This window comes from Micromonospora sp. DT63, from assembly GCF_049841615.1.
GTDB lineage: Bacteria > Actinomycetota > Actinomycetes > Mycobacteriales > Micromonosporaceae > Micromonospora.
The window spans coordinates 845,467-957,878 of sequence record NZ_JBNCKQ010000001.1 but is presented as its reverse complement, the minus strand read 5'-3'; the positions used below and the strand labels follow the sequence as shown (position 1 = coordinate 957,878).

Genomic DNA, 112,412 nt, shown 5'->3' with positions numbered 1-112,412 from the left:
TCCGCAGGTAGGCCCACTCGATCCCGGGGCCGCCGGAGTGCGCCACACACACCGGGCCGCTGCCGGCGACGTGGTAGACCTGCCGGACGCCGTCAACGGTGAAGGTGTGCGTGCCCGGTGCGAGGGCGTCGACGTCGTGGCCTGTGGAACCCATGAACCATCTCCCGATCCGTGACCCGCGCGGCGTGTGCCCGCCGCGCGGCTGGTGACTGACACGGACCAGATGCACGGGTCGAGGAGAAAGTTCGCTCGGTCGGCGAACGTTTTTCAGACCAGCGCCGGGACGGGGTGAAAGAGGGTGAACCGGCGGACCCGGCCCTCGTGCAGTTGCTGCAACCACAGTGCGCCGGGTGGGCAGTGCTCCGGGTCGTCCGGCGGACTGATCAGGTCGGTCTCCCAGATCAGCACGTCGCCGCTGGCGACCACGTTGCGCAGCCGCTGGCGTACCCCGGCTTCCAGATCGGTGGTCATGCCGCGGATCGCCAGGTCACGGCCGCCGCGGGGCCCACCCGGCACGACCATCTCGGCGTGCGGCCACCAGCTCTCGTGCACGACCCGGTCGAAGTCGCCCCGCATCGCCGTGGCGATCATGTCGCGGCCCTCACGCCAGCGGGCGTCGCCGGCCGCGCTGACATCGGCGTGCGCGGTGGTCGCCGCCGTCCGCAGGCCGCCGGCGAGGGCCCGACGGGCGTGGCTGAGGCGGCTGCGGACGGTACCGACCGGCACGCCGCACACGGTCGCGATCTGCTCGTACGAGGAGGCGTCGCTGAAGTACCGCAGCAGCGTGACCAGCCGGTCCGGCTCGGACAGCTCCCCGATGGCGTGCCACACCCAGTCGCGCAGCGCGCCGGAGTCCAGAGCCTCCTCGGGGGTGGGGCTGGTAGCGGGCTGGGCGAACCACTCCGGCTCGGCGACCGGGAGGGTGCGCGGCCCGCGCCGGGTCGTCCGGGCGTTGTTGCGCACGATCGTGCGCAGCCACGGGCCGACGGCGGCCGGGTTGCGGACCTCGCCGATGCGCCGCAGTGCCGTCACCATCGCGTCCTGCACCGCGTCCTCGGCGTCCGGCCCGTAGCCCAGGATGCCCAGCGCCACGGCCCGCATTCCGGCCTCGTGACGGGTCAGCAGCGCACCGAGCGCCGCCGCGTCTCCCGCCTGCGCGAGCGCGACCAGCTCCGCATCACCCTGCGTCACGTCCAGTTCCTCCCCGAACCGCCCGTTCTGAACGCTTCTGCTCATTCAAGCGTACGGCGGACCGGCGTGCCCCCGGGGCGGCCCGTCTCCGCAGCCTGCGGGCCGGCGGCGCGGGTGGCCCGGACCCCGATCTGCCGCAGGTACGTGATCAACTCCGGCGGCTCGTGCACCTCGATATCGCAACCCAGGGTCAGCAGGCGCCAGGCCAGCCACTCCAGGGTGTCCGCGTCGCTGCGCAACCGGCACGAGGTGGCGTCGATCGGCTCCAGGTCGACCCCGGCGCCGCCGAGCGGGCCGGCGACCCGCTCTACCGGTGCGTGCAGCGTCACCACCGCCCGGTGGACGGGCGTCAGCTCGAGCAGCTTCTCCGCCATGAACGACGCCGCGTCGGTGGCCGGCAGCCGACGGGCGGCGACCCGGATCCGGGTGACCCGCGGGTCGGTGATCCGGTCCACCCGGAAGATCCGCCAGTCGGCGCGATCGTTGTCGTAGCCCACCAGATACCAGCGCCGGCCCGCCGACACCAGCTTGTACGGCTCGACGAGCCGTACGCCGTCCACGCCGTCGCGACGGCGGTAGGTGAACCGCAGTTGCGCGCGGCTGTCGACGGCGGCTGCCAGGGCGTTCAGGTGTTCGGGGTCGACGGGCGGCGGACCCCAGGTGAGCAGCGGTTCGGTGGCCGCCCCAAACGCCCTGACGCGCTGTCGCAGCCGGGACGGCAGCACCTGTTCGAGCTTCGCCAGCGCCCGTACCGAGGCCTCCTCGATACCGGCCACCGCGTGACCGGCGGCGGTCCGCAGACCGACCGCGATCGCCACCGCCTCCTCGTCGTCGAGCAACAGTGGTGGCATCGCCTTGCCCGCGACCAGGCGGTAGCCGCCGATCACGCCCATCGTCGCCTGCACCGGGTAGCCGAGGTCGCGCAGCCGCTGGACATCGCGGCGAATGGTGCGCAGGCTGACGCCGAGCCGGGCGGCCAGTTCGCTGCCGGGCCACTCCCGGGACGTCTGCAACAGCGACAGCAGGCCCAGCAGTCGGGCGGGGGTGTCGGACACGGCCTCCACCATGCCAGCGATGTGTGCCAGATCCTGACCTATATCGGCCCTAGCGTTTCCCGGCATGACGCCGTTTCGCATCGACATTCCCGAGTCCGACCTCGACGACCTGCGCGAGCGGCTCGCCCGCACCCGGTGGCCCCGCCCGCTGCCCGGCGCCGGCTGGGACCGAGGGGTGCCGGTGGACTACCTCCGCGAGCTGACCGGGCACTGGGCACACGGTTACGACTGGCGGGCGCACGAAGCGCGCCTGAACGATTTTCCCCAGTTCGTCACCGAGATCGACGGCCTGGACGTGCACCTGCTGCACGTACGCTCGCCGGAACCCGACGCGCTGCCGCTGCTGCTGACGCACGGCTGGCCCAACTCGGTGGTCGAGTTCACCGAGCTGATCGGCCCGTTGACCGACCCGCGTGCCCACGGCGGTGACCCCGCGCAGGCGTTCCACGTGGTGGTGCCGTCGGTGCCCGGCTTCGGTTTCTCGCAGGCGCCACCGGCCGGGTTCACGATCGACCGGCTCGCCTCGATGTGGGCCGAGCTGATGGCCCGCCTCGGCTACGACCGCTACGGCACCCAGGGCGGCGACCTCGGCGCGTACGTCGCGCCCCGGGTGGCGGCGGTGGCGCCGGAGCGCGTGGTGGGCGTGCACATCGACGGCGGATTCGGCTTTCCGACCGCCGCCGACGAGCCCGACCTGAGCGAGGCGGAACGCGCCGAGTGGGAACAGATGCAGCGGTGGATGAGCGGTGGGGTGGACCACCACGCGCTGCTGCGGGCCGCGCCACAGACCGTCGCGTACGCCTGGACCGATTCGCCGGTCGGGCTGCTGGCCTGGATGATGCAGAAGTTCAAGGAGTTCACCATGACGGTACCGACACCCGAGCAGGCCATCGACCGGGACCATCTGCTCACCAACGTGAGCCTCTACTGGTTCACCGGCACCTCGGGAACCTCCTCGTGGCCGATGTACGAGCGGCTCACCCTCGCCGACGACGGCGGTTTCGCCTGGCCCCGGGGTCAACGGCGGGTGCCGTCGGGCGTCTACGGCGGCGGGACCGCGCTGATGCGCCGCCTCGCCGCACGGGACAACACCGTCGTGCACTGGCCGCAGGGCAACCCGGGCAGCCACTTCGTGGCGATGGACGAGCCGTCGGCGCACGCGGCGGACATCCGCGCCTTCTTCGCGAGCCTGCGATGACCGACCTGAGCTGGGCGCAGGTGGCCGCCCGGCGTCTGGCGCGGCACCGGCTCACGACTCCGACACCGGACACCACGCCGGACGTCGACCGCGTCGCCGACGTGGTGTCCGTGATGTGTGGCGCGCACGCCCAGGTCGCCTCCGCCGCCGAACTGTCCGTCGGGCTCCGCGCCCCCGGCGCCACCCGTGCCCTGGTGCGCCAGGCGCTCTGGCGGGACCGCACAGTGGTCAAGACCCGTGGACCACGCGGGACCGTGCACCTGCTCGCCGCCGCGGACCTGCCGATGTGGACCGGCGCGCTGAGCGCGATGCCCACTGCGCCCCGGGAGCGGAGTGTGGCCCTGTTGACTCCCCGGCAGACCGAGCGGGTCCTCGCGGCCATCGCCGAGGCGCTGGCCGAGGCCGAGCTGACCACCGCCGAGCTGACCGAGGAGGTCGTCGCCCGCACCGGCGAGTGGGCGGGCGAACGGGTCATGGAGGCATTCCAGGACAGGTGGCCCCGATGGTTCGCGGCGATGGGGCAGGCAACCCGCAGCGGAATCGTCTGCTTCGGCCCGAACCGGGGCCGCGCCGCCACGTACACCAGCCCGAACCGCTGGCTACCCGGGTTCGCCCCGATGGCCGGCCGGGCCGCGCTGGCCGACCTCGTGCGTCGCTACCTGTACGCGTACGGTCCGGCCACGCCGGCCCAGTTCGCCCAGTGGCTGTCGGCGCCCCGGCCCTGGGTGACATGGCTGTTCACCCTGCTGGACCTGACCGAGGTGACGGTCGAGGGCACGCCCGCGTGGGTGGCCGCCGACGACACCGACTTTCCGGACGACCCGCCGTCCGGGTTGCGGTTACTGCCCTACTTCGACGCGTACGTGGTCGGCTGTCATCCGCGCGACCGGCTCTATCCCGGTGCGGCCGCCGAGCGGGCGTTGGCCGGTGGACAGGCGGGTAACTATCCCGTGCTCCTGGTGGACGGGACAGTCGCCGGAGTGTGGCACCAACGCCGCTCCGGCCGCACCATCCGCGTCACGGTCGAGCCGCTGCGGGCACTCGACGCCCGTCGGCGGCGAGAGTTGGCCGTGGAGATCGAGCGGGTCGGCCACATCCTGGAGGGGGACGCCGCACTGACCGTCGGGACGGTGCGTGTCGGTCCGCACGCCTGAGTCAGGATGAGGGGGTGGACATCGAACCGGTCGACGACGCGCCCCGCCGAACGTTCGTCCCGACGGTCCTGCGGCAGCGCTGGGAGGACCTCACCTTCCTGCACTGGGCTGTCGCTCCGGAACTCGTCGCGCCGCTGCTGCCCCCCGGCACTCGTCCGGACACGCTGGACGGCGTGAGCTTCGTCGGGCTGATCGGCTTCCGGATGGTCGGGCTGGGCTTCGGTCGCGGCCCGGGGGTGCCGTACTTCGGCACGTTCGCCGAGACGAACGTCCGGCTCTACTCGGTCGACGACACCGGCCGACGGGCGGTCGTGTTCCGCTCGCTCGACGCGTCCCGCCTGGTGCCGGTGCTGGTGGCACAGGCGACGCTGCGTCTGCCGTACCTCTGGTCGTCGATGCGGTTGGACCGCGACGGCGACCGACTCACCTACCGCTGCCGGCGTCGCTGGCCCGGCCCGGCGGGTACGACGAGCCGGATGGTGGTCCGGGTGGGGGAGCCGATCGCCGACCCCACCCCCCTGGACCACTTCCTCACCGCCCGGTGGGGGCTGCACACCCGGGCGTACGGTCGCACGCTGCACCTGCCGAACTGGCATCCCCGCTGGCCGCTGCACCGGGCCGAGCTGCTGCATCTGGACGACGGGTTGGTCGCCGCCGCCGGGCTGCCGGCACCTGTCGGACCGCCGGTCAGCGTGCTCTACTCGCCAGGTGTCGGGGTGCGGTTCGGCCCGCCCGTGACGGCCCGGCGGCCCGGCTGGAGCGCCGGGCCGCCGGATGCTCAGTAGCGCCCGCCCTCGGGTGCGGGCAGCGCGTCGAGGTCGGCCAGTTCCTCGGCGCCGAGCCGCACGTCGCCGGCCGCGCAGTTGTCCACCAGGTACTTCGGTGTCTTGGTGCCGGGGATCGGAATGACCCGGTCGCCCTGGGCGATCACCCACGCCAGCGCGACCTGCGCGGGAGTGACGCCGGCCCGGTCGGCGATCTCCCGGACCCGGGCGACGATGGCCAGGTTGGCCCGCAGCGCGTCCTGCTGGAAGCGCGGCAGGCCGCGTCGGAAGTCGTCGGCCGGCAGGTCGTCGAACGACGAGAACCGGCCGGTCAGAAAGCCCCGGCCCAGCGGGGAGAACGGCAGGAAGGCGATGCCGTGCGCGACGCAGTACGGCAGAACCTCGGCCAGCGGGTCCCGGGTCCACAGCGACAACTCGGACTGCACCGACGCCACCGGGTGCACGGCCTGGGCCCGCGCGATCTGGTCCACAGTCACCTCGGACAGGCCGATCTGCCGCGCCTTGCCCGCCGCGACGACCTCCGCCATCGCGCCCCAGGACTCCTCGATCGGCACCTCGGGGTCGACGCGGTGCAGCTGGTAGAGGTCGACATGGTCGGTGTCGAGGCGGCGCAGGCTGTCGTCGATCGCCGTGCGGATGTGCTCCGGCCGGCCGTTGTTGCCGATCTTCGGTGAGTTGCCGGGGCCTCCGGTCAGGGACGTGGCCACCAGCCCGACCTTGGTCGCCAGGACGGCCCGCTCCCGGTGGCCGTCGGCCAGCGCCCGGCCGACCAGTTCCTCGTTGGTGTACGGCCCGTACACGTCGGACGTGTCGATCAGCGTGGCGCCCAGGTCCAGCGCCTGGCGGATCACCGAGATCGAGGTGTCGTCGTCGCGGGGGCCGGTGATGTCGTATCCGTGGCTCATGCCCATGCACCCGAGACCGATGACGCCGACCTCGGGCCCTGCGCTGCCCAGCGTGGTGGTTCTCATGGGCACCACGCTACGACCGCTGCCGCCCGGCGGCATCCGGCGGCCGTCCAACCCGGTCGGAAAGAGTTCAGCGGGCATGTCGAGGACAGCAGCGCCTGCTTCGACCACGGGGTGAGGGCCGGGCACGACCGGCAGGCTGACACCGCACAGACCAAGGAGTGGACCGATGACGAAGGTGACGACCGGGGCGACGATGTCGTTGGACGGCTACATCGCGGACGCCTCCCACGGCGGCTTCGAGCACCTCTTCCAGTGGTACGGCAGCGGCGCCGTCGAGACGCCCACGGCCAACCCCGAGATGACGTTCCGGACGTCCGCCGCGAGCGCCCGCCACCTGCGGGACCTCACCGCACGTACCGGCGCGTTGGTCGTCGGCCGTCGGCTGTTCGACATGACCGGCGGGTGGGGCGGCCGGCACCCGATGGACGTGCCCGTCGTGGTCGTCACGCACACCGTGCCGCAGGGCTGGGAGCCGGAGAACGACTCCTTCGTCTTCGTCACCGACGGCATCGTCAGCGCCATCGACCGTGCGAAGGCGCTCGCCGGTGCCAAGGAGGTCGGCGTCAACGGCGGCACCATCGCGGCCCAGGTCGTCGAGGCTGGCCTGCTCGACGAGGTGCACGTCGACCTCGTCCCGGTCGTGCTCGGCGCCGGCATACCGTTCTTCGCCGGCCTGACGATCGCGCCACTGCACCTCGACGGCCCCTTCCGCGTCGTCGAGGGCGACGGCGTCACGCACCTGGCCTACCGCGTACGCCCGGCGGCCTGACCACCTCGGGGCCGGCCGGCCTGGGCCGGCCCCGCACCGTACGCCGGCGTCGAGCGTGACCGGAATTGGTGTGGCGTGCTGGGGCGTCGCCACCCAGTGACGATGGCGGTGGGGTCATGGCGGAGCCGGCGTCCCGGCGGTATGCTCCGGCGTGATGATCACTTCCTCTCTCGTCAGATTGGGGGTCCGATCCGCGAACGGTGAGTGCTGATGCACTCCCGGGCCGCGAATGCGGATTCTCGACTGTCCTTCTGGCGGTGCGTGCGCGAGTTCGCCGTACCGCCGTCCATGATCGAGCGTGCGACAGCTCGGCGTCTGGTCGGTGACTGGGCCGGAGCATGCGCCGCCGCCCGCGTCGACCCCGACATCAACCTGCGAGCCGTGGCCGGCCGCCACGGGCGGGAGCTGGCGGCCCGAGTCCGGGCCGACCTTCGTCAGCTGGCCCCGGATCTGCTGCGCTGGCATCTGCCGAGGACCGCTCCCGACGGTCTGCTGCGCCCGAGCCTGATCGTCCCGCTGGCCCGGTACGGCCAGGAGCGGCCCGGCGGTGGCGCGGTGCACCTGGTGGCCCGGACACCACCGGCGTGGGCCGATGCCGGGCAGCGGATCAGCCTCGGGTTGTGGGACGGGACGCGCGACGGATCCGGCGCCCATCCCCACCCCGACCGGCGGTTCCGGCTCGACCTGCACCGCCACCTGTGGGACGCGCGTCGGGCGGGCGAGTTGCGGATCCGATCCGGTGCGGACCGGCTGCCGTGGGACACCCCGCCCTCCGTCGTCCCCGGCGAGTGGGGAGAGGCGTCCGGGCACGCGACGGACCGATGGGCGGCCGAGGCCGCGCTTCTGCTGAGGGTCGAGGGGCGTACCGGCGGAGCTGTCGCGGTGCGGCTCGGCGGCGGGCGTCGGCTGGTCCTCGAGGTGGCCCCTGGTGGGCACGACGGGCCGCCTTCGGCCCGGGCCTTCAGGTCGGACGACGGGCGACTGCCGGTGCTGCCCGACGCGGCGACCTGGGTGCTGCCCGACCTGGCGCTGCTGCGTGCCGGGCTGATCGAGGCGGATCGGCTGCATCCCCTGGTCGCGTCGGCACTGGTGCCTGAGCATCAGGTGTCGAGCGCCCCGAGCGCCCCGAGCACGCCGGACCCTGCCGCGCTGCCGCGCGTGGTGCTGTGCCGGGGCGCTCATCATCGCATCGGCCTGGTCAACGGCGTGCTCACCGCGCTGGATCACGACGCGGCGGAGATCCGCCGGGAGGAGTTGCTGGCGGCGCTCACCGGGTCGCCGCTGCCTTGCCTGCGGGAGATCGACGAGGCGCACCGGCAGCCGGAGTGCCTGCCCGACGTGCGGGCCCGCCTGGACCACGGGGACACCGCCGGGGCACTGGCCACCGTGGAGGCGCTGCTCGGCCCCCGGGCGCTGCTGCGGGACGGCGCCCTGCGCGACGAACTCGAGACCGCCGCGCAGCGGCGGATAACCCACGGCCTGTTCCGGGCCGGCCTGATCGGGGCCGAGCCGGGCCCCACCGCCGCGGAACCTCGCCGCGTCGGCGCGCGACGCCGGCGCGCGCGGCACGCGACACACCGCTGACCGCGGTACGCCAGCACTTCACCCACCACGACCTCACAAGGTGATGACCATGCCTGTAACCAGTCCTCAGCTCGACGTCGCCGAAGATCTGCTCGCCCTGCTCGGCGCGACCACCACCGAACCCCGTTCCGACGACCAGTTGGCGGCCCTGACCCTGACCGTGGCCGCTGACCTGCCCGTACTCCTGTGGGGTGAGCCCGGCATCGGCAAGACGGCGGCGCTTACCCACCTCGCCACCACCCTGGACCTGCCCCTGACCACAGTCGTGGCGAGCGTCCACGAGCCGTCCGACTTCTCGGGACTGCCGATCATCGGCGCCGACCCGGCGACCCAGGGCGTCCCGATGGCCCCACCGGACTGGGCCGTGCGCCTGGTGCGGGCCGGTCGAGGGCTCCTGTTCCTCGACGAACTGTCCACCGCCCCGCCAGCCGTTCAGGCCGCCCTGCTGCGCCTCGTGCTGGAACGCCGCGTCGGTGCCCTGCGGCTGCCGCCCGGCGTACGGATCGTGGCCGCCGCCAATCCACGGTCGTCGGCGGCCGACGGATGGGAACTGAGCCCGCCGCTGGCCAACCGCTTCGTCCACCTCCAGTGGAGGCACGACCACGAGGTCGTCGTGCGCGGACTCGGTGGCACGTGGCCCCGCGCGGCGCTGCCCCGGCTCGACCCGGCGCTGCTGCCGGAGGCCGTCGCCTTCGCCCGCCGCGCGGTGTGCGGACTGCTGGCGGTCCGCCCGGATCTCGTGCACCGGCTGCCCGCCACCGACGTCGCCCGGGGTGGGCCGTGGCCGTCGCCGCGCAGTTGGGGGATGGCGCTGCGGCTGACCGCCTTCGCGCGCGCGGCCGGCGTGTCCCGCGAGGTGCTGTCCACGCTGGTGCGGGGCACGGTCGGCGACGGTCCGGGGCTGGAGCTGCTGGCCAGCATGGACCGGATGGACCTTCCTGATCCGGAGGACCTGCTGGCCGACCCGGCGGCGGCCGTACTGCCCGAACGGGGTGATCTGCGCCAGGCGGTGCTGGACGCCGTCGTGGCGGCGGTCCGCAACCGCCCGGAACGGTCGCGCTGGGACGCGGCGTGGGCGCTGCTGGCCCGGGCTGTGGAGACCGGTGCGCCGGATCTGGTCGTGGTTCCCGCGACCACCCTCGCCACGCTGCGCCGCGAGGACTGGGACGTCCCGGACACGATCGAACGCCTCGGCGGGGCGGTGTCGCTGTCCCGGCGGGCCGACCAGGCCGCAGCGCGCGTCGCGGCGGCCGCCGGGGTGCGACGGTGAGCGCCCCGAGCACGTTCCGCCTGGACGTCGACAAGCTGTACGCGGCCCGGCTGCACGCCGCCCGCGCACGGCCCTACCTGGCGACGGCGTTGTTCGCCCTGCACCCGGTGGCGTCTTCGCAGGTGCCGACAATGGCGGTGGACCGGTACTGGCGCTGCTACGTCTCGCCCGCGTTCGTGGACCGCACTCCCCTGGAGGAGTTGGCCGGGGTGTGGGTGCACGAGGTGTCGCACCTGCTGCGCGACCACCACGGTCGGGGTGACCGGGTCGCCCGGGCCCGGGGGCTGACCGGCCCGGGGGAGCGGCTGCGGATGAACATCGCCGCGGACTGCGAGATCAACGACGACGCGTTCGGTGACGGGTTGACGATGCCCGAGGGTGCCGTCCAGCCGGCGTCGCTCGGGCTCAACCCGGGGGAGCTGATGGAGGACTACCTGCGGCAGTTCGGGCTGGGACCGCGTACGCAGGATCTGGTCTGGTTGGACTGCGGCAGCGGCGCGGACGGCCTGGACCGGCGGTGGGACCTGGGGCCGGACGGCGCGCACGGCCTCAGCGAGCAGGAGCGGGACGCGGTGCGGCACCGGGTGGCGGAGGGCATCACCGGACACCCCGGTTCCATTCCCGGGGGGTGGCGGCGGTGGGCGGAGCAGGCGTTTCACCCGCCGCAGCCCTGGCGGGACCTGCTGGGCGCGGCGATCCGCTCCGCGGCGGTGGCCGCCGGGGTCGGCTCGGACCACACCTACGGGCGGCCGTCCCGGCGGTCCGCCAGCCTGCCCGGTGTGATCCTGCCCAGCCTGCGCCGTCGACCTCCGACGGTCTGCGTCATCGTCGACACGTCCGGGTCGGTCAGCGACGCCGAACTGGGCAGTGCGTTGCTCGAGGTGGCGGCCATCGCCCGGGCCCTGGGCGGCCGGCGCGACCTGGTGAGCGTGCTGCCGTGCGACGCCGCGGCCCGGGTCGTGCACCCGCTGTGCCGCGCGGAGGAGATCCCGCTGATCGGTGGCGGCGGCACGGACCTGCGCAGTGGCTTCGCCCGGGCGCTGCGGGCACGCCCTCGACCGGACGTCATCGTGGCGTTGACCGACGGGCAGACGCCCTGGCCGTCGGCCCGCCCGACGTCGCGGACGGTGGTCGGCCTGTTCCCTCGCGGCCGGGCGTCGTGGAGCGAGGAGGAGGACCGCGTACCGAACGCGCCGCCGCAGTGGGCGCCGGTGGTGACCATCGGGGCGACCTAGAATCGACGAGTCTCACTGCTTTTGGCGGTGTGGGCTGGGGGCGACCACGAAAGGCGGTGCGCACGATGGGACCGGACGAGCGGCGACGGTTGTTCGAGCAGGCGCGGGAGCGTTCGGCGCGACAGGAGACCTGGGCGGAGGCGGACCGGTTGTGGGTCCGGGTGATCGAGGCGTACCGGGAGGCGGTGCGCGGACCGGGTGGGGTCCGCGAGGACCAGCAGCAGTTGGCGCGGGCGCTGTGGCGGCACAGCATGCTGCTCTCGGCGCGCGGCCGGGCCGCCGACGGGATGGCCCCCGGCGGTGAGGCGGTGGTCGTCTTCGAGCGGGTGTACGACGCCGTGGCGGCCCAGGGCGGGAACGTGGCTGCCGCACCCCGGGACGACGCCCTCGCCGAGCTGATCACCGCGCTCGTGGACCTGGCCGAGGTCTCGTTCGCCGCCGGTCAGCCCGCCACGCGCCGGGACCTGCTGGAACGGGCCGTGACCGTGGGTCTGACCTCCGCCGGGAATCCGCCGTCCGCCGGGCCCCGCACCCGCGAGGCGATGGGCACCGCCTACCACAACCAGGCGACGGCGCTGCTGCACCGGCACCTCACCCGGCCGTCGTCGGGCGCCGGCGCCCAGGAGGCGGCGCTGGCCGCGTCGCGGGCCTGCGAGCTGCGCCAGGGGCTGCTCGATCTGGCGCGTCCGCTGACCTTCTGGGAGATGGCCAACACCTACGGGGTGTACGCCCAGTGCCTCGTGCTGATCGGCGACCTCGACCGGGCGGCAATGGTGCTGGCGATGGGCAACCGCTTTGTGGAGACGCTGGGCCCGGCCGCCGCGGAGCCCGCTCAGAAGCTGCGGGTCGCGGCCGAGATGCTGGCCCGGGAGAAGGGTGGGTCGGGAGGATCTGCCGGTTCGCGGCGGTGGGGCTGGCGGCGGGGTTGACCTACCGGGCCTCCGCGCGCCCCGGCTTGCATGACATCGTCGTTGATCGATACTCTGCGTGAAGGCGCCGCCCCCGCCTCGGACCATCACCGTCGAAGAGAAGCGGGTTCCGCATGCGCACACTGAGACTTGTCACGTCGCTGGCCGTCGCCGGCCTGCTCGCCGGCGCGGTGGCGATGATCGCCACGCCGGCCAGCGCGGCGACTGTCGTGTTCTCCGTGACCAACAGCTGGGGCAGTGGCTATCAGGGCCAGGTCACGGTCACCAACGACACCTCCGCGCCGATCAGCAGTTGGCGGGTCGAGTTCGACCTGCCGGCCGGCACGAGCATCAGCCAGTCGTGGAACGCCCAGCAGGTGACCTCGGGCAACCACTACACCTTCAGCAACGTGTCGTGGAACGGCACTCTCGGGGCCGGCGCCTCGACGTCGTTCGGCTTCCTCGTCAACGGCTCCGGAACTCCGGTGAACTGCACCGTCAACGGCAACGGCGTGTCCTGCACCGGCGGCACGCCGCCCACGACGCCGCCGCCCACCACCCCGCCCCCGACGACCCCGCCCCCGACCACTCCGCCCCCGACCACTCCGCCCCCGACGACCCCGCCCCCGACCACTCCGCCGCCGACGACCGGCACGCCGGTGCAGCGGTACGGGCAACTGCGGGTCTGCGGCACGACGATGTGCGACAAGAACGGCGCGCGGGTGCAGCTGCGCGGCGTCAGCAGCATGTGGCTCAACTGGGAGACCGCTCCGTACGCCGAGAACCTGTCCGCGCTGACCTGGATGCGCGACAACTGGAACCTCCAGGTGATTCGGGCGGCGATGGGCGTGGAACCGGCCGGGGCGTACCTGAGTGACCCGGGCCGGGCGCGGGCGCAGGTGGAGACGATCATCAACAACGCGGTCACCGCCGGGGTGTACGTGATCGTCGACTGGCACGCGCACGAGGCGCAGAACAACCAGTCGCAGGCGGTGGCGTTCTTCGGTGACCTGGCCCGCCGCTACGGTCACCTGCCCAACGTGATCTGGGAGACGTGGAACGAGCCGTTGCAGTTCAGCTGGACCGGCGTCATCAAGCCGTACCACCAGGCGGTCGTGTCCGCGATCCGCGCCGCCGACCCGGACAACATCGTCGTGCTCGGCACGCCGACGTGGTCGCAGGACGTGGACGCCGCGGCGGCCAGCCCCGTCTCCGGCACCAACCTCATGTACACGCTGCACTTCTACTCGTGCACCCACGGCGGGTCACTGCGCGCCAAGGGCGACGCGGCGATCCGGGCGGGGCTCGCGTTGTTCGTCACCGAGTGGGGCGCCAGCAACGCCGACGGCGGCCTCGACGGCCGGGCCTGCCTGCCGGAGGCGCAGTCCTGGATCGACTGGATGAAGGCGAACGGCATCTCCTGGACCGCCTGGAAGCTGGACGTCGGCACCGACACCACGAACCTGCTCAGCCCCGGGGCGCCGGTGACCGGTGGGTGGAGCAACTACCTGCACGGCCACGCGCCGTTCGTGGTCGCCAACATGAGGTGACCCCGTAGCGCGCTTGATCAACTCCAGATCGCCGATGTCGGGGTATCCGAGCCAGTGGGATGCCCCGACATCGCCGATCCCGTGTCGATCACCCACGCACGGCCCTCGCAGGGGCGGTCGCTTTGGCAGGCGATATGCCTGTCAGTCACATTCATACCTGTGCGGCATGCAGCTCTCGAACCGGGGCGGGTCATCGGATGCAGTCGTCGTGACCGTCCCTTCGCCGGTGCCGAGCGAGCGGCATCCGCCGGCCTGGTGACCGGATACGACACATGATCGAATCGCAGGCGCCGATGTTGGAGATGCTGTGGGAGCCGCACGACCCTCGCCACGCGCTCGACGAACGGTTCGGCTTCGGTGACGCAGAGTCGGCCGGCCGCTGGGTCGCCGCGATGCTGAAGGAGCACTGGGGCGTTCGCATCGACTCCTGCGAGCGAATAGTCATGAGCGGGGGCAACGCGATAGCGTGGGTCGGCGTGCCGTCCGGCCGACTGCTCGCGAAATGGTCGGTGGTGCGCGAGCGATTTCCGCGTTTGATGGAGACGGCGCGTCTCACGTGCTGGCTCCATGGTCGAGGGCTGCCGGTTTCGGCGCCGGTTCCCGCCCGAGATGGCCGCCTCCAGGTCGAGGTCGACGGTGTCTCGATGGGCCTGCAGCGCGAGGTCGTGGGCGACCTCCTCGACACCACGGATCTCCACCAGGTGCGGGCGGCCGGAGCCATGCTCGCCCAGTTGCAGGACGCGCTGGCCGCATACCCGGACGCTGATCAGCTTCTCGCCTCCGCCGTTGCGTTCAAGCCGTTGACGGCCCGGGTCACCGACTGGCTGGACTCCCACGCGGACCATCTGCCGATGGCCGCTCGTGACACGCTGCGCGGGCTGGTCATCAGCGCGCCGCCCGACCGGCTTCCCCGCCAACTCGTCCATTTCGATATCCGCTCCGCCAACATCCTGTGGGCCCACGGCGAGGTCGCTGCGATCCTCGACTTCGAGGAGGCCCAGCATGATCACCGAATCGTCGAGCTGGCCCGCGCGGCGGTCCTGCTCGGCACCCGCTACCACGACTGGGGGCCGGTGTCGGCCGACGTTCGCGCGGAATTCCTTACCAGCTACCAGTCCGAGCGTCCGCTGACCCCGGCCGAGGCGGGCTGGTTGGACATCCTTCTGCTCTGGCAGGCCCTGGCGATGGTGCCGCCGGGCGACGACCCGACCGGGTGGGGACCGTCCGTCCTGAGCCAGCTGAGCAAGGAAACCGCAGAGTAAGGCGGCGAGCTGCTCGCCGCGCTGGCCGCCGGCCGACTGTCAGGCACCACGCGCCCCTACCGGGGTCACCGGATCCAACCCCGGAGCGTCAGTTCAGGGCGTGAAAGCCCGTCGGTACGCGGTGGGAGTGGTGGCGAAGGCCCGCTGAAAATGCGCACGCAGGTTGGTGGCCGTGCCCAGCCCGGTGCGGCGGGCGACCTCGTCGACGCTGATCCCGTTGTCCTCCAGCAGGGTGCAGGCGGCGCGCAGCCGTTGCTGGATCAGCCAGGCCCGCGGACCCATGCCGAACTGGCTCTGGAACGCCCGGTGCAGTGTGCGGGTGGACATCACCGCCTGTCTCGCGAGGTCCGCGACGGTGATCGGCTGCCGCAGGTTGCTGCTCGCCCAGGCGGTGACCGCGGCCAGCTCGTCGCCCTCACCCGTCACCCCGACCGGGATGAACTGCGCCTGGCCGCCCGCTCGGTGCAGCGGGGTGACCATGTGACGGGCCCGTTCGATGGCGACCGCCTGCCCATGGTCGCGGCCGACGAGGTAGAGGCACATGTCGAGGCCCGCGGCGAGTCCGGCGCTGGTGAGCACCTGGCCCTCGTCGACGTAGAGGGCGTTGGCGTCGACGAGCACCCCGGGGTGTTCGCGGGCGAGCGCCTCGGCGTGCACCCAGTGGGTCGTCGCGCGGCGCCCGTCGAGCAGGCCGGCCTGAGCCAGCGCGAACGCGCCGGTGCAGATCGACGCGATGCGCGCCCCGCGACGGTGTGCCAGTCGCAGCGCCTGGAGAGCGCGCGCCGGTGCCGGGCCGCGGCGGAATCCGGGCACGATCACCGTGTCGGCGTCGCCGAGGGCGTCGAGCGTCGCCGCGACTGTCAGGTTCAGGCCCGCGGTGGTGGTGACGACCTGACCCTCGTCCAACGAACACACAGTCGTCGCGTACCGGCCGTGACCCTCGTGGCCGAAGACATGCGTCGCGATGGTCAGGTCGAAGGCCACGACCCCGGGGAGAGCGAGAACGGCGACCCGATGCGTGGCGGAACTCTTACGCATGATGGCAAGGATGCCACTCGTCAGCTCCTGGTCGACGAGTGATCCTGACCGGGTGCGAATTGACATCGTGGTGTTCGACGGCTTCGACGAACTGGACGTCTTCGGGCCTTTCGAGGTGCTCTCGATCGCCGGGTTGGACGTGCGACTGGTCGCCGTCGAGCGGCCCGGCCCGGTCACCAGCATGCGTGGGGTCGAGCTCCGGGTCCCCGACGTGCTGGGTCCGGCCGACGGCGTGATCGTTCCCGGCGGCGGGTGGCTCAACCGGGCCGCCGAGGGCGCCTGGGCGCAGGCGCAGCGCGGTGAGCTTGCGGCGAAGCTGTCCGCGCTGGCGCCGTCGACGCGGTGGATGGCGTCGGTGTGCACCGGCGCGCTGCTGCTCGCGGCTGCCGGCCTGCTGACCGGCCGCCGGGCGACCACCAACCGCAACGCGTACGACGAACTGCGCGGCTACGACGTGACGGTCCTCGACGAGCGCGTCGTCGACGACGGCGACCGTGTCACGGCGGGCGCGCTCACGGCCGGGCTCGATCTGGGACTGTGGCTCACCGAACGGGAACTCGGCGCCGCCACCGCCAACCGGGTCGCTACCGCCATCGAATACGCCCGCGCCTGAGGCTTGCGGCGCGGTGTCCGAAGAGGATCAGCGGCCACCCGCATGGTCGACCCTCTGCCGGTAGAACGGCGCGTCACCTTAACGCGCCGGAAACGCTCCCGGTACCAAGCCTGGGAACGCTCGTCGGACAGTCGAGACCACCGACACGCGAACCGGGGTGACCATGGTCGACAACACCACGAACGCGGCGACGTACGACGGGCCGGTGGGCCGGTCCGGCAACGGCCGGGCCGCGCCCACGCCCCGGCCCGCCCCGGCGACGGCGGTGCACGACGACCCGGCCGACCTCGCCACCATCGGCGTGGAGGAGGAGTTCCACGTCGTCGACCTGCACACCCGGGAGCTGGTGCCCCGGGCCGGGGAACTGCTCGACCGGCTGCCGGCCACGTCGTTCACCGCCGAACTGCACCGCAGCGTGGTGGAGACCAACACCGAAGTCTGTCGCACCCTGGACGAGATCCGCGCCGAGCTGACCCGGCTGCGCCAGTCGGCGGTCCAGGTCGCCGACCGGGCCGGACTGGGCATCGTGGCGGCCGGCACGGTGCCGCTGCGCGCCGACGGCGACCCGAGCGTCACCCCCACCTCGCGCTACCGACGGATGCTCGACGAGTACCAGATGCTCGCCCGGGAACAGCTGATCTGCGGCGCGCAGGTGCACGTCGGTGTCTCGGACCGGGACCTGGCGGTGGCCGTCACCCGGCGGGTGCAGCCGTGGCTGCCGGTGCTGCTCGCCCTGTCCACCAGCTCGCCGTACTGGATGGGTCAGGACAGCGGCTACGCCAGCGTCCGGTCGCTGGTCTGGCAACGCTGGCCCACGGCCGGCGACCCGGGCGAGGTGACCAGCGCGGCCGACCACGAGGCCCTCGTAGCCGAGCTGATCTCCTCGGAGACCATCACCGACCCCGCCATGATCTACTTCGATGTCCGGCCGTCCGCGCACGTGCCCACCGTGGAGCTGCGCATCACCGACGCCAACGCCGACGTGGAGACGATCGTCCTGCTCACCGGGCTGTTCCGGGCGCTGGTGCGCCGGGAGGTCGCCGCCCTGCGCGCCGGAGTCGAACGCACCGCCGTCCGCCCGCCGGTGCTGCGCGCCGCCGTGTGGCGGGCCGCCCGCTCCGGGCTGGAAGGCGACCTGCTCGACCTGCCCCGCTCGGCGCGGCCGGTGCCGGCCGCCGAGGCGGTCGGCCGCCTGGTGACCGACCTGCGCCCGCAGTTGGAGGCGACAGGTGACGCCGAGCAGGTCCGCGAGCTGACCCGGTACGCGCTGGAGCGCAGCAGCTCCGCGGCGCGGCAGCGACGGGCGTACGAGCGGCGGGGCCGGCTGGCCGACGTGGTCGACCTGCTGCTCGACGAGACGCGGGGCCGGGCGGCGCGTACGCCCCTGCCCGGTGTGCCGCCACCGCCCGCGCTGTCCGCGTACGCCGACGCGGGCGACGAGGTCTTCGGCCCGGACGGGCCGGAGCCGACGTTCCGGCCGCTGCTCGCCGCCCTGCGCACCCTCGGCGCCGCCGGCCTGCGCCAACGTGAGCACGACCGGGACGAGGAGCAGCGCGCCCGGGGCGTGACCTTCAGCGTGGCCGGTGAGGCCAGCACCCGGCTCTTCCCGGTCGACCTGGTGCCCCGGGTCGTGCCCGCCGACGACTGGCGGGCGCTGCGCGCCGGCCTGGTGCAGCGCGCCCGCGCGCTGGACGCGTTCCTGCGCGACGTGTACGCCGACCGGGCGGTGGTCGCCGACGGGGTCGTCCCGGCCTGGGTGGTGGAGTCCTCGCCGGGTCTGCGTCCGACCGGCGCGTTGATGAGCCGGCGCGGCGCGCGGGCCCAGGTGTCCGGAACCGATCTCGTCCGTGACCCGGACGGCGGCTGGTACGTGCTGGAGGACAACCTCCGGGTGCCCTCGGGCATCGGTTACGCCGTGCAGAACCGGCGGCTCACCCGTGCGGTGCTGCCCGAGCTGCCGGTGCCCGACGACCTGCTGCCCGCCGACGAGACACCCGCGATGCTGCGCCGGGCGCTGCTCGCCGCCGCCCCCGCCGCCGCCGACGACCCCGCAGTGGTGGTGCTCAGCAGCGGCCCGGGCGACCCGGCCTGGTTCGAGCACCGGCTGCTCGCCGACGAGATGGGCGTGCCGCTGGCCGAGAGCGGCGACCTGCTGGTGTCCGACGGCCGCGTCCACCTGGTCTCCGAGGGCCGCCGCAGCCAGGTCGACGTGCTCTACCTGCGGATGGACGAGGACGCGTTGCTGCACGCCCCGGGCGCCGACGGCGTGCCGCTGGGCTGGCCGCTGCTGGCGGCGGTGCACGCCGGGCGGCTCACGCTTGCCAACGCGCTGGGCAACGGTGTCGGCGACGACAAGGCGTTGTACGCGTACGTGCCCCGGCTCGTCGAGTACTACCTGGGGGAGAAGGCGCTGCTCGGCGACGTGCCGACGTACCTGTGCGGGCTGCCCGAGCAGCGGGCCGAGGTGCTGGGCCGGCTCGACGAGCTGGTGCTCAAGCCGGTCGACGGGTACGGCGGCGACCGCGTGGTGATCGGCCCCCGCGCCGAGGCCGAGGAGCTGGACGCCGTCCGGGAGCAGATCCTCGCCGCGCCGCACCGGTGGATCGCCCAGGAGGTGGTCGCTCTCACCACCCACCCGGTCTTCGACGGTACGGCGCTCGCGCCGCGTCACGTCGACCTGCGGGCCTTCGTGTTCCTCGGCGAGACGGCCGAGGTGGCCCCGGTGGCGCTGACCCGGGTCGCGCCGGCCGGCAGCATGATCGTCAACTCCTCGCGGGGCGGCGGGTCGAAGGACACCTGGCTGCTCGGCGGAACCGATCAGCCCCCGGCGTAACTCACGCTTGATGAAGATGACATCGGGACGCAACCCGGTCCGCCAAGCCTGGACCGGTCAGCGGCCCGAGCGGACCGAGCCGATGAGAGGTGTGTGCCATGTGCGGTATCGGAGGCGAATTCCGCCTCGACGGGGCGCCACCGGATCTGGCGGCGCTGGAACGGATGCTGCCCGTCCTGTCCTCCCGGGGCCCGGACGGCGAGGGACGCTGGCAGCACGGCCCGGCGGCGCTGGTGCACCGCCGGCTGCGCATCATCGACCTGTCCGACGCCGGCGCCCAGCCGATGGTCGATCCCGAGCTGGGCCTCGCCCTGGTCTTCAACGGGTGCATCTACAACTATCGTGAGCTGCGCGACGAGCTGACCACCGCCGGCTACTCCTTCCGGTCCACCTCGGACACCGAGGTGATCCTCAAGGCGTACCACAGGTGGGGGACGGCCTGCGTCGAGCGGTTCTACGGGATGTTCGCGTTCGCCCTCGTCGACATGGCCACGAACACGCTGGTGCTGGCCCGCGACCGGCTCGGCATCAAGCCCCTCTACCTCGCCGAGACGCCCGGCCGGATCCGCTTCGCCTCGACCCTGCCGGCGCTGCTCGCCGCCGGTGACGTGGACACCGACCTCGACCCGGTGGCGCTGCACCACTACATGAGCTTCCACTCGGTGGTGCCACCACCGCGCACCATCCTGGCCGGCGTCCGCAAGCTGCCCCCGGCCACCGTGCGGGTGATCACCGGCGACGGCCGCAGCACCGACACCGTCTACTGGCGGCCGGAGTTCACCCGCGCCGCCGCCCCGGTCATGTCCGCCGGGGAGTGGCAGGAACGGATCATGGCGGCGCTGCGCACCGCCGTACGCCGGCGGATGGTCGCCGACGTGCCGGTCGGCGTGCTGCTCTCCGGCGGCCTGGACTCCAGCCTGATCGTCGCCCTGCTCGCCGAGCAGGGCCAGACCGGCCTCGCCACCTTCAGCATCGGCTTCGAGGCGGCGGCGGGGGAGAGCGGCGACGAGTTCCACTACTCCGATCTGGTGGCCCGCGAGTACGACACCGACCACCACCAGATCCGCATCGGCGCGGCCCGGTTCGTGCCGGCCGTGCACGAGGCCATCGCGGCGATGAGCGAGCCGATGGTCAGCCACGACTGCGTGGCGTTCCACCTGCTCTCCGAGGAGGTCTCGCAGCGCATCACAGTGGTGCAGTCCGGGCAGGGCGCCGACGAGATCTTCGCCGGCTACGACTGGTACCCGCCGATGGCCAACGCGGCCCGCGCAGACGCCGTCGAGGCGTACGCCCGGGTGTTCTTCGATCGTCGCCACGACGCGCTCGCCGGGCACCTGGCGCCGGAGTGGATGCTCGACCACGACGCGAGCCTGGAGTTCGTCACCGCCCACTTCGGCACGCCGGGCGCGGACACCGCGCTCGACGCGGCGCTGCGCCAGGACAGCCTGGTGATGCTCGTCGACGACCCGGTCAAGCGGGTCGACAACATGACGATGGCGTGGGGGCTGGAGGCCCGGGTGCCGTTCCTCGACCACGAGGTCGTCGAGCTGGCCGCCGCCTGCCCACCGGCGCTCAAGCTCGCCCAGGGCGGCAAGGGCGTGCTGAAGGCCGCGAGCCGGGGCATCGTGCCCGACGAGGTGATCGACCGGCCGAAGGGCTACTTCCCGGTGCCCGCGATCCGGCACCTGTCCGGCCCGCTGCTCGACGACGTCCGGGACGCGCTGACCGCACGACCGGCGCGCGAGCGCGGCCTGTTCCGCAAGGACTACCTGGAGGAGTTGCTGGAGGCGCCGAACGCCCGGCGGACCACGCTGGGCTCCAACGCGCTCTGGCAGCTCGGGCTGCTGGAGCTCTGGTTGCAGCGGATCGGGGTTTAGATGAGCGTACGGATGGAGGTGCCGCGCCGGGTCCGTCCCGTACGGCACCGGCCGGCGGTGGCCCCGCCTCCCGGCGAGGACTTCGCGCCCGCGCCGTCACCGGACGGCCGACGGGTGGCGTACCTGTCCGACCGGGCCGGAACCCCTGCCGTCTGGGTCCGCGACGTCGACGCGGGCGAGGCCGTCGCGCTGCCCAGCGGCGACGAACCGGTCCTGGCGGTGAGCTGGTCCCCGGACGGGCGATGGCTGGCGTGCGTCGTCGCGCCCGGCGGCGCCCCCCGCACCGAGCTGTGGGTGCTGAGCCCCGACGGCACGCAGCGCCGCCAGGTCGCCGGGTTCGGCCGCCGCAGCGCCGCCCTGGCCGGTTGGCTGCCCGGCGGCGCGCTGCTGGCGGTCACCGAGACCGCCGAGCGGGGTGCCGCAGTGCTCGTCGACGCCGACACCGGGCACCGGCGGGTGCTCGCCGAGGGCGACCTGCTCACCCTCCTGGACGTCAGCCCGGACGGCGGGTCGGCCCTGCTGCGACGCGGTCCGCGAAACGCCCGCTGGCTCGAACTGCTGGACGTGGCCACCGGCGACCGGGTACGCCTGCTGCCGGACACCGGTCGGGGCAGCACCGACCAGGGCTGGTTCGGCCCCGACGGGACGAGCGTGCTGGCGCGTACCGACGCGTTCGCGGAGCTGGCCGCACTGGTGCGCGTCGACCTCGCGCGCCCGGATCGGGCCCCGACGCGGCTCGCGGCGCGTCCGGACGCCGAGCTGGAACACGTCGCGCTCAGCGCCGACCGGCGCCGCGCCGCGCTGTCGTGGAACACCTACGGCGGGCGCAGCGAGTTGAGTCTGCTGGATCTCGCCAGCGGCGTGCAGCGGGCCGTCGCCGCCCCGGGCGAGGTGCTCGACGGCGCGGTCTTCGCCGCCGACGGCGGCCTGCTCTGCGTCACCGCGCAGGGGCCGGTGCAGCCGCGGGAGGTCTGGCTGGTCGACCCGGTGACCGGCACACCCCGTCCGCTGCGGCCGGACACCGGCGCCGCCCGTACGGGGGACAGCGGTGTCGCCCCGCAGCTCGTCGACCTGCGCGCCCGCGACGGGTTGCCGCTGTCCGGCTGGCTGTACCGCCCGCCCGGCCCGGGTCCCTGGCCGACGGCGATCAGCCTGCACGGTGGCCCGGAGGCGCAGGAGCGTCCCGGCTACAACCCGCTGTTCCAGGCCCTCGTCGCGCAGGGCGTCGCCGTGTTCGCGCCCAACGTGCGGGGCTCGTCGGGCTTCGGCCGCACCTTCGTCGCCGCCGACAACCTCGCCGGCCGCTACGGGGCCATCGCCGACGTGGCGGCGTGCGCCGACCACCTGATCGACAGCGGTGTCGCGATCCCGGGCCGGCTCGGCTGCCTGGGCCGCTCCTACGGCGGCTACCTGGTCCTCGCGGTGCTGGTGAACTTCCCGGGGCTGTTCGCCGCGGGTGTGGCCGAGTGCGGCATCTCCGATTTCCGCACGTTCTACGCCGGCACCGAGCCGTGGATCGCCGCCGCCGCCGTCAGCAAGTACGGCGACCCGGTGCGCGACGCCGACCTGCTGCGGGACCTGTCACCGATGACCCGCATCGACCAGCTCGACGTGCCGCTGCTGCTCATCCACGGCGCCAACGACACCAACGTGCCGGCCGGCGAGTCGGCCCAGGTGGCGCAGGCCCTCGCCGCGCAGGACGTACCGCACGGGCACCTCGTGCTCACCGGGGAGGGGCACGACTTCCTGGCCCGCGACAACGCCGAGACGGCGCGTACGGCCACCACCGCATGGCTCACCCGGCACCTCGCCGTGACGGCGGCCACCCTCGGCTGAGGCGTTATCCTGCGCCGGTGGACGTCACGGCGCAGGGTGAGCGGCTGGCCGCCGACCTGGGCCGGTGGCTGGCCGACGTGACCTTCGTCGACCTGGACGTCGACGAGGTGACCGCGCTGATCATCGACGCGGTGGCGCGGTGGGGGCAGGAGCACCGCTGGCGGGTCTACCGGCGCGCACCCAGCGTCGTGCCGCTGCCGCCGCCCATGCACCAGCGGCACTCCGTCCTCGACGTGGCGTGCGCCCGACCGGACGGCCCACCGGTGGTGATCGAGGTCGACCACACCGACCGGGCGCGTACGGTGCAGAAACTCGCCGCCGAGGCCGACGCCGGCCGGATCCCGATCTGGGTGCGCTGGGGCGTGGGCCGCTTCACCGCGCCGCCACCGCCGGTGCGGATGGTGACCGTCGAGGTGACCCGCCGCGCCGGGCCGGCCGGGCGCGGACGTCTGCACAGCCGCACCGGCGACCGGCCCGCGCCCGCGCACTCGTCAGGCGGCGGCACGGCGGCCCCGCAGGCGCTGCCGATCCCGCTGACCGACCCGCTCTAAGGCCCCGCTTCCGGCCCCGCTTTCGGCCCCTCGCAAGGGGACCTGAAGCGAATCGTAAGCGGGGCTCGGCAGAGTTCTGGGTGTCACCGGAGCACACGACACACACCCAGGAGATTCCGATGCGCAAGCTCATCAACTCGACCTACCTCACCCTCGACGGCGTCATCGAGAACCCGATGTGGACCGCGCCCTACTTCGACGAGGAGGCCGCCGCCTTCGCCGGATCGCAGACCGAGGACGCCGACGCGCTGCTGATGGGTCGGGCCACCTACGACGGCTTCTCCCAGGCCTGGCCGACGATGGACGAGAGCGACCCGAGCACCGGCGCGGCGTTCTTCAACAACGTCAAGAAGTACGTCGCCTCGACCACCCTCACCAACCCCACCTGGAACAACACGGAGGTGCTCCAGGGGGACCTGGTCGAGGCGGTCGCGAAGCTCAAGGCCCAGGACGGCAAGGACATCGTCCAGTACGGCTACGGCTCGGTCACCGCGCAGCTGGTCAAGGCGGGCCTGATCGACGAGGTCCGGTTCTGGATCCACCCGGTGCTGGAGGGCGGCGCCAGCCTGAGCACCCCGCTCACCGACGTGAAGGCGACGTTCGAGCTGATCGACACCCGGGTGCACAAGAGCGGCGTGATCATCGCCTCGTACCGGCCGAAGTCGGCGAGCTGAGCTGCTGAGCGGCGCTCAGAGCTGGGCCCGGGCCTCGCCCGGGCTCAGCTTCGCGCCCTCGGCGGCCAGCGCGTCGAACCGTTCCCGGCCGAGCGCGGCGAGCACCCGTTCGGTCACGCGGTCGGTGTCGTCGCGCTCGGCGGGCGCGGCCGGAGTGCCGGCGGCCTGCCGGGCGGCGGCCGCGGCGCCGAGCAGGCGGGCCGCGACCTCGGGCGAACGCACCGCCGACGCCATCCCTTCCAGTGGGCCGAGCGCATCGCGTGCGGTGGCCATCGCCTCGGCGACGTCGAACGCCTCGAGGTGCAGGGCCAGCGCGGCGGCGGGGTCGCCGCTCTGCTCGAGGGCGTAACCCAGCTCGACGAGGACCATCGGCAGGTAGAGCGCCGGCTGGGCCTCGCTGCGCCCCTTCTCGGCGAGGCGGGTGAGGTGGGTGGTGGCCAGGTCGAGCTTGCCGTCGCGGCGGGCGGCGAAGCCCAGGCCGAGCTCGGCGAAGACGATCGCGCTCGGCGAGCCCTGTTCCACCGCCAGCTGGTACGCGCGCTCGGCCAGCTCCCGGGCCTGCGCGTAGTCGCGGGTCTGCACCGCGAGCCAGGCCAGCCAGGACAGCTTGCCGCCCACGTGCGGCCACAGCCCCAGCTCCTCGGCCCAGCGCAGCCCTTCGCGGTGCAGGGCCGCCGCGCGTTCGTACTCACCGCGGATCTCGGCCAGCCCACCCACCCAGTCGCTCGCCTGCAGGCGGCCCCACCGGTCGTCCACCTCGGCGAACAGCGCGGTGCTGCGCGTCGCCGCGCTCTCCAACGCGGCCAGGTCACCGCCGGCGTGCGCGATCATCGCCCGGGAGCTGAGCACCGCGGCCTCGGTCCACGGATCGGTGGTGGCGGTGGGCAGCAGCTCCGACGCCAGCGGCAGGTCGCTGCGCTCGAGTACCGCGTTCGCGGCGAACCAGACGGCTCGGGCGTCGGTGACACCGGCGAGTGCGGCACGCACCTCGGCCGCTGGGATCTGCTCGCCCTGCAACAGCGCGAAACCGGTCCGCCAGGCCGCGGCGCGGCTCTCCTGCGTCGGGTCGCCCGGCGTCGCGAGGGCCCGCCGCGCCTCGGTGAGCCGGCCCCGCAGGTACCAGTACCAGCTCAGCGCGACGGCCAGCCGCAACCCGCCGCCGTGCGCCAGCGCCCCGCGCAGGTTCACCGTCTCCGCGTCGAGCAGCGCCAGCCACCGCTGCTGCTCGGGGCCGCGCAGCTGCGGGTCGGCCTGCTCAGCCAGGTCGGTGTAGTACGCGGCGTGCCGCGCCCGGGTGTCGTCGGCGTCGACCAGGTGCTCCAGGCAGAACGCGGCGACCGATTCGAGCAGCCGGTAACGGGGGCCGGCGCCGGTGTCGTCCAGCACCACCAGCGACCGGTCCACCAGGCGGGCCAGTGTGTCGAGGTCGGTCCGGCAGACGACCTCGGCCGCCTCCGGGGTGCAGCCGTCGCCGAACACCGCGAGCCGGGCCAGCACCGCGCGGTCGCCGTCGTCGAGCAGGTCCCAGCTCCAGCCGATCACCGCGGTCAGCGTCCGCTGTCGCGCCGGCACGTCGCGCTGCTGCGTGGTGAGCAGCCGGAACCGGTCGTCGAGCCGGTCCACCACACCTCGCAGGCCGAGCGCGCGGACGCGGGTCGCGGCCAGCTCCAACGCCAGCGGCAGGCCGTCCAGGCGACGGCAGAGCTGCGCGACCGCCGCCGCGGTGTGCTCGTCGAGACGAAAGCCGCGGTGCTGGGCGGCGGCGCGGGCGGCGAACAGCCGGGCCGCCGCCGAGCGCCGGACCGCGTCCGGGTCGCTGTCCGAGGGCAACGACAGCGGGGGTACCTCCCAGAGCAGCTCCCCGGTCAGGCCGAGCGGCTCCCGGCTGGTGGCCAGCACGCGCACCCCGGGCGCGTCGCGCAGCAGCCGGGCCACCAGCGCGGCGACCGGCTCGATGACGTGTTCGCAGTTGTCCAGCACCAGCAGCAGCTGCCGCGACCGCAGCGCCGCGAGGAGTCGGTCGGTGGCCGACAGGCTCGTGCCGGCGGCCTCGCGCACGTCCAGCGCGCCGAGCACCTGCTCGGCGACGCCCGGGTTCCCGGCCGGCAGCGGCGCCAGCTCGACCAGCAGAACGCCGTCCGGAAGGGACTGGGCGCGGGCGCTCTCGGTGGCCAGCCGGGTCTTGCCGACGCCGCCCGGCCCGATCAGCGTGACCAGGCGCTGCGCGGGCAGCAGGGTCCGCAGCTCGGTCAGCGCCTCGGCCCGGCCGACCAGTTCGTCGAGCTGGGCCGGCAGGCTGTTGCGGATGATCGCGGCCTTGGGTGGCGCGCTCAGGCCGGCGTCCTGTTCGAGGATCCTGCGGTGCAGGGCGACCAGTTCGGGGCCGGGGTCGAGGCCCAGCTCGTCGGCGAGCCGGTCCCGCAGGTCGGCGTAGCTGTCCAGCGCTTCGGACTGGCGACCGGCGGCGTACAGCGCGCGCAGGTGCACAGCCCGCAGGCCCTCGCGCAGCGGGTGTCGGGCGACCAGTTCGGCCAGGTCGGCCGCGACGAGGTCGTGCTCACCCCGGGCCACCCGGGCCTCGGCGAGCCGCTCGTGCACGGCGAGGCGCTGCTCGGCGAGTCGGGTCGCCTCGGCGCGGACGAACTCGGCGTCGGCCACGTCGGCGTACGCCTCGCCCCGCCACAGCCCGAGCGCCTCGGTCAACACGTCGACGTCGGTGTGCCGGGCCAGCTCGGCGAACCGGTCGGCGTCGACCGTGTCGGCCCGCAGCAGGTAGCCGGGAGCGCGGGACTCGACCAGGTCGCGGGCGCCCGGCTCGGCGTCGTTGAGCGCCTTGCGCAGTTGCGACACCCGCACCTGGAGGGCGCCGGCGGGGTTGGCGGGGAAGTCGTCACCCCACAGGTCGTCGATGAGCCGGTCGGCGGAGACGACCTGGTTGCGGTTGGTCAGCAGGTCGGCCAGGAGGGCGCGCACCTTGGCGCCGGGCACCACCACCGGCTCGCCGGCGTCCGTGGTGACGGCGAGCGGCCCGAGCACCCCGAACTGCACGGCGGACATCCTATCGCCGGTAAGGCGACCTGAAGCAGACCGTAAGCGGGCCGGCGCACCGTGTGGGCATGGAGATCTATCACGAGACACACGGCAGTGACGAGGGCCGGCCGCTGGTGCTCATCCACGGCGCGCTCTCGGGTATCGGCACCTCGTTCGGCACGATCCTGCCGTTGCTGGCGAAGTCGCGGCGGGTGATCGCCGTGGAGTTGCAGGCGCACGGCCACACCCCGGACGTCGACCGTCCGCTGACGGTGGAGCACTTCGCCGCCGACGTGGTCGAGTTGCTGGACCGGCTGGGTGCCGAGCGGGCGGACGTGTTCGGCTGGAGCATGGGCGCTGCGGTGGCGCTGCGCCTGGGCACCGACCACGCCGAGCGGGTCGGGCGGCTGGTCCTCGCCTCGGTGAGCTTCGAGGACGACGGCCTGCACCCCGGGCTGCTCGACGGGATCCAGGATCTGCGGCCGGAGCACCTGCACGGCTCGGAGTTCCACGAGGAGTACCTGCGCACCGCGCCGGACCCGGCGGGCTGGGCCAACCTGGTCACCAAGATGAAGGTGCTGGACGCGAACCTGCCGCGCTGGACGCCCGAGCAGATCAAGGCCCTGGCCGCGCCCGCCATGATCGTGCTGGCCGACTCGGACATCGTCCAGCCCGAGCACGCGGTGCTGATGTTCCGGCTGCTCGGGGGCGGGGTGCCCGGCGACCTGACCGGTCTGCCGGCCTGCCGGCTGGCCATCCTGCCGGGCACCACCCACACCACGATCCCGCAGCGCGCCGAGTGGCTGGCGCCGATGATCGACGAGTTCCTGACCGAGGCCAGCTCGCAACGCTAGAGCGCGCTCACTTCCGCACCCCGCCCCACAAGGTCGATCATGGACTTGTGGTGGCCATTCTGGCGGCAAATGTCTGTCTCGTGCACCACCACAACTCCATGATCGACGGGTCGGGGAGGGCTATCGCTCTTCGGGGGAGCGTCGGAGTCGCAGCCAGCTGCGGCGGGGGGTATCTGGGGATGGAGAGTGGAGGACGGCGGACGTTCGGGTCGCGCCCCTTTGCTCTGCTTCAACCCACGCAACAGTTTGGGTCTCCCGGTGTTGCGCGGGTTGAAGCAGAGCAAAGGGCGCGATGGGCAGGTGCCATCCACTAGCTGCTGCCGTGACATCAGGGGCGAAAGCCGCGTGCCGGCCCGCCCAGAAGCGCAAGACCGTGGGAGTGGGCGGGTCAGGTCTGGTCGGGGGCAATGAGTCGATAGGCAGGCTGCTCGGCGGGCTGGCGCGATGATCGACGAGTTCCTGAGCGACGTGTGACACCAGCGCCGGAGTGGCTACTTCTCGAGAAGCAGCGCTTCGGCGCCCACCGGTCGGAAGCCGGCCGCCTGGAAGGCACGCACGCTGCGCGCGTTGCCGGCGGCCTGCTGCGCCCAGACCGGCTGGCCGTCGGGCACCAGGTGCCGGGCTGCCGTCGCCAGCGCCCGGCCCAGGCCCCGGTGGCGAACGTTCTCGTCGACCTCGATCGCTGCCTCCCAGCGACCCGCCACGCCACGGCCGAGGACTACCACGCCGCCCTCGGCCGCCCAGACGCGCACGTCGTCGCGACGCCTGCGCGCCCTGGCCTCGCGGGGGTGATCGGTGTCGGTCAGCTCGCGCAGCGCCAGCGGGGGCGCTCCGGCGAGCGGGGCGGCGACGGTCAGCAGGTCGATGGTGTCCGTCGACCGTCCGGTGCGGTCGAGCAGCGCAGCCAGGAAGCGCGGATTCATCGTGGCTGCCAGCGAGTCGCAGTCGAGGGCGGCCAGGGTGCGGCGGACCCAGTCGGGGTCCTCGTCGGTGAACACCACGGAGTGGGCGGTGAACGCGATGACTCCGGCGTCCCGGGGGCTGTGCTGCGGCACGATGGTGGTCCCGCCGTCCGGGGGCGGGAAGTGCCCGCGTGCTGCCGCGTCCAGGACGTCGGCCAACGTGCTGCCCACGATCGTCGCCTCCTCGGGTTGAGAGCCACCGTCCATTCTCGCCGGCCCGGCCCGAAGTTCGCCGCCCTGTGGTCATGGCGTGGGGCCGCCGGACCGGGTAGAAACACCAGAGAGCGCTCTCACGGCCCCAGCTGCGCCGGGAGTACCACCCGGTCGCGGAGAGGACGAACTACATGACAACCCCGTCCCGACGTACCCTCCTGCTCGCCCTTCTGGTCACCACCGCCCTCGCGGCGAGCGGCACCCCTGCCACCGCCGGCCGCCCGACGCACGGCGCACCCGACTTCGGACCGAACGTGACGATCTTCGACCCGACCATGCCGGTCGGCGAGATCCAGCAGACCCTCGACGCCGCGCACGCCCGCCAGGTCGACAACGAGATGGGCACCGAGCGGCACGCCTACCTGTTCAAGCCGGGCGCGTACGGCACTGCCGAACAGCCGTTGCAGGCCAAGGTCGGCTACTACACCGAGGTCGCCGGCCTGGGCGCGTCGCCCACCGACGTCGCCGTCAACGGCAAGATCGAGGTCTACAACCGCTGCCTGGCCGACGGCGGCACCGGCAACTGCCTCGCGCTTGTCAACTTCTGGCGCACCCTGTCCAACCTCTCGCTCACCGTCAACGCCGCCAGCCAGGACGGCTGCCGGTCGACGGCGAACTTCTGGGCGGTGTCCCAGGCGGTCTCGATGCGCCGGCTGAACATCACCGGTGGCGGGCTGTCCCTGATGGACTACTGCACGGCCGGCCCGCAGTTCGCCAGCGGCGGCTTCATCGCCGACTCACGGCTGCCGGCCACCACCAACGGCTCCCAGCAGCAGTGGCTCACCCGCAACAGCGAGGTCGCCGGGTGGTCCAACGCGGTGTGGAACCAGGTCTTCGCGGGCGTCGAGGGCGCACCTGACGACGCCACGTTCCCGGACCCGCCGTACACCACCCTCGACACCACGCCGGTGAGCCGGGAGAAGCCGTACCTGTTCGTCGACGGCAAGGGCCGCTACAACGTGCGGGTGCCGTCGGCGCAGCGCGACAGCCGGGGCGTCTCGTGGGCCGACGGCCTGACCCCCGGGCGGACTCTTCCGATCGACGACTTCTTCATCGCCAAGCCGTCCGACCCGGTGCAGGTGATCAACAGTCAACTCGCGCGCGGCAAGCACCTGCTGCTCACCCCCGGCGTGTACGACATCGCCCGCAGCATCGAGATCCGCCGGGCCAACACGGTGGTGCTCGGCATCGGCCACGCCACCCTCACCGCGGTGAACGGCGCCGTCCCGCTCGACGTCGCAGGAGTGCCCGGTGTGATCGTCGCCGGCGTCACGATCGACGCCGGCACCGTCGAGTCGCCGGTCCTGCTGCGGGTGGGCCGTCAGCACGGCCGCGACGCCAGCAGCCCGGCCAACCCGACCACGCTGTCCGACGTGTACTTCCGCGTCGGCGGCCCGCACATCGGCCGGACCAACACGGCGCTGGAGGTCAACAGCGACAACGTGCTCATCGACCACACCTGGGTGTGGCGTGGCGACCACGGCGTCGAGGGCTTCACCGAGGGCGTCAACGGCGACACCGACCGCTGGCGCACCAACACCGGCCGCTACGGCGCTGTCATCAACGGCGACCACGTGACGGCCACCGGCCTGTTCGTCGAGCACTTCCAGCGCTACAACACCGTCTGGAACGGCGAGCACGGCACCACGATCCTCTACCAGAACGAGCTGCCGTACGACCCGCCGACGCAGGCTGACTGGATGAACGGCCCGGTCGAGGGCTACGCCGGCTACAAGGTCGGGGACCGGGTGCGCCACCACGACCTCTACGGCGGCGGGGTGTACGTCTTCAACCAGAACAACCCGTCGATCCACACCGAGAACGGGTTCGAGGTGCCGAACCGGCCAGGTGTGCGGCTGCACCACATCATGACCGTCAACCTCAGCGCGGGCACCATCGACCACGTGGTCAACGGTGTCGGCGACGCGGCCGACACGACGAAGGTCGGCGTGCCGGTCTACATCGCGCAGTACCCGGCGTCGTAACGCTTCCGGGCGTACCACCGAAAGGGCCGGCGCCGGTGTGCGGCGCCGGCCCTCCGCGTGTGCCCGACCGTGACGCTCGGTTCCTTCCGATCCCCTGACTTACATTTTCATCGATCAGTCGCACTCTTGCGGGACGGCATCCACTGCTGCCACGATGGCCGTCAATGCCTTCCGTCCCGAAGGAGTGGTCCCCATGGCGGTCTCCCGCCGCAGGTTCGTCACGTCCGTGTTGGCGGGCTCCGCCCTCGCTGCCGCCTCCACCACCGAGCTGCTCACCACCCTCGCCAGCCCCGCGTCCGCCGCCAGCCCGGTCGGGGACGTGGTGGGCAAGGTGACGGTCGGCTACCAGGGCTGGTTCAGCGCTCCCGGCGACTCCGCGCCCATCGGCGGCTGGTGGCACTGGAGCCGCGACCGCTTCCAGCCGCCGTCGCCGTCCAACACCACGATCGTGTCGTGGCCGGACATGCGCGAGTACACGCGCAGCTATCCCACCGCGTACCCCAACCTCGGCAACGGATCGCCGGCCACCCTCTTCTCCTCCTACGACCAGCAGACCGTGGACACCCACTTCCGCTGGATGCAGGAGTACGGCTGTGACACCGCAGCGCTGCAACGGTTCAACCCGACCGGCGACGAGGGGCCGACCCGCGACGCCATGACGCTCAAGGTCCGTGCGGCGGCCGAGCGCTACAGCCGCAAGTTCTACATCATGTACGACGTCACCGACTGGCTCACCATGCAGTCGGACATCAAGACCGACTGGCTGAACAAGATGTCGACGCACACCGCGTCCAGCGCGTACGCCCGCCAGAACGGCAAGCCTGTCGTCTGCATCTGGGGCTTCGGCTTCAGCGAGCCCAGCCGGCCCTTCACCCCCGGGCCGTGCCTGGAGGTCATCAACTGGTTCAAGGCGCAGGGCTGCTACGTCATCGGTGGTGTGCCCACCTGGTGGCGGCAGGGCATCGAGGACTCCCGCGCCGGCTTCCTCGACGTCTACCACGCGTTCCACGCCATCTCGCCGTGGATGGTCTACCGGGCCCGGACGGTGGAGGAGCTCGACTCGTACTACAACAACGTCAACGTCGGCGACATGGCCGACTGCGCGGCACGCGGCATCGACTACCTGCCCTGCGTGATGCCCGGTGACCTGGCCGGGGGGCACCGCAAGCACGGCGACTTCTACTGGCGGCACATCTACAACATGGTCCGACTCGGCTCGCAGGGCCTGTACGTGTCCATGTTCGACGAGTACAACGAGGGCAACCAGATTGCCAAGACGTCCGAGACGCAGGCCACCACCCCGGCCGGCGCAAACATCCGGGCCCTGGACGAGGACGGCGTGGCCTGCTCGTCGGACTACTACCTGCGCATCACCGGCGACGGCGGCCGGATGCTCAAGGGCCAGATCGCCCTCACCGCCGTACGTCCGACCCCGCCGACGGTCGGCACCCCGCCGCCGGCCAGCGGGAACCTCGCCGCCGGCCGGTCCACCTCGGCGAGCAGCCAGAACGGCTCGTTCGCGGCGTCGAACGCGGTGGACTCCGACGCCAACAGCTACTGGGAGAGCGGCGGTGGCTCGTTCCCGCACTGGTGGCAGGTCGACCTCGGCGCCAGCCAGCAGGTCAACAAGCTCGTGGTGCGGCTGCCCGCCAGCTGGGGCGCGCGGACCCAGACCATCACCGTGCAGGGCAGCGTCGACGGCAGTTCCTTCTCGACAATCGCCGGGGCCTCCGCGTTCGCCTTCGACCCGGCGACGGGCAACACCGTCACGCGCACGCTGACGACCACCACGGCCCGCTACGTCCGGCTGAGCATCGCCGGCAACACCGGCTGGGCGGCGGGCCAGCTCTCCCAGGTCGAGGTGTACGCCGCCAGCGGCACCACCGACAACCCGCCGAGCACGCCGAGCGGCCTCACGGTGACCGGCAAGACAGCGAGCAGCGTGTCCCTGGCCTGGACGGCATCCACCGACGACAAGGGCGTGACCGGCTACCAGGTACGCCAGGGCGGCACGGTGGTCAGCACGGTCACGGGCACCACGGCGACCGTGAGCGGGCTCGCCGCGTCCACCGCGTACACCTTCACGGTCGTGGCACGCGACGCCGGCGGCAACACCTCGGCGGCGTCGAACGCGGTCACCGTCACCACCGACGCCCCGGCCAACTCCGACCTCGCCCGCGGCCGATCCACGAGCGAGAGCAGCCACGTCCAGAGCTACGGCTCGGGCAACGTGGTCGACGGCGACGCGAACAGCTACTGGGAGAGCGCCAACAACGCCTTCCCCCAGTGGGTGCAGGTCGACCTGGGCGCGACACGCACTGTCGGGCGGGTGGTGCTCAAGCTGCCGCCGTCATCGGCCTGGGGTGCTCGGACGCAGACCGTCGCCGTGTCGGGCAGCACCGACGGGGGCAGCTTCGGGACGCTGGTCGGGGCCGCGGGGCGGACGTTCGACCCGTCGACGGGCAACCAGGTGGCGCTGACCTTCAGCGCCGCGCAGACCCGCTACGTGCGGATCACGGTGACCGGTAACACCGGCTGGCCGGCCGGGCAACTGGCGGCACTGGAGGTGTACGCCAGCTGACCGGACGTGGGGCGGCCGCCGGACGCCGACCGGCGGCCGCTCCTTCCGTCAGCGCCGGACACCCACAGGGCTGTCCGAGAACCCCGGCCAGGTCAGGCCAAGCCGCTACGCGGCCGCCTCCGGCGAGCCTTGCCCCGACGGAGAACCTCGGGCAGGGGCGAGCCTGCCCGACCGAGGAAACCCCCCAGCGCAGGGGAGCGTGAGCAGCCAACAACCAGGCACAATCCGACCGTGCCGATCACGATCAACAACTACCGAGAACTGTTCGCCAACATCCGCAAGCGCCCCAGAATGTGGCTCATCCGAGAAGATTTCGCCACCGTCGTGGCCTTCATCGAAGGGTGCAACCAGGCATACGCAGGGAACTTGCTGACCGGATTCCAACCATGGCTAGTGACGCAAGCCGGCTGCCTCGACAACCACGTCTGGTGGAGCATCGTCGCTCACCTAACCGAACCCACCGGTCCCAAGAACTTTCGCGACATGGACCACGACCTCGACGCCCGCACCGTCGAGACCCTGTTCGACCTACTCGACGAGTTCCTGGAACTACGCGATGAGCACGACGGCCTGAACCGTATTTTCGCCGCTCACGAGCAGTGGCGCCGCCTCCGCGAACAGAACGGATGCAACGCCACCGACGCACCTACCTGCCCCACCGTCTCATGGCCCAGAGCCGCAAGCCGGATCAAGCCAAATAACCCCAGCCTTGACATCGACCATTGAGACTCGTCCGATAGGGCGCTCCACCTTGCCCCGTCCGGGGAGGCTGGACGGTCTGGCGACTGCCCGACGAGGAGATCCGCCACCACTGGCACACTCCCCACATGACTTACGACCTGGCGGTGTGGGAGGGCGAGCAGCCCGCAGACGATGTCGAGGGCGGGCGCATCTTCAGCCAGATCTACGACGACTACATCGACGCGGACCACGATAGGCCGCCGACTCCTCGCATCCGGGCCTACGTCGACGCGCTGCTCGACCGGTGGATCGACATGACCGAGGACGAAGAGGATGTGAGCCCTTGGTCGGACGGCCCAATGATCAATAACGCTTCGGGACCGATCATCTACTTCGGCATGCGCTACAGCATGTGTGAGGAGGTGTCTGCCGAGGCAGCGAGGATGGCCGCGGACCGAGGTCTGATCTGTTTCGACGTCCAGTGGGACCGTCTCCGACCGGGCCAGTAACGAGTCTCCCTAGCGGGCACCACGGGCACGAACTGTCAACGCGTCAGGTTCCCTCGGGGGGCGATTCCGGCATTTGGGCCGGTTGAGCACGCTCTTCCAGACTGACGGTGCGGTGAGGGTGGCCGTTACTAGAGAGTGTGCAGGTCATCGATGGTCAGCTTGATCGCGCCGGCCTCTTCCCAGACCGTCACCTGCAAGGTCATGTCGCTTCGCCCTTCCTCCTGAGACCACAGGTCGACATCGACTTTCCAAACGTCGTGGCCAGCAAGGAAGTAGGCGTCGACGTGGTGCCACGCCTCGGGCGGCATTGGGATGAACGTTGCGGGGTACTCGCGGGCCCAGACGCCCAGGTCGTGGCCCGACCGCGAGTAGTCCCGCGCTAGGCCGTCGAAATCGCCAGCGGCAATCCGTTCGACCACCTGCTCGATGATGGGCCTGAACCGGGCTGGAAGATCCGCAGCAGTCACCGGTCGAGTATGAGAAGCGGGGACGACGGCTGTACAGCCATCCGTACAGCCAAGCCGGCCGACAGACCGGAGCGAGAAGCGGCAGCGGCCGACAGACCGACCAGGTCAGCCGCAGCAGCGGACGCCCGTCGATAGACCGCATGATCTTTAAAATGTGGGGGTCCGGTGGAAGGCTCCTAGCGTGACCAGCAGCTACATCGAAGGCACGGGGCTTGACTTAGACGAGGTCAACCGCTTGTTCCAACGGATCCTGGTTGCGGACCGCGCCTACGAGGCGGCGGCCGACCTCTGGGAGGAGGTGGGGCCTCCGGAACTCGACGACGCGCTGAGGATGAGTCTGTACCTCCAGTGGGCGGCGTTCACTGACTGGGTGGAACTCAAGCCAGAGGAAGAGGAGAAGGCGAGCCTAGAGATGGTTCGTGCGGCTCAAGAGTGGCTGGCTCTGGACCTCGCGGACGACGCGGCGTTGGACCGGTACTTCGATCACTGGCTTTACGCGGTTCTTGGGTACGCTCGCAGGTCGGCATGACATCGGCTGCGCATCGCCTCGGCCCCGACGTGCCAGTCCGCATCTGGTCCACAAGAGGTCGACGGACGGCGAGGGAGCGGTGAGAGGTGTCGAGAGGCGTTTCCGCTGTTAGGAGCTGACTTTGGCACGTCGCAGGATCACCCATCTTGGTCTCGTAATGCGTAGGCCACCGCACCTTCTTATCAGGGCGTTTCTAGGGCGTCAGGGGCGCCGGCCAGGGTTCTAGACTTCCCGCGTGAGTCCGTCCTTCGGGTTAGCCGAGACAACTTCGCAGCGTCTCCTGCAAGATGCCCTACCCCGTCGCTGGCTTCATGTGAAAGCAGTGGCGGCGAAGGCGGAAGGGCTTGCGCGCCTGGTCGGAGATGATGCGGAGTTGCTAACGGCGGCTGCTTGGCTGCACGACATCGGGTATGCCCCCGACGTCGCCGACACGGGCTTCCACGCGCTTGACGGTGCGCGATGGCTTCGGAGTCATGGCTTCGGAGACCGTGTCGCTGCTTTGGTTGCCCACCACTCCTGCGCTGTCTATGAGGCAGACGAGCGCGGTCTGGGACAGGCTCTAGCCAATGAGTTCCCGCGCGAGGAGACGGCGACCTCGGATGCTCTCTGGTACGCGGACATGACGACTGGCCCGGACGGGCAGGATCTCACCGTCGATGAGAGGCTGGCGGAGATTCGGCAGCGCTACGGGCCGGACGACGTCGTGACGCGGTTTTGGCAGAGAGCTGAGCCAATGCTCCAAGACGCCGTACGCAGGACCGAACGTCGCCTGTCAGCTCAGCCGATGTAGGGGACCGGGCGCCGCTGCAATCCGTGGTCGACCCTGAGCCGCATCGAAGGGTGCATCGGGAGTCGGTCCAGATGGTCACGGGCCACCCACACCACGGACGAGGACTCATTGCTGGTCGTCGGATCACCGGAAAGGTACTGGGCGCGGAAGCAGATCGAGAACTGCTGCCGTACCTCGCCGTCGCTGTACTCCACCACGTGCCGAGGGTCGGAGTAGATCCCGACGATCTCGGTCACCTCGACCTCGATGCCGGTCTCCTCACGCGTCTCCCGCACGGCTGTCTCGGCGATGTATTCGCCGAAGTCCTGAGCGCCGCCCGGCAGCGCCCAGAGGCCGTTGTCGGTCCGCTGGATGAGCAGCACCCGGCCCTGGCCGTCCTGGACGAAGACCGTCACTGCGACGACGATCCTGTTCGGCCTGGGAGCTTTCGGGTTGTCGAAGTGCTCGATCCGCGCCATGGCTCCAGCCTGTCAGTGTTCAGGCCACACAGCCCGCTTCTGCCCGAGCACGCGGTTGAAGCTGGCGACGTAGCTGTCGAAGAGGTCCCCGCCGCCGAGACGTCGCAGGTGGAGCACCGGTGAGTACGCGGCCGGTGTGCCGTAGAGATGAGTGTTGACCAGCATCTCGTCGTCGAAGCGGTAGATGGAGTTGTAGAGGATGGTGTCGTGGAAGTAGATCCCGACGTTGTCCAGATCCCGAAGCTCCTTGTAGAAGGCCAACGCGTTAAGAATCTTGTTGGACATGGCGGGGCCGATACCCTCGGCGTCTCCACGCTCGGCGATGTGCACGCCCTCCGGGTCGCCGAATAGCAACTCCACCTGCGCTCCGGCCAAAGCCTTCTCGCGCAGGGTCGCGATCCAGCGGTGGTTGAACTCGGGCAGAAACAGCCCTCCGTAGACCAGGACACCAACCTGCCGGGTGGCCTGCTCCAGAAGCCGCTGCCAGAGATCGGTCGGAACGGCTCCGCGACGCGGGTAGATGTGGACCAGTTCTGACTGGCTGATCTGCACGGCTCGCTGCGTCGGAAGCGCATCCGGCCAGAGATACGACTCGCTCTCCTCCAGTAGCTCAGCGATGGAGTGGCGATAGCGCGGGTACGGGATGCGAGCCTGGGTGACCCACCGCTCGACAGTCTTCGGGTCGACACCGACTCTCTCTGCAAGTGCCGATGCCGTCAGGCCCTTCTTGAGCATCCCGTTGCGAAGGCGGTCGTTCGGCATCGCGTCTCCTGCTCACTGGGCTCGGGGACGGCATCGGGGACGACTCACCCTAGCAAGGACGTCCCCATTCGTCCGTAACTCACGGTGAAGTCGTCATCACGAGTTCGCAGAGCCTGAATTCACAACACGTGCCATCCAGGTAGGACGCGACGAGCCAACGTGATCGCCGCGCCGATGGCCTTATGGAGGTGGCTATGCGCGGCGACGAGACGGCGAGCAAGGGTGAACAGGTTGAGGCGAGCGAGCGGGAGGCTGCCAAGCAGCGCCTCCTGGATCAGGCCGAGGCGGAGCGTGTACCTGTGGACGACACGACCCGTGCGGTCCCGGACCGGCGGTGGCAGCGTGAGCAGCGATGACCTCCCCATCGGTCGCCGGGTGGCCGGTTGGCGGGTGCGACGGTCGATGACGCAGCAGATGCTTGCCGATCGGTTGCGCAGGTCGAAGAGCTGGGTGGACAAGGTCGAGCGGGGCGTCCGGCCTCTGGATCGGTACTCGGTGATCCAGGAGGTGGCCGGCGTCCTGCGGGTCGATCCAGAGGTGCTGCTCGGTCAACCGCCCAGCGCCCCGGCGAGCACACCGGCCGGAGTGGACGACATCCGAGCCGCCCTCGCGCGCTACGACACCCCGCCGACCTCGCTACACATGCATGAGCTGAGGCGTCAGATCGGGCACGCCTGGTTGGCCTACCAGCACGCGAACTACCCGCAGTTGGTGCGGGCGGTGCCGAGCCTGCTCGACGCCGCCCAGGGCGCGGGGTCGCCGGAGGTGCTGACGCAGGCGTACCGCGTCACCGCTCTGCTGCTGGTCAAGCTCGACGAGGCCGACCTCGCCTGGCTGGCCGCCGACCGGGCCATGGGTGCTGCCCAAGACGCCCCAGTCCTCGCGGCGACAGTGGCTGTCGCAGTGGCTCAGGCGCTGCGCGCGTCGGGCCGGGACCGCCTGGCCCTGTCGGCGACCCTCACAGTGGTTAACCGAACTCTTCCACCGGCACTCCACTTGAGTGATCAAGAGGTTTGCGGGACTTTTGGAGATCACAGTCGACGCGAACCTCTTGATCACCGGGGTGGGGGAGAGTGCCGGGGAGACCGTCGAACGAGGGCGGTCGGTGGGACGCTGCTGGTCCAGGCCGCGCTCGCCGCCGCTGGCTGCGGCGAGCACCACCGCGCAACCGAGCTGATCGACCGGGCCGCGGGCGTCGCCGTCGACCTGCGGGGGTACGACGACTCGTGCGGCACCAGCTTCGGGCCGGTCGCCGTCGACATGGCTCGGGTGCTGGTGGCGGCGCAGCGGGGTGACGCCGACAGCGCACTGGCACGGCACACGACGATCGTTCGGCGGGAGGTGTGGCGGCGGTTGCCGGCCGAGTATCGGGGCGCCTACCTGCTCGACGCCGCGCGGATTTACCTGCACGCCGGTGATCTGCGCGGGGCGGCGCGAGCGCTCGTCGACGCGGACAGTGTCGCGCCGGCCGAGGTTCGGTGGCGCCCGTTGGCGCGTACTCCCATCGCCGATGTCGCCCGTGCCAAGCCGGCGTCGGCCGGCGTGGCGCGACTGGCGACGCTGGTCGGGCTTACCCGGTGACGGACGTGCGTCGGCTTCCATCCGCCACGCCGTCTCGACCTTCGCCAGGAGGCGGACTCCTGCGGGGTCGCCCTCAGTCCTGAGGGCTGAGGAAGTCGGTGATGAGAGTAGCGAGCTCCTGTGGGCGTTCGGCGACCATCGCGTGGCTGGCGCCGGCGAGGTGCCGCACCCGCAGAGACGGGTTGTCCACAGTGGCAAGCCGATCGGCGGTGACCTTGCGGTACGCCTCGTACAGGCTGTGGAACGGCTGTTGTTCGGGCAGGTCCTCGGTGGCGAGGACGAGCAGCAGCGGGCAGCGGGCGTCGCGGTAGGCGGGCATCAGGTCGAGGGAGTCCATGGCGTCCCGGAGCTGCCGGGTGAGGTCCGGGGCGGGCCGCAGCTGGCTGCGGCCGTCGTCGCCGGGCACGAGGTTGCGTTCGAAGGCTGCCACCCAGTCGTCGGGTGTGGCGCCGTAGCGCTGGGCCATGGCCCGTTGCCCCGCACGCATGGCGGCCACCTGTTCAGCGGTCAGCGGTTCGGCCAGCATCGCGGCCATCCCGTCGAAGACGGCCCGCAGCTTGGCCAGCTCGGTCTCGGCCTGCTCCGGATCCAGCCCGGCGAGCTGGTCCGGACGGTTGAGCGGCGGATTGCCGTCGAAGCTGACGACGCCGGGGCACTCCGGGTGACGCTGCGCCCAGAGGGTGGCGAGCATGCCGCCGAGGGAGACGCCGACCACCGCTGGGGAGGTGAGTCGGAGGTGGTCGGTGACGGCGGCCAGGTCGGCCAGTACGTCGTCCCAGCGCCACGGGCCGTCTCCAGACCGGCCGTGACCACGCAGATCGACGGTGACCACCCGGTAGGTCGGGCGCAGGTGCTCGGCGAGGGTGGCCATCTGGGCGAGGTTGCCGCCGGCGCCGTGAAGGAGCAGCAGCGGTTGTCCGGATCCACCGAAGTCGCGGATTGCGATGGGCACGGACCCGGAGTCGACAAAGGTGTCAGACACGTCGGGTTCCTTCCTTGAGCAGTCGGTCGCGTACGGAGGCGGAGCGCACGCCGCCTTCGGGGTGGCGGGCGAGCTTGTCGCGGGAGACCAGGTCGTGGACGCCCTGGCGGGTGATACCGAGCATGGCGCCGGCCACCGCGTACGACACGGATTCGGCGCTCGGGTGGCCGACCCGTCGCGCGACGGCTTGGCCGAAAGGACTGCGCCACCAATCGATGGGCGGGTCGAACGGTCCGTCCCCCGGGTAGAGGGTGGAAATCGCGCGCATGACCACGCCGACGGCGGCCCGGTCGTCGCCGCTGACGATCGTGGTGGCCCAGGATCGGGCCCGCTCCCGGATGACGGCGCGCAGCGGGTCGATGGCGTCGTGGCCGTCGACCAGGATTTCGAGGGGGTCGAGGAGGCGGATGTCGATCAACCGGATGAGATGCTCGGTCAGTTCCTCGTCGGTTGGGGCCATGCTGCCTCCTCCGCTACTTGACGCCCATCGTCAAGTACTTGACGTCGAGTGTCAAGCACAATGCCGTGAGCACGGTGGGCGGTGCGGTCGACCGGCGCCCCGTTCACCGACGACTGACACGGCATTTACATAAAGGCTGAATATAAAACTGCTATGCTTCGAGTGTGAGTCATCACGACACCACTGCTGAGGCGTCCGCCGCCATCGGGGCAGCCCTCTACGCCCTGGCCACCAGGGCCGCGAGACGCCTGCCCCGGGACATGAGCCTGACGTCCGCCGCCACCCTGGCCACCCTGGACCGGACCGGCCCGCGGCGCATCACCGATCTGGCTGCGGTCGAGGGCGTCACCCAGCCCGCGATGACCACCCTGGTCCGGGTGATGGAGGAGTCCGGCCTTGTCGAGCGGCGCAGCGACCCGTCCGACAAGCGGGTCACGCTGGTGTGCCTGACCGAGGCCGGCGCCTCGTATGTCCGGACGCGCCGCCAGGCGGGCGTCCACGCGTTCGAGCGGTTGATCGGCGAGCTGACCGGCGACGAGGTCGAGGCGCTGGTGGCGGCCCTTCCGGCGCTGAAGCATCTGGCAGAGCTCGAAAGCCAGGACCGTGAAGGGTCGAGGCGGTGACCGGGCAGCCGGTCGGCGGGGGCGCGGTGCAGGCGTTCCCGGTGGCGCGGTCCGAAACGCCGCTCCTGGTCCCCGCCCTGGTGTTCATCGCTCTGGTCGTGGCGGCGGTCGCCAGCCTCGGGACGCCGCTCATCACCAGCGTGGCGACCTCGTTCCACGTCTCGCTCGGCAGTGCGCAGTGGACGCTGACCATCGCGCTGCTCAGCGGCGCCGTCGCCACACCGGTCCTGGGCCGGCTCGGAGCCGGCCCGCACCGACGGGCCACCATCCTCGCCACGCTGGCTGTCGTCGTCGCGGGCAGCGCGCTCACCGTGCTGCCGTTGCCGTTCGCGTGGCTGCTGGTCGGCAGGGCGGCCCAGGGCGTCGGGCTCGGGCTGACGGCGCTGATGATGGGCGTGGCCCGGGACCACCTCCCCGAGGAGCGCGGCGCGGCCGTGATCGCCCTGATCTCGGTGGTCTCGATCATCGGGGCCGGCGTCGGCTACCCGCTGGCCGCACTGCTCGCCGAGTTCGGCGGGGTACGGGCCGCCTACGGCCTCGGCCTGGTCGTCACCGCCGCCGCCCTCCTGACCGCGTGGCGCTCCATGCCCGAAGCTCCCGAAGGCCGCTCCGCCCACGTCGATGTGGCAGGCGCTGCCGTCCTGGCCGCTGCGTTGCTCCTGGTGCTGTTCCTCGCCGGCGAACGCAATCTGTGGAGCCGGCACCTCGCCGTGGCGGCGGGCCTCGCCGTCGTCGCGGTGGTGCTGCTCTGCCTCTGGGCCGTCATCGAGCTGCGCAGCACGACGCCTCTGGTCGATGTGCGGGCGGTGCGGCACCCGGCGGTCGCCGGGGCGAACCTCGCCATGTTCGTCGGCGGGATCGGCATGTACCTCCTGCTCACGCTCATCACCCGGTACGCGCAGACGCCACACGGCGCCGGCTACGGCTTCGGGCTGACGACCTTCGTCGCCGGGCTGGTCCTCATTCCGTTCTCGGTGCTGGGGTTCGTCGCCGGCAAGCTCACGCCACGGGTCCGGACGCGGATCGCCGACCCCCTGCTCCTGGCCGGCAGCGCCGTCGTGGTCGGCGGCGGGTTCGCCCTGTTCGCGGCGGCCCGGTCGGACCTGATCGAACTGTTCGTGGCGATGGGCGTGCTCGGCTTCGGCGTCGGCGGCTTCTCAGCCGCGATGCCCGGCGTCATCCTGGCCGTCACCCCCAAGAGCGAGACGTCGAGCGCCATGAGCTTCAACTACGTCGTCCGCAGCGTCGGGTACTCCCTGGGCAGCGCCATCGGCGGCCTGATCCTCGCCGCGGGCACCGGCCCCGGCCACCGCTTCCCCGACGACAGCGCCTACACCACAGCGGCGCTGGTCGGCATCGGCGCCATGGCGATCACGACGCTGACGAGCCTCGCTCTCGCCCGCCGACCGTCCGAGACCAACCCGTAAGCCAGACGCACTCATCCCCACACTGGAGGTTCCATGCCCAAGGGCTACTGGGTCAGCGCCTACCGCACCATCTCAGACCCGGAGAAGCTGGCTGCCTACAACGCGCTGGCCGCTCCGGCCGTCGCGGCCGGGGGCGGTCGGGTCCTCGTCCGTGGCGGTCGGGTCGTGGCGCATGACGCCGGAATCGCCGAGCGCACCATCGTGATCGAGTTCGACAGCTTCGCGCAGGCCGTCGCGGCGCACGAGAGTGCGGCCTACCAGGAGGCGCTTGTCGCCCTCTCCGACGCCGTCGAGCGCGACTTCCGCATCGTCGAGGGCATCGACTGACCGACCGTGATGTCGGCGCGGGCGCCATCCTGCCTGGTCCGAATCGGTTGTTCACTCGGTAGCCGCTGGTTACGGTGCCTCGCGTGCCTGGCGCGGATTGGCGGTGAGGCGAGTGGCGACGAACAAGCCGCCGTTCAGGATGAAGGCGATGCTCAGGCTGGAACGCGGCACCGCGACCGCCGCCGACACTTTGCGCCGCTACGCTCCGCTCGCCGACGAGCTCGGCGCTGACGGGATCGACATCGACGTCGACCGCGCGGACCTGCTGCTGTCGGGCTACCGGGTCGCCAGGAACGAGGAACGCGCCATGCACGCCCTGGCGCAGCCGCTGCTGCACCGCTTCGGCTGGCGCGATCAGGATTTCCGCTACTCGCGCAACGTCCGCTACGCCGAGACTCTGGTACCCCCGTCCGGGCCGCCCGCCACCCGCCTGGTGATCGATCGGGCCGACCAGGAGCTGGGCTGGGAGGGCGCGACCCACGGCTCCGGCCTCACCCCCGACCGCACCCTGGACATCGGGCCGATCGAGGCCGAGGTTGTCGCCCGGCTCTTCGTCACCGTTCCGGCGGACACGATCGCCGGGAGCGTGCAGGCGCTGGGGCCGTGGTTGGCCCGCGTCGAGCCGGCCGCCGTCAGCGTGGACCCGGGCGGTGCGGCCCTGCTCTACCTCGCCCGCGCCGACCTGCGCACCGAGGCGGAGAGGCTGGGCATGGGCCCGGTCGAGACCGGCCGCATCGAGGCGGACGCCGAGCACGTCATCGAGACCGCGACGGCCACCGACGGCACGACCCTCTGGCTGCGCCGGGGCACCGACCCGGTCTCCCGGCACTGGCCCGGCATCATCGAAACCCGAGAGCTGGTCATCCGCGACTCCTACCCGGACTAGTCAGCTCAGTACCCGCGGAACCACCCGATCGCCGGCGCGCTGGCATGGTCCGGCCGCAGCTCCCAAGGATGATCGCGGTGCCAGGCAGCAGCCGCGTCGGCATCAACCGGACCATGGGCACAAGCGGGCGTGTGTACGCACCCAGGCCCACCCACCACTGCCACAAAATCGCGGTGCTCCGCCCACTCCGCTCGTGCCTGCTCCTCGGAGATCGCATGGAGCACGTAGCAGCGCCGTTCCTGATCAACGGGACAGTCGCGCTCGTCCGCAACGGCGATGAACCAGTACTCCCGGCCGTCGAGCAGCGCGAGACCATCCAACGGTCCGTCGTAATAGTCGGCGAACCACAGCATCTGCACGCCGGTCATCTCCGTCAGACCGTCCAGCACGGATGGCTCATGCACCGATGCACCGTATACACCTGGCGACGGCCCGACCAGACCTACCACTGAACAGACACCTGATCAGCACCACCAGCAGCTTCGCTTTGACGCCAGCGGACCCACGCTCAGTAGGATGCGCAAGATGCCTCGGCCGGTGATCTTCGACCTCTTCCATACCCTGGTTCATGGTGCCGATGACGAGCGTGACCGGGTGGTCGGCGAGATGGCGCTCGTGGTCGGGGTGGCTCCGGCCGCGCTGGTTGCCGCGTACCACGCCAGCTGGCGTGACCGGCTGGTCCGGTGGGACGTCGAGGAGACCGTCCGCATTCTCGCCGGACGCCTTGGCGGCACGCCAACCGACGAACAGGTGACACGGGCCGGTGACCGTCGGCGAGCTCTCGCGCGACGGGTGCTGGGGACTGTCTCGACCGCCACCCTGGACGTGCTTGCCGCGCTGCGCGAGGACGGGCACCCGCTCGCCCTCATCAGCAACGCCACCTCGGAGACCGCCGAGGCATGGCCGCTGAGCCCGCTAGCCCGTTGCTTCGACGTCGCGGTCTTCTCCTGTGAAGTCGGGCTCGCCAAGCCCAATCCGGCGATCTACCGCATTGCCGCCGAGCGGTTGGGCGTCGCTCCGGCAGACTGCGTCTTCGTCGGTGACGGCGCAGACGGCGAGCTGGCCGGCGCGGCAGCGGTCGGTATGACCGTGCTTCGTACCACCGAGCACAACGACACCGACCCGAGCTGGAGCGGACGTGCGTTCGCCACCCTCGGCGACCTGCCTGCCATGCTGAGCGAGTCGACCGGCCCCGGGTTGCGCTTCGACGTCTGACGGTCGGTCTGCTGTTCCAGTTGCCGACGAGCCTCCCGCCACAGACGCTCGAAATCCTCCGAGGGCAGGCTTTCCACAGCAGGCTCCACCACCAGGCCCGGTCCAGGGAACGGGGACTCCGGCACACAGAGAGGGCCTGCTCTAGCGGTCAGTCTCCGTCTCGCAGGGGCATCAGCACATCGCCCGAGGGCTGGCGGATGGTGCTACGGGTCAGCCGGCTAGCGCGGCGCCGATCGCCCGCACCTGCGCCGGGGCGACGGACGCCCAGTAGTCGCCGTCGTGGCAGCCCACCCCGATGGTCACCACCTCCGGGTCGGGCAGCCGGTCCCGCAGTGTCTCGACCGCGCCCGCGAACGGGTCGGCCGCGCCGATCGCGATCCGCACCGGCAGGCCGGCGAACTGCGCGGCGCGGGCCGTCACGTCGTACCGGGCCCACTCGTCGGGACCGTCGAACGCGCCGGCGTTGACCCGCTCCGCGTCGGCGTACGAGCGAAAGATCGCCGGTGAGGTGGCCACCACCGCCCGGAACCGGTCCGGATGGGTCAGCGCGGCGAGCAACGCGCCGTATCCGCCCATCGACCAGCCGGCCACCGCGACCCGGTCGGTACGCAGGCCGCGCCCGGCCAGCAGCGGCAGGAACTCGTCGACGAGCATGCCGAGCGGGTCGTCGGTGGCGTGCGGATGCCAGTAGCCGTCCCCGCCGTCCGGTGCGGCCAGCGCGAACGGGGGCACCCCTGCCGCGAGCGCGCCGGCCAGGAACTCGGGATACCGGGCGGCGGTGACGGCGGAGCGGGCGTCGGCCGCGTACCCGTGCAGGGCCAGGCAGACGGGTAGCCGGGCGCCCGGGGCGTACCCGGGTGGGTAGGAGATGGCGAAGGCCACCTCCCGGCGGCGTGCCGCCGAGCGGAAGCTGCCGGTGACCGGCGGTTGGGGTGTGCCCTGCGGCGCGGTCGGCGGTGCGGCGTCGCAGCGACCCAGCGCGTGGTCGAGCACCGACCGGCCGGGCAGCACCTCGGCGTCGACCAGGGCGATGCCGGCCGCGCCGAGCGCGGTGACGCCGCCGCCGGCGGCCACCAACTGGAGGATTCGGCGTCGACTGATCGGCATCCGGTCACCGTAGTCGCTGCGCTCAGCTCAGAGGGGTGTTGAACTTGAGGTTCGGTGGCGGCTGTTGGCGCGTACCCTCATCGCCGATGTCGCCCGCGCGCAGCCGGCGCCGGCCGGCGTGGCGCGGCTGGCGTCGGTGGTCGGCCTCACCCGCTGACGGACTCGCGTCGGCGCAGGTCCTCGGCGGGGTTGATGGTGCGGACGGGGTCTGGGACCGGGCCGCGTCGCCGCCACTCACGCGGGTAACCCAGCGAGACCTCCTCGAACCGGACGCCGTCGTAGAACGTGGTGCGGGGGATGTGCAGGTGCCCGTAGACCATCGTGGACGCGCCGAAGCGTAGGTGCCAGTCGCGGGTGCGGACGGTGCCGCACCACTGGGCGAACTCGGGGAACCACAGGACGTCGGTGGGTTCGCGCACCAGCGGGTAGTGGTTGACCAGCACGGTCGGCAGCGCCGGGTCGCGCTCGGCCAGCCGGCGTTCGGTCTCGGTGATGCGGGCGTCGCACCACGCCTCCCGGCTCGGGTACGGGTCGGGGTGCAGCAGCGCCTCGTCCGTGCAGACCACCCCGGCCGCGTACGCCAGGTCCAGCGACTCCTGTTTCGTGCTGGCCTGGGGCACCCGGAACGTGTAGTCGTAGAGCACGAAGAGCGGGGCGATCGTGGCCGGGCCGCCCTCGCCGTCCCAGACGGGGTACGGGTCCTGCGGGGTGACGACTCCCAGGCGCCGGCACAGCTCGACCAGCTCGTGGTAGCGGGTCTCGCCGCGCAGGTGCTCCGGGTCGCCGGGCGGCGTCCACAGCTCATGGTTGCCCGGCGCCCAGACCACCCGGGCGAAGCGGCTGCTCAGCAGGCCGAGAGCCCACTCGATGTCGGCGAACCGCTCGGCCACGTCACCGGCGACGAGCAGCCAGTCGCCGGGGTGGTCCGGCCGGAGCTCCTGGACGAACGCGCGGTTCTCCGCGTAGCTGATGTGCAGGTCGCTGACGGCTCGCAGCCGGGGCGAAGGGCTCACCGTTCGAGGCTAGGCCGCCGCGGCCGGATCGGGGCACTCCGATCGGGTCGCGTCGCCGGCCGACCGCTCAGCAGAACCAGCCGTCCTGCACCCAGCCGCGTCGGTTGATGTACCCGTAGGCGAAGCCGTAGACGTAGCCGCCGCTGCGGGGACCTTCGACCAGGAACGTCTGACCCGCGTAGAGGGTGCCCATCCATGCGCCGTTGGGCTGCGTGCGGACGAACAGGTCACTCGCGCACACCGTCTCCCGCTGACCGATGGTGCCGTTGGCGGCCTGCGCCGGCGCCGGCGCGGCGAGGGTCGCGGCGACGATCCCGGCCAGCACGCCGGCCGTCACCCGGGCCCTCACCATGAGTCGTACCCGCCGATGCACTCGGAGCGCAGGTAACCCCAGTCGTTCGGGCTGAAGTCGAAGGTGGCCGCCCACCCGTTGTAGACCGGGTGCGCGCCCGGGGTGTGGCCGATCTTGTTGCCGTAGACGAGCGTGCGCTTCAGGCCGGTGGGGCCGCCGGCGGAGTCGTAGTTGGCGTAGAAGCTGGCGCTCTGGCAGATGACTATGGCGTGCCGTGGCACCACCGGGTCGGCCTGCGCCGGCGTGCCGCCCAGGGCGGCCACGGCCGCTCCGACGGCCAGCGCCGCGGGGACTTTTCGAAGCATGCCCACCTCCCGTACGCCGAAACTTTCCTACCGGCGACCCTACCGACGAGGTTGATAAATGTCGATGCCGGGACCGGTCGTCCGGAGCGGGCCGGCGGGCCTGGGCGACGGCGCTCGGCCGCATATCCGGCGACCCGACGGGAAAGCGCGGGGCGTCCGACAGCCCATACCGGAGCAGGAGAAAAACATGCCTTTCATTACCGTGGGGACGGAAAACTCCGCACCCATCGACCTGTACTACGAGGACCACGGATCCGGTAAGCCCGTGGTGCTCATCCACGGCTTCCCGTTCAACGGGGCAACGTGGGAGAAGGAAACCAGCGTGCTGCAGAACGCCGGATACCGGACGATCACCTACGATCGACGCGGTAACGGCAACTCGGCGCAGCCGGCCTTCGGGTACGACTACAACACGTTCGCCGCGGACCTCGACGTGCTGATGACCGAGCTGGACCTCAACGACGCCACCCTGATCGGTCACTCGATGGGCACCGGCGAAGTCGTCCGCTACCTGGCCAACTACGGCTCCCAGCGGGTCAGCCGAGCCGTGCTGCTCAGCCCGCTGCAACCGATGTTGGCCAAGGCCGACGACAACCCCGAGGGCGTCGACCGCAAGCTCTTCAAGGGCTTCCAGGACGCCATCATCAAGGACCGCTTCGCCTATCTGACGTCGTTCTGCGACGCGTTCTTCAACCCGGACCAGAACATGGGCAAGCGGGTCAGCGAAGAGGCGTACCGGGCGCACTGGCAGATCGGCGCCATGGCCTCCGGCAAGGCCACCCACGACAGTGTGGACGCCTGGCAGGAGGACTTCCGGCAGGACCTGCCGAAGATCAATATTCCGGTGTTGATCGTGCAGGGTGACCAGGACCGGGTGCTGCCCTACCCGGTGACCGGCCAGCGGCTCGGCCCGATGATGCCGACCGGCACGCTCATCACGCTCAAGGGGGCGCCGCACGGCATCCCGTGGACGCACGCCGACGAGGTCAACAAGGCGATCATGGACTTCATGAAGCAGCCGGCCAAGGCTCGCGCCTGAGGGGTACCGGTAGCCGATCGGACGCCAGCGTCACGATGACGCTGCGGCACCCGACCCTCTCCGGGTCGGGTGCCGTCGGCGTTCAGGGCCGGCGGGCCACGACAGCGCCGTTGGCGCCGGGGGCGTCGAACGGCACGGTACGGACGTCGACGAACCCGGCGTCGGTGAGCCACGCGCCGTACTCGGCCGCCGAGTAGTTCCGGCCGCCCTCGGTCTCGACAAGCATGTTCATGCCCATCAGAGCGGCCTCCGGTGGCCCGGTGCGCTCATCGTTGAGCAGCAGCTCGCAGACGACGATGGCACCACCGGGCGGCAGCGCCGCGTGACAGCGGGCCAGCAGCGCGCGGTTAGTCGGCTCGTCCCAGTCGTGCAGGATCATGCTGAGCAGGATGACGTCGTGCCCGTCCGGCAACGCCGGATCGGCGAGGAAGTCGCCGGGCACCGCGTCGATGCGATCGGTCAGACCGGCCTCCGCGATCCGCTCCCGCGCCCGTACGCAGACGTGCGGCAGGTCCAGGACTGTCGCCCGCAGCTCGGGCAGCCGGCGGCAGAACTCGATCGGGAACGCGCCGGCCCCGCCGCCCACGTCGAGCAGCCGGCGGTGCCCGGAGAAGTCGTACGCCTCGGCCAGCGCGCTCGCCGTGAAACTCGACGTCGAATACATGGCATCCCAGAACTGCGCCAGCATCAACGGATCCTCGGTGTCGAACATGGACTGCTGGGACTCCGGGTCCCAGGTCAACGGCCGATCGGTGCGCAGCGCCTCGCCGATGCGGTGCCACGGCAGGTAGGTGCGCAGGTCGGAGTAGCGGATCTGGGCGCCGAAGTAGTAGGGCCGACCCTCGACCAGGAACTGCTCGGCCAACTCGGAGTTGCGGTAGCCGTCGCCGGCCTTCTCCAACAGGCCGAGCGAGGCGCACGCGGCGAGCAGCAGGTCCGCCGGCCGGTCCGGCAGCCCGAACTCGGCCGAAGCCTGCTCGACTGTCATCGTCCGTCCACCGGCGAGCCGGGTGAACAGACCGAGGTCGACGCCGGCCGCGAGGGTCTTGAACCCCCACACGCCGGCCACCAGCTGCATGAGGGGAGTCGGGGTGACCATGGCGACATGAGATCACACATCACACGTTTCCACGATGGACGGTCACGCCCGGATCAGCGTCACCAACCCCGCGGCCACCAGCACGCCCGCCCAGAGCCGGTCGACGTTGAACCACGCCCGACGCAGCACCCCGACCCCGAGCACCTGGTAGACCAGCACCGCCACGACCAGAGCGGTGCCCAGCATCGCCACTGTGTGCACGCCCGCCGCGGCCAGCCCGGGCAGCGCACCGAGCGGCGCGGCGGCCAGGTGCCCGGAGTGACCTCCGGGCACCGGCTCGGCGACCAGCACCGGCAGCAGCATCAGCCCGGCGCCGTGCGCGGACGACATGAGGAACGACCATCCGGTGAGCTGCGCCGCCGACAGCCGCATCCCCGCCCAGCGGAAGTGCCGCTCGGAGAGCAGCCGCCACAACCCGAAGCCGACCAGCAGCAGGCCGCCGACCACTGCCAGGGCGGTGCTCGCCGTCACCGACCTGGTAGCGGTGACCAGGGCCGCGACGATCGCCACCGAGGCGAGATGCCCCGCCGCGATCGGCGGCAGGGCGCGCAGCAGCGCCATCCGGCTGCGCTCCTGCAGGCCCCGGGCCACCGCGAACAACCACCCCATCGCCGGGTTCAGACCGTGGAACGCGCCGAGCGCCGCCAGCGTCGCGAGCGTCCCGAGGGTCACGGGAAGCAGTACGAGTCGGAGGACGCGTCCCCACCCTGCAATCGCGTCTGGTGCACGCGCAGCCCCCGGAACTCGTCGCCGTGCGGGAAGAACCGCACGTCGGGGGTGAGGCCACCGGCGTCGACATCCACGTCGAGCTTGGCCAGCCAGGCGCCCACCCCGTCGGGATAGAACTGGTCGTCCCACGAGCCGTAGAGGGAGTTGCTGACGTAGACCCGCCGCCCGTCCCGGCTCACCTCCACCATCTGCGGCCCACCGGCGAGGGCCTCGTCGGGCGCGGACGGGTGCGCCGCGCGCCGGACGATCCCGCCGAGGTGCACCGAGCCGGTCTGCACCGGGTGCAGCGGGTCGCTGACGTCGTACTGACGCAGCTCACCCGTGCCCCAGCAGGAGACGTAGAGGAATTTGTCGTCCACCGACAGGTCGATGTCGGTCACCAGCGGCGGCACCGCGCCGAACGGCTTGAGCAGGTCGGGCAGCTCTGCCGGGTCGGCCGGCTCGGCCGGGATGTCGATCACCTTGGTGACCGCCCAGGCGTCCCCGTCGCGGTGCCACAGCCAGACCGAGGCGGACAGGTCCTCGACGCTGATCACCACCCCGACGAACCCGTACGACTTCGTCGGATCGTGCGCCGGGCGCAGCTCCAGCGGCATCTGGTACTGATCACCCAGGTCGACCCGCTGCACGTGCCGGCGTTTCGCGAGGTCCCAGAAGTGGATGGCGTGACCGTAGCGCCGGCCCAGCAACAGCTCGCCGATGATCCCGTCCTCGACCATCGACGGCGTGCCCCACTCGCTGGTGACCAGCACGTCCTGGGTGAGGTGCCACCACACGTCGTACGCCAGGAACTGCGGGCCCCGGTCGGCCTCCCACGCCCCGCGCACGTCGAACGTGGTGTGGTCCAGGATCGCGATGCCGCCCGGGCCCTCGGCGCCGTCCGCGCCACCGAGGGCGGAGAGGTAGATGCCGTCCGGGCCGCAGTGCACGGTGTGCGGCCGGGAGTAGCCGGCCCGCTTCGCCAGCTCCTCCGGCCCGATCACCTTGACGACCTGCGGCTGGCGCGGGTCGGGCTGCGTGTCGATGACGTGGATCCGCGACGAGCGCAGGCCGGGCACGATCAGGTAGCGCCGCTCGACGTGCGGGTGCGGTGCGGTCGGGCAGAGTGCGCTGCTGCACGCGTTCCACCCGAAGTGGTGCACCTCGTCGCCGAGGTGTGGCAGGTCGGTCCAGCCGACGACCCGGCCGTAGTCGGGGGAGTCGGGGTCGGTGTCCAGCACCGCGATGGCGTCCGGGCGGCTGGCCGTACGGTCGAAGGCCGCCACGTAGGCGAGCTTCTCCGCCGGGGCGGTCGCGGCCTGCGACGGTGACGGGTAGAAGGTGGGGTCGGGCGTCCAGCGGGTCATCGTGTCTCCGCTTCCTCAGGTGGTGGGAACGCCGAGTCGGTCGAGCAGGTGGCGCCGCAGTGCGCCGAAACCCGGGTCGTCCGGCGTACGGGTGGGTGCGAGGTCGACGGGCAACTCCGCGGCGATGCGGCAGTCGTCGAGGAGCAGAATCCGGTCGGCGAGCAGCAGTGCCTCGTCCACGTCGTGGGTGACCAGCAGGGCCGCGAAGCCGTGCTCGGCGCGCAGCCGGCGCAGCAGCACCTGCATCCTGAGCCGGGTGAGCGCGTCCAGGGCGCCGAACGGCTCGTCGAGCAGCAGCAGGTCCGGTTCGCGGACCAGGGCGCGCGCGACGGCCACCCGCTGCGCCTGCCCGCCGGACAGCTCGGCCGGCCAGGCCCGGTGCCGCTCGGCCAGGCCGACCTCGCGCAACGCCCGGTCGATGCGCCCGGCGGTGTCCGGGCCGGACAGGCCGAGCCCGACGTTGGCCGCCACCCGCTTCCAGGGCAGGAGCCGGTGTTCCTGGAAGACCACTGCGGCGGTGCCGTGCACGACTGTCTCGCCGCTGGCGTCACCGTCCAGGCCGGCGAGAACCCGCAGGAGGGTGCTCTTGCCGGAACCGCTGGAGCCCAGCAGGGCCACCACCTCGCCCCGCGCGATGGTGAGGTCGACCCCGGCCAGCACGACCGTCGGCCCGAACGCCCGGTGGATCGCGTGGGCGGTCAGCACCGGCGTCGTGCCGATCAGGTGGCCCGCAGTCCGCGTCGCCATGTCAACATCCTCCTCTCCGCAACGCGCAGGGCAAGGTCGGATATCAGCCCGAGCAGCGCGTAGACGAGCAGGCCGAGGACCACGACGTCGGTCTGGCTGAACTCCCGCGCCTCCATCATCAGAAAGCCGATGCCGGTCTGGGCGTTGACCTGCTCGCCGACGACGAGGCTGAGCCAGGCGGCCCCGATCGCGAGGCGCAGGCCGAGAAAGAGCGACGGCAGCGCGCCGGGCAGCACCACGTGCCGCAGCCGGGCGGCCGGCCCGAGCCCGCAGGCGCGGGCCGCCTCCACCAACCGTTCGTCGATGTCCCGGATGCCGGCGTAGGTGTTGAAGTAGATGGGGAAGAACGCGCCCAGGGCCACCAGGCTGATCTTCAGCGACTCGCCGATGCCGACCCAGATGATCAGCAGGGGAACGAGGCCCAGGTGCGGCAGCATCCGGGCCATCTGCACCGGCGGGTCGACCAGGTCGTCGCCGAGCCGCAACAGCCCGGCCACCGTGCCCAGGACCAGCGCCAGGACGCCGCCGATGAGCAGCCCCGCCCCGGCCCGGGTGAGGGAGTCCACGAGGTGGACGGCGAGCGTGCCGTCGCGGGACAGCCGCCAGCCGGTGGCGAGCACGTCGCTCGGCGCGGGCAGCTTCTCCGGCGCCAGCACGCCGGTCCGGGCGGCCAGCTCCCAGCCCAGCACCAGCACGACCGGGCTGACCAACCGCCGCCACCGCCGCGCCGGCCGGGGCCGCCGGGGGTCGGGCGGAGCGGCGGCAGCGGCCTCCGGCGGCGTTTCCAACAGCTGTGTACGGCTCACTGGAACACCGCGCTGAAGCGGTCGTCCACCCGGCTCCTGATGTCGACCGGTCCCGGTATGAGGTCCAGTGCGATGAAGCTGTCGGTGATCGCCTGGAGCTCGTCGCCGATGGCCGGGGTGACCGGGGCGAGCGGCTTGGCACTGCGGTCCAGGGCGCGACTCGTGACGTCCTCCGGAATCTTCAGCTCCGGCGCGAGCGTGCGGGCCCGCTCCTGCGGGTTGGCGATGCCCCAGTCGGTCACCTCGCGGTAGCGCTGCAGGAAGGCCCGGATGTCGTCCGAGCGCTTGGCGACCGCGTCGGGGGCGGCCAGCACGTACTCGCGGTTGCTGGCCAGGCCTGTCGCGTCCGCGAGCACCCGCACGCCCGGCTGCTCGGCAAGCGCGAAGTACGGGTCCCAGATCACCCAGGCGTCGACCTGCCCGCTGTCGAACGCGGGTCGCCCCTCGGCCGGCTTGAGGTACTTGACCTTGATGTCCTGCAATGTCATCTTGTTGGCCTCCAGCAGCCGGACCAGCAGCCAGTGCACGTTGGAGCCCTTGTTGAGGGCGACCGTCTTCCCCTTGAGGTCGGCGAAGCTGCGGTAGCCGCTGTCGGCCTTGACCAGCACCGCCTCACCCTGCGGGATCGGCGCCGAGGTGCCGATGATGGAGAACGGGATCTTCCCGGCAGCGGCGAAGACGGGTGGCGCCTCGCCGACCTGTCCGATGTCGATCGACCCGGCCTTGAGCGCTTCGGTGAGCGCCGGCCCGCTCTCGAACAGCGACCACTCGACGCCCGGTGTCTCGCCGCGCGCCTTGACCAGACTCAGCCCTCCGAAGCGCTGATAGCCGATCCGCAGCTTGCCCGCGCTGCCTCCGGCGTCGGCGGACCCGCCGCAGGCGCTCAGGGCGACTGCGGCAAGCAGGACCACTGCGGTGAACGCGGCTGTCAGCAGGCGGCGACGCGGGGGATGACTCGGCGAGGGGGTGCGCATGGCGGCTCCTTGGGTCGGGCAGGTGTGCCGGGCCGCATCGACCGGCGTGGGGTGGCGTGGGCGGTAGCCTACTAACCCGATAGGTTTTATGGGTAGGCTGTCGGCGGGATCGTCCCACCCCTCAGGAGGTGCCGCCTCACCGCGCGCGCCGCCCGCACCCGCTCCGCCGCGCACTGGAGGAAAGAGCCCCGATGACCCTCACCTTCCACTGGTTCCTGCCCACCAACGGCGACAGCCGCGACATCGTCGGCGGCGGCCACGGCGTGCCGACCGGAGCCGCCGGAGGCGCCCGCCCGGCCAGCGTGGCGTACCTCGGGCAGATCGCCCGCACCGCCGAGCAGCTCGGGTTCGTCGGGGCGCTCACCCCGACCGGTGCGTGGTGCGAGGACGCCTGGCTGTCCACGGCGATGCTCACCGAGGTCACCGAACGCCTGAAGTTCCTGGTGGCCTTCCGGCCCGGCCTGACCTCACCCACCCTCGCCGCCCAGATGGCCTCGACGTTCCAGCGGCTGTCCCGGGGCCGCCTGCTGCTCAATGTGGTCACCGGCGGCGAGTCGCAGGAGCAGCGGGCGTACGGCGACTTCCTGGACAAGGACGCCAGGTACGCGCGGGCCGACGAGTTCCTGCACGTCATCCGCGCGCTGTGGCGGGGCGAGACCGTCGACCACCACGGCACGCACCTGCGGGTCGAGCAGGCGCGGCTGCACCGGCTGCCCGACCCCGTGCCGCCGGTCTACTTCGGCGGCTCGTCCGCCGCCGCCCTGCCGGTGGCGGTCCGGCACAGCGACGTCTACCTGACCTGGGGCGAGCCGCCGGCCCAGGTCGCCGAGAAGCTGGACCGGGTGCGGGCGCTGGCCGCCGACGCCGGTCGGGACCTGCGCTTCGGCATCCGGCTGCACGTCATCGCGCGCGACACCGCCGACGAGGCGTGGGCACAGGCCCGCCGCCTGCTCAACGGCATCGCCGAGGCCGACATCCGGGCCGTGCAGGACGGGCTGCGCCGCAGCGAGTCCGAGGGGCAGCGCCGGATGCTCGACCTGCACGGCGGCTCCCGCGACAGCCTGGAGGTCTCGCCCAACCTGTGGGCCGGCGTCGGACTGGTCCGGGGCGGCGCGGGCACCGCGCTCGTCGGCAGCCACCGCGAGATCGCCGACCGGATCGCCGAATACCACGCGCTCGGCATCGACGAGTTCATCCTCTCCGGCTATCCGCACCTGGAGGAGGCGTACTGGTTCGGCGAGGGCGTGCTGCCGATCCTGCGCGAGCGCGGACTGTGGCGGCACCCCGACGGCCAGCCGGGGCCGGCGGACGACGTCGACATCCCGTTCGCCGGGACGTCGACACCGCGCCCGGCCCCGGAGCCCGTGGCGGCCCGCTGACCGGCCCACCGCCGGGACCGTCGGACTTGTCGTGCCGTGCTATCACGGAGGCACATCCGCGAGCTGGTGGTGATCGCGTGGACGAATGGGCAGCCGACGCGCCCGCACCCGACGACAGGCAGCTGCCTCGACGCGCAGTTCGTCCGCCGCGCGTCGTCCTGTTCCGCGAAGACCTGATCGAGGTCGCGGACGACAGTCCGGTATCCCGGGAACGGTGGTCCGCATCGTCCGCCGACGATGACCTGCTGTTCGTTGACGACGAGCCCGACAGCACGAGGGCCGACGTCGTCGACTGGTCGGACGAGGGCGACCCGGTCGACGCGGCCGAGGCCGCCGACGGACCGTACGCCGTCCCGTGGTGGGTCACCCATGGGGAGCACATCGACGCGACGACGCGGTCCAACCGCAGGGAGCATGGGAACCGGCTGCACGGCATCGTCGCGGGCTACGACACGTTCTGGGACCACGTCGACGTTGATCCGCAGTCGGTGGTCCCCACCGTACGGGACGCGAAGATCGCGCTGGCCTGGCGGGACGTCTCGCTGCAGTTCCTGCGGACGCCGGGACCGCTACCGCTCCTGTTCGGCGCGGTGGTGGCCGCCGTCGCGGCGTTCGCCATGGTCGGCGGGCCGCTGGCTCACCGGCTGGTGGCCGCCGCCACGAGCCTGTCCGTCGGGGTCGTCCTCGCCCTGGCCGTCTCGCGCCTCGCCGTCCCGTATCGCGGGGCGGCCGTCGGCGGCGGTGCCGCGGTCGCGGCGTGCGTCGCGGCGTCGGCCGTCCCCACGATCCAGGCGACCCGCTGGTACGACGTCCTGGTGGGGCTCGCCTTCGCGGGCGCTGGCCTGCTCTTCGTCGCGCTGTGGCCGGTCGTGCGGGCGTGGCGCGTCGAGCGGGAGCACTGGACCCGCCCCGACGTGGCCCTGATCGCCGCCCTCCTGGAGTTCGCCGACCACGTCGAGTCGGATCCGGCACCACCGGAGCGGCGTCGTGTCGTGGAGGCACTGGACCGCGCCGCCACCACGTTCGAGTTCGCGTGGCATCGCGTCAACCGGACGGGTGTCGACGCCACCGACCGGCAGCTGCGGGCCTGGGCCGGCCGGATCCGCGCCGAGACACGGGAGCTGCAACGGTGGTACGCGTTCGACGCCCCGTCGAAGGTCTACCTGCTCCTGCGTACCTACCTGCTCATCCAGGCGATCGTCAACCGCTACTCCCTCGACGACCACGAGGAGGGCTGGGTACGGCACGGCAGCTGGCGCCGGCCACCGACATCGGCGATCGCCCGGCTGTGGGTACGCGGCAAGCGGTCCGGTCGGTACGTGCGCCAATGCCTGCTGGCCGCCGTTCTCGCCAGCGTCGCCCTGCTGCTGCTCGCGGTCACGGTGTGGAGCGCCGTGCCGACCTTCGTCGGCGTGCACATCTCCCGCGACCTCGGCTCGGCGCTGAACTTCGACCCGACGATGCGCGTGTTCGTCGCCACGATCAGCGTGTCGTTGTTCGCCGTGGCCGGTCGCGCGTTCACCCACCGGCGCTGAACCGACCGGCCGGTGCGTGCCCGACAGGCCACGTCCTAGCCGGAACGCCCGACCCGGGCACGGGCGATCCGGCGTGCGGCGAGGCTCACCGCCGTACTGCCCACCGCCATCCCGACCAGCACCAGAACCGCCCCGACGACCCACAGCCCGCTGTCGTCGCGCGACGCGGCCTGGCGTGACCAGGCGGCGGTGAAGGCCACAGTCATCACGGAGGCCACCAGCCACGGGCTGAGTCGCCACGCGGCCAGGGCGGCCAGCAGCACGAGCGTCAGCACGCAGCCGATCACCTGCCACGGCTCGTACGGGCCGCTTGTCGCGCCGGTCCGCGCGTCGACCGTGTAACCGGTGTCCCAGCCCAGCCAGAGCAGCCATACCCCGACCGTGGCCACCGCCAGGAACAGCGCACCGAACAGTGCGTGCGTACGCCTCGTCGCCGTCATCGGGCGATCATCTCCCGCCGTGACCCGCGCGGGAATGAGTACCCGTACCCCGTCGACAGCGTCAGGCGCCCGGTGGCCGACGCGACGTAGGCCGCGTACGCCTGGGCGGGGTTGCCGCCGGAGCCGGGGCGTCGCCGCCGATCCCGAACGGACTGTTGCCCCGGCCGGTGACGATCCTCTACGGTCTGCTCAAGCGGTGGGCGGTGCGGTCCGCATCCGACCGGACACCGCCGGATGCCCGTCGCGCGGGCCGGGATGGTGGAGTCCCGGGCCACCCCGTCGACTGTGGTTCCGGCGGTCGTGTGACTCCAGCTCGTTCCCGGGTGGCTGCTGCCCGGCGCGGCTCCGTACGGAGCCGACGGCGAGCCGGACACGCCGATCCCCACCGGAGAGTCCCGTGTTCCTCAGCCCCCACGAGCAGGACCGCCTGCTCGTCCACGTCGCGGCCGATGTCGCCCGCCGCCGCCGCGAACGCGGCCTGCGCCTCAACTATCCCGAAGCCGTCGCGATGATCACCGCCTTCCTGCTCGAAGGCGCCCGCGACGGTCGGTCGGTGGTCGACCTCATGTCGGCCGGCCGGACCGTGCTCGACCGCGACGACGTCCAGGACGGCATCCCCGAGCTGCTGAGGGAGGTGCAGGTGGAGGCGACGTTCCCGGACGGCACCAAGCTCGTGACGGTGCACCACCCGATCCCGTGATCCCGGGGGAGATCCTGCCGGCGGCCGGCCCGGTCGAGATCAACGCGGGTCGGCCGGTGACCACAGTGGTAGTGGTCAACACCGCCGACCGGCCGGTGCAGGTGGGCTCGCACTACCACTTCGCCGAGACCAACCCGGCCCTGACCTTCGACCGGGTCGCGGCCTGGGGGCAGCGCCTGGCCGTACCGGCGGGCACCTCGGTCCGTTTCGAGCCGGGCGTGAGCCGCAGCGTCGGCCTGGTCCCGCTCGGCGGCGCGCGCATCGTGCCGGGCCTGCGCGGGGAGTGCGCCGGGCCGCTGGACGAGGCGTCCCCGACCGGGCCGACCAGCGACGGGCCGGCGCGATGAGCGCCGTGCGGCGGGACCGCTACATCGACCTGTACGGGCCCACCACCGGCGACCGCATCCGACTTGCCGACACGAGCCTGCTGATCGAGGTGGAGACCGACCACTGCGTCGGCGGCGACGAGGCCGTCTTCGGCGGCGGGAAGGTGATCCGCGAGTCGATGGGGCAGTCGCGGGCCACCCGCGCCGACGGCGCCCTCGACACCGTCATCACCGGCGCCGTCGTGCTGGACCACTGGGGTGTGGTCAAGGCCGACGTGGGGCTGCGTGACGGGCGGATCGTCGCCCTCGGTCGGGCCGGCAACCCGGACACCATGCCCGGCGTCCACCCCGACCTGGTCATCGGCCCGGCGACCGAGGTGATCGCCGGCAACGGCCGGATCCTCACCGCCGGTGCCGTCGACACCCACGTGCACTTCATCTGCCCGCAGATCGTCACCGAGGCGCTGGCCAGCGGCATCACCACGCTCGTCGGCGGCGGTACGGGCCCCGCCGAGGGCACCCGGGCCACCACTGTCACGCCCAACGCCTGGCACCTGGCCCGGATGCACGAGGCGCTGGACACGCTGCCGGTCAACGTGCTGCTGCTCGGCAAGGGCAACACCGTCTCGCCGGAGGCGCTGTGGGAGCAACTGCGCGCCGGCGCGGGCGGTTTCAAACTGCACGAGGACTGGGGCACCACCCCGGCGGCGATCGACGCCTGCCTGCGGGTGGCGGACGCCTCCGGGGTCCAGGTGTCGATCCACACCGACACCCTCAACGAGGCCGGATTCGTGGCCGACACGCTGCGCGCCATCGGCGGGCGGGCGATCCACTCGTACCACACCGAGGGAGCGGGAGGCGGGCACGCGCCGGACATCATCACGGTGGCCAGCGAGCCGAACGTGCTGCCGTCGTCGACCAACCCGACCCGCCCGTACACCCGCAACACCCTCGCCGAGCACCTGGACATGCTGATGGTCTGCCACCACCTCAACCCGTCCGTGCCGGAGGACCTGGCGTTCGCCGAGAGCCGGATCCGACCGTCCACCATGGCCGCCGAGGACCTGCTGCACGACCTCGGCGCGATCTCCATCATCGGCTCCGACGCGCAGGCGATGGGCCGGGTGGGCGAGGTGATCCTGCGGACCTGGCAGAGCGCCCACGTCATGAAGGAGCGGGTGGGCGCGCTGCCGGGCGACGGCGCGGCCGACAACCACCGCGCCCGCCGGTACGTGGCGAAGTACACGATCTGCGCGGCGATGGCCAACGGACTGGAACGGGAGATCGGCTCGGTCGAACCGGGCAAGCTCGCCGACCTGGTGCTCTGGGACCCGGCGTTCTTCGGCGTACGGCCGCACCTCGTGCTCAAGGGCGGCATGATCGCGTACGCCCAGATGGGTGACGCCAACGCCTCCATCCCCACCCCGCAGCCGATGCTGCCGCGCCCGATGTTCGGGGCGTACGGGGCCGCTGCGGCGGCCACCAGTCTCACGTTCGTCGCGCCGGCCGCCCTGGACGCCGGACTGCGCCTGGACGTACGACGGCGGGTCGTGCCGGTCGCCGACGTGCGGTCCCGGGGCAAGGCCGACCTGCCGGAGAACAACGCGATGCCGCACATCGAGGTGGACCCGGACACCTTCACGGTGCGGATCGACGGCGAGGTGGTGGAGCCGGACCCGGTGCCCCAGCTGCCGATGGCACAGCGGTACTTCCTGTTCTGATGGCGACGTCGAGCCTGCTCCTGTTGCTGGCCGACGGGCGCTTCCCGGCCGGCGCGCACGCGCACTCCGGCGGCCTGGAGGCGGCCGTCGCCGCCGGCCGGGTGAACGACCTGGCGTCGTTGGAGTCGTTCCTGGTCGGCCGGTTGACCACGGCCGGGCTGGTCGGCGCGGCGTTCGCGGCTGCGGCGCACCGGGTGGCGTCGCCGGTAGGCCTTACTGCCGCCGAACGAGCCCCGGCCACCGCCCGGTCGGTCGGCCGCGGCCATCCCGCCGGGCGGGCGGGTACGCCTGCCGATCACGCCGGGGGGTCGGGTGCGCCTGCCGATTCCGCGGAACGGGCGGTTGCGCTGGCCCGGCTCGACGCGGAGCTGGACGCGCGGACCGCCGCTCCGGCGCTGCGCGCGGTGTCCCGCCGCCAGGGGCGGGCGCTGCTGCGCGCCGGACGGGCCATCTGGCCACGGGCGCCGTTCGGTGACCTGCCCGCCACACCTCAAGGAGCGCACCAGCCGCTGGTGCTCGGCCTGCTCTGCGCCGCCGCCGGGCTGAGCCGCACCGAGACCGCCACGGTCGCCGCGTACGGGACGGTGACCGGTGCGGCCAGTGCCGGCGTACGTCTGCTCGGCCTCGACCCGTACCACGTCCAGGCCCTGCTGGTCGGCCTCGCCGAAATCTGCGACGGCACCGCCGCCGACGCGGCCCGGGCCGCCGACGATCCACCCGAGCGGCTGCCGGCCGCCGCCGCCCCGCTCGCCGACATATCCGCCGAAGTCCACGCCACCTGGGAGGTGCGTCTCTTTGCGTCCTGACACTGTTGAGCCGACCGCTGTACCCGCCGCTGCATCCGCCGCCGGGCCGGTCCCGCCGCACGACGAGACAGTTCCGCACACCCACCCCGAACCGGGGGTGGACCCGCACCCGCCGCTGGCACGGTCGGGCCGGGCGCTGCGGGTCGGCATCGGCGGGCCGGTCGGGTCCGGTAAGACCGCCCTGGTGGCCGCCCTGTGCCGGGCGTTCGCCGACGAGTTGCGGCTCGGGGTGGTGACCAACGACATCTACACCACCGAGGACGCCGACTTCCTCAAGCGGGCCGGCGTCCTGGACCCGGCCCGGATCCGCGCTGTGGAGACGGGGTGCTGCCCGCACACCGCCATCCGTGACGACATCGGCGCCAACCTCGACGCCGTGGACGAACTGGCCGAGGCGCTCGGCCCGCTGGACCTGGTGCTGGTGGAGAGCGGCGGGGACAACCTGACCGCCACGTTCAGCCGGGGCCTGGTCGACCGGCAGATCTTCGTGGTCGACGTGGCCGGCGGGGACAAGGTGCCGCGCAAGGGCGGGCCCGGGGTCACGTCCGCCGACCTCCTCGTGATCAACAAGACCGACCTGGCGCCCATGGTGGGCGCCGACCTCGCGGTGATGGACCGGGACGCGCGGGCCCGGCGCGGCGACCTCCCGACCGTCTTCCTGTCGATCGTCGGCGACCCGACGGCGGCTCGGGTCGCCGACTGGATCCGCCACGAGTTGGCCCACCACGCGGTCCTGCACCCCGTCGCCGCGCCGGCCGGCCCGGCCTGATGCGAGCGTTCGCCCGGCTGGTGGCCCGGGCCACCAGCCGGGGCGGCACGGTCCTGACCGAGGTGCACGGCGAGACGCCGCTGCTGTTGCGGCAGACGCCGGGCGATGCCGGCGTCGCGACCGTGCACGTCGTGGGCGGGGCCGCCGGCCCGCTCGCCGGCGACGACCTGCGCCTGGAGATCGACGTGGGGCCGGGAGCGGCGGTACGGGTGCACAGTGTCGCCGCGTCGGTGGCCCTGCCCGGCCGGCCCGGCGCGGTGTCGCGGATGGCGGTGCGGGCGGTCGTGCACGACGGCGCCGCGCTGCACTGGCTGCCCGAGCAACTCGTCGCGGCGGCCGGCTGCGCCCACCTGGCCGAATCCCGGATCGAGCTGGCCGCCGGGGCGCGGCTGACCTGGCGGGACGAGTTGATCTGCGGCCGGTACGGCGAGTCGCCGGGCGGTGCCGTCGTGCACACCCGGGTCGACTACGACGGCCGGCCGCTGCTGCGCCAGTCACTGGCCGTGGGACCGCAGGCGCCCGGCTGGGCCGGCCCAGCCGTGCTCGGCGGGGCGCCGGCCACCGGCTCGCTGCTGGTGGTGGACCCGTCGCGACCCGTCGAACCGGCGGCGGTCGACGGGACCGTCGCCCGACTGCCGCTGGCCGGGGGCCCGGCGACACTGTGGACCGCGACCGCCCCGGACGCGCACACCCTGCGCGCCCACCTTCGTGGGTAGGTGAGCCCTCCCCGGCCCGATGTTCGGCATCTCGGCTCCGGCGGGCTGGGGAGCCTCCTATCCTCGAGAGGATGTGCCAACCGGAGCGACCGCCGTTCGGATGACGGCGCACAGGAGGCCGTGATGAGTGGGAAAGATCGGCCCGAGGGCATCAGTCCGACAGCGGTGGAGGGCGCACCCGGTCTGTGGCGTGTCGATCTCCAGAGACACGATCTCAGCATCGAGGGCCGCGAGGTCATCCAGAGCCGGGTGGAGTTCACGCCGGACTCTCCGCCGTTCAAGCACTTCCATCCCGGCGAAGAGATCATCTGCGTGCTACAGGGATCGCTGGAGTACACGCTCGAAGGCCAGCCACCTGTGGTGTGCACCGTCGGTGACGCTCTCACCGTGCCGTACGGCGTCCACCATCAGGCCCGCAACGTCGGCGACGGTATCGCCGTCGAACTGGCCACCTACGTCGTCGAGAAGGGTAAGCCGCTTCTCACCAAGGTGGAGTGACCCGCCGGGCGTCGGGTCAGTGGCGCGGGCCGGCCGCGTCGGCGTGGTCGCGGCGACGGGCCGGGTCGAGGCGGGCGATCAGGTCGCCGAGGTGGTCGAGCAGGGCAGGGTCGGCCAGTACGCCGAGGTCGGCGAGGCTGGCCCGGATCAGCTCGTCGAGGCGGGCGTGTTCGCGAAGACCCCGGGCCGTCAGGTAGGCGCGGATGCGTCGGCGGTCCAGGGGGTCGATCCGCCGGAAGACGAGATTGCGGTCGACGAGCTGGTCGACCAGCTTGGTGAGGGTGCCCGGCGGGAGGGACGCCTCAACTGACACCTCGCTCATCGGGTGGCCCTGACCGTCGGCGAGCAGGCAGAGCACCCGCCACGCCTCGGTGGTCAGATCATCCTCGGCCAGGACGGCGCCCAGCCGGCGGGAGAGCAGCCGTTCGGCGCGGGTGAGCGAGCGCAGCAGGTCGGCTGGCGCCCCGGGCACGTCTGACATGGATCTCCCTGGGCCGGTGGCCCTGCCATGGTACCGAGTCGTCCCGGTCCGTGGTGAGCCCTGGTCTTCCGAGGTGGGCCGGGCAATCATGTGCTCATGTCCGCGCCGGCACCGCCGTGGCTCACCGTCGATCGGGCCGTGGTCAGCATCGCGCTGGTCTATCCGATGCGCGGGCCGGCGGGAATGTTCGGCCCGACCTGCGAACTCTGCGCCCAGCTCGCGGTCGAGGAGATCAACGCCTGTGGCGGTGTGCTGGGCCGCGAGGTGCGGCTGGTGCCGGTCGACGGCGGCGCCCCGCCGGCCGAGGTGGCCGCCGAGGTCGAGGCGCTGGTGTCGGTGGGCGCCGTGCAGGGCGTGACCGGTTGGCACATCTCGTCGGTGCGGCAGGCGCTGGCGCCCCGGGTCGCACACCGGGTGCCGTACGTCTACACCGCCCTGTACGAGGGCGGTGAGCGTACCGAGGGGGTGTTCCTGACCAGCGAGACGCCGGACGCCCAGCTGTGGCCGGCGATGCGGCTGCTCGCCGGGGAGCAGGGCGTACGCCGCTGGTTCGTGGTCGGCAACGACTACGTGTGGCCACGGCGCACCGCGCGGGCCGCCCAGCGGTACGCGGTGCGCGGCGGTGGACGGGTGGTGGGGCAGTCGTTCCTGCCGTTGGAGACGCACGACTTCGGCGACGTGCTGCGCCACATCGAGCGCAGCGAGGCCGACGCGGTGGTGATGCTGCTCGTCGGCGCCGACGCGGTGCGGTTCAACCGGGCCTTCGCCCGCGCCGGGATGGATCAGCGCTGCCTGCGACTGAGCACCCTCATGGACGAGAACATGTTGCTGGCCAGCGGTGCCGGGGCGACGCGGCGGCTCTACAGCACGGCGGGCTTCTTCGCCGGACTGGTGACGCAGGAGAATCTCGACTTCCACGGCGAGTTCGCCCGTCGGTTCGGGGTGGAGGCGCCGCCGCTGGGCAGCCTGGGGGAGTCCTGCTACGAGGGCGTGATGCTGCTCGCCGCGCTGATCGGGCAAGCCCGCACCCTCGACGTGCGGGCGATCGAGACGGCCGCCGACACCGTGGCGTACCACGGGCCGCGCGGTCGACTGCGGCTGCGGCGGCGACACGTGCGCCAGCGGATCTACCTCGCCGAGGCCGACGGGCTCGACTTCACGGTGCTCGCCCAGCTCTGACCGTCGGGTCCGGCCTTGACAGGCCCACCCGGCTCGACCCTAAGATGCTTCCTGCGTGAAGTATCTGGCCGAGGGCCGGATGCCGCGATTGTGTGTCCACCGTTGGCGCAATCTGTTCGCCGACCATTGTGGTGGCCATTATTCTTCGAATTCCTCATGGCCGGCGCCGTCTCCGACTGACGGCGTCGGCCATTGTGGTGTGCGCCTTCGACCGTGCGCGGGAAACAGTCAATTAAGGGCTGGGAAACACTCACGCAATCAAGTCGGTCGACGCTTTGCGTGCCCGTACCCGATGCGATGGCCACCGGCGACGTCCACCCGTCGACCTCGGCATCGCGCACTTGAGCTCCACCGGACCGCACCGACCGTCCATTCGTCACAAGAGTGCACCGCAGGGAGAATAGATGTCACTTCTTTGGAGCCGCCGCATCCTGGCGGGCGCCATGACCGTCGTCGCCGCCGCCGCGCTGAGCGCGTGCGGCAGCAAGACCAGTGACGAGGGCGGCGCGGCCGGCGTCACCGCCGACGTCTCCGGCGACACCGTCAAGGTGGGCCTGCTCAACTCGCTCTCCGGCACCATGGCGATCAGCGAGGTCACCGTCCGCGACTCCATCATGCTCGCCGTCGAGGAGATCAACGCGGCCGGCGGCGTGCTCGGCAAGAAGATCCAACCGGTTGGTGAGGACGGCGCCTCGGACTGGCCGACCTTCGCGGAGAAGGCCGAGAAGCTGATCTCCGAAGACCGCGTCGCCGCCGTCTTCGGTTGCTGGACGTCGGCGAGCCGCAAGGCGGTCAAGCCGGTGTTCGAGAAGAACAAGGCGCTGCTGTTCTATCCGGTGCAGTACGAGGGGCTGGAACAGTCGCCCTACATCTTCTACACCGGAGCGACGACCAACCAGCAGATCGTTCCCGGGCTCGACTACCTCAAGGCCCAGGGGGTGAAGTCGGTCTATCTGGTCGGCAGTGACTACGTCTTTCCCCGCACCGCCAACAAAATCATCAAGGCGTACGCGGCCGCCAACGGGATGACGGTGGCCGGCGAGGACTACGCACCGCTCGGGTCCACCGAATTCGGCACGATCGTCAACAAGGTCAAGTCCTCCGGCGCGGATGCCGTGTTCAACACCCTCAACGGCGACAGCAACGTGGCCTTCTTCAAGGAGTACAAGTCGGCCGGTCTGACCGCAGCGGCGATGCCTGTGGTGTCGGTGTCGATCGCCGAGGAGGAGGTCAAGGGCATCGGCACGCAATACCTTCAGGGCCAGCTGACCGCCTGGAACTACTACCAGACCACGCCCGGCGCGGCGAACAGCAAGTTCGTGGCCGCGTACAAGGCGAAGTACGGCGCGGACAAGCCGACGAGCGACCCGATGGAGGCCGCCTACGTCAGCGTCTACCTGTGGAAGGCGATGGTCACCAAGGCCGGCGCGTTCGACGTCGAGAAGGTCCGCACCGCCTCCGACGGGATCACCTTCGACGCGCCGGAGGGCCTGGTCACCGTCGACGGGAAGACCCAGCACATCGCCAAGACCGCCCGGATCGGCAAGATCGGCGCCGACGGTCTGATCACCGAGGTGTGGAACTCCGGCAAGCCTGTCGCGCCGGACCCGTTCCTCAAGACCTACCCATGGGCGAGCGGCCTGAGCTGACGACGCCGGCCCGGGCGGCCGTGTTGCCGCGCGGCCCGCCCGGGCCACCCGACCAGCAGTACGGAGTACCCACCGTGACAGTCCTTTTCGGTCAACTCTTCACCGGCATCAGCATCGGCGCGGTGCTGCTGCTCATCGCGCTCGGGCTGGCGCTGACCTTCGGGCAGATGAACGTCATCAACATGGCGCACGGCGAGTTCATCATGGCCGGCGCGTACACCACGTACGTCCTGCAGCAGAGCATCACCTCCGCCGGCCTGTCGCTGGTGGTCGCGCTGCCGGTGGCGTTCGTGGTCGCCGGCACGATGGGTGTGCTGCTGGAGATCCTGCTGATCCGCCGGCTCTACGCCCGCCCGTTGGACACCCTGCTGGTCACCTGGGGTGTGTCGCTGATGCTGCAACAGCTCGCCCGCGACGTCTTCGGCAGCCCGAACGTGCAGACCCGCGCGCCGGACCTGCTGACCGGCAACGTGGCGTTGCCCGGCGGGCTGACCATCGCCAACAACCGGCTGTTCATCCTGGCCCTGGCCCTGGCCGCCGTCGCGGCGCTCACCCTGGCGCTGCGGCTCACCCCGCTCGGGCGTCGGATCCGCGCGGTGGTGCAGAACCGCGACCTCGCCGCGGTGTCCGGCATTCCCACCGCTCGAATCGACCGGACGACGTTCTTCCTCGGCTCCGGCCTGGCCGGGCTCGCCGGGGTGGCGCTCACCCTGCTCGGCCCGATCGGCCCGACAATGGGCACCAACCTGATCATCGACGCCTTCCTGGTCGTCGTGGTCGGCGGGATCGGCCAGCTCAAGGGCAGCGTGATCGTCGCCTTCGCCCTCGGCGTGCTGCAGGCCACCGGGGAATACCTGACCACCCTCAGCGTCGCCAAGGTGATCGTGTTCGTGGCGATCGTCGCGTTCCTCCAGTGGCGACCACAGGGCCTGTTCACCCTGCGGACCAGGAGCCTCGCATGACCGCCGTGACACCCGCCCCACCGGACACCGCCGTGCGACAGGCGCCGGCCGGTGCCGTACCGCCGAACCCGCCGGGGGGTCGGTCGCGGCTGCGCGCGGTGGCGGGCTTCGCGTTCGGCGCGGCGTTGCTCTTCGCCGTGGCGCCGCTGGTCCTGTCGGACTTCCGGTTGGCCCTGCTGGCCAAGTACCTCTGCGTCGCCATGGTCGCGGTGGGCATCGGGATCGCCTGGGGCCGGGGCGGCATGCTCACCCTCGGCCAGGGCGTCTTCTTCGGCCTGGGCGGCTACGCGATGGCCATGCACCTCAAGCTCGCCGACGCGGGCCCGGGTGGGATGCCCGACTTCATGCAGCTGTACGGGCAGCTCGACGAACTGCCCCTGTGGTGGCGGCCGTTCGCCAGCCCGTGGTTCGCGCTGCCCGCCACGGTGCTGCTGCCGATGGCGGTCGCCTTCGGGCTCGGTTCGCTGGTGTTCCGCCGCCGCGTGCGGGGCGCGTACTTCGCCATCCTCAGTCAGGCCCTCGCCGCCGCCATGGTGATCCTCCTGATCGGGCAGCAGGGCACCACGGGCGGCACCAACGGGCTCACCGACATCCAGGGCTTCTTCGGCTACGACCTCGACGACCCGGTCAACCAGCGGATGGTCTACTTCATCATCGCCGCAGTCCTGCTGGCGTTGCTCGCGCTGGCCCGCCAGCTCATCCACAGCCGCTACGGCGAGCTGCTGGTGGCGGTCCGCGACGGCGAGGAGCGGGTCCGCTTCCTCGGCTACGACCCGGCGTCGGTCAAGCTCGTCGCGTACGTGGTCGCGGCCGGTATGGCGGGGCTGGCCGGGGCGCTGTTCGTGCCGGCGGTGGGCATCATCTCGCCCGCGCTGATCGGGATCGTCCCGTCGATCGAGTTCGTCATCGGGGTGGCGGTGGGTGGCCGGGCGACGCTGCTGGGCCCGGTGCTCGGCGCGGTGGCGGTGGCCTGGGCGCGTACCGCCCTGTCGGAGCGTTTCCCGGGGACCTGGACGTACCTGCAGGGTCTGCTCTTCGTGGTCGTGGTGGCGTTCCTTCCCGGCGGCCTGGCGTCGCTGTGGGCGCTGGCCCGCCATCGGGCCCCCGGGCCGGCGTCGGACCGGCGTGGATGGTCGCCGCTGGGCCGGCGACGCGGCGATCGAGCGGAGGTGCCGGCGGCATGAGCGGCGATCTGCTGGACGGCCTGTCCGTCCGTGACGTGCGGGTCAGCTTCGACGGCTTCACCGCAGTCGACGGCGTCTCGCTGGAGGTGCCGGCCGGCGACATCCGGTTCCTGATCGGGCCGAACGGCGCCGGCAAGACCACCCTCGTCGACGCGGTCACCGGCCTGGTGCGGGCCACCGGCTCGGTACGGTTCGGCGACCAGGAGCTGCTCGGCCGCCCGGTGCACCGGATCAGCCGGCTGGGCATCGGGCGGACGTTCCAGACGTCCACGGTGTTCGAGGAGCTGTCGGTCGTGCAGAACCTCGACATCGCGGCCGGCGCCCGGCGGAGCTGGGTGACGCTGGCGCGGCGCCGGCGGGGGATACCCGACGAGGTGGCCGCCGCGCTGGAGACCATCGGCCTGACCGGGCGGGCCGACCAGCTCGCCGGGACGCTCGCGCACGGTCAGAAGCAGTGGCTGGAGATCGGCATGCTGCTGGTGCAGGACGCGCGGCTGCTGCTGCTCGACGAGCCGGTCGCCGGGATGAGCCACGAGGAACGCGACGCCACCGGCGCGCTGCTGGAGACGGTGAGCCGGGACCGCACGGTGGTGGTGATCGAGCACGACATGGACTTCCTGCGCCGGTTCGCGCGCAGCGTCACGGTGCTGCACGCCGGCAAGGTGCTCAGCGAGGGCACTGTGGCGCAGGTCCAGGCGGATCCGCGTGTGCAGGAGGTCTACCTTGGCCACCCGGTCGACGCCGGGGCGGTTCCCAGCGGTCTGGAGGCATGATGCTGACCCTGCGCGGGGTGCACGCCGGATACGGGCGTTCGAGGGTGCTGCACGGGGTGGATCTCGCCGTCCCGCCCGACGGGGTGGCCGCCGTGCTCGGGCACAACGGCGCCGGCAAGAGCACCCTGCTGCGGGTCGCGGCGGGCCTGCTGCGCCCCAGCGCCGGCACGGTCGAGCTGGACGGCGAGGACGTCACCCGTCTCGCACCGCACGAGCGGGTGCAGCGTGGGATGGCGTACGTCCCGCAGGGCCAGCAGTGCTTCGGGCACCTGACGGCCGGGGAGAACCTGCGCCTGGTGGCCGACGGCCGGCGTGACGGCGCGGTGGCCACGGCGGAGGTGCTGGACCTGTTCCCGGCGCTGCGCCCGCTGCTGCGCCGACGGGCCGGGCTGCTCTCCGGCGGCCAGCGCCAGCAACTGGCCATCGCCCGCGCGCTGATCACCCGGCCCCGGCTGCTGATGCTCGACGAGCCGACCGAGGGCATCCAGCCGTCGGTGGTCGCGGAGATCCAGGAACGGATCGTCGAGCTGACCCGGCAGCCCGGCTTCAGCGTGCTGCTCGTGGAGCAGCACCTGGGTTTCGCGCTGCGGGTGGCGAACCGCTACCACGTGCTGGAGTCCGGCCGGGTCACCTCGGACGGCGACGGCGGTGTCACCGCGGAGCGGGAGGTCCGGGCGGCCCTGGCGGTCTGACCGCACCCCGTCGCCGGTCAGGTCGTCGGCGCGGGGCCCGTCGAGTCGCGGACGACCAGCAGATGGCCGGTGGCGCGGCGGCGGGGCCGCGCCGAGCGGGGCTTGAGGGCGAGGGTGAGCGCGGTGCGGCCCATCTCGGCCATCGGCAGTCGGATGGTGGTGAGGCTGGGCGCGAGGTCGGCGGCGACGGACACGTCGTCGAAGCCGACGACGGAGACCCGCGCGGGCACCGGCACGCGGCGCGACCGCAGCGTCGAGAGCACGCCGATCGCCATGGCGTCGTTCAGCGCGATGATCGCCGTGGTCTCCGGGTGCTCGTTGAGGATCTGCTCGGTGGCGGCGCGTCCACCACCGCGGGTGAAGTCCCCGTGTACGACAGTCAGGTCGTCGGGGCGCAGCCCGCGCTGCCGCAGCGCGGACGTGACGCCGGCGAGCCGGTCGGCGACAGTGGTGAGGCCGGCGCTGCCGGCGGCGACCGCGATGCGGCGGTGGCCGATGTCCATGAGGTGCGTGGCGAGCGCGTGGCCACCGGCCTCGTTGTCCGGCAGGACGGCGTCGACGCCGAGCGCGTGCCGGCCGATGGCGGCGACCCGACCGCCGTGGTCCTGGAACGCCGCCAGCTCGGCGCGGGCCTCGGTCTCGACCCGCGGGTCGTCGTACCCGGAGCCGCTGATCAGGATGATGCCGACCCGTTGGGCGATGAGGTGGCGCAGCTGTTGCAGCTCGTAGCCCGGGTCGCGGCCGGACTGGCAGATCTGCACCAGCAGCCCCTGCTCGGCGGCGAGTTGGATGACTCCGGCGGCGATCTCGGAGAAGTAGGGGTCGTCGACCTGGTGGACGATCAGCCCGACGGTGGAGCGGGCGCCGCCGGCCAGGGTGCGGGCGTACGGGTTGGCGACGTAGCCCAGCTCGTGGGCGACCCGCCGGATCCGGTCGGCCACCTCGGTGCTGACCCCCTCGCGGCCGGCGAGGGCCCGGGAGGCGGTGGCCAGCGAGACGCCCGCGCGTTCGGCCACCTCCACGAGGCGGGGCCGCTGGCCAGCCCTGGGCATCCGCAACTCCCCGGAAACATCCATGTCACCCGATCTATTGCCAGTGACGTTCGTCGAAGCCTAGGGTACGTAAGCGCTTACGTAAGCGCTTACGTAGCGGGCACCGGCGTGCCGCGAAACGAGGTGAACGATGTCCAGAGCCCGAATCGTCGCCGTCTCGCTCCTGGTGGTCGGCGTGCTGACCGGCGCGGGCGTACCGCCGGCCCAGGCGGACCGGAGCACCGCCCGCGACGTCCATCCGGCCTTGCGGGCGCACCTGGTCGCCGCGTACGACTTCGACCACCCGGTGCCGGGCGACCCGGCCCTGGAGCGTGACCAGGGCCGCTCGGGCACCGAGATCGAGCTGATCAACGGCGGCGCGGCGATGCGGGTGCCCGATCGCGCCTACCGGGGCAGCGGCAACGCGGTGCAGACCCGGCAGGTCGACCCGGCGACCACCGGCAACGACGACTGGAAGGCCGGGACGTGGTCGGCCAGCGGGGTGCGGACGTTGCGCGCCTTCAGCGCCACCGGCGGCACCACCATCATGGGCTGGTTCAAGCTGAACATGGACAGCCCGGCGCTCAACTCCACCACCGCCGACCCGGACGACAGGTACAACGCGATAGGGCTGGCCGGCCTGCTCACCGGCGACTCCGACGGGCACGGCGTCCGGGCTCTGCTGGAGCTGATCGACGTCGACGGCGAACTGCGCCTCGTCGCGCTCGGCCGCCGCCTCGACGGCGGCAACTCGCAGACGTTCGCCGCGCGGCCGGACTGGCGGGACCTGCTGCCGGTGGGGGAGTGGGTGCACCTCGCGGCCACCTTCGACTTCGGCACCGGCGCGCTGGCCCTCTACCGCAACGGCGAACCCGTCGACGGTTTCTACACCCGCGCCGACGACCCGTGGCTCGTGTCGGGGCCCGGCCTGCACGTGACCACCGCCTCCGACCCGCGGGGCATCAAGATCGGCGGGAGCTTCCCGCAGGACACGCTCGAACGCAACCCCTGCGACTGCCGCATGGACGGCCTGCTGTTCCTCGACAGCGTGGTCTCCGCGCGCGACGTGCGCAGGCAGTACCACCACCTGGCCCGCTGACCACCCTCGGCACCGTCCCACCGAGAAGGAGACACGCGTGCGCACCCTCCACCGCCGACCCACCCTGAGGGCCGGCCTCACCGCCCTCGTGGTGGTGCTGTCCACACTGGTCGCGGCCCCCGCCCGAGCCGCCGACGCGGTCTACGACCCGATCCCCGAGATGCCGACCCAGTCCCGCCTCGGGCTGGTCCTGAGCGAGTACGCGCGCTTCCCGCAGTCGTACCCGACCCCCGCGCCGACGGACCAGCGGCTCATGCGGACCGCCCGGATCAACACGATCATGGAGTTGCCCGACGGCTCCGGCCGGCGCGCGGTGCCCGACCTGAACGGCAACCTCTACCTGGTCGAGAACGGCGTGCCGCACGTCTACCTCGACATGGCGGCCACCTTCGCACCCCAGTTCTTCTCCGGCCGGGGGCTCGGTCAGGGCTTCGGGTACGTCGCCTTCCACCCCGAGTTCGGCGTCAACGGCCGGTTCTACACCATCCACACCGAGCTGGCCTCGGCGACGACCACGCCACCGGACCACGCCCAGGCCGGCACGATCTACCACGGTGTCATCACCGAGTGGACGGCCACCGACCCGGCCGCCGACACCTTCGCCGGCACCCGCCGGGAGGTGCTCCGCATCGGCTTCGGCGGGCAGGTGCACGGCATCCAGGAGATCAACTTCAACCCGACCGCGAAGCGCCACGACCGCGACTACGGCCTGCTGTACCTCGCCGTCGGCGACGGCGGCCTGGGCGTACGCACCACCGACCCGCAGAACCTGGGCCTGCCGCACGGCAAGCTGCTGCGCATCGACCCGCGCGGCACCAACTCGGCCAACGGCCGGTACGGCATTCCCGCCGACAACCCGTTCGTCGGGCAGGCCGGCGCGCTCGGCGAGATCTACGCCGTGGGCTTTCGCGACCCGCACCGGTTCAGCTGGGACCGGGCGACCGGCCGGATGTACCTCGGGCACATCGGTGAGCACGCCATCGAGGCGATCTACGAGGTCCGCGCCGGCGACAACTTCGGCTGGAGCGAGCGCGAGGGCTCCTTCGTCTTCGACAAGGCGGCCACCAACCCCTGCGACCGGCTGTTCCCGCTGCCCGCCGACGACGAGCGCTACGGCTACACGTACCCCGTCGCCGCGTACGACCACGACCCCGCCGCGGACTGGAACTGCACCGCGGACGTCGGCGTCGCGGTGGCCGGCGGGTTCGTCTACCGGGGACGCGCGGTGCCCGCGCTGCGCGGCAAGTACGTCTTCGGCGACCTGGTCGACGGCCGGGTGCTCTACACCGAGGCGAACGAGATGCGCCGCGGTCACGGCCTCGCGCCGATCCACCAGCTCGCGCTCTTCGACGCCGCGGGTGGCCCGGTGCGGATGCGGGACCTCTCCGCGCCGGGCGCCCCCGGCGACCCCAACCGGGTCGACCTGCGCTTCGGCACCGACGCCGCCGGCGAGCTGTACCTCGTCGCCAAGGCCAACGGCACGATCTGGAAGGTGACCGGCATGAGGGAGTTCGCCAGCGGCGACGTCGGCGACACCACGCTGCGCCGCACCGCGGGCGCCGCGAACTGGGCGCCGGTGACGCCCGCGAAGTGGCAGTTCACCCGCGACCAGGTCATCCTCGCCGAGGCCGGGGAGAGCCGGCCGGGCCCGCGCCGGCCATTCGAGTACGCCGTGCTGACCGCCGGCCCGGCGTGGTCGTCGGTGCAGATCGACGCCCGGGTACGACTCGACACACCTGTGGAGATCAGCAACCGCGACGTGATCATCGTCTTCGGCTGGCGCTCGGACACGGAGTTCTACTACGCCCACCTCTCCACCGACAACACGATCTATCCGCACAACGGCATCTTCAAGGTCAACAACGCCGACCGGGAGCGCATCGACCACCAGTGGAACGGCCGCTCCCGTGGCGCCAACCCGGCGATCACCGACGCCGAGTGGCACCGCGTACGCGTCGTGCACCTGCCGGCCACCGGCGAGATCGCCGTCTACGTCGACGGGCACCGCGACCCGCTGCTCACCGCGAAGGACACCACCTTCGGCTCGGGGCGGGTGGGCTTCGGCTCGTTCGACAACGTCGGCCGGCTGCGCAACCTCACCGTCACCGGCACACCGGCCTGAGACCCGCCGGGGACGGCGGTCACCCTGCCGCCGTCCCCCTCGGGCGCGCAACCCGCCCGGAGGGCACCGTCGCGTTCGTAGAATCCGTGCCATGGCGCAGATCGTCGAGTTGCTGGCCTCGCCCGTGCACCGCTTCCTGGGCCGGCCCTCCGACGGCCCGGCGCCGGCCCCTCCCGGCGAACTGGTCGACACCGTCGCGCTCCGCGCCGGCCTCGGCATCGTCGGCGACCGCTACTTCGGCAAGCCCGCGCACCGCGACGCCAGCGTGACAGTGATCGCCCAGGAGTCCCTGCCGGCCGGCATCGGCCTCGCGCAGGTGCGACGCAACATCCTCACCGCCGGCATCGCCGTGGACGAGCTGATCGGCCGGGTCCTGATCCTGGATTCCGGCGACGGCCCGGTCAGCCTGCGGGTGAACCGGGCCGCCCGCCCGTGCGCCTGGATGGACGTCACTGTCGGTCCGGGCGCCTGGAAGGCGCTGCGCACCACGGGCGGCATCCGCTGCACCCCGCTCAACGACGGTCTGCTGCGCGTCGGCCCGATCGACGCCACCGTGAGCTGAAGCGAAACGGATTCGACGACCTGCCCCGGAACCGGCATGGTGTGCACCGGACGTCGGCGGGGGGCCGACGCGGCCCTCGGGGAGGCGACGGTGGAGCACGTGTTGACTGACGAGCAGGTCGACGACCGGACGATCCTGCAGGTGGTCGTCGGCTCCCGTGCGTTCGGCCTGTCCACCGCCTCGTCGGACACGGACCGACGCGGGGTGTACGCCCTTCCCGCCTCCGCGTTCTGGGGCCTGCGCAAGCCGGCGTGGCACCACGACGGCCCGCTCCCGGAGCAGGTGCGCTGGGAGGTCGAGCGGGTCTGCGTCCTCGCTCTGGCGGCGAACCCGACAGTCCTGGAGGTGCTGCACTCACCGCTGGTCGAGACGTGCACGCCGCTGGGCGCGGAACTGCGGGCGCTCACGCCGGCGTTCCTGTCCCGACGGGTGGCCGACACCTACCTGCGGTACGCCGCCGCCCAGTTCGGCAAGGCCGAGCGGGGAATCAGCCGCTCCGGCGCTCCGATCTGGCGGCACGTGATGCACCTGATCCGGCTGCTGACCGCCGGCGGCCACCTGGTCCGTACCGGACGGTTGGTGCTGGACGTCGGCGCCGACCGGGACCACCTGCTGGCGGTCAAGGCCGGCGCGGTCGCCTGGGACGACGTGGTCGCCTGGCGGGACCACCTGGTCGCCCGCATGACGGCGGACCTGGTCACCAGTCCGTTGCCCGAGCGGCCCGACGAGGCAAGGGTCGAACAGTGGCTGATCTCCGTGCGCGACCGGTCCCCGCGGTGGTCGGCGTGAGCGCCTGGGAGGGCGCCGGACTGCCGACCGGCGTCGACCTGGCGGCCATCGTGGCCGAACAGCCGTACCCGCTGGTCTTCGCCACCGTCTCCGGTGCCCACCTGTACGGCTTCCCGTCCAGGGACTCCGACGTCGACCTGCGCGGCGCGCACCTGCTGCCGGTCGAGGAGATGATCGGGCTCGTCGAGCCGTCGGAGACGCGAACGGTGATGGCCGACCGCGACGGGGTGGAACTGGACCTGGTCACGCACGACCTGCGCAAGTTCGTGCGGCTGATGCTGCGTCGCAACGGCTACGTGCTCGAACAGCTGCTGTCCCCGCTGGTCGTGCACACCACGGCCGCGCACGCCGCGCTTGTCGAGCTGGCCCCGCTGACGGTCACCCGGCACCACGCTCACCACTACCGTGGCTTCGCGGCGAGCCAGCGGCGGCTCTTCGACACCACGGGCGAGCTGAAGCCCCTGCTGTACACCTTCCGGTCCCTGCTCACCGGCGTTCACCTGCTGCGGACCGGCCGGATGCAGGCCCACCTGCCGACCCTGCTCGACGCCGAGCCCGCGCCGGCGTACGTTGCCGACCTGATCGCCGCGAAGCGTGCCGCCGAGCACGGCGCACTGGACGACCTCGTCGCGCGTACGAGAATCGACAGTGACCTGGCCGAGTTGGCCGCCCGGCTGGACCAGGCGCAGCAGGACAGCCCGCTGCCCGATCAACCGGCCGGGTCGGCCGAACTCCACGAGCTCGTGGTCGCGGCCCGGCTGCCGTCCGCTCGGGTCGGCCCGGCACGCCGGCCGGCCGGGAGGTAGGGCGGGTCAGACCGGGCTGATGTGTGCGGCGAGGATGCGCCAGCCGTGCGGGTCGTCGTGGATCCAGGTCCGGGTGTAGCGCAGGCGCGCGGCGAACGGCTCACCGTTGAACACCCCGGCGACCCGGCCCAGGAAGAACGTCACGCCGGTCCGCCCGACGACGAGCAGGTCCAGTTCCTCCTCGACCAGCTCCTCGATGATCGAGGTCCGGTCCCGGTGCGCCGCCAGGTCCTCGGCCTTGCCGTGCTGGCGGCCGTCGGGGCCGATCGCGATGAGCTGGTCGACCAGCAACTGATCGAGGGCCGCGACGTCACCGGCCCGCTGCGCGGCCTGCAGGGTGCGTTCGGCGTCGAGCAGCTCCGCCTCGCGTGCGCTGTCCGGCATGGCCGTCCTCCTGGTCTCCGTCGTCCGACGTCACCGTCCGGACTGACCGCATTGTGGCAGCCGGCACGCCTCGACGTGGGCGCATCGGCGGCGCGTCTCGTCCCACCGTGGCCTCCATCTGGTCCGAGCGCCACCTCGATGCGCCGGCCGTGTGCCGTACGCCTGTCGGTGACTAGGCTTCGTGCCATGGCGGACCACGGTGGTCCCGGTGCGTACGCCGCCGAAGCGACGCGGCCGGTCGAGGCGGTCGTCCGGGAGATCCTCGCGGTCGTCCCGGCCGGGTGCACGTGGCTGGTGCCCGTGCCCGACGATCACCGGGCGGCCGCCGACTTCCGGATCGCGGCCACCAGCGGCCAGAGCCACGACATCTACGGGCGGGGCGTCGACCGGGTGGGCGCCCGGCTCAGCGAGCTGTACCCCAGCATGGTCGGCGGCCCTCTCTGGCAGCTCTACCAGCAGGTCCTCGCCACCGGTTCGTCCGGTCGCCTGGCCGACTTCCGGTACGTGGAGAAGCGCACCGGCGTCGTCGCCGACTCGCTGTTCGACATCCACGTGCACCGCGTCCTCGGCGGTCTGCTGGTGTCCTGGCAGCGTCTCGACGAGGACCGCCGGCGCATGGACCACACCGAGCTGCTGGGCAGCCTCGGCTGGGCGGAGTACGACCTGGCCAGCGGGGTCAGCCAGTGGTCACCCGGGATGTACCGCATCTTCGAGCGCGATCCGGCGCTCGGCCCGCTGTCGCGCACCGAGCAGGCAGCCGCCCTGCTCCCCGACGACTACATGCTCAGCGAGACGGCGTGGCAGACGCTGGACAGCGGCGCGTCCTCGGACGTGACGGTCCGGTTCCAGACGGCGGGCGCGGTGCGGTATCTGCGCATCCTGTCCGACGTCTCCCGCGACGCGGACGGCGCACCGCTGAAGATCCACGCCGTGGTGCAGGACGTGACCGCCCGGGTGGACTCCCGGACCGCCATCGAGCGACTCAGCGACCAGTTGCGGACGCGGGAGATGACAGCCCTCGCTGAGCACCGGCTGGCCGGGCAGTTGCAGAACCTCATCCAGCCGGTGCCCCGCGACCCGTTTCCGCTGGCCGGCCTGGAGGCGGTGGTCAACTACCTGCCGGCCGAGAGCACCGCGCGGGTCGGCGGGGACTGGTACCACGCGCAGTCCCTGCCGGACGGAAAGGTGGTGCTCGCCGTCGGCGACGTCGCCGGTCACGGATTGGACGCGGCGAGCGGAATGGCGCACCTGCGCTTCGCCCTGGTCGCCTGGCTCTCGATCGGCATCCGGGACCCGTCGGTGCTGCTGGGGCACCTCAACCAGCTCTGCGGGCAGCTCTCGATCACCGCAACCGCAGTGGTCGCGGTGTACGACCCGGCCACCCGGGTGCTCTGCTGGGGCCGCGCCGGGCACATGGTGCCGCTGCTGTCCCGCGCCGGCGCGACCGCCCCGCTCGACCGCCCCCCGGGTCTGCTGCTGGGCGCCGGCGACGACGACGCGTACCCGGTGCTCGCCCCGCGCCTGAACCCCGGCGACGTCGTGCTGTTCTACACCGACGGCCTGGTCGAGAGACGCGCGCCCGAGCAGGACCTGCTGCCGCAGGTGCGCGAAACCCTCTCGGCGCTCACCGCGACGCCGGGGGAGCAGCCCCTCGCCCGCCTGCGTGACCTGCTCAACCATCCCAGCCCGGACGACGACACGTGCACCCTGGCCGTGCGCGTGCTGCCGTGAGCCGCCGCGCTCAGAGCGCCAGTCGGATCCGGACCACGGTGCCCTCACTGGCGGTCAGCACGGCCACCTCGTCACAGATCTGCTCGACGATGGCCAGCCCGCGACCCCGTACCGCGTCGGCGGCCGGCATGGCCCGGCCGAACGCCCGCGCCGGGCCCCGATCGACGACGTCGCAGAACAACTGGTCACCCTCGGCCCAGAGCCGGACCCGGCCACCGTGGGAGGTGTGCTGCAGCGTGTTCGTGGCCAGCTCGCTGACCGCCAGCGCCAGCAGCTCCACCCGCTCGGCCGGCAGGCCCCGGGCGATCGCGCCGGCGCAGACGAACGCGCGCAGCGCCCGCAGGTCGTTCGCCACCTCGTACGTCATGGTGTCGGTGCGCCGGGCGGGCGAGGGCTGCTCGGCCACGGCACGGGTCTCTCGCCGGTCGGCCGCCATCAGCCCGCCAGCCGCGAGTCGTCGGCGGGCGGGCGCAGCAGGTTGCCGATGCCGGTGATGTCGAGGACGGCCGCTACCGGGCCGGCGGCGTTCACGGCGTACAGATGCCGGCCGCTCGCGCGTGCCTCCTGATGGGCGGTCACCAGGCCGTGCAGGCCGGTGGAGTCGAGGAACCGCAGCCCGCCGACGTCGACCACCACCACCGGCGCGGCGCGCACCGCCGCGGACAGCACGCCCGTCAGCTCAGCCTGGGCGGCCAGGTCACACTCACCGGTCAGCGTGACCACGATTCGCCCGGGTGCCGTGGACGTGCGGGCCTCGAAGTGCGCCATCAGACAGCAGCACCCTTCCTCGTAGCGTCAGCTGTTGTCGGCACATCATGTCATCCGCCGGCCGACTGACCACGTCGTCCGTTCGGCGGGTGATCACGAAAACCCGTTCCGGTCCGCTCCGGGGCCCGACGACGGGACGCGGAACGTCCGGCGCGGGTCGCCGATTCGCCCTTGCAGGGGGTCAGGGCGTCGCGTCGAACGCGACGGACTCGCTCAACTCGCGCCACCGCGCGTCGGACGCGGCGAGCGCCTCGGCGACCGTCGAGGCGGCCGCCACGGCGTCGGCGCCGAGGAGCAACCGGGCGGGCGGGTCGTCGACGCGGGTGATCCGGATGATCGCCTGGGCGGCCCGGGTGGGGTCGCCGGGCTGGTTCCCGCTGGTGCGACGCATCCGCTCCACGACCGGCTCGATGACCGGCCGGTACGGCTCGCTGACCGGCAACATGCTCATCGAGGCGCCTGCCCAGTCGGTGCGCAGCGCGCCCGGCTCGACCGTGGTGATCCGGATCCCGAACGACGCGACCTCCGTGGCGAGCACCGCCGAGAAGCCGGCGACCGCCCACTTGGCGGACTGGTAGGCGCCCAGCCCGGTGCTGGCCACCCGGTCGCCGACACTGGAGATCTGCACGATGTGCCCGCGCCCCTGCCCCCGCAGCACCGGCAGGGCGGCGCGGGTCAGGTTGACCACCCCGAAGAAGTTGGCCTCGATCTGCGCCCGGAATGCCTCCTCGGACACGTCCTCGATCGCGGCCACGTCGGCGTACCCGGCGTTGTTGACCAGGACGTCCAGGCCTCCGAACGCGTCCACCGCGCCCTGTACGGCCGTCCGGGCGGCGGCGGGATCGGTGACGTCGAGCGCGAGCGCCCGGACCTGGTCGCCGTACCGGTCGGTGAGGTCGGCGAGCTGCGCCGGGTTGCGGGCGGTGGCGACGAGCCGGTCGCCGTCGGCCAGCACAGCTTCGGCGAGCGCCCGGCCGAGCCCTCGCGAGCAACCGGTGACGAGCCAGACTCGTGCCACGACGTCTCCTCCTGACGGGCGACCCGCGTGGTCGCTACGGGCGGATGTCCAGGGCACCGATCAGGCCGTCGCGCAGGGTGAACCGGTACCGCAGCTCGATCGGGCTGCCCGGAAAGTCGCCCGACACCCGTGTGCTGACCAGGTACGAGTCGCCCGCCTGGGGCGTCACCCGCAACGGTTCGGCAGTGTACGAGGAGGCCGCCGCCGTCCGCTGTGCCCAGGAGCGGATCGACGGTCGGCCGTCGTACAGCCGGTCCTCGTCGGCCACGCTCGCGGTGTCCGCGAAGCAGGCGACGAGGGCGTCGAGGTCGTTGTCGCCGACGGCTCGGAAGTACCTGTCGATCACGTCGGGCAGGTCGACAGCCATCTGCTCCTCCTGCGGCACGGGCCGCCCTCGGGCGGCTGGCGTGAACCCGGTCCGACCCCACCGTACGAGACGGGGCTGACCGGGCGCGGAGCAACCGACAGAACCGACCTCGGCGCGCGGGGCGCCGGCGGCGGGATCCGCCACCGGCGCCCCGCGGCGCGGGTCAGGGCTTGCGGCCGACGGCGCAGTAGCCGTCCAGGGGTGCCGGGGTGCCGTCGTGCTCGGGCCGCCAGTGGGTGAACGGCACCAGACCGGGCTCGACCAGCTCCAGGCCGTCGAAGAACCGGGCGATCCGCTGCGGACTGCGCAGGTGGTACGGCAGCGCGCCGCTCTCGTTGTACTGGCGGTGCGACTCGACGACGGCCTCGCTGGTGTCGGTGCCGTCGGAGAGCGCCAGGTAGCTGCCGGACGGCACCGCGTCGAGCAGGGCGCGGATGATGGTGACCGCCTCGTCGTCGTCGCCGACGTGGCCCATCACCCCGAACAGCAGGACGGCGACGGGTTCGGTGAAGTCGAGGTGCTCGGCGGCCTGCCGGAGCACCGCCTCCGGCTCGCGCAGGTCGGCGTGGATGTAGCGGGTCAGCCCGTCCGGGCTGCCGACCAGCAGCGCCCGCGCGTGGGCCAGCACCATCGGGTCGTTGTCGACGTAGACGACCCGGCTCCGCGGGTTGACCCGCTGGGCCACCTGGTGGGTGTTGTCGGCGGTCGGCAGACCGGTGCCGACGTCGAGGAACTGGCGGATCCCCGCCTCACCGGCGAGGAAGCGCACCGCGCGGGACAGGAACGCCCGTGACTCGCGGGCGGTCTCGATCATCGCGGGGAACAGCTCGCGTACCTGCTCGCCGGCCAGCCGGTCGATCTCGAAGTTGTCCTTGCCGCCCAACCAGTAGTTCCAGATCCGGGCCGAGTGCGGCACGCTGGTGTCGATCTTGGGCTGGTCGGCGGCCGGCAGGGGGGCGGTTTCCGCCATGGGGCGCGTCCTTCCGCTCGGGGGTGGGCAAGACACGAAGGACAACCATGTTCGCACAGCCCTTCGATGCGCAAAGCGGACGCCCACGCCCTCGGGTTTGCCGCCGGTCGGCCCGGGTAGCCACGCGTCTCGGCAACGGAAAGGGCGGGACCATGGCCGATCTGGGGTTCGTCGACAAGGTCGCGGCACGGGCGGGCATCCCGCCCGCGCAGGCACGCCCGCTGACCGAGGCCGTGCTGCAAACGCTGACCGAGCGCCTCAGCGGCGGCGAGGCCGCCGCGCTCGCTCCGCACCTGGCCGCCGAGTTGAGCCCACTGCTGGTCAAGGCCGCCGAGCCACCGGAAGCGTTCGGGTACGACGAGTTCCTGCGCCGCGTGGCCGACCGCGCCGGGACGGACCGGCCCGGAGCCGAACGGGGCGTACGGGCGGTTCTGCAGACCATGCACCGGGTGGTCGGGCACCGCGAGTTCACCGACGCCCTGTCCCAACTCCCGGCGGACCTGCGCGCACTGGCCCAACCCCTGCCGCACGGCCCCTGACCGACGCCGTGTCCGGCCTGGCCGTCCAACTGTCGGCGCACAGCGCGGTCTGACCGGCCGGCGGCCAGACCGCGCCCCGGGCGTCAGCCCGCGGTGACCACCCACTTCTGGTGCGCGCCACCGGCGTACGTGCCGATCTGGATCTGGGTGCCGTCGGCGCTGGCGCCCCCGGCGGCCTGCAACACCTTGCCCGACTGCGGGTTGCGGATCGACCCGTCGGACTGCGGCTGCCACACCTGCGAGCCGGTGCCGTTGCAGGTCCACAACTGCACCTTGGTGCCGTCGGCGGTGCCGGCGTTGTCCACGTCGAGACACTTGCCCAGCGCCCGGTACGTGTCACCGGACCGGCTCCACGACTGCGCGCCGGTGCCGTTGCAGGTCCACAACTGCACCTTCGTGCCGTCCGCGGTGCCGGCGTTGTCCACGTCCAGGCACTTGCCGCCGATGCCGGTGATGCTGCCCGCGCCGCTGGCGGCGCTGCCGTACACCTCCAGCTCGTAGATGCGCGCGGCGGTGTCGCTGGTGCTGGTCGGCGCGGTGACGGCCAGCCGGACGTAGCGGGCGCCGGGCGCGGTGACGTCGTGCGTCGTGGTGCTCGCCGTGTTGCCGGTCACCGTGGCCCGGGTGGTCCAGTTCGTGCCGTCGGGACTGGACGCGATGGTGAAGTCCCGGGTGTTCCAGGCGGCGTCCTCACCACCGGCGCCGGCGTGCTTCACCACCACCCGGTTCACCGCGTAGCTGCCGCCCAGGTCCACCTGGAGGTACTTCGACGTGCCCTTGGAACACCACTTGTCGCCGTTGCCGCCGGTGACGCTGCCGTTGACGGCCTTGGCCGGCCCCTCGGTCGTCGAGCAGGAGCTGTCCGCGGTGGCCGGCTTGTTGAGCGCCAGGTTGGTCCCGCCACCGGGCGGGGTGACGCCCGGGATGGCGTTGAGCGTGTACCACGCCTCGGTGCTCCACAGCGACTGCCCGCTGGTGGAGGTGAACGGGCGGGGTGAGCGCAGGTACACCACCCGGCCGGCCTTGCGGCCGTCGACGGTCAGGGTGACCTTCCGGCCGTCCGCCGAGAGGGTGGCCCCACTGACTGTCAACGTCTCCTCGTCGATCTTCGGGCCGCCGTAGTTGGATGTCGCCTCGTACCGCCACTGCTTGACCTTGTAGTGGGCGGCCAGGTTGGCGGCGGTCTCCGCCGAGACCGGCTGGGTGTACTCCACCTCGAAACCGGCGGTGGTGGCCCGCATGGCCAGCATCTCGAAGGTGCTGGCGCTGTTCGGGGTGAGCTTCTGCAACCCGTACGTCAGCTTGCCGGTCTGCCCCCAGTTGCCGCCCGCGCCGAGCCCGCCGACGTAGATCGCGCCGTCCGGGCCGAGGTTGACCTCGGAGACGCCCGCCTCCAGGCCCTGGGTGAGCCGGAATAGCGCGCCCTGGTACTCGCCGTTGACCTTCTCCACCGAGGCGCGCTGGAGGCCGCCGTAGGTGACGTCGCCGATGACGAACTGCCCGGCGTACCGCCCGGTGGTGAGGTAGAGCGGCGTGCTGGGGGAGTTGGCGATCTCGTTCTGCGGCATCCAGAGCACCGGCGGGGTGACCGGGTTGGCGTCGAACGGGCCCGCCGGGGTCATGTAGTGGTTGAAGAAGCGCCCCTGCTTGATGTGCACCAGCTTCGACGACGGCAGCCAGCCACCCTGGTTGTCGGTGACGAAGATGCCGCCCTCCGGACCCCAGCCGATGCCGTGCGGCGTCCGCAGACCGCCGGCGATGTAGCTGACCGCGCCGGTGTCCTTGTTGACCCTGATGGTGGTGCCCCGGTTGGCGGCGGGCTGCGGCACCGTTGTCGCGCCGCCGTAGTCGATCGACACCGACAGGTTCACGTAGAACGAGCCGTCCTGGTAGAGCAGACCGAACGCGAACTCGTGGAACTTGCCGCCGTACGGCCAGGTGGCGACGGTGTCCAGGCGGTCGGCCACCTCGTCTCCGGTGGTGTCCACGAGCCGGGTCAGCCGCTGCTTCTCCGACACGTAGACCACGCCGTCGACGACCTTGAGCCCCATCGGCTCCTTGAGCCCGCCGGCGATCTTCTTGGTGGTGACCGACCCGGGGCCGGTCGCGCCGCCGGTGTTGCCCATGATGTACACCTCGCCGTCCTGGGAGGTGCCGGACTGGTCGCTGCCACCCCAGGTGCTGATGACGAGCCGGCCGTCGGCCAGCCAGTCCATCCCGGTGACCTTCGGCTGGAAGCCCGAGGGCCGCAGGTTCGTGAGCGTGTAGCCGGGGTGCACGCCGGTCAGCGGCAGCCCGTCGCCGGGGGAGTCGGTGACCCCCTCGCACTCCTTGCGCCCCGGTGCGGTGACCCGCACGACTCCGGCGTCGGTGCTCAGCGCCGAGGTGGGCACGACCACGAAGGACGACGAGCCGGGCGTCCGCCACTCCAGGGTGATCTGCTGGCCGCCGGTGCGCTCGAAGTGGTCGATGCGCAGGGGGTGCAGCCCGGCCGCGAGGGTGACCGCGCCCTCCTTGGGCGGGGTGGCGCCGTGCAGCCCGTCATGGTTGATCACGACGGTGTTGTCGATCGTCAGCTTGGAACCGTCGTCGCTGCTGAGCCGGAAGGTGTAGCTCCCGGCCTGGGTGATGGTGATGTTGCCGAGCACCTGCGAGACGAAGTTGTCGTCGAAGCCGAAGTCGGCCGGCGACGTCCAGTTGATCGTGGACATCAGCTTGTCCACGTTCGGGGTCTGCGCGGGCTTGAGAGTGCAGATCTCGGAGAGCGGCACCTGGACGTCATAGACGCGCAGAGTGACGCCCGGTTCCTGCTCGGGGGCGGCGTCGGCCGGGTCGGCCCAGAAGCCGACGGCGAGGACGAGCGCGAGCGCGCCCAGGACGGGACTGCGGAATCGGCGCAGCAGCGGTGTGCCCATCGTTCCTCCACAGAGGGTAGGAGTGACCGACGGCCGGTGTGCAGCGATGTGAGGCGGTGGCCGCCGGCCCGGTCCGTAACGTCCTCGACGCCGACGAGTGACGATCCGGAAACACCGGGTTGATGGGTCGAGACATTAAGGGCTTTCGATCTGACTGTCCATGCCTTTGCATCGATACATCAAAAGTTCCCGATGTCCGTGCGAAAGGTCGCGGTGCTTGTCCCCGAATGCCCGGAGATGCCCGTCCGGGTCAGCGGCGGCCGCGACGAGCCGGCCGGCGGTCCGTTCCACCGCGCGGACGCGACGCCGCACCCCGTGGACGCGGCGCTGCGCCGCGCGGACGGGCGGTGCCGCCGGACGCGCGTTGCGCCGGCCGGCGACGGGCTGCCACGACGATGATCGTGCCGACGACCACGACGACGGCGGCGGGCACCACCCAGGGCGGAAGACCTCCCGCCGGTGGGGACGCCGGCGGCGCGGCCGCGGGGGTGGCGTCCGCCGGGAGTGTCGCCGCCGGCACGGCGGAGGCCGAGGGGGTGCCCTCGGCCTGGGCGAGGAGGGCGGGCTCGGGGCCGTTCGTCGGTGCCGTCCAGCCGGCCGGGGCGGGCGTGCTCGGGCCCTGGTAGTCGAAGGTGACGGTGCCCCGCACCGCTTCGCCGTCCGACGCGACAGTGAGATAGCTGGCGGTGTAGCGGCCCTTCGCCGGCCAGTGCGCGACGGTAACCATCGCGGGAAAGCCGGTGTGGTACAGCCGCGGCTCGAAGACCCCGTTGACCATGAAGTACTCCTGGACCGGCTTGTCCAGCCGCTTCGGCTCGCCGTGCGACCAGCCGCTGTCCACCCGTGACCCGTTCGGCCCGGTGAGGGTGAAGTGCGCGTTGGCGGCCGGCTTCTCGGTGAAGTACAACCCGATCTGGGCCAGGGGCTTACGGACGACGGTGCCGGTCAGCGGCGTGGAGGTCGCCAACTGCCCGTGCGCCGACGCCGGGGCGGCGGGCAGCGCCAGGGACACCACCAGCAGCGCCGCCAGCACCGCGACGGTACGGCACACAACGTGACAGACAGTGACCAGCCTCGATCGCATTCGTTCATCATGGTCATTTCCCCACCGCCGAACAAGACGTAGAGTTCACCCTCCGACGATCAGCTCGACACCCCGTCCCCCCGCGTCGTTCGGAGTCCGCCCGTGCTCGTCCGTACCCCCGGTGGCCACCGCACCGCCGTCCCCACCGCCCTTTTCGTCACCGGCCTGCTCAGCGCCCTGCTCACCGCCGGCTGCGGGCAGGACGACGACCCGTCCGTCGCCGCCCCCTCGACGCCGGCCACGTCGACCGCCGCACCGAGCGCCTCCGCGCCGGCCTCGGCGGACAGCCCGACTCCCGCCGCCAGCACGCCCGGGGCCGACCGGGAGATCACCGTGACCATCGCCAAACGACGGATCAGCCCGCCCACCGGCCGGGTGACCGTGACCAAGGGGCAACTGGTCCGGATCACCGTCACCTCGGACGTCGCCGACGAACTGCACGTGCACGGCTACGACCTGGGGGCCCGACTGCCGGCCGGTACGCCCGGCTCGGTGGAGTTCCGGGCCGAGAAGACCGGGCTGTTCGAGGTGGAGACGCACGAGACCGAGCTGGTGCTGTTCCAGCTCGTCGTCCGCTGAGCGGGATGCCCGCCGCTCCCGCGCTGCTGGCGCACGGCGTCGGCGGCCGCCAGGACCTGCCCATCACGCTTGCCGAACTCGTCGTCGCCGCCGCGCTGACCCTGGTCGTCACGTTCCTCGCCCTGGGCCTGCTCTGGCGCGAGCCACGCCTCGACCGGGACGCCGCCGGTGGCCGGCCGCTGCCCGACCGGCTGGCCGGCCTCGTCGACGCCCCCGCGTTCCGGTGGGCGCTGCGCGCACTGGGACTGCTCGCCGTCGGCTGGTTCTGCGTCGGCCTGCTCGGCGGGCCGGACACCCCGGACAATCCGACGGCCGGCGCGCTCTACGTGCTCCTCTGGGTCGGGCTGGTACCCGCCTCGCTGCTGTTCGGCCCGCTCTGGCGGGCCGTCAACCCGCTGCGGACCGTGCACCTGCTCGTCGCCCTGGCGGCGCGGCGCGAGCCCGCACGCGGCGTCCGGGAGCTGCCCACCGGCGTGGGCCTCTGGCCGGCCGCGCTCACCCTGTTCGGGTTCGTCTGGCTGGAACTGGTCGCGCCGGACCGGGCCACCCTGCCGGTCATCACCGCGTGGCTGGCCGGGTACGCAGTGGTCATGCTCGGCGGCGCCGCGCTGTTCGGCGCGGGCTGGTTCGACCGGGCCGACCCGTTCGAGGTCTACAGCGCGCTCGTCGGCCAGCTCGCCCCGATCGGCAGGGCCGCCGACGGAGTGCTGGTGTGGCGCAACCCGCTCGACGGGATCGCCGGACTGCGGCCCCGTCCCGGGCTCGTCGCCGTGGTGATCGTGCTACTCGGCTCGACCATGTTCGACAGCCTCTCCAACGCGCCGGCGTGGCTGCGCTTCTCCCAGGAGAACGGCCTGCCCCCGGCGGTCACCGGCAGCGCCGGACTGATCGTGGTCATCGGGGTCGTCGCCGTGGCGTACCTGCTCGCCACCGGCGCCGCCGCCCGCGTCGGCGGTCCCCGACCGCCAGACGCCGCGGGGCCGCCGAACCCTGCGGAGTCGCCGCGGGTGCCGCGCGAACTCGCGCACTCGATCGTGCCGATCGCGGTGGGCTACGTGGTGGCGCACTACTACTCGCTGCTGATCCTGGAGGGTCAACGCACCGTCGCCCTGCTGTCCGACCCGCGTGACACCGGGGCGGACTGGTTCGGCACGGCGGGCTGGCAACCGCACACCGGGCTGGTCACCCCGTCCGGGGTGGCCAACCTCCAGATCACCGTCATCATCGTCGGGCACCTGCTCGGGACGCTGCTCGCTCACGACCGCGCCCTGTACCTGTTCCCCCGGGCGCGGGCGGTGGCCGGTCAGCTCCCGCTGCTCGCGCTGATGGTCGCGTACACCGTCGCCGGCCTGCTGCTGCTCTACGCCGGTTAGGGCCGCCGGCCCGGTGCCGACGCGCCCGCGCCCACGGGTGAGGATGGGGCGTGGACTCTGCCCTTCGGCGCTACCTCGACGACCTCGTTGACACCGCCCGGGACGTGCTCGGCGGCGATCTCGTCGGGGCGTACGCGGCCGGGTCGGTGGGACTCGGCGCGTACCAGCCCGGCCGGAGCGACGTGGACGTGGCGCTGGTCTGCGCCGACCCGCTGACCGAGGCGGCCAAGCGGACCCTCGTGGCACGGCTGCGGCACGAGGCGCTGCCCTGCCCGGCGCGCGGGCTGGAACTGGTCGTGTACCAGCGGGCCGTGGCCGCGGCCGGCAGCCCCGAGCCCGGCTTCGAGGTCGAGCTGAACACCGGGCGCGCGATGCCGTTCCGCCGCACCCTCGACCCGGCGGACCGCCCGAGCGCCGACGGCCGGTTCTGGTACGGGCTGGACCGCAGCATCCTGCACCAGAGCGGGATGGCGCTGCACGGACCGCCGGCGGCGGAGGCCTTCGCCGACCTCGCCCCGGCCGACCTGCGCCGCCTGCTGATCGAGGCGCTGACCTGGTGGCTGGCCCTGCCGACGCCACCGGGCGACCGGCCCGCGCCCGGCACGGAGGACGCGGTGCTCGGCGCCTGCCGCTCGCTGGTGCGCCACCGCGACGGTGCGTGGCTGTCCAAGGTGGACGCCGGCCGGCGGCTCGTCGACACCGGCGACCCGGATGAGGTGATCCGCCGGGCGATCGCCGCGCGACACGGTGGGCCACCGCCCACGGGTGCCCAGGCGCGTGCCTTCCAGCAACGGGTACGCGCCGAGATCGCCGGCTGACCTCGCCCGGCGGGACGTGCTCAGCGCACCGGGCGGGACGTGCTCAGCGCACCGGGCGGGACGTCAGCGACGCGAAGAGCAGGTTGAGGCCCTCGGCCATTGTCGGATGCGTGATGACCGCGTCCCGCAGCGCGGTCCACGGCATGCCGGCGAGCATTGCCAGCTGCACCGACGTGATCACCTCGCCCGCCTCCGCGCCGAGCAGCGCCGCGCCCAGGATCTGGTCGGTCCGGGCGTCGATCACCGCCTTCCACATGCCCTGCGTCTGGCGCAGGGTGCGGGCCCGGGGGATCGCGGCGACGGGCAGGTGGGCCACCTGGACGTCGTACCCGGCGCGGCGCGCGTCGCTCTCGCTGAGACCGACCCGCGCCAGCTCCGGGGTGGTGAAGACGGTGTACGGGATGAGCCTTCCCGCCGTGCTGCGCTGCGCACCGGCCAGGTTCGCCCGGATGATCCGATAGTCGTCGAGAGAGGCGTGGGTGAACTGCGGGCTGCCCGCGACGTCCCCGGCCGCCCACGTCCGCTCGGCGCTGGTGCGCAGGTACTCGTCGACCAGCACGAAGCCACTGTCATTGAGTCGGACACCTGCCGCGTCCAGCCCGAGCCCGTCGGTGACCGGCGCCCGGCCGGCCGCCACCAGCACGTCGTCACCGGTCACCACGCTGCCGTCGTCGAGCGTGATCCGGGCCGTACCGTCGGCGTCGCGGTCGACCCGGGCGACAGTCACCCCGACGCGTACGTCGATGCCGTCGTCGAGGAAGACCCGCATCATCGCGTCGCCGATGTCGGGGTCCTCCCGGGTCAGCAGCTGGGGACCTCCCTCGATCACCGTCACCGCGCTGCCGAACGACGCGAACATCTGCGCGAACTCCACCCCGACGGTGCCACCGCCGAGCACCACAAGTCGTGCCGGGAGCCGGTCCAGGCGCAGCAGGTCGTCGCTGGTCAGCACCCCGGCCTCGGCCATTCCGGGTACGGACGGCAGGTACGGCCGGGTGCCCGTGTTGACGACCACGTCGTCGCCGCGCAGCAGTCGTTCGTCGCCGTCGGCCAGTGACACCCGCACGGTCCGCGCGGCCACGAAGCGGGCCTGACCGATCACCAGGTGCAGGCCCGAGTCGAGGAACTGCTGCCGGTTGGCGGCGACCATGCCCTCGACGACGTCCTGCTTGTGCGCCCGCAGCAGGTCCACGTCGACGTGCCCGCCCTCGACCACGACGCCGAGCGCGGCGGCGTGGCGCAGCTGGCGGGCCGCCCGCGCGCTCGTCACCAGGGCCTTCGTGGGGATGCACGCGACGTTGATGCAGCTACCGCCGATCATGCCGCGCTCCACCATCGCCACCCGACGGCCGGACCGGGCAACGTCCATGCTCAGCGTCTTGCCGGCCTTGCCGCCGCCCACGACGAGCAGGTCGAAGTCCTCCGGTTGGTCGGTCACTGGCGCTCCTTCCGGCCACGAGGCGCTCCTGGGTCGCCAGTCGGGCCAGCGGCGGTCGGTGCGTGTCGGCCAACCCAGCCTGCCAGCTCCGGCGCCACGTTCGGGATGGTTCGGTGCAGAATCGTCCCCGGTGCGTCGTGCCCGACGACGGGGCGGCGCCGAGTCGGGACCGGCCCGCCGCGCGGCGTCAGGCTTCGGCCGTGACCAGGTACAGGGTGAACCCCGCCAGCAGGGGACCGTCCGTGAGACGTCGCAGCCACGGCTGAACGTCCGCGTCGGTCAGCTCGCCGGCCGCGACGGCGCGGGCCGAATTGCGCCGCAGCCCCAGGATCCGGTCCGCCGTGTCGAAGTCCCGAAAGACGACGGCGATCGCCTCGACCGATCTCACCCGCAGGCCAGCCCGCGCCGACAGCCGGACCAGCTCCCGTCCGACAGTAGCGTTCCGCACCCGCCCCGCGACGAAGCGGGCGAAGCCGCGGCTCGTCCGCACGTCCTCGTCGGCGACCGCGAGGGTGTCCCAGTCCGGCTCGGTCAGCGCGAGCACACCACCCGGGCGCAGCACCCGACGAACCTCCCTCAGCACCATCGCGGGATCCGCGACGTGCATGAGGACCCGGTCGATCCGGGCCCGGTCCATGCTGGTGTCGTCCAGCGGAAGCGCGTGCGCGTCGCCCGCGCGCAGGCCGATCGTCGGCCGGTCGGCCAGCCGCCGACCGGCCTCGGCGAGCATCCGCGCGTCACTGTCGACTCCGACAACCCGGCCGCCGGCCTGGACGGCGTCGGCAAGCCGTCCGAGGTCGGTCCCCGGGCCGCAGCCGACGTCCACCACCGTGTGCCCCGGCCGCAGATCGAGGGCGTCGAGGGCACGCCTCTTGTAGTCGCGTCCGACAGCGGTGGCCGCGGCCGTGTCGAGGTACGCGATCTGATCGGCGGCGGTGGGCGTCGCGCTCGGGTGGTAGCTCATCGGCCCATCCAAACAGCGGATTGTGGGCGTATCGCGAACACGGCGCGCAGATCCGGTGTAGGCCGCCGCCGTCGACGGGCCGGCCCGGTCGCGCCGAACCGCGAGCTCGGGCCCCACGCGCCGCTGCGCGGGGCCCGGGTCGACAAAAGGCGCGGTCAGTGCCGGGCGGTGCCGTTGTCGCTGACCGGTTGCCCGAAGGCCAGGAACGGTACGGGCGTCGGCGGCTCGGGCCGCGTGAAGATCCGCTCGGCGTCGTTGGTGGGCGACCCCGACGTGGCCGTCTGATCGGCCGGCTCCACCGGGTACCGCAGGGGCGGCCGACCGGGCCGCTCGCCGTCGGCGTGGTCGACACCGACGTGCTGACCGTTGGCGTGCTCGGCGTCGGCGTGCTGACCGTTGCCGTGTTCGGCGTCGGCGTGCCGACCGTTGCCGTGCTCGGCGTCGGCGTGCTCGACCTCGGCCCGGGTGTCGTCCGCGTCGGTCCGGTCGGTGTCGGTCCGGTCGGTGTCGGCGCGGTCGGCGTCCACGCGGTCGGCCTCGGCGCGATCGTTCGCGGGCCGGTCCACGGAGAGCAGCTCCACATTCGTGCGGGACGGGTTCGACCGGGAGCCGACCATCGGGTACTCGGCGGTCTCCGTGCCGCCGGCCGCGGCGGCCATCACGGCGGCGGCGGCCAGGTCGGCCACCCGCTTCGCCTCGCGCTGCACCCGGGCGCGGACCTCCTTGGCGTGCCGCTCGGCGGAATCTCCGGCCCGTCGCGCCTCGTCCAGCCGGGTCGCCTCGGCGGTCAGGTCCCGACGCACCTCGCTCAACCGCTGCTGGAGGCGGGACAGCTCGTTCTCCAGGGTCTCGCCCTCGTGGCGGACCTCCGCGAGCTGCTGCTGGGCGGTCTCCAGCTCGGCGTGCAGCTGGTCCGACTCCTGCCGGCGCTCCTCGATCTCCTGCTGGAGCGCGGTCAGCTGCTCCTGGTGGCTGGCCGCCTGCTCGTCGGCCCGGTTACGCAGCTCGGTCACGTGCTGCTGCGCCTCGGCCAGCAGCGCGGCGATCTGCTGCTCGGTGGAGCTGCGCTGCTCGGCCAGCTCCTCCTGGGCCGCGGCCTGCAACTCGGCGATCTCCTGCTCGGCGGCGCTGCGTCGCTCGGCGACCTCGCGCTCCACCCCGGCCTGCCACTGGGCCATCTCCTGCTGGTTCTTGGCCCGGGCGGCCTGGACCTCCTGCTGGATCTGGGTGCGGGCCGACTTCATCAGGGCATCGGCGGCGACCCGGGTCTGGTTGAGCTGCTGAGCGCTCTGTTCGGTGGTGCGCTTCGCCTCGTGCTGGGCGCGCTCGTGCGCGGCCTCGCCGTCGGCCCGCAACTGCTCGGCGCGCTCCCGGATCGCGGTCAGCTCGGCCTCGGCCACGGCACGCCGCTCCTCGTACGCCTGCTCCTGCTCGGCGCGTCGCGCGGCCAGCTCCTCCGACAGGTCGTGGCGTGCCTGCGCGGCCCGCTCGCGGGTGTCGGCGAGGATCTGCTCGGCCTCGGTGCGCAGCTCGTTGGCCCGGTCGCTGGCCGACTCGGTGATGAGGGCGGCCTGCTTCTCGGCGAGGGTCAGAATCTCGCCGACCATCGGGCCCAGATCCTGGAACGAGGCGCGGTCCACCTGCACCGGCTGCTCGTGCAGCTCGGCCAGCTCGGCGCGCAGCCGCTGCACCTCGGCGGTCAGCTCACGGACCCGCACGGCGGAGCGTCCGTGCTCGCCGCTGAGCATCGCGATCTGGCCGTCGAGCTGCTCCAGGTGTCGGTCCACCTGGCGTTTGTCGTAGCCGCGCAGGGTGAGCTCGAAGCTCGGCCGCGAGGCCGCGTCGTCGCGTGCTGCGAGCGGCTCAGCGCCGATGGACATGCACCATCCTCCGTACGATCGGGGCGTCAGGGTCGGCGGTCAACCGCCCCTGCGGGCCGTGAGTGTGGCGCAACGCTACCGCCGAGCCCACCCCCGTGCGAAGGCCCGCCCCGCCTCCGCCCCGCTCCTTGGTCGATCATGGAGCCGTGGTGCCCGGAAAGCCCTGATCCGCGGCTCTTGTCGTCCACCACGACTCCATGATCGACGCGGGCTCAGCGGCGGCGGGCCAGCAGGACCGCGTCGTGGTGGACGACGTCGTGCGGTCCGGGACGGGGGCGGGTGTCGGTGACGAGCACGTCCCACCGGGTCGGGTCCAGCGAGGCGGCCACGTCCTCGGCGGTGTACATCATGTCGGGCATGTGCATCCGGTGCCCCGACGTCCACAGGTCCGACGGGTGGTGCCCGACGATCAGCAGCACGCCGCCCGGGGCCACCGCATCGGCCAGCCCGGCGAACAACTCCCGCCGCTGCGTCGGGGGCAGGTGCATGAACTGCGCCGACACCAGGTCGTACGCCTCCTCGGCGGGCGGCTTGTCGCGCAGGTCGGTGTGCGTGAACTCGATCCGGTCGGCCACCCCTGCGGTCTCGGCGTGCTCCGCGGCCCGGGTCAGCGCGGTGGTCGAGATGTCCACCGCGGTCACCCGCCAGCCGCGCTCGGCCAGCCACACCGCGTCGGCGCCCTCGCCGCTGCCCACGTCCAGCGCCCGCCCCGGGGCCAGGTCCGCGGCCTCGGCGACAAGTTGCGGATTTGGGCGTCCACTCCAGACGGCCGGCTTGGACTGGTAGCGCTCCTCCCACGCCGGCTCCTCGAAGGTGGTGGCCACCAACTGCCGGTACGCGGCCACCGCGTCGCGGGTGTCCTCGGCGATCAGGTCGGCGTTGATCGCCGCCCCGGCCATGAGCCCGGCGGCGGCCGAGGTGATGACCTGACCGCGCAGGTCGGCCACGTTACCGGCCACCCACACCCCAGGAACTGTCGTCGCCCCGGTCGCGTCGGCCGGGATCTGGGTGCCGACCACGTGCCCACCCATCGTCACCTCCTCCGGGGCCAGGCCGAGCCCCACCAGCAGGTCGGCGCGGGGCGCCGTACGGGTCGCGACCACCACCACGTCGAGCGCCACCACCCGGCCGTCGGCGAGGCGGACTCCGCTGAGCGCGTCCCCGCTGACCTCCAGTGCGGCGACCGGGCCGGGCACCACCGCGATGCCCCGGGCGGCCAGCCGCTCGGCCGTCTCCTCGTCCGGGGTCGGGGCGTCGTGCAGCAGGAGCAGCACGTCGGAGGTCCACTGCCGCCACATCTCGGCCTGGTGCACGGACATCGGCCCGGTCGCCAGCACGCCGACCCGCTGGTCCCGCACCTCCCAGCCGTGGCAGTACGGGCAGTGCAGCACGTCGCGGCCCCACCGCTGCGCCAGGCCGGGCACGTCGGGCAGCTCGTCGGTGAGCCCGGTGGCCACCAGCAGGCGGCGGGCCCGCACCGAGGCCCCGTCGTCGAGGGCGAGCCGGAAGCCACCGTCGTCGCGGGTCGCGGCCTGGACCCGGCCGGCGCGGAACTGTCCGCCGTACCCGGCCACCTCGGCGCGTCCGGCCGCGAGCAGCTCGCCCGGCGGCGTCCCCTCCCGGCCCAGGTAGTTGTGCACGTGGTCGGCCGGCGCGTTGCGCGGCTCGCCGGAGTCGATCACCAGCACCGACCGTCGGGCCCGGCTCAGCGCCAGGGCTCCGCTGAGCCCGGCCGCGCCGCCGCCCACGACCACCACGTCATATGTCTCGTCCACCGGAATGTCCCCCTACTTGTCGGCTGAGCCCACCATCCGTCGTAGCCGTTCGGGTGGCAAGTATCCTTGCCGTTATGGCAAACGAGGACAGCGCCGCGCTGGCGGCCGTCGGCCCCCGGCTGCGTGCCCTGCGCCACCAGCGCGGCACCACGCTCACCCAGCTCGCCGAGCTGACCGGCATCTCGGTGAGCACCCTGTCCCGGCTGGAGTCCGGCACCCGCCGACCCACCCTGGAACTGCTGCTTCCGCTCGCGCGGGCGTACCAGGTGGCGCTCGACGAGCTGGTGGACGCCCCGGCCACCGGCGACCCCCGCGTACGCCCCAAGCCGATCGTCATGCACGGCGTGACGTACCTGCCGCTGACCCGCCGACCGGGCGGCCTCCAGGCGTTCAAGCAGATCTTCCCGCCGGACCCGTCCGCCGGGGGGCGGACCCCACAGGCCCACGAGGGGTACGAGTGGCTCTACGTGCTCTCGGGCCGGCTGCGCCTGCTGCTCGGTGACCGCGACCTCATCCTGACGCCGGGAGAGGTGGCCGAGTTCGACACCCGGGTCCCGCACCTCTTCTTCAATCCCGGCCCCGGCACCGCCGAGGCGCTCAGCCTCTTCGGGCCGCAGGGGGAGCGGCTGCACGTCCGCGCCCGCCCCGCGAAGGCCGAGGAGGGGTAGGCGCTGGCTCGGGCGGCCGTGGGCCGGTGGAACGCGGTCCGCAACATAACGGGCCGAAACCCGCGAACGTCACCGGCGGCGTGCACGCAGGGAGCCTCCGGCGCGATGCCGGAGGCTCCCTGGTCTGCCCCGGTCAGTTGAGGGCGTAGATCTCCGCGGCGGTGGTCCACGGGTTGCCGTTGACCTCGCTCAGGGCGCGCAGGCGCAGGTACTGCCCGGTCTTGGCGGTGAACCGGACCTCCTTCTGGCTGGCGTTGTTGGCGAAGGTGCCGGTGGCCACGGCCGTACCCCAGTTGGCGCCGTCGGTGCTGACGTAGACCTCGTACTGGCCGATGCGCCCGTTGGCGGCGCCGGAGCCGCTGTCCTGCCGGGGCAGGTAGCGGATTCCGGAGACGGAGTAGCTGGCACCCAGGTTGATCTGGATCTCGTGGGGCATCGGGGCGTTGCCCCCGGTGTACTTCGTGTGCCAGATCGTGCTGAGGTTCCCGTCGAAGGCGTTGGTCGCGGCGCCGTTCTCGGCGGTCGTCTCCTGGCTGTCCACGTACTTCAGCGACCAGCCGGTACGCGGGATGACGCCGGCGCTGGGCACGCAGACGGTGCTCAGCTGGTGGGCGCCCCGGTCGGGACGGCACCCCTGGGTGACGGCGCCACCGAAGTAGTCTCGGCTGCCCGGGTTGGTCATGGCTTGACCACTGGCCAGGGCCGGGGAGCCGGCGCGCAGCCGGTAGCCACCGGCGTCACTGATCGAGGTGGCGGTGCCCGGCGCGACGAACAGCGGGTCGGCGGTGATCTTGTTCGAGTCGGTGGGCTCGCCGGCCGGGTGCTGGCCGTAGAACACGTTGGAGTCGAACAGCAGAGCACCGGCGTTGTAGGTGGCCTGGGTCGTGGTCACGTAGAAGATGTTGTTGTAGAACTCCACGTTGGCGCCGGCCGAGCCGTTGCCGTTGTTGATGATCTGGGCCGCCTGGCCGACGTAGAAGACGTTGTTGTAGATCTTCGTGTTGGTGAGCTTGCCGCAGACCAGGTCGAAGATCTGGCCACGGTCGTTCTGGCTGATGTTGTAGCGCACGATGTTGTCCGCGGTGGTGGAACCCCCGCCGTTGCACAGCAGGATGAAGCCACCCTCGTTGTCGTGGCTGTAGTTGTACTGGTAAATGGTGCGGATGTTGCCCTCGTCCAGGTCGAGGCCCTGCCCGTCACAGGTGCTCCGGCCGCCGCTCACCTCGTTGAACTGGAACAGGGCGTCGTTGATGTTCCAGCCCCAGATGCCTGCGGCGCACTGCGCGGGCTCGCGGACCCGGAAGCCGTCGACCCGGTTGTTCTCCACCAGGGCGCTCTGGGTGTGGTGCACGTCGATGGCGTCGCCGCCGATGTCGGTGACCGTGTTGCCGCGTACGACGACCCGGGTCTGCGGAAGCCAGGTGCCGCAGGTGGAGCCGCAGTTGGGGTTGGCCAGTTCGGGCCGGACCATCCAGCGGGTCCAGAAGTGGATGCCGTAGCGGTCGACGGTGGCGATCGTGTTGTTGTTGATCAGCACGTCGTCGAACTTCGTCTGCGTGGTGTAGCCCAGAACCTCGAAGAAGATGCCGGCGCTGGCGTCGTCGTCCTTCTTGGTCTGGTTGCCGTTGACGTCGTGGACGCTGAGCCCGGTCACCCGGTAGTAGGTGCCGGTGCCGGAGTTCTCGCGGATGATGTGCACGCCGCGACGGGTGGCGACCGCCGAACCCTTGTTGGAGATGTCCAGGTTGCGGATCTCCCAGTACTGCTGGTTGTAGAGCTTCACGACGTCGACGACCGCACCGTTACCAGCCAGCACCGGCTTGGCGCCGCTGCCGTACGCGTCGACGATGATCGGTGCCCCGGAAGCGCCGGAACCCTTGGGGAAGAGCTGCTGACCGGCGCAGGTCGTACCCCGCCGGATCAGGATCTGGTCGCCGGCGGCGAACGTCCTGGCGTTCACCGGCGTGAAGCTGTTCCAGGGGCTGGCCTGGGTGCCGCTGCCCGACGTGCTCGCGGAACAGTCGACGTAGTAGTTCGTTGCGGCTGCCGCGGCGGGGGGCGCGGCGACAAGTACTGCGGTGGCTAGCGTGGTCAAAGCCACCAACGAGGACCTGAACAGGTGCATCGAGAGTCCTAACCGTGGGGGTGGTTGGGGGAGTCGTTCACTTCCTGGGAGATGTCCGGCGCGCACGACCGGGAGATGACGCCGGCGACGGAACCGGTGGACCGCGGGCCCGTCCGCCGACGGGGGTCCGAGTCACCGGAACTTGCGGTTGTAGTCCGCGAGAAGACCGATCAGAACGGCGAGCGCCACGAGCATGATCGCGAGGCTTCCCCAGCCGACAGTGGGCCGGACGACCACCACCGTGACGACGCAGGCCAGCGCGACCAGAATCCGGGCGACGACGAGCAGTACGACAGACGTCGGTTCCTTCATGACATCCCTTTCTCGGGCCTCAGCCCTTGACGCCGCCGGCGGCCATGCCCTGGATCAGGCGACGCTGGATCAGCGCGTACAGGAGCAGCACCGGCACGATGACGATCACCATGCCGGCGTAGAGCCGCCCGGGGTCCGCGGCCGCCTTCTGGGCGGCCATCAGGTTGAGCAGGCCGACCTGCAACGTCTTGCCCTCACCGGGCAGCAGCGTCAGCGCGATGACGAAGTCGTTCCAGTACGCCAGGAAGTTGAACAGGATCACCGTGGTGACCGCCGGGCGGGCCATCGGCAGCATCACCCGCGTCATGATCCGAAAGCGGGATGCCCCGTCCAGCAGCGCCGCCTCCTCGAAGTCCCCCGGAATCGACCGGAAGTACGCGCTCAACAGGTAGATCGTGAACGGGATCGAGGTGGCCGCGTAGACCAGCGCGAGCATCGCCGGGTTGTCGAGGAAGAACCCGTCCGGGAACACGTCGACGAGCGCGCGGTCCCAGTCGACGAGCATCAGGAAGATCGGCACCACGATGTAGTTGACGTTGACGAAGAGCCCGGCGAGCAGCGCCACCTCGACGATGCTCTTGCCGCGGAACTCGTACCTGGCGACGACGTACGCCGCCGGCACCGAGACCGCCAGCACGAAGACCAGGCCGAGCATTGTGACAAGTACCGAGGTGGCGAAGTAGCGGCCCATGTGCGCGCCGCCGAACGCGTCGACGTAGTTGCGCAGGTGCAGGCCTTCGGGCAGGGTCCAGGGGCTGCCGAAGAACTCGCTCTTGCGCTTGAGCGAGGCCACCAGCACCCAGGCGACGGGGATCACGATGAGCAGGGTGATCCCGCCGACGAGCAGGTGGGTGAGGCCACGGCCGGGCCGCGAACCGGATTTGTTGATCGTGGTCATGGAAGTGTCCTCTAGAACTGGAGGGGCTCACGCCGGGTCGCGCGGCTCACCAGGAGCGACACGAGGAACGAGAAGGCGAAGATCACCACGCCGATGGCCATGCCGTAGCCGTAGGCCGAGTTGGTGTACGCCTGCTTGTACATGTAACTGAGCAGCACCTCTGAGGCGCCGTCCGGACCGCCGCCGGTCATCGCCCGTACCAGCACGAAACTGAGGTTGACGGCGCTGAGGATGAAGAAGGTGAGTGTCGTGCGCAGGTTCTGCCAGATCAGCGGCAGCGTGACGGCGAAGAACTGCCGGGCGGCCGACGCGCCGTCGAGCGCCGAGGCCTCGTACAGCTCCTCCGGAATGCTCGCCATGCTCGACATGTAGATGACCATGTAGTAGCCCAGCGACTGCCACAGCATCGCTGTCGCGACCGAGTAGAGCACCAGCTTCTGGTCACCCAGCCACACCTGTTGCAGGCCGTCCAGCGAGAGCAGCCGGAGTGTGCCGTTGAGCAGGCCGTTCTCCTGGTCGTAGACGGCCGAGAAAATGGCCGCGATGACCACTACCGAGAGCACGTTCGGGACGTAGAGCACGAACCGGTAGAAGGTGTGGCCGCGCAGCTTCTGCCGGGTCATGACGGCCGCGAGGAACAGGCCCATCCCCATCGTCACCACTGTCACGACGACGAGCAGCGCGACGGTGTTCTGGAACGCGCGCAGGAACTGCTCGTCGTCGAGCAGCTTGCTGAAGTTGTCCAGGCCGACGAACCGCATCTGCGTCGAGAAGCCGCTCCAGGTGTAGAGCGACATCCGGAACACGCTCACCGTCGGCCAGATCATGAACAGCGCGAACAGTGCCAGCGCCGGCAGCAGGCAGACGGCGACGAACCGGCCGTCGCCGCGCCGGCCACGCGCGGCGCCACCGCGCGTCGACGTCGGGGATCGACCGGGCGCACGTTTGCTGGCGCCCGGGGTTGGTGGAGTGAGGGTCGTCGTCACCGTGACCAGTCCTTGGCTCTCGCAGGGGGAAGGGAACGGCGGCAGCCCGGAGCCCGGGCTGCCGCCGGGCGTCACTTGCCCGCCTGCCGCAACTTCTCGCTGGCGTCGTTCAGGGCGGTCTGCCACTGGTCGACGGTCTTGTCGCCGCTGATGATGCTGTTCGCGGTGTCGAAGAGCGTGCCCTTGATGTTCACGCCCTCGACGGGGGCCGTGCTGGCGAAGCCACCGACCAGGGCGGTGATGCTCGGGTCCTCGTAGAGCTGGTAGAACGGCGCGATCTCGGCGGGCAGCGTCGAGGCGATGCCCTTGATCGGCTGGATCGCGTTGGCCTTGGCGAAGATGCCGGCGGCCTCGTCGGAGTAGAGGTACGCGACGAAGTCCTTCGCGGCGTCCTTGTTCTGGGCGCCGCTCGGCACCCAGGCCGACTCGACGATGGTGGTCAGGTAGCGCTTGCCACCTGCGGTGACCGCCGGCAGCGGGGCCATCGCCCACTCGAAGCCCGTGGCACGCGGCGCGTCCTTCATCTCGCCGACGACCCACGTGCCGTTCGGCATGAACAGCGTCTTGTTGTCGAGCAGAGACTGCTGGTTCTTGGTGAAGTCCTGCTCGTTCGCGTACCCGACGGTGGTCTTCGCCGCGTAGGTCAGCAGCTTGGCGGTGATGTCCAGGACCTGGCGTGCCTGGGCGGTCTTCCAGACACCCTCGGAGTAGGTCATCGCCTCCTTGTAGAACTGCTCACCGCCGACATCGGCGAGCAGGGCGAAGAAGAACGAGTCCAGGTAACCCGCGGTCGGGTACGTGAACAGCGCGATGCCCTCGGCCTTGGCGGCGTCGCCGAGCTTGAACATGTCGTCCCAGCTGGTCGGGACCTGCCAACCCTTCTGCGCGAAGAGACCCTTGTTGTAGACCAGGCCGGTCGGCGCGTAGTACATCGGCATCAGGTAGGTCTTGTCGTCGTTGTACGGGTTGGTGCTGAGATTGCCGACGATCCCGTCGGCGAGCTTGGACCGCACTGTGGACTGCTCGCCCGGCACTGTCATGTCCAGAACGCCGGTGAGGTCCTCCAGCGCCTTGTCCTTGACCAGAGTCTCGGCGAGCGCGGCCTTGCGGCCCTGGGGCAGCACCACGACGTCGGGGAACTTGCCAGCCTTCATGTTGGGGCTGATCTCGTCCTCAAGGGTCTTCGAGAGCTGCAGCTGCACATCCACGTCGGGGTGCTTCGCCCTGTAGGCATCGACGACCTGGACGTACATGTCCCGGCCGTAACCGCCCTCGAAAGCCGCGATCTTCAGCGTCTTCTTGCCGTCGGCGTCGTCGTTCCCTCCGGAACAGCCGGCGAGCAGGCTCAGCGCTGTCGCCGCGGCGACCGCAAGGACGATTGGTCGTCTCAACATGGTGGGGGGCCTCCAAGGGCGGTGCACACGGCGGTGCGGAATTGAGCGGCGTGGACGAGGCACGGCATCGGCCCACAAGATCGCGGGCGGGCCTCGCGTTGTTACTGTGGCACCCGTAACATGAGTCGTCAAGAACGATGTGCCAACAGCGCGGAGGCGCTCAGGGGTCAGCGGGACCGCGGTGCGGCGGTCGACTCCCGGACGATGAGGCTCGGCTGCGCCACCGATTCGCCGGCGCCCTCGCTGCCCAGAAGGAGCGCGACGGCGGCCGCCCCGGAGCGGTAGAAGTCCTGGCGGACAGTGGTGAGGGGCGGGTGGCAGTACGCCGCCAGCTCGATGTCGTCCACGCTCACTATCGACACGTCCGCAGGCACCGACCGGCCGCGCTCGCGCAACGCCCTGATCACGCCGAACGCCATCTCGTCACTGGCCACGAAAATGGCCGTGACCTCGGGAATCATCGCGAGGATCTGCCCCTGGCGGTAACCGGATTCGGGCGACCAGTCGCCCTCGAGCGCTGGCGGCGCGTCGATCCCGGCGGTGGTCAGACACTCCTGCCAGCCCTGCCGGCGCTGCCGTGCCTCGATCCACTCGTCCGGCCCGGCCACGTGCCACACCTGGCGGTGCCCGGCGTCGAGCAGGTGCTGGGTGGCGATGCGCCCGGCCTCGTGCTGGTCGATGCCCAGCACCCGCGCACCTGTGGTGCGCGAGCCGTCGACAGTGACGGTGGGGATGTCCCGGGTGATGTCCTCCATCCGCTGGGTCACGGAGATCAGCGGGACCGCGATGATGATGCCGTCGACGCCCTGGTCGGACAGCTTGAGCAGGGACTTTTCCATCATGGCGGTGTCCAGCTCGGCGAGGGTCGCGATGCTCACCGAGTAGCCCGCCTGCCCGGCCGCGGCCTCCACCCCGGCGGTCACCGCGGAGCGCGAGTAGTAGCCGCCGGCCTGGAGCAGGACCAGGCCGAGGGTGAAGCTGCGCCCGGACGACAGCAGCCGGGGGGCGCCGTTGTACCGGTATCGGAGCTGCTCGACGGCGGTGAGCACGCGCCGACGGGTCTCGGCGTTGACGTTCGGTGAGTCGCGCAGGGTGCGCGAGACCGTCTGTGCCGACACGCCGGCGGCCCGTGCCACGTCAGCCATGCTCGGCTGCTTGCCACTCATTGTCGCCTCGGTCATCCCCGTCGCCCTCCCGGAACGTGCTACGGGCGCATCCTACCGGCATTGTTACGAATGGCACGGGTAACATAGGCTGCCACCATGATCGAGACCACCCGGCGGGGCAGCGCGGTAGCGCCGCCGACGAGACCCTCTCCCGCACTCGGCTGGCACGACCGCCAGCTCTACCGGCACGGAGTCCCGCACCGCATCCTGTCCGGCGCCCTGCACTACTTCCGGGTCCACCCCGAGTTGTGGCGCGACCGGATCCGGCGGCTCGCCGACCTGGGTCTGAACACCCTCGACACGTACGTGCCCTGGAACTTCCACCAGCCGTACGCCGATCGCGCGCCGCGCTTCGACGGGTGGCGCGACCTCGAGGCGTTCATCGCGCTCGCCGGCGAGGAGGGTCTCGACGTCGTCCTGCGGCCCGGCCCGTACATCTGCGCGGAGTGGTCCAACGGTGGACTGCCGGCCTGGCTCACCGCCCGCGACGTGGCCCTGCGCACCTCCGACCCGGCGTTCACCGGGCCGGTCGGGCGGTGGTTCGACGAACTCATACCCCGCATCGCGCGGCACCAGGCACACGCCGGTGGACCGGTCGTGGCCGTGCAGGTCGAGAACGAGTACGGCAGCTACGGCGACGACGAGGCGTACCTGCTGTGGAACCGCGCCGCCCTGCTCGACCGCGGTATCACCGAGCTGCTGTTCACCGCCGACGGCCCCACCGAGCTGATGCACGACGCGGGTACGGTGCCGGGCACGCTCGCCGCCGCCACCCTCGGCTCGAAGCCCGAGGCCGCCCGTGCCCTGTTCGCCCAGCGCCGACCCGACGAACCGTTCGTGGTCGCCGAGTACTGGAACGGCTGGTTCGACCACTGGGGCGAGCGGCACCACGTCCGCGCAGTGGACAGCGCGGTCCGCACTCTGGACGCCATCATCGCCGAGAGCGGAAGCGTCAGCCTCTACATGGCGCACGGCGGCACCAACTTCGGGCTCTGGGCCGGCGCGAACGCGGAACGAGGCCGGCTCCAGCCCACCATCACCAGCTACGACTCCGACGCGCCGATCGCCGAGGACGGGACACTCACCGCGAAGTTCCACGCCATGCGCCGGGCGCTCGGCGCCACCGGGCCGCTGCGGGTACCCGAGCGGATGCCGGTCCTCGCGCCGGCGCGGGTGCCGTTGACCCACCACGCCGACCTGATCGCCGGCCTGCGTGCGGTGCCGGCGCCGGAGTCGACCGGGCCCCGGCCGGCCACCTTCGAACAGCTCGGCCTGGACGCCGGGATGGTGCTGCTCACGGCCCACCCGAAGATCCCCCCGGGCGAGCACACGATCATCCTGACCGACGTACGCGACCGGGCCGTCGTCCTCGCCGACGGCGTGCCGATCGGGGTGGCCGACGGTGCGCATCCGGAGATACCGATTCACGGCACCGGGGCGGCCGTGCGCCTGGAGGTCCTGGTGGAGAACCTGGGCCGCGTCAACTACGGCCCGTTGGTCGGACAGCACAAGGGCCTGCTCGGCCCCGTGCTCGTCGATCGCCGGATGGTGCACGGCTGGACCAGCTCGCCTGTCGCCCTGACCGAGTGGACACCTGACGACCTGCGCCGTGCGGCGGGTGCCGGACCGGCCAGCACCGGCGCCGGCTTCGCCGTCGCGACGGTGCGCCTCGACGAGCCCGCCGACACCTTCCTGGCCCTGCCCGGATCCGCGCACGGCCTGGTCTGGGTCAACGGATTCCTGCTCGGCCGCTACTGGGACATCGGCCCGCAGGTCACCCTCTACTGCCCGGCACCACTGCTGCAAAGGGGCGAGAACACGGTTGTCGTCCTGGAGACCGACCGGCTCGGCTCGGTCCTGGAGTTGCGCGACCGGCCCGAGCTGGGCCCCACCGAGGAGTACGTCGAGGAGTTCGACTGACCGTCGGCCGGTGGTCAGCGCGCCGGTCGCGCGGCGTGCCGACGCACGACGTCGGTGCCAGGACGGCGGCGGCAGCGCGACGGGCCCCGGACGCCCGCGTGGACGTCCGGGGCCCGACCGGCTGGTCAGTGGCGCCTGCGGTGACGGCGCTTCGTGAAAAGGAATGCCAGGCCGACAGCCAGCAGCGCGGCACCGCCTCCGGCGGCGGCGAGCGGCAGGGTCGTCGAGCTGTCCTCGGCGGCGGCGGTGAGCTCCTCCGGGCCGGTCTCGGTCACCGGTTCGGAGCTGTCGCCCATGGCCTCGGTGGCGGCGCTCGCGCTGGGGGTGGGGGTGACGGCGCTGGGGGTCGGGGTAGCGGACTTCGAGGGGGACGGGTCGAGGGAGGCCAGCGAGTCGCCGTTGAGCGCGACCTTGACCTTGGCCTGGCCGCCCCCCGAGGAGACGACGGCGACGGACAGCTTGCTCGCCTTGTCCGTCAGTTTCGTGATGGCGTCCGTGTTGGGCGGTGCGTTGTTGGCGGCGGTCTTGTTCGCCGTCGTGGTGTCGATGAGGGACGAGGAGCCGTAGGAGCCCTTGGGGACGCGGTAGGCGTGCACGCCCTCGAGCTTCGCGTCGAAGTTGCCGGCCGCATGGCGGTACTCGATGACGAGCCGGTCGCCGCCCAGGGCGATGTCCAGGGCGCGGACTCCGCTGCCCTTGCCGTGCAGGGAGCGCAGCGTGTAGACGCCGGACTTGGTGACCTTGACTGATGCCCCGCCGCCGAGCCATCCGGCACGGATCATCTCCGGCGCGGAGAAGCCGGCCGGCCGGTACCCGCCGGCCATGATGCTCGTGTGGCTGGCGCCCGCCTCCTTGCACGCGCCCAGGTTGCCGCCCGTGCACTGGACGCGACCCTGGTGACCGAAGCCCAGGTTGTGCCCGAGTTCGTGGCCGACGACGTCGATGCCACTGGCGGTGCCGTACAGGTTGATCCAGGTGGTCGGGCCGGGCAGGGTCGCGAGGCCGGCCCAGGGGCATTCGGTCTTCTGTGCCGGAAAGACGATCGAGAGGCTTTCGTAGTCCTTGCCCGCGACCAGTCCTCGTTTGGCGAGTTCGTCCCGGGTCATCTGGTTGATCTTGCCCTGTGGGCAGCCGGCGGCGCTCAGGTCCAGCTTGATCGGGCCGAGGAACTGCTCCTTGATGGCGGGTACCACCGTGTACTGCCCGCGCGAGACCTCGGACAGGAACGACGCGGCCGAGTCGCTCTTCGCCCCGAAGTAGGTGTCCGGCGTGGACGCCTTCACCTTGTCCGGGAACTGGAAGGAGGCGTCGCTGAACTCCACCAGGACGGGGAGGATCTTTCTCTTCACCGGTGCGGCGGACGCAGGGGTGCCGGGGAGCATGGCGGTGGTCAGCACGGCGATGCCTGTGGCCAGAGCGATGCGGCCGAGGGCAGACAGCTTCATGGGGTCCGGTTCCTTCGAGGGGATGCAGGGCGCCAGGGACGCCGACGTCCGTGACACTGTCGCTTCGCCTGGATATCCACGGTGGAGTCCCAGGGAGAGTCAGTTAATCGGACATCCAATGTCTGATGTCGTATGACCGTAGGGCGCATCAATATCTTCGTCAAGTGCTCGCCGAGGGCGGCGGGGGATATCGTGCACGTCGTGACGCACGAACGTGAGCTGCTCTCACCTGTCGATCTGTGCCAACGGAACGGGCGGCTCAACCCCGCGGCGGTGGGCTGGACCCGCCGACCCCTGCACACCGCGAACCTGCGCGGCTGGGGCCGGACCAAGCGGTGGGAGTACTGGGGCATCGTGACCCCACGGCACATCGTCGGGCTGGTCGCCTCGTCGCTGGACTACGCCGGTGTGCACAGCGTCTACGTGCTCGACCGGGACAGTGGCACCGAGACGAAGGCCGACGTGGTGGTGCCGCTGGCGCGGGGGACGACGCTCCCGCCACAGTGCGGCGTGGGCGAAGCGGGAGCGCAGGGCGGTGACCTGGCGATCCGGATCACCCAGCGCCCGGACGGCACCGCCATCTCGGCGAGTGCCCCCGGCGTACGGCTGGCGGTGGACGTGCCGTTGCCGGCCGGTCACGAGTCGCTCGGCGTGGTCGTGCCGTGGAGCCCCACGCGATTCCAGTACACGGTCAAGGACGTCGGCCGCCCGGTCCTCGGCACGCTGGACCTGCACGGCCGGACGTATGAGATCGGTGGACCCGACGCGTTCGCCGTGCTGGACCACGGTCGCGGCAGGTGGCCGTACTCGATCGCGTGGAACTGGGCCGCCGGCGCCGCGCCGGGACGGGCGATCCAACTCGGCGGTCAGTGGACCGACGGCACCGGGGTCACCGAGAACTGCCTGTTCGTCGACGGCCGCCTGCACAAGATCGGCGAGGAGCTGCGCTGGACGTACGACAGGTCCGACTGGCTCCGTCCCTGGCGGATCAGCGGGGAACGGGTCGAGGTCGAGTTCCAGCCGTTCCACGAGAAGGTGGCCCGCACCAACCTGGGCGTCGTCGCGAACGAGACGCACCAGTGTTTCGGGCACTTCTCCGGCTGGGCGACGACGGACGACGGTACGACTGTGCGCCTCGACGGGCTCGTCGGCTGGGCCGAGGAGGCACGCAACCGCTGGTAGTGGGTCAGCGTGGGGCGGCGATCGGTGGCGTCGACGGCCCGAAGGTGGTCAGGAACCGGTCCCGGAAGGTGTCCATGGGCCACACCGGAGCCTGCGGGCCCGGGCGCAGGCCGTCCTGCCAACCCCAGCCGCTAACCCGGTCCAGCACCGCCGGGTCGCGGGCCACGATGGTGATCGGCACGTCCCGACTGGCGCCCTCGCCGGTCACCACCGGGGCCGGCTGGTGATCGCCGAGGAAGACCAGCACCAGATCGTCGTCACCGTAGGTCTGGACGTAGGAGATCAGGGCCTGGAGCGAGTAGGCGACGGCCTGGCGGTAGCCGGCCCGGATCCGGCCGGTGTCCCGGTCGTCGGCGTCGCCGTCGTCCTTCGCGCCGGAGTCGCCGTGGTAGATCGAACCGTCGCCCACCTCGTCCCAGCCGATCATGCGGGGCACCGCCGTCCACGGTGAGTGGCTGGAGATTAGCGGAATCTCCGCCATGATCGGACGGTCCGCGCCGGCGCGCACCCGCCGCTGGAAGAACGACAGCGTGTACTGGTCGGGCATCGGCGCGTAGCTGAACTTCGGGCCCCGGTAGCCCAGCGCCTCGGCGTCGTAGTACCTGTCGTACGAGAAGAAACCCTGCTCAGGCCACGGCTGGGTGGCCGCCGGCAGCACCCCGACGGTCTGCCAGCCCGCCCGGCGGAACGCGCCGTTGAGGGTGAGCCGGTCGCTGGCCAGCAGGCTCCGGTGCCGCTGCTCGTTGTCCGTCCACAGACCGGACAGCAGCGTGTCGTGCGCCAACCAACTGCCCCCGCCGAAGGTGGGGGAGGTGAGAAAGCCGCTGCGCGCGCCGTACCCGGCCGCGCGCAGCCGCTCGGTGCCGGTGTCCAGCACCTCGTTGACCTGCGGCGCCAGCTGCGGATCCTCGACGGCGTCGCGCCCGTAGCTCTCCACGAAGGCGAGGACGACGTCCTTGCCGCGCAGCCCGGTCAGCAGCTGGTCACCCGGGACGCCCTGGAACGGGTCGGCGTCGATCTGGGCGGTGAACCGTTCCCGGTCGTGCAGCCGCGCGTCCACCTGCTCGGCGTGCGCGCCGACCAGCGCGGTGGTCCCGGCGTCGGCAACCGGCACGCCCGGGACGATCCGCACGCCGACGACGGCGCAGAGGACCCAGGCCACGGTCAGGGCGGCCACCGCCCGGGTCGCCACCCGCTCGTGGCCGACCAGCAGCGCCGCCAGCCGCCGCACCGCCGCGGTCGTCACGAGCAGCAGCACACCGACCAGCAGGACGACGCCGACCACCGCGCCGATCGCGCCGGCCCGCCCCGCCGAATCCCGCACGAAACCAAACGCGTCGTCCAGCAGCAGCCAGTCCAGCACCAGATCGAACGGCCGGTCGAGGGCCGTGCGAAAACCCAGGTCGGCGAGCTTCACGATGGCCAGCAGACCCAGCAGCGGCCCGAGCACGGCCACCACCACCCGCCGTGGTCGCGGCGGCAGCGCCAGCAGCAGCGCCGCGACCAGCAGACCCTCCAGCGGGATCCGCACGAACGCGCCGGGCGTCAGCTCGCCGAGCCGGTCCGGGCCGACCAGGACGGCGTACACCAGCAGAACCGCCAGCACCGTGCCCACCCACCCCAGCGCCCGCCGCGCACGGCCGCGCGGCACCGACGACACCACGGGCGTACGCGCCGACGCGTCACCGCTCGACGCGGGGCTCGGGCGGCGCCGGCCGGTCAGCCGGCGCAGCCGGGCGGGAAGGGTCATCACTGCCTCCAGTCGGAGTGGACCGTACCGCCCGAGCGGGCCGCCAGCGCGGGCGTGGGCACCGGCAGCAGCGGCGGTACGACGACCGGTGCGTGCCCGCCCAGCGGCAGCAGGGGCACCGCCACCGGCGCGGCGATCGGGACCGCGGGCGGGGTGCTCGGTGGTGGGGCGGGCGCGGCGGTGATCGCCACGACCGGCAGCGCGTGGGACCGCCGAGGGGCCGGGCGGCGACGCCACAACCAGGCCACGTCCCGGCCGAACGACTCGACAAGCAGCGTCAACGCCGTCACCAGGACCACCGTGGTCCACGGCTCCGGCAGCACCCGCGCGGCGGCGACCGCCAACAACACGCCCTGCGCGGCGGCCACCACCTTGCGCCAGTAGCGCGGCGGCAACGTACCGCGCAGCCAGGGCAGCACGGCGCTGGCCGCGACGAAGGCGTACCGCATCGCGCCGATGGCCAGCACCCAGCTCCCCGCCGCCGGGGCGACGTACACGCTGAGAACCAGGATGAGGAACGCGTCGACCTCCATGTCGAAGCGGGCCCCGAGCGCGCTGACCGTGCCGGTGCGCCGGGCGACCTGACCGTCCACCGCGTCCAGCAGCAGGGCCACCGCGCTCAGCGCGACCAGCAGCCCCACCGGCGTCGGGTGGCCGAACGAGTCCACCACCAGCGCGGTGACCGCGCCGACCAGGACGGCCCGGGTCAGCGTCACCCGGTCGGCGGGGCCGAGCCGCGACGCGCCGGACAGGTGCAGGCCCCGGCTCAACGCGAGGCAGGTGAGCGCGGCGTAGCCGGCGCCGGCCAGCCAGCCCGCCGTGCTCAGACCCACGGTGGCGGCCAGTGCCGCCAGCACGACCAACTGGGCGCTCAGCCCGATCACCGGACCGCTTCGAACTGTGGGCACCGTACCTCCGTGTTTATGATCGACGACCCCGACAGGGAACACGGAAATCAGGGCCGTTCGGTTCGACCGGGACAAAAGGTGAGGTGTGCGAGGGTGATCCGCGAGGCGTACGCCTGCTGGGTGCGCGAGCCCGGCGCGGCGGAGATCCGGCCGGTGTCGCTGCCCGTGCCGGGGCCGGACGAGGTGCTGGTGCGGGCCCGCTACTCCGGCGTCAGCCGGGGCACCGAGACGCTGGTGTTCGCCGGCCGGGTGCCAGTGGACCAGTACGCGTCGATGCGCGCCCCGTTCCAGGAGGGTGACTTCCCCGGCCCGGTGAAGTACGGCTACCTCAGCGTCGGCGTGGTCGAAGAGGGTCCGCCGGAGCTGCTCGGGCGTACGGTGTTCTGCCTGCACCCGCACCAGAGCGCGTACGTCGTGCCGGCGACCGCCGTCGTCCCGGTGCCGGACGACGTGCCGCCCGCCCGCGCGGTGCTCGCCGGCACGGTCGAGACCGCCGTGAACGCCCTGTGGGACGCCGCGCCCCTGGTCGGCGACCGGGTCAGCGTGGTCGGCGCGGGCATGGTGGGCTGCTGCGTCGCGGCGCTGCTGGCGCGTTTCCCCGGCGTGGACGTCGAGCTGATCGACACCGACGTACGCCGGGCGGGGGTGGCCGGGGCGCTCGGTGTCCGGTTCGCCCGGCCGGGCGACGCGACCGGCGACCGGGACCTGGTCGTGCACGCCAGCGCCACGTCCGCCGGGCTGCAACAGGCGCTGGACCTGCTCGCGCCCGAGGGCACGGTGATCGAGTTGAGCTGGTACGGCGACCGCCCGGTGCAGGTGTCGCTGGGCGGGACGTTCCACTCCCGACGGCTCACCGTGCGCAGCAGCCAGGTCGGCATGGTCGCGCCCGCGCGGCGGGGCCGCCGCAGCTACGCCGACCGGCTGGCGCTGGCCCTGGACCTGCTCGACGACCCGGCGTTCGACGCGCTGATCACCGGCGCGTCCCGGTTCGCCGAGCTGCCCGACGTACTCGCCCAACTGAGCACGGGTGACCTGCCCGCGCTCTGCCACCTCATCACCTACGACGACGGGGAGTGACAGTGTTCAGCGTGACAGTTCGGGATCACATGATGATCGCCCACAGTTTCCGGGGCGACGTGTTCGGCCCGGCCCAGCGCCTGCACGGCGCGACGTTCGTGGTGGACGCGACGTTCCGCAGGCCCGACCTGGACGCCGACGGCATCGTCGTCGACATCGGCCTGGCCACCGAGCAGCTGCGGGCGGTGGTCGGCGAGCTGTCCTACCGCAACCTCGACGACGAGCCCGCGTTCGCGGGGATCAACACCACCACCGAGGTGCTGGCCCGTACCGTCGCCGACCGCCTGGCCGATCGGGTGCACGCCGGTGAGCTGGGCCCCGGGGCGCGTGAGCTGGCCGGCATCACCGTCACCCTGCACGAGTCACACGTCGCCTGGGCCAGCTACGAGCGGTCGCTGTGATCGATACGGGCCGGCCGACGCCGGCCCACGCCGCCAGGGTCGTCGGCCCGCACCGCCGTACGGTGCACGTCGTCCTGCCCGGCGACATCGACGACCCGGCGGCGCCCAGCGGCGGCAACACGTACGACCGGCGGGTCTGCGCCGGGCTCGGCGAGCGCGGTTGGC

Annotated in this window: 109 protein-coding genes (2 of these 109 only partly in view); 62 read left to right on the top strand and 47 right to left on the bottom strand. The window is 72.0% G+C overall.

Translation table 11 applies throughout. The annotated features are described in order from the left end of the window. From ACLQ27_RS04510 to ACLQ27_RS04500, 3 genes are all read right to left on the bottom strand, one after another. A protein-coding gene (locus tag ACLQ27_RS04510) for an alpha/beta fold hydrolase (RefSeq protein WP_425865709.1) crosses the window boundary here: on the bottom strand, positions 1-154 show its 5' portion. Its footprint begins 731 nt before the window's first position; only the first 154 of its 885 coding nucleotides appear in the window; its start codon is at positions 152-154; the stop codon falls past the left edge of the window. Positions 155-267: 113 nt separating this feature from the next. After that, positions 268-1,236: an RNA polymerase sigma factor gene (locus ACLQ27_RS04505; RefSeq protein ID WP_425865707.1), complete on the bottom strand. Its 969-nt coding sequence runs from the start codon at positions 1,234-1,236 to the stop codon at positions 268-270. Then, positions 1,233-2,246 (bottom strand): helix-turn-helix transcriptional regulator, encoded by a 1,014-nt coding sequence (locus ACLQ27_RS04500; protein ID WP_425865705.1) that lies wholly within the window; start codon positions 2,244-2,246, stop codon positions 1,233-1,235. The genes ACLQ27_RS04505 and ACLQ27_RS04500 overlap by 4 nt, the downstream gene beginning before the upstream one ends. A 64-nt stretch (positions 2,247-2,310) precedes the next feature. On the opposite strand from ACLQ27_RS04500, the gene ACLQ27_RS04495 reads away from it, so the two are divergent. From ACLQ27_RS04495 to ACLQ27_RS04485, 3 genes are read left to right on the top strand one after another with little or no spacing between them, the layout of a single operon-like run. After that, the gene (locus ACLQ27_RS04495) at positions 2,311-3,444 is read left to right on the top strand and encodes an epoxide hydrolase family protein (RefSeq protein WP_425865703.1); all 1,134 of its coding nucleotides are present in this window, start codon (positions 2,311-2,313) and stop codon (positions 3,442-3,444) included. Continuing rightward, complete coding sequence (locus ACLQ27_RS04490) at positions 3,441-4,598, top strand: winged helix DNA-binding domain-containing protein (protein WP_425865701.1); 1,158 nt, start codon at positions 3,441-3,443, stop codon at positions 4,596-4,598. Before ACLQ27_RS04495 ends, ACLQ27_RS04490 begins: the two co-directional genes overlap by 4 nt. Positions 4,599-4,612: 14 nt before the next feature. After that, positions 4,613-5,383 (top strand): YqjF family protein, encoded by a 771-nt coding sequence (locus ACLQ27_RS04485; protein ID WP_425865699.1) that lies wholly within the window; start codon positions 4,613-4,615, stop codon positions 5,381-5,383. On the opposite strand, the gene ACLQ27_RS04480 is transcribed toward ACLQ27_RS04485, so the two are convergent. Next, the gene (locus tag ACLQ27_RS04480; RefSeq protein WP_425865697.1) at positions 5,377-6,354 is read right to left on the bottom strand and encodes an aldo/keto reductase; all 978 of its coding nucleotides are present in this window, start codon (positions 6,352-6,354) and stop codon (positions 5,377-5,379) included. The genes ACLQ27_RS04485 and ACLQ27_RS04480 overlap by 7 nt on opposite strands. 166 nt (positions 6,355-6,520) lie before the next feature. Here ACLQ27_RS04480 and ACLQ27_RS04475 point away from each other — a divergent pair, with 166 nt between their 5' ends. The 7 genes from ACLQ27_RS04475 to ACLQ27_RS04445 all read left to right on the top strand — a co-directional run bounded on the left by ACLQ27_RS04475 (position 6,521) and on the right by ACLQ27_RS04445 (position 14,932). Next, entirely contained in the window at positions 6,521-7,123 is a 603-nt protein-coding gene (locus ACLQ27_RS04475; protein WP_357574036.1) for a dihydrofolate reductase family protein, read from the top strand. Positions 7,124-7,333: 210 nt separating this feature from the next. Then, a complete protein-coding gene (locus tag ACLQ27_RS04470; RefSeq protein ID WP_425865695.1) occupies positions 7,334-8,707 on the top strand; it encodes a hypothetical protein in 1,374 nt (457 codons plus the stop codon). A 43-nt stretch (positions 8,708-8,750) separates the two neighbouring features. After that, positions 8,751-9,977 carry an AAA family ATPase gene (locus tag ACLQ27_RS04465; protein ID WP_425865693.1) on the top strand — a complete coding sequence of 409 codons (1,227 nt, stop codon included), beginning with the start codon at positions 8,751-8,753 and terminating at the stop codon, positions 9,975-9,977. Beyond that, positions 9,974-11,212, top strand: a complete 1,239-nt coding sequence (locus tag ACLQ27_RS04460; protein ID WP_425865692.1) for a DUF2201 family putative metallopeptidase — start codon at positions 9,974-9,976, stop codon at positions 11,210-11,212. Before ACLQ27_RS04465 ends, ACLQ27_RS04460 begins: the two co-directional genes overlap by 4 nt. A gap of 65 nt (positions 11,213-11,277) precedes the next feature. After that, positions 11,278-12,141, top strand: a complete 864-nt coding sequence (locus ACLQ27_RS04455) for a hypothetical protein (protein ID WP_425865690.1) — start codon at positions 11,278-11,280, stop codon at positions 12,139-12,141. A gap of 113 nt (positions 12,142-12,254) precedes the next feature. Next, positions 12,255-13,670, top strand: a complete 1,416-nt coding sequence (locus ACLQ27_RS04450; RefSeq protein WP_425865688.1) for a cellulase family glycosylhydrolase — start codon at positions 12,255-12,257, stop codon at positions 13,668-13,670. Between the two features lie 272 nt (positions 13,671-13,942). Then, the gene (locus ACLQ27_RS04445) at positions 13,943-14,932 is read left to right on the top strand and encodes a phosphotransferase (RefSeq protein ID WP_425865687.1); all 990 of its coding nucleotides are present in this window, start codon (positions 13,943-13,945) and stop codon (positions 14,930-14,932) included. A gap of 93 nt (positions 14,933-15,025) precedes the next feature. On the opposite strand, the gene ACLQ27_RS04440 is transcribed toward ACLQ27_RS04445, so the two are convergent. After that, a complete protein-coding gene (locus tag ACLQ27_RS04440) occupies positions 15,026-15,970 on the bottom strand; it encodes a GlxA family transcriptional regulator (RefSeq protein ID WP_357574029.1) in 945 nt (314 codons plus the stop codon). Between the two features lie 52 nt (positions 15,971-16,022). Between ACLQ27_RS04440 and ACLQ27_RS04435 the strand changes: the two genes are divergently transcribed. From ACLQ27_RS04435 to ACLQ27_RS04410, 6 genes are all read left to right on the top strand, one after another. Then, complete coding sequence (locus tag ACLQ27_RS04435) at positions 16,023-16,583, top strand: DJ-1/PfpI family protein (protein ID WP_357574028.1); 561 nt, start codon at positions 16,023-16,025, stop codon at positions 16,581-16,583. A 163-nt stretch (positions 16,584-16,746) separates the two neighbouring features. Next, positions 16,747-19,416, top strand: a complete 2,670-nt coding sequence (locus tag ACLQ27_RS04430) for a glutamate--cysteine ligase (RefSeq protein ID WP_425865940.1) — start codon at positions 16,747-16,749, stop codon at positions 19,414-19,416. Between the two features lie 98 nt (positions 19,417-19,514). Next, positions 19,515-21,293 carry an N-acetylglutaminylglutamine amidotransferase gene (locus ACLQ27_RS04425; RefSeq protein ID WP_234583762.1) on the top strand — a complete coding sequence of 593 codons (1,779 nt, stop codon included), beginning with the start codon at positions 19,515-19,517 and terminating at the stop codon, positions 21,291-21,293. Further along, entirely contained in the window at positions 21,294-23,129 is a 1,836-nt protein-coding gene (locus ACLQ27_RS04420) for a S9 family peptidase (RefSeq protein ID WP_425865684.1), read from the top strand. Between the two features lie 17 nt (positions 23,130-23,146). Then, on the top strand, positions 23,147-23,680 hold the full coding sequence (locus ACLQ27_RS04415; RefSeq protein ID WP_425865682.1) for a hypothetical protein: 534 nt from the start codon (positions 23,147-23,149) through the stop codon (positions 23,678-23,680). Between the two features lie 119 nt (positions 23,681-23,799). After that, positions 23,800-24,354 carry a dihydrofolate reductase family protein gene (locus tag ACLQ27_RS04410; protein WP_357410352.1) on the top strand — a complete coding sequence of 185 codons (555 nt, stop codon included), beginning with the start codon at positions 23,800-23,802 and terminating at the stop codon, positions 24,352-24,354. A gap of 15 nt (positions 24,355-24,369) precedes the next feature. Here the strand turns inward: ACLQ27_RS04410 and ACLQ27_RS04405 are convergent, their stop codons facing one another. Further along, on the bottom strand, positions 24,370-27,411 hold the full coding sequence (locus ACLQ27_RS04405; RefSeq protein WP_425865680.1) for a BTAD domain-containing putative transcriptional regulator: 3,042 nt from the start codon (positions 27,409-27,411) through the stop codon (positions 24,370-24,372). Between the two features lie 59 nt (positions 27,412-27,470). Between ACLQ27_RS04405 and ACLQ27_RS04400 the strand changes: the two genes are divergently transcribed. Next, positions 27,471-28,238: an alpha/beta fold hydrolase gene (locus tag ACLQ27_RS04400; protein ID WP_357492290.1), complete on the top strand. Its 768-nt coding sequence runs from the start codon at positions 27,471-27,473 to the stop codon at positions 28,236-28,238. 491 nt (positions 28,239-28,729) lie between these two features. Here the strand turns inward: ACLQ27_RS04400 and ACLQ27_RS04395 are convergent, their stop codons facing one another. Continuing rightward, complete coding sequence (locus ACLQ27_RS04395; RefSeq protein ID WP_357574023.1) at positions 28,730-29,371, bottom strand: GNAT family N-acetyltransferase; 642 nt, start codon at positions 29,369-29,371, stop codon at positions 28,730-28,732. Positions 29,372-29,544: 173 nt separating this feature from the next. On the opposite strand from ACLQ27_RS04395, the gene ACLQ27_RS04390 reads away from it, so the two are divergent. The 4 genes from ACLQ27_RS04390 to ACLQ27_RS04375 all read left to right on the top strand — a co-directional run bounded on the left by ACLQ27_RS04390 (position 29,545) and on the right by ACLQ27_RS04375 (position 35,169). Further along, the gene (locus ACLQ27_RS04390) at positions 29,545-31,398 is read left to right on the top strand and encodes an adenylyl cyclase (RefSeq protein WP_425865678.1); all 1,854 of its coding nucleotides are present in this window, start codon (positions 29,545-29,547) and stop codon (positions 31,396-31,398) included. A 193-nt stretch (positions 31,399-31,591) separates the two neighbouring features. Then, the gene (locus ACLQ27_RS04385) at positions 31,592-33,979 is read left to right on the top strand and encodes a discoidin domain-containing protein (protein ID WP_425865676.1); all 2,388 of its coding nucleotides are present in this window, start codon (positions 31,592-31,594) and stop codon (positions 33,977-33,979) included. A gap of 231 nt (positions 33,980-34,210) precedes the next feature. Then, positions 34,211-34,705: a hypothetical protein gene (locus ACLQ27_RS04380; RefSeq protein ID WP_357574020.1), complete on the top strand. Its 495-nt coding sequence runs from the start codon at positions 34,211-34,213 to the stop codon at positions 34,703-34,705. Between the two features lie 101 nt (positions 34,706-34,806). Further along, the gene (locus tag ACLQ27_RS04375) at positions 34,807-35,169 is read left to right on the top strand and encodes a hypothetical protein (protein ID WP_357574019.1); all 363 of its coding nucleotides are present in this window, start codon (positions 34,807-34,809) and stop codon (positions 35,167-35,169) included. 128 nt (positions 35,170-35,297) lie between these two features. On the opposite strand, the gene ACLQ27_RS04370 is transcribed toward ACLQ27_RS04375, so the two are convergent. Next, on the bottom strand, positions 35,298-35,636 hold the full coding sequence (locus ACLQ27_RS04370) for a DUF7668 domain-containing protein (protein ID WP_357574018.1): 339 nt from the start codon (positions 35,634-35,636) through the stop codon (positions 35,298-35,300). A 181-nt stretch (positions 35,637-35,817) separates the two neighbouring features. Here ACLQ27_RS04370 and ACLQ27_RS04365 point away from each other — a divergent pair, with 181 nt between their 5' ends. Further along, on the top strand, positions 35,818-36,165 hold the full coding sequence (locus ACLQ27_RS04365) for a hypothetical protein (protein WP_357574017.1): 348 nt from the start codon (positions 35,818-35,820) through the stop codon (positions 36,163-36,165). Between the two features lie 235 nt (positions 36,166-36,400). Continuing rightward, on the top strand, positions 36,401-36,955 hold the full coding sequence (locus ACLQ27_RS04360; protein WP_425865673.1) for an HDIG domain-containing metalloprotein: 555 nt from the start codon (positions 36,401-36,403) through the stop codon (positions 36,953-36,955). Here the strand turns inward: ACLQ27_RS04360 and ACLQ27_RS04355 are convergent. Both ACLQ27_RS04355 and ACLQ27_RS04350 read right to left on the bottom strand, forming a co-directional pair. Next, entirely contained in the window at positions 36,943-37,413 is a 471-nt protein-coding gene (locus ACLQ27_RS04355) for an NUDIX hydrolase (RefSeq protein ID WP_357574015.1), read from the bottom strand. The two genes, ACLQ27_RS04360 and ACLQ27_RS04355, sit on opposite strands and share 13 nt — an antisense overlap. 12 nt (positions 37,414-37,425) lie before the next feature. Further along, the gene (locus tag ACLQ27_RS04350) at positions 37,426-38,175 is read right to left on the bottom strand and encodes a helix-turn-helix domain-containing protein (RefSeq protein ID WP_425865671.1); all 750 of its coding nucleotides are present in this window, start codon (positions 38,173-38,175) and stop codon (positions 37,426-37,428) included. 194 nt (positions 38,176-38,369) lie between these two features. Between ACLQ27_RS04350 and ACLQ27_RS04345 the strand changes: the two genes are divergently transcribed. Together ACLQ27_RS04345 and ACLQ27_RS04340 are read left to right on the top strand one after the other, a co-directional pair. Continuing rightward, positions 38,370-38,531 carry a hypothetical protein gene (locus ACLQ27_RS04345; RefSeq protein WP_357574013.1) on the top strand — a complete coding sequence of 54 codons (162 nt, stop codon included), beginning with the start codon at positions 38,370-38,372 and terminating at the stop codon, positions 38,529-38,531. Then, positions 38,518-39,756 (top strand): helix-turn-helix domain-containing protein, encoded by a 1,239-nt coding sequence (locus tag ACLQ27_RS04340; protein ID WP_425865669.1) that lies wholly within the window; start codon positions 38,518-38,520, stop codon positions 39,754-39,756. Before ACLQ27_RS04345 ends, ACLQ27_RS04340 begins: the two co-directional genes overlap by 14 nt. A 73-nt stretch (positions 39,757-39,829) precedes the next feature. Here ACLQ27_RS04340 and ACLQ27_RS04335 read toward each other — a convergent pair whose 3' ends face one another. Beyond that, positions 39,830-40,738: an alpha/beta fold hydrolase gene (locus tag ACLQ27_RS04335; RefSeq protein WP_425865667.1), complete on the bottom strand. Its 909-nt coding sequence runs from the start codon at positions 40,736-40,738 to the stop codon at positions 39,830-39,832. Continuing rightward, positions 40,731-41,198, bottom strand: coding sequence for a hypothetical protein (locus ACLQ27_RS04330; protein WP_425865665.1), 468 nt, complete (start codon positions 41,196-41,198; stop codon positions 40,731-40,733). Before ACLQ27_RS04330 ends, ACLQ27_RS04335 begins: the two co-directional genes overlap by 8 nt. A 164-nt stretch (positions 41,199-41,362) precedes the next feature. On the opposite strand from ACLQ27_RS04330, the gene ACLQ27_RS04325 reads away from it, so the two are divergent. The 4 genes from ACLQ27_RS04325 (at position 41,363) to ACLQ27_RS04310 (ending at position 44,461) form a co-directional block, all read left to right on the top strand. After that, on the top strand, positions 41,363-41,821 hold the full coding sequence (locus tag ACLQ27_RS04325; RefSeq protein ID WP_425865664.1) for a MarR family winged helix-turn-helix transcriptional regulator: 459 nt from the start codon (positions 41,363-41,365) through the stop codon (positions 41,819-41,821). After that, positions 41,818-43,248, top strand: coding sequence for an MFS transporter (locus ACLQ27_RS04320; protein ID WP_425865663.1), 1,431 nt, complete (start codon positions 41,818-41,820; stop codon positions 43,246-43,248). The genes ACLQ27_RS04325 and ACLQ27_RS04320 overlap by 4 nt, the downstream gene beginning before the upstream one ends. A 33-nt stretch (positions 43,249-43,281) precedes the next feature. Next, entirely contained in the window at positions 43,282-43,575 is a 294-nt protein-coding gene (locus ACLQ27_RS04315; protein ID WP_234583779.1) for a DUF1330 domain-containing protein, read from the top strand. A 112-nt stretch (positions 43,576-43,687) separates the two neighbouring features. Next, the gene (locus ACLQ27_RS04310) at positions 43,688-44,461 is read left to right on the top strand and encodes a hypothetical protein (protein WP_425865662.1); all 774 of its coding nucleotides are present in this window, start codon (positions 43,688-43,690) and stop codon (positions 44,459-44,461) included. Positions 44,462-44,466: 5 nt separating this feature from the next. Here the strand turns inward: ACLQ27_RS04310 and ACLQ27_RS04305 are convergent, their stop codons facing one another. Further along, entirely contained in the window at positions 44,467-44,865 is a 399-nt protein-coding gene (locus ACLQ27_RS04305; protein ID WP_425865661.1) for a hypothetical protein, read from the bottom strand. Between the two features lie 112 nt (positions 44,866-44,977). On the opposite strand from ACLQ27_RS04305, the gene ACLQ27_RS04300 reads away from it, so the two are divergent. Beyond that, positions 44,978-45,676, top strand: coding sequence for an HAD family hydrolase (locus ACLQ27_RS04300; protein ID WP_425865659.1), 699 nt, complete (start codon positions 44,978-44,980; stop codon positions 45,674-45,676). 210 nt (positions 45,677-45,886) lie between these two features. Here ACLQ27_RS04300 and ACLQ27_RS04295 read toward each other — a convergent pair whose 3' ends face one another. The 4 genes from ACLQ27_RS04295 to ACLQ27_RS04280 form a co-directional block, all read right to left on the bottom strand. Continuing rightward, positions 45,887-46,783 carry an alpha/beta hydrolase gene (locus ACLQ27_RS04295; protein WP_425865658.1) on the bottom strand — a complete coding sequence of 299 codons (897 nt, stop codon included), beginning with the start codon at positions 46,781-46,783 and terminating at the stop codon, positions 45,887-45,889. Positions 46,784-46,929: 146 nt separating this feature from the next. Beyond that, the gene (locus ACLQ27_RS04290; RefSeq protein WP_425865657.1) at positions 46,930-47,796 is read right to left on the bottom strand and encodes a metallophosphoesterase family protein; all 867 of its coding nucleotides are present in this window, start codon (positions 47,794-47,796) and stop codon (positions 46,930-46,932) included. Positions 47,797-47,863: 67 nt separating this feature from the next. After that, a complete protein-coding gene (locus ACLQ27_RS04285) occupies positions 47,864-48,133 on the bottom strand; it encodes a hypothetical protein (protein WP_357492248.1) in 270 nt (89 codons plus the stop codon). Positions 48,134-48,141: 8 nt separating this feature from the next. Further along, positions 48,142-48,453 (bottom strand): hypothetical protein, encoded by a 312-nt coding sequence (locus ACLQ27_RS04280; RefSeq protein WP_357574003.1) that lies wholly within the window; start codon positions 48,451-48,453, stop codon positions 48,142-48,144. 187 nt (positions 48,454-48,640) lie between these two features. Here ACLQ27_RS04280 and ACLQ27_RS04275 point away from each other — a divergent pair, with 187 nt between their 5' ends. After that, a complete protein-coding gene (locus ACLQ27_RS04275) occupies positions 48,641-49,492 on the top strand; it encodes an alpha/beta fold hydrolase (RefSeq protein ID WP_357492244.1) in 852 nt (283 codons plus the stop codon). A gap of 82 nt (positions 49,493-49,574) precedes the next feature. On the opposite strand, the gene ACLQ27_RS04270 is transcribed toward ACLQ27_RS04275, so the two are convergent. Genes ACLQ27_RS04270 through ACLQ27_RS04245 form a run of 6 tightly spaced genes read right to left on the bottom strand, consistent with a single transcriptional unit; the run spans position 49,575 to position 55,193 of the window. Then, positions 49,575-50,591 carry a methyltransferase gene (locus ACLQ27_RS04270; protein WP_357574002.1) on the bottom strand — a complete coding sequence of 339 codons (1,017 nt, stop codon included), beginning with the start codon at positions 50,589-50,591 and terminating at the stop codon, positions 49,575-49,577. A gap of 42 nt (positions 50,592-50,633) precedes the next feature. Then, on the bottom strand, positions 50,634-51,263 hold the full coding sequence (locus ACLQ27_RS04265; protein WP_357574001.1) for a hypothetical protein: 630 nt from the start codon (positions 51,261-51,263) through the stop codon (positions 50,634-50,636). After that, entirely contained in the window at positions 51,260-52,666 is a 1,407-nt protein-coding gene (locus ACLQ27_RS04260) for a selenium-binding family protein (RefSeq protein ID WP_425865656.1), read from the bottom strand. The genes ACLQ27_RS04265 and ACLQ27_RS04260 overlap by 4 nt, the downstream gene beginning before the upstream one ends. Positions 52,667-52,681: 15 nt before the next feature. Beyond that, complete coding sequence (locus tag ACLQ27_RS04255; protein ID WP_357492236.1) at positions 52,682-53,413, bottom strand: ABC transporter ATP-binding protein; 732 nt, start codon at positions 53,411-53,413, stop codon at positions 52,682-52,684. Further along, positions 53,386-54,219 (bottom strand): ABC transporter permease, encoded by an 834-nt coding sequence (locus ACLQ27_RS04250; protein ID WP_357492234.1) that lies wholly within the window; start codon positions 54,217-54,219, stop codon positions 53,386-53,388. Before ACLQ27_RS04250 ends, ACLQ27_RS04255 begins: the two co-directional genes overlap by 28 nt. After that, positions 54,216-55,193: an aliphatic sulfonate ABC transporter substrate-binding protein gene (locus ACLQ27_RS04245; RefSeq protein ID WP_357492232.1), complete on the bottom strand. Its 978-nt coding sequence runs from the start codon at positions 55,191-55,193 to the stop codon at positions 54,216-54,218. The genes ACLQ27_RS04250 and ACLQ27_RS04245 overlap by 4 nt, the downstream gene beginning before the upstream one ends. A 191-nt stretch (positions 55,194-55,384) precedes the next feature. Between ACLQ27_RS04245 and ACLQ27_RS04240 the strand changes: the two genes are divergently transcribed. Further along, positions 55,385-56,572 (top strand): LLM class flavin-dependent oxidoreductase, encoded by a 1,188-nt coding sequence (locus ACLQ27_RS04240; RefSeq protein WP_357573998.1) that lies wholly within the window; start codon positions 55,385-55,387, stop codon positions 56,570-56,572. Positions 56,573-56,649: 77 nt separating this feature from the next. Beyond that, positions 56,650-58,107 carry a hypothetical protein gene (locus ACLQ27_RS04235; protein ID WP_357573997.1) on the top strand — a complete coding sequence of 486 codons (1,458 nt, stop codon included), beginning with the start codon at positions 56,650-56,652 and terminating at the stop codon, positions 58,105-58,107. Between the two features lie 35 nt (positions 58,108-58,142). Here ACLQ27_RS04235 and ACLQ27_RS04230 read toward each other — a convergent pair whose 3' ends face one another. Further along, the gene (locus tag ACLQ27_RS04230; protein ID WP_425865655.1) at positions 58,143-58,547 is read right to left on the bottom strand and encodes a hypothetical protein; all 405 of its coding nucleotides are present in this window, start codon (positions 58,545-58,547) and stop codon (positions 58,143-58,145) included. Positions 58,548-58,944: 397 nt separating this feature from the next. Here ACLQ27_RS04230 and ACLQ27_RS04225 point away from each other — a divergent pair, with 397 nt between their 5' ends. The 7 genes from ACLQ27_RS04225 to ACLQ27_RS04195 all read left to right on the top strand — a co-directional run bounded on the left by ACLQ27_RS04225 (position 58,945) and on the right by ACLQ27_RS04195 (position 64,083). Next, the gene (locus tag ACLQ27_RS04225; RefSeq protein WP_234583798.1) at positions 58,945-59,247 is read left to right on the top strand and encodes an urease subunit gamma; all 303 of its coding nucleotides are present in this window, start codon (positions 58,945-58,947) and stop codon (positions 59,245-59,247) included. Then, positions 59,244-59,594, top strand: a complete 351-nt coding sequence (locus tag ACLQ27_RS04220; RefSeq protein WP_425865654.1) for an urease subunit beta — start codon at positions 59,244-59,246, stop codon at positions 59,592-59,594. The genes ACLQ27_RS04225 and ACLQ27_RS04220 overlap by 4 nt, the downstream gene beginning before the upstream one ends. Further along, positions 59,591-61,294, top strand: a complete 1,704-nt coding sequence (locus tag ACLQ27_RS04215) for an urease subunit alpha (protein ID WP_234583799.1) — start codon at positions 59,591-59,593, stop codon at positions 61,292-61,294. The genes ACLQ27_RS04220 and ACLQ27_RS04215 overlap by 4 nt, the downstream gene beginning before the upstream one ends. Continuing rightward, complete coding sequence (locus tag ACLQ27_RS04210) at positions 61,294-62,100, top strand: urease accessory protein UreF (RefSeq protein ID WP_425865651.1); 807 nt, start codon at positions 61,294-61,296, stop codon at positions 62,098-62,100. Before ACLQ27_RS04215 ends, ACLQ27_RS04210 begins: the two co-directional genes overlap by 1 nt. A 97-nt stretch (positions 62,101-62,197) precedes the next feature. Then, on the top strand, positions 62,198-62,869 hold the full coding sequence (gene ureG / locus ACLQ27_RS04205; protein WP_425865650.1) for an urease accessory protein UreG: 672 nt from the start codon (positions 62,198-62,200) through the stop codon (positions 62,867-62,869). Next, positions 62,869-63,585 (top strand): urease accessory protein UreD, encoded by a 717-nt coding sequence (locus ACLQ27_RS04200; RefSeq protein ID WP_357573994.1) that lies wholly within the window; start codon positions 62,869-62,871, stop codon positions 63,583-63,585. The genes ureG and ACLQ27_RS04200 overlap by 1 nt, the downstream gene beginning before the upstream one ends. Before the next feature lie 123 nt (positions 63,586-63,708). Next, the gene (locus tag ACLQ27_RS04195; RefSeq protein WP_425865649.1) at positions 63,709-64,083 is read left to right on the top strand and encodes a cupin domain-containing protein; all 375 of its coding nucleotides are present in this window, start codon (positions 63,709-63,711) and stop codon (positions 64,081-64,083) included. A 16-nt stretch (positions 64,084-64,099) separates the two neighbouring features. Here ACLQ27_RS04195 and ACLQ27_RS04190 read toward each other — a convergent pair whose 3' ends face one another. Beyond that, positions 64,100-64,564, bottom strand: a complete 465-nt coding sequence (locus ACLQ27_RS04190) for a MarR family winged helix-turn-helix transcriptional regulator (protein ID WP_357492215.1) — start codon at positions 64,562-64,564, stop codon at positions 64,100-64,102. Positions 64,565-64,660: 96 nt separating this feature from the next. On the opposite strand from ACLQ27_RS04190, the gene ACLQ27_RS04185 reads away from it, so the two are divergent. From ACLQ27_RS04185 to urtE, 6 genes are all read left to right on the top strand, one after another. After that, positions 64,661-65,743: a substrate-binding domain-containing protein gene (locus ACLQ27_RS04185; protein WP_357492213.1), complete on the top strand. Its 1,083-nt coding sequence runs from the start codon at positions 64,661-64,663 to the stop codon at positions 65,741-65,743. Positions 65,744-66,147: 404 nt separating this feature from the next. Continuing rightward, positions 66,148-67,392: an urea ABC transporter substrate-binding protein gene (gene urtA, locus ACLQ27_RS04180; RefSeq protein ID WP_425865646.1), complete on the top strand. Its 1,245-nt coding sequence runs from the start codon at positions 66,148-66,150 to the stop codon at positions 67,390-67,392. Next, positions 67,371-68,354 carry an urea ABC transporter permease subunit UrtB gene (urtB, locus tag ACLQ27_RS04175; RefSeq protein ID WP_357492209.1) on the top strand — a complete coding sequence of 328 codons (984 nt, stop codon included), beginning with the start codon at positions 67,371-67,373 and terminating at the stop codon, positions 68,352-68,354. The genes urtA and urtB overlap by 22 nt, the downstream gene beginning before the upstream one ends. Then, positions 68,351-69,538: an urea ABC transporter permease subunit UrtC gene (gene urtC / locus ACLQ27_RS04170; protein ID WP_357492207.1), complete on the top strand. Its 1,188-nt coding sequence runs from the start codon at positions 68,351-68,353 to the stop codon at positions 69,536-69,538. Before urtB ends, urtC begins: the two co-directional genes overlap by 4 nt. Continuing rightward, positions 69,535-70,311, top strand: coding sequence for an urea ABC transporter ATP-binding protein UrtD (gene urtD, locus ACLQ27_RS04165; protein WP_357573990.1), 777 nt, complete (start codon positions 69,535-69,537; stop codon positions 70,309-70,311). Before urtC ends, urtD begins: the two co-directional genes overlap by 4 nt. Next, positions 70,311-71,003, top strand: a complete 693-nt coding sequence (urtE, locus tag ACLQ27_RS04160) for an urea ABC transporter ATP-binding subunit UrtE (protein ID WP_234586780.1) — start codon at positions 70,311-70,313, stop codon at positions 71,001-71,003. Before urtD ends, urtE begins: the two co-directional genes overlap by 1 nt. A gap of 17 nt (positions 71,004-71,020) precedes the next feature. Here the strand turns inward: urtE and ACLQ27_RS04155 are convergent, their stop codons facing one another. Beyond that, a complete protein-coding gene (locus tag ACLQ27_RS04155) occupies positions 71,021-72,055 on the bottom strand; it encodes a LacI family DNA-binding transcriptional regulator (protein WP_425865644.1) in 1,035 nt (344 codons plus the stop codon). A 130-nt stretch (positions 72,056-72,185) separates the two neighbouring features. Here ACLQ27_RS04155 and ACLQ27_RS04150 point away from each other — a divergent pair, with 130 nt between their 5' ends. The 5 genes from ACLQ27_RS04150 to ACLQ27_RS04130 all read left to right on the top strand — a co-directional run bounded on the left by ACLQ27_RS04150 (position 72,186) and on the right by ACLQ27_RS04130 (position 77,412). Beyond that, on the top strand, positions 72,186-73,133 hold the full coding sequence (locus tag ACLQ27_RS04150; RefSeq protein WP_357492201.1) for a LamG-like jellyroll fold domain-containing protein: 948 nt from the start codon (positions 72,186-72,188) through the stop codon (positions 73,131-73,133). Between the two features lie 37 nt (positions 73,134-73,170). Beyond that, on the top strand, positions 73,171-75,255 hold the full coding sequence (locus ACLQ27_RS04145; RefSeq protein ID WP_425865642.1) for a PQQ-dependent sugar dehydrogenase: 2,085 nt from the start codon (positions 73,171-73,173) through the stop codon (positions 75,253-75,255). Between the two features lie 91 nt (positions 75,256-75,346). Further along, complete coding sequence (locus ACLQ27_RS04140) at positions 75,347-75,817, top strand: molybdenum cofactor biosysynthesis protein (protein WP_357492197.1); 471 nt, start codon at positions 75,347-75,349, stop codon at positions 75,815-75,817. Between the two features lie 90 nt (positions 75,818-75,907). Further along, complete coding sequence (locus ACLQ27_RS04135; RefSeq protein ID WP_425865640.1) at positions 75,908-76,606, top strand: nucleotidyltransferase domain-containing protein; 699 nt, start codon at positions 75,908-75,910, stop codon at positions 76,604-76,606. A gap of 20 nt (positions 76,607-76,626) precedes the next feature. Continuing rightward, positions 76,627-77,412, top strand: coding sequence for a nucleotidyltransferase domain-containing protein (locus ACLQ27_RS04130; RefSeq protein ID WP_425865939.1), 786 nt, complete (start codon positions 76,627-76,629; stop codon positions 77,410-77,412). A gap of 6 nt (positions 77,413-77,418) precedes the next feature. On the opposite strand, the gene ACLQ27_RS04125 is transcribed toward ACLQ27_RS04130, so the two are convergent. Next, positions 77,419-77,796, bottom strand: coding sequence for a nuclear transport factor 2 family protein (locus ACLQ27_RS04125; RefSeq protein ID WP_357492195.1), 378 nt, complete (start codon positions 77,794-77,796; stop codon positions 77,419-77,421). Between the two features lie 186 nt (positions 77,797-77,982). Between ACLQ27_RS04125 and ACLQ27_RS04120 the strand changes: the two genes are divergently transcribed. Then, a complete protein-coding gene (locus tag ACLQ27_RS04120; protein WP_357492193.1) occupies positions 77,983-79,527 on the top strand; it encodes a PP2C family protein-serine/threonine phosphatase in 1,545 nt (514 codons plus the stop codon). 10 nt (positions 79,528-79,537) lie between these two features. Here the strand turns inward: ACLQ27_RS04120 and ACLQ27_RS04115 are convergent, their stop codons facing one another. The 5 genes from ACLQ27_RS04115 to ACLQ27_RS04095 all read right to left on the bottom strand — a co-directional run bounded on the left by ACLQ27_RS04115 (position 79,538) and on the right by ACLQ27_RS04095 (position 82,650). After that, positions 79,538-79,933, bottom strand: a complete 396-nt coding sequence (locus tag ACLQ27_RS04115; protein WP_357492191.1) for an ATP-binding protein — start codon at positions 79,931-79,933, stop codon at positions 79,538-79,540. 29 nt (positions 79,934-79,962) lie between these two features. Then, the gene (locus ACLQ27_RS04110) at positions 79,963-80,295 is read right to left on the bottom strand and encodes an STAS domain-containing protein (RefSeq protein ID WP_357492189.1); all 333 of its coding nucleotides are present in this window, start codon (positions 80,293-80,295) and stop codon (positions 79,963-79,965) included. A gap of 181 nt (positions 80,296-80,476) precedes the next feature. Further along, positions 80,477-81,313, bottom strand: a complete 837-nt coding sequence (locus ACLQ27_RS04105; protein ID WP_425865638.1) for an oxidoreductase — start codon at positions 81,311-81,313, stop codon at positions 80,477-80,479. Positions 81,314-81,347: 34 nt separating this feature from the next. Further along, positions 81,348-81,680, bottom strand: a complete 333-nt coding sequence (locus ACLQ27_RS04100) for a nuclear transport factor 2 family protein (RefSeq protein ID WP_234586754.1) — start codon at positions 81,678-81,680, stop codon at positions 81,348-81,350. Between the two features lie 163 nt (positions 81,681-81,843). Then, on the bottom strand, positions 81,844-82,650 hold the full coding sequence (locus tag ACLQ27_RS04095) for an SAM-dependent methyltransferase (protein ID WP_425865636.1): 807 nt from the start codon (positions 82,648-82,650) through the stop codon (positions 81,844-81,846). Between the two features lie 152 nt (positions 82,651-82,802). Here ACLQ27_RS04095 and ACLQ27_RS04090 point away from each other — a divergent pair, with 152 nt between their 5' ends. Beyond that, the gene (locus tag ACLQ27_RS04090) at positions 82,803-83,189 is read left to right on the top strand and encodes a DUF2267 domain-containing protein (RefSeq protein ID WP_357573984.1); all 387 of its coding nucleotides are present in this window, start codon (positions 82,803-82,805) and stop codon (positions 83,187-83,189) included. 83 nt (positions 83,190-83,272) lie between these two features. On the opposite strand, the gene ACLQ27_RS04085 is transcribed toward ACLQ27_RS04090, so the two are convergent. Both ACLQ27_RS04085 and ACLQ27_RS04080 read right to left on the bottom strand, forming a co-directional pair. Next, positions 83,273-86,104 carry a ricin-type beta-trefoil lectin domain protein gene (locus tag ACLQ27_RS04085; protein WP_425865635.1) on the bottom strand — a complete coding sequence of 944 codons (2,832 nt, stop codon included), beginning with the start codon at positions 86,102-86,104 and terminating at the stop codon, positions 83,273-83,275. 250 nt (positions 86,105-86,354) lie between these two features. After that, entirely contained in the window at positions 86,355-87,188 is an 834-nt protein-coding gene (locus ACLQ27_RS04080; RefSeq protein WP_357492179.1) for a copper resistance protein CopC, read from the bottom strand. A gap of 102 nt (positions 87,189-87,290) precedes the next feature. Here ACLQ27_RS04080 and ACLQ27_RS04075 point away from each other — a divergent pair, with 102 nt between their 5' ends. The 3 genes from ACLQ27_RS04075 to ACLQ27_RS04065 are packed head-to-tail and all read left to right on the top strand — an operon-like array spanning position 87,291 to position 89,958. Then, entirely contained in the window at positions 87,291-87,767 is a 477-nt protein-coding gene (locus tag ACLQ27_RS04075) for a hypothetical protein (RefSeq protein WP_357492177.1), read from the top strand. A 5-nt stretch (positions 87,768-87,772) separates the two neighbouring features. After that, positions 87,773-89,140 carry a hypothetical protein gene (locus ACLQ27_RS04070; RefSeq protein WP_357492175.1) on the top strand — a complete coding sequence of 456 codons (1,368 nt, stop codon included), beginning with the start codon at positions 87,773-87,775 and terminating at the stop codon, positions 89,138-89,140. 50 nt (positions 89,141-89,190) lie between these two features. Continuing rightward, positions 89,191-89,958, top strand: a complete 768-nt coding sequence (locus ACLQ27_RS04065; RefSeq protein WP_425865634.1) for a nucleotidyltransferase domain-containing protein — start codon at positions 89,191-89,193, stop codon at positions 89,956-89,958. Positions 89,959-90,001: 43 nt separating this feature from the next. Here ACLQ27_RS04065 and ACLQ27_RS04060 read toward each other — a convergent pair whose 3' ends face one another. The 4 genes from ACLQ27_RS04060 to ACLQ27_RS04045 all read right to left on the bottom strand — a co-directional run bounded on the left by ACLQ27_RS04060 (position 90,002) and on the right by ACLQ27_RS04045 (position 96,015). Continuing rightward, complete coding sequence (locus ACLQ27_RS04060; RefSeq protein WP_357492171.1) at positions 90,002-91,396, bottom strand: dihydrolipoyl dehydrogenase family protein; 1,395 nt, start codon at positions 91,394-91,396, stop codon at positions 90,002-90,004. 187 nt (positions 91,397-91,583) lie between these two features. Then, the gene (locus tag ACLQ27_RS04055; protein WP_425865632.1) at positions 91,584-92,360 is read right to left on the bottom strand and encodes a methyltransferase domain-containing protein; all 777 of its coding nucleotides are present in this window, start codon (positions 92,358-92,360) and stop codon (positions 91,584-91,586) included. 155 nt (positions 92,361-92,515) lie between these two features. Then, positions 92,516-94,240: a hypothetical protein gene (locus tag ACLQ27_RS04050; RefSeq protein ID WP_425865630.1), complete on the bottom strand. Its 1,725-nt coding sequence runs from the start codon at positions 94,238-94,240 to the stop codon at positions 92,516-92,518. Positions 94,241-94,452: 212 nt separating this feature from the next. Continuing rightward, entirely contained in the window at positions 94,453-96,015 is a 1,563-nt protein-coding gene (locus ACLQ27_RS04045; RefSeq protein WP_425865629.1) for an FAD-dependent oxidoreductase, read from the bottom strand. Between the two features lie 74 nt (positions 96,016-96,089). On the opposite strand from ACLQ27_RS04045, the gene ACLQ27_RS04040 reads away from it, so the two are divergent. Beyond that, positions 96,090-96,683 (top strand): helix-turn-helix domain-containing protein, encoded by a 594-nt coding sequence (locus tag ACLQ27_RS04040; RefSeq protein WP_357492163.1) that lies wholly within the window; start codon positions 96,090-96,092, stop codon positions 96,681-96,683. A gap of 133 nt (positions 96,684-96,816) precedes the next feature. Here ACLQ27_RS04040 and ACLQ27_RS04035 read toward each other — a convergent pair whose 3' ends face one another. The 6 genes from ACLQ27_RS04035 to ACLQ27_RS04010 all read right to left on the bottom strand — a co-directional run bounded on the left by ACLQ27_RS04035 (position 96,817) and on the right by ACLQ27_RS04010 (position 103,543). After that, entirely contained in the window at positions 96,817-98,808 is a 1,992-nt protein-coding gene (locus ACLQ27_RS04035) for a discoidin domain-containing protein (protein ID WP_425865628.1), read from the bottom strand. A 132-nt stretch (positions 98,809-98,940) separates the two neighbouring features. Next, positions 98,941-99,120: a DUF6903 family protein gene (locus ACLQ27_RS04030; protein ID WP_357492159.1), complete on the bottom strand. Its 180-nt coding sequence runs from the start codon at positions 99,118-99,120 to the stop codon at positions 98,941-98,943. Between the two features lie 19 nt (positions 99,121-99,139). Further along, positions 99,140-100,018, bottom strand: a complete 879-nt coding sequence (locus ACLQ27_RS04025) for a carbohydrate ABC transporter permease (RefSeq protein ID WP_357573978.1) — start codon at positions 100,016-100,018, stop codon at positions 99,140-99,142. A gap of 11 nt (positions 100,019-100,029) precedes the next feature. Next, entirely contained in the window at positions 100,030-101,004 is a 975-nt protein-coding gene (locus ACLQ27_RS04020; protein WP_357492155.1) for a carbohydrate ABC transporter permease, read from the bottom strand. 71 nt (positions 101,005-101,075) lie between these two features. After that, a complete protein-coding gene (locus ACLQ27_RS04015; protein ID WP_425865626.1) occupies positions 101,076-102,398 on the bottom strand; it encodes a carbohydrate ABC transporter substrate-binding protein in 1,323 nt (440 codons plus the stop codon). A 167-nt stretch (positions 102,399-102,565) separates the two neighbouring features. Continuing rightward, complete coding sequence (locus ACLQ27_RS04010) at positions 102,566-103,543, bottom strand: LacI family DNA-binding transcriptional regulator (protein ID WP_234586712.1); 978 nt, start codon at positions 103,541-103,543, stop codon at positions 102,566-102,568. A 117-nt stretch (positions 103,544-103,660) separates the two neighbouring features. Between ACLQ27_RS04010 and ACLQ27_RS04005 the strand changes: the two genes are divergently transcribed. Continuing rightward, positions 103,661-105,484 (top strand): glycoside hydrolase family 35 protein, encoded by a 1,824-nt coding sequence (locus ACLQ27_RS04005; protein ID WP_425865625.1) that lies wholly within the window; start codon positions 103,661-103,663, stop codon positions 105,482-105,484. 125 nt (positions 105,485-105,609) lie between these two features. Here the strand turns inward: ACLQ27_RS04005 and ACLQ27_RS04000 are convergent, their stop codons facing one another. Further along, positions 105,610-106,929: a hypothetical protein gene (locus ACLQ27_RS04000; protein WP_425865624.1), complete on the bottom strand. Its 1,320-nt coding sequence runs from the start codon at positions 106,927-106,929 to the stop codon at positions 105,610-105,612. Positions 106,930-107,130: 201 nt separating this feature from the next. Between ACLQ27_RS04000 and ACLQ27_RS03995 the strand changes: the two genes are divergently transcribed. Next, a complete protein-coding gene (locus tag ACLQ27_RS03995) occupies positions 107,131-108,111 on the top strand; it encodes a DUF2804 domain-containing protein (protein ID WP_425865622.1) in 981 nt (326 codons plus the stop codon). 4 nt (positions 108,112-108,115) lie between these two features. On the opposite strand, the gene ACLQ27_RS03990 is transcribed toward ACLQ27_RS03995, so the two are convergent. Then, positions 108,116-109,861, bottom strand: coding sequence for a sulfatase-like hydrolase/transferase (locus tag ACLQ27_RS03990; RefSeq protein ID WP_425865621.1), 1,746 nt, complete (start codon positions 109,859-109,861; stop codon positions 108,116-108,118). Beyond that, positions 109,861-110,769 carry a CDP-alcohol phosphatidyltransferase family protein gene (locus tag ACLQ27_RS03985; RefSeq protein ID WP_425865620.1) on the bottom strand — a complete coding sequence of 303 codons (909 nt, stop codon included), beginning with the start codon at positions 110,767-110,769 and terminating at the stop codon, positions 109,861-109,863. Before ACLQ27_RS03985 ends, ACLQ27_RS03990 begins: the two co-directional genes overlap by 1 nt. 93 nt (positions 110,770-110,862) lie before the next feature. On the opposite strand from ACLQ27_RS03985, the gene ACLQ27_RS03980 reads away from it, so the two are divergent. The 3 genes from ACLQ27_RS03980 to ACLQ27_RS03970 form a co-directional block, all read left to right on the top strand. Further along, positions 110,863-111,846, top strand: coding sequence for a dehydrogenase (locus ACLQ27_RS03980; protein WP_425865618.1), 984 nt, complete (start codon positions 110,863-110,865; stop codon positions 111,844-111,846). A 2-nt stretch (positions 111,847-111,848) separates the two neighbouring features. Further along, positions 111,849-112,247: a 6-pyruvoyl trahydropterin synthase family protein gene (locus ACLQ27_RS03975; RefSeq protein WP_425865617.1), complete on the top strand. Its 399-nt coding sequence runs from the start codon at positions 111,849-111,851 to the stop codon at positions 112,245-112,247. Positions 112,248-112,309: 62 nt separating this feature from the next. Further along, positions 112,310-112,412, top strand: the 5' end (the start) of a protein-coding gene (locus tag ACLQ27_RS03970) for a glycosyltransferase family 4 protein (RefSeq protein WP_425865938.1). 926 nt of this gene lie beyond the right edge of the window; the window shows 103 of its 1,029 coding nt (coding positions 1-103); it begins with the start codon at positions 112,310-112,312; its stop codon lies beyond the right edge, outside the window.

What these genes read in the sequence shown, in the direction of transcription:
- ACLQ27_RS04245 (WP_357492232.1), bottom strand. Translation starts at nt 55,193, where the DNA reads ATGCGCACCCCCTCGCCGAGTCATCCCCCGCGTCGCCGCCTGCTGACA.
- ACLQ27_RS04050 (WP_425865630.1), bottom strand. Translation starts at nt 94,240, where the DNA reads ATGTCCATCGGCGCTGAGCCGCTCGCAGCACGCGACGACGCGGCCTCG.
- ACLQ27_RS04025 (WP_357573978.1), bottom strand. Translation starts at nt 100,018, where the DNA reads ATGACCACGATCAACAAATCCGGTTCGCGGCCCGGCCGTGGCCTCACC.
- ACLQ27_RS04040 (WP_357492163.1), top strand. Translation starts at nt 96,090, where the DNA reads ATGGCAAACGAGGACAGCGCCGCGCTGGCGGCCGTCGGCCCCCGGCTG.
- ACLQ27_RS04015 (WP_425865626.1), bottom strand. Translation starts at nt 102,398, where the DNA reads ATGTTGAGACGACCAATCGTCCTTGCGGTCGCCGCGGCGACAGCGCTG.
- ACLQ27_RS04215 (WP_234583799.1), top strand. Translation starts at nt 59,591, where the DNA reads ATGAGCGCCGTGCGGCGGGACCGCTACATCGACCTGTACGGGCCCACC.
- urtD (WP_357573990.1), top strand. Translation starts at nt 69,535, where the DNA reads ATGAGCGGCGATCTGCTGGACGGCCTGTCCGTCCGTGACGTGCGGGTC.
- ACLQ27_RS04100 (WP_234586754.1), bottom strand. Translation starts at nt 81,680, where the DNA reads ATGGCTGTCGACCTGCCCGACGTGATCGACAGGTACTTCCGAGCCGTC.
- ACLQ27_RS04315 (WP_234583779.1), top strand. Translation starts at nt 43,282, where the DNA reads ATGCCCAAGGGCTACTGGGTCAGCGCCTACCGCACCATCTCAGACCCG.
- ACLQ27_RS04070 (WP_357492175.1), top strand. Translation starts at nt 87,773, where the DNA reads ATGCCCGCCGCTCCCGCGCTGCTGGCGCACGGCGTCGGCGGCCGCCAG.
- ACLQ27_RS04490 (WP_425865701.1), top strand. Translation starts at nt 3,441, where the DNA reads ATGACCGACCTGAGCTGGGCGCAGGTGGCCGCCCGGCGTCTGGCGCGG.
- ACLQ27_RS04090 (WP_357573984.1), top strand. Translation starts at nt 82,803, where the DNA reads ATGGCCGATCTGGGGTTCGTCGACAAGGTCGCGGCACGGGCGGGCATC.
- ACLQ27_RS04110 (WP_357492189.1), bottom strand. Translation starts at nt 80,295, where the DNA reads ATGGCGCACTTCGAGGCCCGCACGTCCACGGCACCCGGGCGAATCGTG.
- ACLQ27_RS04230 (WP_425865655.1), bottom strand. Translation starts at nt 58,547, where the DNA reads ATGACGGCGACGAGGCGTACGCACGCACTGTTCGGTGCGCTGTTCCTG.
- ACLQ27_RS04080 (WP_357492179.1), bottom strand. Translation starts at nt 87,188, where the DNA reads ATGCGATCGAGGCTGGTCACTGTCTGTCACGTTGTGTGCCGTACCGTC.
- urtB (WP_357492209.1), top strand. Translation starts at nt 67,371, where the DNA reads ATGGGCGAGCGGCCTGAGCTGACGACGCCGGCCCGGGCGGCCGTGTTG.
- ACLQ27_RS04375 (WP_357574019.1), top strand. Translation starts at nt 34,807, where the DNA reads ATGACTTACGACCTGGCGGTGTGGGAGGGCGAGCAGCCCGCAGACGAT.
- ACLQ27_RS04495 (WP_425865703.1), top strand. Translation starts at nt 2,311, where the DNA reads ATGACGCCGTTTCGCATCGACATTCCCGAGTCCGACCTCGACGACCTG.
- ACLQ27_RS04200 (WP_357573994.1), top strand. Translation starts at nt 62,869, where the DNA reads ATGCGAGCGTTCGCCCGGCTGGTGGCCCGGGCCACCAGCCGGGGCGGC.
- ACLQ27_RS04295 (WP_425865658.1), bottom strand. Translation starts at nt 46,783, where the DNA reads ATGCCGATCAGTCGACGCCGAATCCTCCAGTTGGTGGCCGCCGGCGGC.
- ACLQ27_RS04440 (WP_357574029.1), bottom strand. Translation starts at nt 15,970, where the DNA reads ATGCGTAAGAGTTCCGCCACGCATCGGGTCGCCGTTCTCGCTCTCCCC.
- ACLQ27_RS04150 (WP_357492201.1), top strand. Translation starts at nt 72,186, where the DNA reads ATGTCCAGAGCCCGAATCGTCGCCGTCTCGCTCCTGGTGGTCGGCGTG.
- ACLQ27_RS04465 (WP_425865693.1), top strand. Translation starts at nt 8,751, where the DNA reads ATGACCATGCCTGTAACCAGTCCTCAGCTCGACGTCGCCGAAGATCTG.
- ACLQ27_RS04155 (WP_425865644.1), bottom strand. Translation starts at nt 72,055, where the DNA reads ATGCCCAGGGCTGGCCAGCGGCCCCGCCTCGTGGAGGTGGCCGAACGC.
- ACLQ27_RS04385 (WP_425865676.1), top strand. Translation starts at nt 31,592, where the DNA reads ATGGCGGTCTCCCGCCGCAGGTTCGTCACGTCCGTGTTGGCGGGCTCC.
- ACLQ27_RS04430 (WP_425865940.1), top strand. Translation starts at nt 16,747, where the DNA reads ATGGTCGACAACACCACGAACGCGGCGACGTACGACGGGCCGGTGGGC.
- ACLQ27_RS04420 (WP_425865684.1), top strand. Translation starts at nt 21,294, where the DNA reads ATGAGCGTACGGATGGAGGTGCCGCGCCGGGTCCGTCCCGTACGGCAC.
- ACLQ27_RS04280 (WP_357574003.1), bottom strand. Translation starts at nt 48,453, where the DNA reads ATGCTTCGAAAAGTCCCCGCGGCGCTGGCCGTCGGAGCGGCCGTGGCC.
- ACLQ27_RS04470 (WP_425865695.1), top strand. Translation starts at nt 7,334, where the DNA reads ATGCACTCCCGGGCCGCGAATGCGGATTCTCGACTGTCCTTCTGGCGG.
- ACLQ27_RS04120 (WP_357492193.1), top strand. Translation starts at nt 77,983, where the DNA reads ATGGCGGACCACGGTGGTCCCGGTGCGTACGCCGCCGAAGCGACGCGG.
- ACLQ27_RS04405 (WP_425865680.1), bottom strand. Translation starts at nt 27,411, where the DNA reads ATGTCCGCCGTGCAGTTCGGGGTGCTCGGGCCGCTCGCCGTCACCACG.
- ACLQ27_RS04390 (WP_425865678.1), top strand. Translation starts at nt 29,545, where the DNA reads ATGACAACCCCGTCCCGACGTACCCTCCTGCTCGCCCTTCTGGTCACC.
- ACLQ27_RS04255 (WP_357492236.1), bottom strand. Translation starts at nt 53,413, where the DNA reads ATGGCGACGCGGACTGCGGGCCACCTGATCGGCACGACGCCGGTGCTG.
- ACLQ27_RS04445 (WP_425865687.1), top strand. Translation starts at nt 13,943, where the DNA reads ATGATCGAATCGCAGGCGCCGATGTTGGAGATGCTGTGGGAGCCGCAC.
- ACLQ27_RS04085 (WP_425865635.1), bottom strand. Translation starts at nt 86,104, where the DNA reads ATGGGCACACCGCTGCTGCGCCGATTCCGCAGTCCCGTCCTGGGCGCG.
- ACLQ27_RS04195 (WP_425865649.1), top strand. Translation starts at nt 63,709, where the DNA reads ATGAGTGGGAAAGATCGGCCCGAGGGCATCAGTCCGACAGCGGTGGAG.
- ACLQ27_RS04185 (WP_357492213.1), top strand. Translation starts at nt 64,661, where the DNA reads ATGTCCGCGCCGGCACCGCCGTGGCTCACCGTCGATCGGGCCGTGGTC.
- urtE (WP_234586780.1), top strand. Translation starts at nt 70,311, where the DNA reads ATGCTGACCCTGCGCGGGGTGCACGCCGGATACGGGCGTTCGAGGGTG.
- ACLQ27_RS04005 (WP_425865625.1), top strand. Translation starts at nt 103,661, where the DNA reads ATGATCGAGACCACCCGGCGGGGCAGCGCGGTAGCGCCGCCGACGAGA.
- ACLQ27_RS04095 (WP_425865636.1), bottom strand. Translation starts at nt 82,650, where the DNA reads ATGGCGGAAACCGCCCCCCTGCCGGCCGCCGACCAGCCCAAGATCGAC.
- ACLQ27_RS04355 (WP_357574015.1), bottom strand. Translation starts at nt 37,413, where the DNA reads ATGGCGCGGATCGAGCACTTCGACAACCCGAAAGCTCCCAGGCCGAAC.
- ACLQ27_RS04210 (WP_425865651.1), top strand. Translation starts at nt 61,294, where the DNA reads ATGGCGACGTCGAGCCTGCTCCTGTTGCTGGCCGACGGGCGCTTCCCG.
- ACLQ27_RS04330 (WP_425865665.1), bottom strand. Translation starts at nt 41,198, where the DNA reads ATGGCCCCAACCGACGAGGAACTGACCGAGCATCTCATCCGGTTGATC.
- ACLQ27_RS04475 (WP_357574036.1), top strand. Translation starts at nt 6,521, where the DNA reads ATGACGAAGGTGACGACCGGGGCGACGATGTCGTTGGACGGCTACATC.
- ACLQ27_RS04425 (WP_234583762.1), top strand. Translation starts at nt 19,515, where the DNA reads ATGTGCGGTATCGGAGGCGAATTCCGCCTCGACGGGGCGCCACCGGAT.
- ACLQ27_RS04125 (WP_357492195.1), bottom strand. Translation starts at nt 77,796, where the DNA reads ATGCCGGACAGCGCACGCGAGGCGGAGCTGCTCGACGCCGAACGCACC.
- ACLQ27_RS04270 (WP_357574002.1), bottom strand. Translation starts at nt 50,591, where the DNA reads ATGGTCACCCCGACTCCCCTCATGCAGCTGGTGGCCGGCGTGTGGGGG.
- ACLQ27_RS04480 (WP_425865697.1), bottom strand. Translation starts at nt 6,354, where the DNA reads ATGAGAACCACCACGCTGGGCAGCGCAGGGCCCGAGGTCGGCGTCATC.
- ACLQ27_RS04350 (WP_425865671.1), bottom strand. Translation starts at nt 38,175, where the DNA reads ATGCCGAACGACCGCCTTCGCAACGGGATGCTCAAGAAGGGCCTGACG.
- ACLQ27_RS04400 (WP_357492290.1), top strand. Translation starts at nt 27,471, where the DNA reads ATGGAGATCTATCACGAGACACACGGCAGTGACGAGGGCCGGCCGCTG.
- ACLQ27_RS04410 (WP_357410352.1), top strand. Translation starts at nt 23,800, where the DNA reads ATGCGCAAGCTCATCAACTCGACCTACCTCACCCTCGACGGCGTCATC.
- ACLQ27_RS04030 (WP_357492159.1), bottom strand. Translation starts at nt 99,120, where the DNA reads ATGAAGGAACCGACGTCTGTCGTACTGCTCGTCGTCGCCCGGATTCTG.
- ACLQ27_RS04240 (WP_357573998.1), top strand. Translation starts at nt 55,385, where the DNA reads ATGACCCTCACCTTCCACTGGTTCCTGCCCACCAACGGCGACAGCCGC.
- ACLQ27_RS04260 (WP_425865656.1), bottom strand. Translation starts at nt 52,666, where the DNA reads ATGACCCGCTGGACGCCCGACCCCACCTTCTACCCGTCACCGTCGCAG.
- ACLQ27_RS04455 (WP_425865690.1), top strand. Translation starts at nt 11,278, where the DNA reads ATGGGACCGGACGAGCGGCGACGGTTGTTCGAGCAGGCGCGGGAGCGT.
- urtA (WP_425865646.1), top strand. Translation starts at nt 66,148, where the DNA reads ATGTCACTTCTTTGGAGCCGCCGCATCCTGGCGGGCGCCATGACCGTC.
- ACLQ27_RS04035 (WP_425865628.1), bottom strand. Translation starts at nt 98,808, where the DNA reads ATGCACCTGTTCAGGTCCTCGTTGGTGGCTTTGACCACGCTAGCCACC.
- ACLQ27_RS04055 (WP_425865632.1), bottom strand. Translation starts at nt 92,360, where the DNA reads ATGAGCTACCACCCGAGCGCGACGCCCACCGCCGCCGATCAGATCGCG.
- ACLQ27_RS04140 (WP_357492197.1), top strand. Translation starts at nt 75,347, where the DNA reads ATGGCGCAGATCGTCGAGTTGCTGGCCTCGCCCGTGCACCGCTTCCTG.
- ACLQ27_RS04275 (WP_357492244.1), top strand. Translation starts at nt 48,641, where the DNA reads ATGCCTTTCATTACCGTGGGGACGGAAAACTCCGCACCCATCGACCTG.
- ACLQ27_RS04450 (WP_425865688.1), top strand. Translation starts at nt 12,255, where the DNA reads ATGCGCACACTGAGACTTGTCACGTCGCTGGCCGTCGCCGGCCTGCTC.
- ACLQ27_RS04000 (WP_425865624.1), bottom strand. Translation starts at nt 106,929, where the DNA reads ATGAAGCTGTCTGCCCTCGGCCGCATCGCTCTGGCCACAGGCATCGCC.
- ACLQ27_RS04190 (WP_357492215.1), bottom strand. Translation starts at nt 64,564, where the DNA reads ATGTCAGACGTGCCCGGGGCGCCAGCCGACCTGCTGCGCTCGCTCACC.
- ACLQ27_RS04300 (WP_425865659.1), top strand. Translation starts at nt 44,978, where the DNA reads ATGCGCAAGATGCCTCGGCCGGTGATCTTCGACCTCTTCCATACCCTG.
- urtC (WP_357492207.1), top strand. Translation starts at nt 68,351, where the DNA reads ATGACCGCCGTGACACCCGCCCCACCGGACACCGCCGTGCGACAGGCG.
- ACLQ27_RS04505 (WP_425865707.1), bottom strand. Translation starts at nt 1,236, where the DNA reads ATGAGCAGAAGCGTTCAGAACGGGCGGTTCGGGGAGGAACTGGACGTG.
- ACLQ27_RS04010 (WP_234586712.1), bottom strand. Translation starts at nt 103,543, where the DNA reads ATGGCTGACGTGGCACGGGCCGCCGGCGTGTCGGCACAGACGGTCTCG.
- ACLQ27_RS03990 (WP_425865621.1), bottom strand. Translation starts at nt 109,861, where the DNA reads ATGACCCTTCCCGCCCGGCTGCGCCGGCTGACCGGCCGGCGCCGCCCG.
- ACLQ27_RS04345 (WP_357574013.1), top strand. Translation starts at nt 38,370, where the DNA reads ATGCGCGGCGACGAGACGGCGAGCAAGGGTGAACAGGTTGAGGCGAGC.